This is a genomic window from Microbacterium sp. JZ70 (genome assembly GCF_053903225.1).
The window spans coordinates 57,672-171,901 of sequence record NZ_CP096405.1 but is presented as its reverse complement, the minus strand read 5'-3'; the positions used below and the strand labels follow the sequence as shown (position 1 = coordinate 171,901).

The 114,230-nt window shown below is 71.1% G+C and carries 106 protein-coding genes and 1 pseudogene (1 of these 107 only partly in view); 81 read left to right on the top strand and 26 right to left on the bottom strand.

All coding sequences use genetic code 11. The annotated features are described in order from the left end of the window. On the bottom strand, window positions 1–918 hold the 5' portion of the coding sequence (locus M1D46_RS00740; protein WP_456286274.1) for a 4-hydroxybenzoate 3-monooxygenase. It extends 276 nt beyond the left edge of the window; only the first 918 of its 1,194 coding nucleotides appear in the window; the start codon lies at window positions 916–918; the stop codon falls past the left edge of the window. Window positions 919–1,020: 102 nt separating this feature from the next. Then, on the bottom strand, window positions 1,021–1,776 hold the full coding sequence (locus M1D46_RS00735) for an IclR family transcriptional regulator (RefSeq protein ID WP_456284012.1): 756 nt from the start codon (window positions 1,774–1,776) through the stop codon (window positions 1,021–1,023). 206 nt (window positions 1,777–1,982) lie between these two features. Here M1D46_RS00735 and M1D46_RS00730 point away from each other — a divergent pair, with 206 nt between their 5' ends. The 8 genes from M1D46_RS00730 (at window position 1,983) to M1D46_RS00695 (ending at window position 8,981) form a co-directional block, all read left to right on the top strand. Beyond that, window positions 1,983–2,753, top strand: coding sequence for an IclR family transcriptional regulator (locus M1D46_RS00730; RefSeq protein ID WP_456286273.1), 771 nt, complete (start codon window positions 1,983–1,985; stop codon window positions 2,751–2,753). A gap of 272 nt (window positions 2,754–3,025) precedes the next feature. Then, on the top strand, window positions 3,026–3,844 hold the full coding sequence (gene pcaH / locus M1D46_RS00725) for a protocatechuate 3,4-dioxygenase subunit beta (RefSeq protein ID WP_271172973.1): 819 nt from the start codon (window positions 3,026–3,028) through the stop codon (window positions 3,842–3,844). After that, complete coding sequence (pcaG, locus tag M1D46_RS00720) at window positions 3,844–4,413, top strand: protocatechuate 3,4-dioxygenase subunit alpha (protein ID WP_456286272.1); 570 nt, start codon at window positions 3,844–3,846, stop codon at window positions 4,411–4,413. The genes pcaH and pcaG overlap by 1 nt, the downstream gene beginning before the upstream one ends. Continuing rightward, on the top strand, window positions 4,403–5,761 hold the full coding sequence (locus tag M1D46_RS00715) for a lyase family protein (protein ID WP_456286271.1): 1,359 nt from the start codon (window positions 4,403–4,405) through the stop codon (window positions 5,759–5,761). The genes pcaG and M1D46_RS00715 overlap by 11 nt, the downstream gene beginning before the upstream one ends. Further along, a complete protein-coding gene (locus M1D46_RS00710; RefSeq protein ID WP_456286270.1) occupies window positions 5,758–6,513 on the top strand; it encodes an alpha/beta fold hydrolase in 756 nt (251 codons plus the stop codon). Before M1D46_RS00715 ends, M1D46_RS00710 begins: the two co-directional genes overlap by 4 nt. Beyond that, window positions 6,510–6,911: a 4-carboxymuconolactone decarboxylase gene (gene pcaC, locus M1D46_RS00705; protein WP_456286269.1), complete on the top strand. Its 402-nt coding sequence runs from the start codon at window positions 6,510–6,512 to the stop codon at window positions 6,909–6,911. The genes M1D46_RS00710 and pcaC overlap by 4 nt, the downstream gene beginning before the upstream one ends. A gap of 9 nt (window positions 6,912–6,920) precedes the next feature. After that, a complete protein-coding gene (locus tag M1D46_RS00700; RefSeq protein WP_456286268.1) occupies window positions 6,921–7,535 on the top strand; it encodes a DUF4166 domain-containing protein in 615 nt (204 codons plus the stop codon). Window positions 7,536–7,547: 12 nt separating this feature from the next. Then, on the top strand, window positions 7,548–8,981 hold the full coding sequence (locus M1D46_RS00695; protein ID WP_456286267.1) for an FAD-dependent oxidoreductase: 1,434 nt from the start codon (window positions 7,548–7,550) through the stop codon (window positions 8,979–8,981). Between the two features lie 7 nt (window positions 8,982–8,988). On the opposite strand, the gene M1D46_RS00690 is transcribed toward M1D46_RS00695, so the two are convergent. The 6 genes from M1D46_RS00690 to M1D46_RS00665 all read right to left on the bottom strand — a co-directional run bounded on the left by M1D46_RS00690 (window position 8,989) and on the right by M1D46_RS00665 (window position 15,174). Then, window positions 8,989–10,737, bottom strand: a complete 1,749-nt coding sequence (locus M1D46_RS00690) for a glycoside hydrolase family 35 protein (protein ID WP_456286266.1) — start codon at window positions 10,735–10,737, stop codon at window positions 8,989–8,991. A gap of 85 nt (window positions 10,738–10,822) precedes the next feature. Next, window positions 10,823–11,470, bottom strand: coding sequence for a Pr6Pr family membrane protein (locus tag M1D46_RS00685; RefSeq protein WP_271172965.1), 648 nt, complete (start codon window positions 11,468–11,470; stop codon window positions 10,823–10,825). Between the two features lie 52 nt (window positions 11,471–11,522). Beyond that, window positions 11,523–12,470 (bottom strand): LysR family transcriptional regulator, encoded by a 948-nt coding sequence (locus M1D46_RS00680; protein ID WP_282978798.1) that lies wholly within the window; start codon window positions 12,468–12,470, stop codon window positions 11,523–11,525. 109 nt (window positions 12,471–12,579) lie between these two features. Further along, window positions 12,580–13,764 carry an acetyl-CoA C-acetyltransferase gene (locus tag M1D46_RS00675; protein WP_456286265.1) on the bottom strand — a complete coding sequence of 395 codons (1,185 nt, stop codon included), beginning with the start codon at window positions 13,762–13,764 and terminating at the stop codon, window positions 12,580–12,582. Beyond that, window positions 13,761–14,411 carry a CoA transferase subunit B gene (locus tag M1D46_RS00670; RefSeq protein ID WP_456284002.1) on the bottom strand — a complete coding sequence of 217 codons (651 nt, stop codon included), beginning with the start codon at window positions 14,409–14,411 and terminating at the stop codon, window positions 13,761–13,763. The genes M1D46_RS00675 and M1D46_RS00670 overlap by 4 nt, the downstream gene beginning before the upstream one ends. 1 nt (window position 14,412) lies before the next feature. Continuing rightward, window positions 14,413–15,174: a CoA transferase subunit A gene (locus tag M1D46_RS00665; protein ID WP_271172961.1), complete on the bottom strand. Its 762-nt coding sequence runs from the start codon at window positions 15,172–15,174 to the stop codon at window positions 14,413–14,415. Between the two features lie 254 nt (window positions 15,175–15,428). On the opposite strand from M1D46_RS00665, the gene M1D46_RS00660 reads away from it, so the two are divergent. The 6 genes from M1D46_RS00660 to M1D46_RS00635 all read left to right on the top strand — a co-directional run bounded on the left by M1D46_RS00660 (window position 15,429) and on the right by M1D46_RS00635 (window position 21,674). Then, window positions 15,429–16,442, top strand: a complete 1,014-nt coding sequence (locus M1D46_RS00660; protein WP_456286264.1) for a VOC family protein — start codon at window positions 15,429–15,431, stop codon at window positions 16,440–16,442. An 85-nt stretch (window positions 16,443–16,527) separates the two neighbouring features. Next, window positions 16,528–17,508, top strand: a complete 981-nt coding sequence (locus tag M1D46_RS00655; RefSeq protein ID WP_456286263.1) for a fumarylacetoacetate hydrolase family protein — start codon at window positions 16,528–16,530, stop codon at window positions 17,506–17,508. Continuing rightward, window positions 17,505–18,497, top strand: a complete 993-nt coding sequence (locus M1D46_RS00650; protein ID WP_456286262.1) for a cyclase family protein — start codon at window positions 17,505–17,507, stop codon at window positions 18,495–18,497. The genes M1D46_RS00655 and M1D46_RS00650 overlap by 4 nt, the downstream gene beginning before the upstream one ends. A gap of 59 nt (window positions 18,498–18,556) precedes the next feature. Then, window positions 18,557–19,690 (top strand): FAD-dependent monooxygenase, encoded by a 1,134-nt coding sequence (locus M1D46_RS00645; RefSeq protein WP_271172957.1) that lies wholly within the window; start codon window positions 18,557–18,559, stop codon window positions 19,688–19,690. Continuing rightward, window positions 19,687–20,727 (top strand): amidohydrolase family protein, encoded by a 1,041-nt coding sequence (locus tag M1D46_RS00640; RefSeq protein WP_456286261.1) that lies wholly within the window; start codon window positions 19,687–19,689, stop codon window positions 20,725–20,727. Before M1D46_RS00645 ends, M1D46_RS00640 begins: the two co-directional genes overlap by 4 nt. After that, a complete protein-coding gene (locus M1D46_RS00635; RefSeq protein ID WP_456286260.1) occupies window positions 20,724–21,674 on the top strand; it encodes a fumarylacetoacetate hydrolase family protein in 951 nt (316 codons plus the stop codon). The genes M1D46_RS00640 and M1D46_RS00635 overlap by 4 nt, the downstream gene beginning before the upstream one ends. A 51-nt stretch (window positions 21,675–21,725) precedes the next feature. Here the strand turns inward: M1D46_RS00635 and M1D46_RS00630 are convergent, their stop codons facing one another. Continuing rightward, the gene (locus M1D46_RS00630) at window positions 21,726–22,934 is read right to left on the bottom strand and encodes a cobalamin-independent methionine synthase II family protein (protein ID WP_456286259.1); all 1,209 of its coding nucleotides are present in this window, start codon (window positions 22,932–22,934) and stop codon (window positions 21,726–21,728) included. A 292-nt stretch (window positions 22,935–23,226) separates the two neighbouring features. Between M1D46_RS00630 and M1D46_RS00625 the strand changes: the two genes are divergently transcribed. The 5 genes from M1D46_RS00625 to M1D46_RS00605 all read left to right on the top strand — a co-directional run bounded on the left by M1D46_RS00625 (window position 23,227) and on the right by M1D46_RS00605 (window position 27,796). Next, entirely contained in the window at window positions 23,227–23,970 is a 744-nt protein-coding gene (locus M1D46_RS00625) for a 3-oxoacid CoA-transferase subunit A (protein WP_456286258.1), read from the top strand. Then, on the top strand, window positions 23,967–24,614 hold the full coding sequence (locus M1D46_RS00620; protein ID WP_456286257.1) for a 3-oxoacid CoA-transferase subunit B: 648 nt from the start codon (window positions 23,967–23,969) through the stop codon (window positions 24,612–24,614). The genes M1D46_RS00625 and M1D46_RS00620 overlap by 4 nt, the downstream gene beginning before the upstream one ends. Next, window positions 24,611–25,777, top strand: coding sequence for a thiolase family protein (locus M1D46_RS00615; RefSeq protein WP_324013726.1), 1,167 nt, complete (start codon window positions 24,611–24,613; stop codon window positions 25,775–25,777). Before M1D46_RS00620 ends, M1D46_RS00615 begins: the two co-directional genes overlap by 4 nt. 193 nt (window positions 25,778–25,970) lie before the next feature. Next, window positions 25,971–26,753, top strand: coding sequence for an IclR family transcriptional regulator domain-containing protein (locus tag M1D46_RS00610; protein ID WP_271172950.1), 783 nt, complete (start codon window positions 25,971–25,973; stop codon window positions 26,751–26,753). 101 nt (window positions 26,754–26,854) lie between these two features. Further along, a complete protein-coding gene (locus tag M1D46_RS00605; RefSeq protein ID WP_271172949.1) occupies window positions 26,855–27,796 on the top strand; it encodes an alpha/beta hydrolase in 942 nt (313 codons plus the stop codon). Window positions 27,797–27,808: 12 nt separating this feature from the next. Here M1D46_RS00605 and M1D46_RS00600 read toward each other — a convergent pair whose 3' ends face one another. Beyond that, window positions 27,809–29,146, bottom strand: a complete 1,338-nt coding sequence (locus tag M1D46_RS00600) for an MFS transporter (protein ID WP_456287139.1) — start codon at window positions 29,144–29,146, stop codon at window positions 27,809–27,811. Window positions 29,147–29,294: 148 nt separating this feature from the next. Between M1D46_RS00600 and M1D46_RS00595 the strand changes: the two genes are divergently transcribed. Next, window positions 29,295–29,702 carry a hypothetical protein gene (locus M1D46_RS00595; RefSeq protein ID WP_282978781.1) on the top strand — a complete coding sequence of 136 codons (408 nt, stop codon included), beginning with the start codon at window positions 29,295–29,297 and terminating at the stop codon, window positions 29,700–29,702. A 10-nt stretch (window positions 29,703–29,712) separates the two neighbouring features. Here the strand turns inward: M1D46_RS00595 and M1D46_RS00590 are convergent, their stop codons facing one another. Continuing rightward, window positions 29,713–30,618, bottom strand: coding sequence for an LLM class flavin-dependent oxidoreductase (locus M1D46_RS00590; RefSeq protein WP_456286256.1), 906 nt, complete (start codon window positions 30,616–30,618; stop codon window positions 29,713–29,715). Window positions 30,619–30,627: 9 nt separating this feature from the next. Between M1D46_RS00590 and M1D46_RS00585 the strand changes: the two genes are divergently transcribed. After that, a complete protein-coding gene (locus tag M1D46_RS00585) occupies window positions 30,628–31,296 on the top strand; it encodes a YdeI/OmpD-associated family protein (protein WP_271172945.1) in 669 nt (222 codons plus the stop codon). A 12-nt stretch (window positions 31,297–31,308) separates the two neighbouring features. On the opposite strand, the gene M1D46_RS00580 is transcribed toward M1D46_RS00585, so the two are convergent. Next, window positions 31,309–31,806 (bottom strand): DUF2306 domain-containing protein, encoded by a 498-nt coding sequence (locus M1D46_RS00580; RefSeq protein ID WP_456286255.1) that lies wholly within the window; start codon window positions 31,804–31,806, stop codon window positions 31,309–31,311. Window positions 31,807–31,882: 76 nt separating this feature from the next. Here M1D46_RS00580 and M1D46_RS00575 point away from each other — a divergent pair, with 76 nt between their 5' ends. Both M1D46_RS00575 and M1D46_RS00570 read left to right on the top strand, forming a co-directional pair. Next, a complete protein-coding gene (locus M1D46_RS00575; RefSeq protein WP_324013738.1) occupies window positions 31,883–32,560 on the top strand; it encodes a MerR family transcriptional regulator in 678 nt (225 codons plus the stop codon). A gap of 76 nt (window positions 32,561–32,636) precedes the next feature. Then, window positions 32,637–34,022 (top strand): glycine--tRNA ligase, encoded by a 1,386-nt coding sequence (locus tag M1D46_RS00570; RefSeq protein ID WP_324013740.1) that lies wholly within the window; start codon window positions 32,637–32,639, stop codon window positions 34,020–34,022. A gap of 72 nt (window positions 34,023–34,094) precedes the next feature. Here M1D46_RS00570 and M1D46_RS00565 read toward each other — a convergent pair whose 3' ends face one another. Then, complete coding sequence (locus M1D46_RS00565) at window positions 34,095–35,300, bottom strand: MFS transporter (protein ID WP_456286254.1); 1,206 nt, start codon at window positions 35,298–35,300, stop codon at window positions 34,095–34,097. Between the two features lie 293 nt (window positions 35,301–35,593). Here M1D46_RS00565 and M1D46_RS00560 point away from each other — a divergent pair, with 293 nt between their 5' ends. Genes M1D46_RS00560 through M1D46_RS00545 form a run of 4 tightly spaced genes read left to right on the top strand, consistent with a single transcriptional unit; the run spans window position 35,594 to window position 39,619 of the window. Further along, entirely contained in the window at window positions 35,594–36,670 is a 1,077-nt protein-coding gene (locus tag M1D46_RS00560) for an ABC transporter substrate-binding protein (protein WP_456283985.1), read from the top strand. Further along, window positions 36,667–37,530 (top strand): ABC transporter permease, encoded by an 864-nt coding sequence (locus M1D46_RS00555; RefSeq protein ID WP_456286253.1) that lies wholly within the window; start codon window positions 36,667–36,669, stop codon window positions 37,528–37,530. Before M1D46_RS00560 ends, M1D46_RS00555 begins: the two co-directional genes overlap by 4 nt. Next, the gene (locus M1D46_RS00550; protein ID WP_374727752.1) at window positions 37,506–38,267 is read left to right on the top strand and encodes an ABC transporter ATP-binding protein; all 762 of its coding nucleotides are present in this window, start codon (window positions 37,506–37,508) and stop codon (window positions 38,265–38,267) included. The genes M1D46_RS00555 and M1D46_RS00550 overlap by 25 nt, the downstream gene beginning before the upstream one ends. Next, window positions 38,264–39,619, top strand: coding sequence for an LLM class flavin-dependent oxidoreductase (locus tag M1D46_RS00545; RefSeq protein ID WP_456286252.1), 1,356 nt, complete (start codon window positions 38,264–38,266; stop codon window positions 39,617–39,619). The genes M1D46_RS00550 and M1D46_RS00545 overlap by 4 nt, the downstream gene beginning before the upstream one ends. 99 nt (window positions 39,620–39,718) lie before the next feature. Here M1D46_RS00545 and M1D46_RS00540 read toward each other — a convergent pair whose 3' ends face one another. Beyond that, window positions 39,719–40,258, bottom strand: a complete 540-nt coding sequence (locus M1D46_RS00540) for an HhH-GPD-type base excision DNA repair protein (RefSeq protein ID WP_456286251.1) — start codon at window positions 40,256–40,258, stop codon at window positions 39,719–39,721. A 247-nt stretch (window positions 40,259–40,505) separates the two neighbouring features. On the opposite strand from M1D46_RS00540, the gene M1D46_RS00535 reads away from it, so the two are divergent. The 16 genes from M1D46_RS00535 to M1D46_RS00460 all read left to right on the top strand — a co-directional run bounded on the left by M1D46_RS00535 (window position 40,506) and on the right by M1D46_RS00460 (window position 48,371). Then, a complete protein-coding gene (locus tag M1D46_RS00535; RefSeq protein WP_456286250.1) occupies window positions 40,506–40,790 on the top strand; it encodes a hypothetical protein in 285 nt (94 codons plus the stop codon). A 142-nt stretch (window positions 40,791–40,932) separates the two neighbouring features. Continuing rightward, window positions 40,933–41,196, top strand: a complete 264-nt coding sequence (locus M1D46_RS00530; RefSeq protein ID WP_456286249.1) for a hypothetical protein — start codon at window positions 40,933–40,935, stop codon at window positions 41,194–41,196. Then, on the top strand, window positions 41,193–41,600 hold the full coding sequence (locus M1D46_RS00525) for a hypothetical protein (RefSeq protein ID WP_456286248.1): 408 nt from the start codon (window positions 41,193–41,195) through the stop codon (window positions 41,598–41,600). Before M1D46_RS00530 ends, M1D46_RS00525 begins: the two co-directional genes overlap by 4 nt. Then, the gene (locus M1D46_RS00520; protein WP_456286247.1) at window positions 41,597–41,929 is read left to right on the top strand and encodes a hypothetical protein; all 333 of its coding nucleotides are present in this window, start codon (window positions 41,597–41,599) and stop codon (window positions 41,927–41,929) included. Before M1D46_RS00525 ends, M1D46_RS00520 begins: the two co-directional genes overlap by 4 nt. Continuing rightward, window positions 41,926–42,660: a bifunctional DNA primase/polymerase gene (locus M1D46_RS00515; protein WP_456286246.1), complete on the top strand. Its 735-nt coding sequence runs from the start codon at window positions 41,926–41,928 to the stop codon at window positions 42,658–42,660. The genes M1D46_RS00520 and M1D46_RS00515 overlap by 4 nt, the downstream gene beginning before the upstream one ends. Next, on the top strand, window positions 42,657–43,880 hold the full coding sequence (locus M1D46_RS00510; protein ID WP_456286245.1) for an AAA family ATPase: 1,224 nt from the start codon (window positions 42,657–42,659) through the stop codon (window positions 43,878–43,880). The genes M1D46_RS00515 and M1D46_RS00510 overlap by 4 nt, the downstream gene beginning before the upstream one ends. Before the next feature lie 398 nt (window positions 43,881–44,278). Beyond that, window positions 44,279–44,506: a hypothetical protein gene (locus M1D46_RS00505; RefSeq protein ID WP_456286244.1), complete on the top strand. Its 228-nt coding sequence runs from the start codon at window positions 44,279–44,281 to the stop codon at window positions 44,504–44,506. Further along, entirely contained in the window at window positions 44,503–44,847 is a 345-nt protein-coding gene (locus M1D46_RS00500; protein WP_456286243.1) for a hypothetical protein, read from the top strand. Before M1D46_RS00505 ends, M1D46_RS00500 begins: the two co-directional genes overlap by 4 nt. Next, window positions 44,825–45,109, top strand: a complete 285-nt coding sequence (locus M1D46_RS00495) for a WhiB family transcriptional regulator (RefSeq protein ID WP_456286242.1) — start codon at window positions 44,825–44,827, stop codon at window positions 45,107–45,109. The genes M1D46_RS00500 and M1D46_RS00495 overlap by 23 nt, the downstream gene beginning before the upstream one ends. After that, a complete protein-coding gene (locus M1D46_RS00490; protein ID WP_456286241.1) occupies window positions 45,106–45,288 on the top strand; it encodes a hypothetical protein in 183 nt (60 codons plus the stop codon). Before M1D46_RS00495 ends, M1D46_RS00490 begins: the two co-directional genes overlap by 4 nt. A 59-nt stretch (window positions 45,289–45,347) precedes the next feature. Beyond that, the gene (locus M1D46_RS00485) at window positions 45,348–45,920 is read left to right on the top strand and encodes a hypothetical protein (RefSeq protein WP_456286240.1); all 573 of its coding nucleotides are present in this window, start codon (window positions 45,348–45,350) and stop codon (window positions 45,918–45,920) included. 341 nt (window positions 45,921–46,261) lie between these two features. Then, window positions 46,262–46,513, top strand: coding sequence for a hypothetical protein (locus tag M1D46_RS00480; RefSeq protein WP_456286239.1), 252 nt, complete (start codon window positions 46,262–46,264; stop codon window positions 46,511–46,513). Beyond that, window positions 46,513–46,830, top strand: a complete 318-nt coding sequence (locus tag M1D46_RS00475) for a hypothetical protein (RefSeq protein ID WP_456286238.1) — start codon at window positions 46,513–46,515, stop codon at window positions 46,828–46,830. Before M1D46_RS00480 ends, M1D46_RS00475 begins: the two co-directional genes overlap by 1 nt. Next, entirely contained in the window at window positions 46,827–47,039 is a 213-nt protein-coding gene (locus M1D46_RS00470) for a hypothetical protein (RefSeq protein WP_456286237.1), read from the top strand. Before M1D46_RS00475 ends, M1D46_RS00470 begins: the two co-directional genes overlap by 4 nt. Continuing rightward, entirely contained in the window at window positions 47,036–47,674 is a 639-nt protein-coding gene (locus M1D46_RS00465; RefSeq protein ID WP_456286236.1) for a recombinase family protein, read from the top strand. The genes M1D46_RS00470 and M1D46_RS00465 overlap by 4 nt, the downstream gene beginning before the upstream one ends. Window positions 47,675–47,750: 76 nt before the next feature. Next, entirely contained in the window at window positions 47,751–48,371 is a 621-nt protein-coding gene (locus tag M1D46_RS00460) for a DUF4145 domain-containing protein (protein WP_456286235.1), read from the top strand. A gap of 195 nt (window positions 48,372–48,566) precedes the next feature. Here M1D46_RS00460 and M1D46_RS00455 read toward each other — a convergent pair whose 3' ends face one another. Continuing rightward, window positions 48,567–48,779: a helix-turn-helix domain-containing protein gene (locus M1D46_RS00455; protein WP_456286234.1), complete on the bottom strand. Its 213-nt coding sequence runs from the start codon at window positions 48,777–48,779 to the stop codon at window positions 48,567–48,569. A 71-nt stretch (window positions 48,780–48,850) separates the two neighbouring features. On the opposite strand from M1D46_RS00455, the gene M1D46_RS00450 reads away from it, so the two are divergent. The 4 genes from M1D46_RS00450 to M1D46_RS00435 all read left to right on the top strand — a co-directional run bounded on the left by M1D46_RS00450 (window position 48,851) and on the right by M1D46_RS00435 (window position 53,239). Then, entirely contained in the window at window positions 48,851–49,348 is a 498-nt protein-coding gene (locus M1D46_RS00450) for a hypothetical protein (RefSeq protein WP_456286233.1), read from the top strand. An 8-nt stretch (window positions 49,349–49,356) separates the two neighbouring features. Beyond that, on the top strand, window positions 49,357–49,596 hold the full coding sequence (locus M1D46_RS00445) for a hypothetical protein (RefSeq protein WP_456286232.1): 240 nt from the start codon (window positions 49,357–49,359) through the stop codon (window positions 49,594–49,596). Window positions 49,597–49,665: 69 nt separating this feature from the next. Further along, window positions 49,666–50,499, top strand: coding sequence for a LysM peptidoglycan-binding domain-containing protein (locus tag M1D46_RS00440; RefSeq protein WP_456286231.1), 834 nt, complete (start codon window positions 49,666–49,668; stop codon window positions 50,497–50,499). A 196-nt stretch (window positions 50,500–50,695) separates the two neighbouring features. After that, complete coding sequence (locus tag M1D46_RS00435; RefSeq protein ID WP_456286230.1) at window positions 50,696–53,239, top strand: N-6 DNA methylase; 2,544 nt, start codon at window positions 50,696–50,698, stop codon at window positions 53,237–53,239. A 6-nt stretch (window positions 53,240–53,245) separates the two neighbouring features. On the opposite strand, the gene M1D46_RS00430 is transcribed toward M1D46_RS00435, so the two are convergent. From M1D46_RS00430 to M1D46_RS00420, 3 genes and pseudogenes are all read right to left on the bottom strand, one after another. After that, entirely contained in the window at window positions 53,246–54,640 is a 1,395-nt protein-coding gene (locus M1D46_RS00430) for a recombinase family protein (RefSeq protein ID WP_456286229.1), read from the bottom strand. 33 nt (window positions 54,641–54,673) lie between these two features. Further along, window positions 54,674–54,769 (bottom strand): annotated as a pseudogene (locus M1D46_RS00425) (HhH-GPD-type base excision DNA repair protein); the annotation flags it as partial. Between the two features lie 190 nt (window positions 54,770–54,959). Further along, a complete protein-coding gene (locus M1D46_RS00420) occupies window positions 54,960–56,264 on the bottom strand; it encodes a glutamyl-tRNA reductase (protein ID WP_456286228.1) in 1,305 nt (434 codons plus the stop codon). A gap of 102 nt (window positions 56,265–56,366) precedes the next feature. On the opposite strand from M1D46_RS00420, the gene hemE reads away from it, so the two are divergent. From hemE to M1D46_RS00365, 11 genes are all read left to right on the top strand, one after another. After that, window positions 56,367–57,401: a uroporphyrinogen decarboxylase gene (gene hemE, locus M1D46_RS00415; protein WP_456286227.1), complete on the top strand. Its 1,035-nt coding sequence runs from the start codon at window positions 56,367–56,369 to the stop codon at window positions 57,399–57,401. Window positions 57,402–57,420: 19 nt separating this feature from the next. Continuing rightward, window positions 57,421–58,908 (top strand): protoporphyrinogen/coproporphyrinogen oxidase, encoded by a 1,488-nt coding sequence (locus M1D46_RS00410; RefSeq protein ID WP_456286226.1) that lies wholly within the window; start codon window positions 57,421–57,423, stop codon window positions 58,906–58,908. A gap of 112 nt (window positions 58,909–59,020) precedes the next feature. Continuing rightward, window positions 59,021–59,350, top strand: coding sequence for a hypothetical protein (locus M1D46_RS00405; RefSeq protein WP_271172932.1), 330 nt, complete (start codon window positions 59,021–59,023; stop codon window positions 59,348–59,350). Continuing rightward, a complete protein-coding gene (locus M1D46_RS00400; protein WP_271172931.1) occupies window positions 59,350–59,766 on the top strand; it encodes a phage holin family protein in 417 nt (138 codons plus the stop codon). Before M1D46_RS00405 ends, M1D46_RS00400 begins: the two co-directional genes overlap by 1 nt. After that, entirely contained in the window at window positions 59,756–60,043 is a 288-nt protein-coding gene (locus tag M1D46_RS00395) for a hypothetical protein (protein ID WP_456286225.1), read from the top strand. The genes M1D46_RS00400 and M1D46_RS00395 overlap by 11 nt, the downstream gene beginning before the upstream one ends. An 80-nt stretch (window positions 60,044–60,123) precedes the next feature. After that, window positions 60,124–60,801: a hydrogen peroxide-dependent heme synthase gene (gene hemQ, locus M1D46_RS00390; RefSeq protein WP_271172929.1), complete on the top strand. Its 678-nt coding sequence runs from the start codon at window positions 60,124–60,126 to the stop codon at window positions 60,799–60,801. Then, window positions 60,798–61,790, top strand: coding sequence for a hydroxymethylbilane synthase (gene hemC, locus M1D46_RS00385; protein WP_282978765.1), 993 nt, complete (start codon window positions 60,798–60,800; stop codon window positions 61,788–61,790). The genes hemQ and hemC overlap by 4 nt, the downstream gene beginning before the upstream one ends. A 17-nt stretch (window positions 61,791–61,807) precedes the next feature. Next, a complete protein-coding gene (locus tag M1D46_RS00380) occupies window positions 61,808–62,644 on the top strand; it encodes a uroporphyrinogen-III synthase (RefSeq protein ID WP_271172927.1) in 837 nt (278 codons plus the stop codon). Continuing rightward, window positions 62,641–63,615: a porphobilinogen synthase gene (gene hemB, locus M1D46_RS00375; RefSeq protein WP_456286224.1), complete on the top strand. Its 975-nt coding sequence runs from the start codon at window positions 62,641–62,643 to the stop codon at window positions 63,613–63,615. Before M1D46_RS00380 ends, hemB begins: the two co-directional genes overlap by 4 nt. 100 nt (window positions 63,616–63,715) lie before the next feature. Beyond that, on the top strand, window positions 63,716–65,038 hold the full coding sequence (gene hemL, locus M1D46_RS00370) for a glutamate-1-semialdehyde 2,1-aminomutase (protein ID WP_456286223.1): 1,323 nt from the start codon (window positions 63,716–63,718) through the stop codon (window positions 65,036–65,038). A gap of 121 nt (window positions 65,039–65,159) precedes the next feature. Then, on the top strand, window positions 65,160–65,882 hold the full coding sequence (locus M1D46_RS00365; RefSeq protein WP_456286222.1) for a DUF2786 domain-containing protein: 723 nt from the start codon (window positions 65,160–65,162) through the stop codon (window positions 65,880–65,882). A 24-nt stretch (window positions 65,883–65,906) separates the two neighbouring features. On the opposite strand, the gene cofC is transcribed toward M1D46_RS00365, so the two are convergent. From cofC to cofG, 4 genes are read right to left on the bottom strand one after another with little or no spacing between them, the layout of a single operon-like run. Then, on the bottom strand, window positions 65,907–66,560 hold the full coding sequence (cofC, locus tag M1D46_RS00360) for a 2-phospho-L-lactate guanylyltransferase (protein ID WP_456286221.1): 654 nt from the start codon (window positions 66,558–66,560) through the stop codon (window positions 65,907–65,909). Continuing rightward, on the bottom strand, window positions 66,557–67,570 hold the full coding sequence (fgd, locus tag M1D46_RS00355; RefSeq protein ID WP_324013769.1) for a glucose-6-phosphate dehydrogenase (coenzyme-F420): 1,014 nt from the start codon (window positions 67,568–67,570) through the stop codon (window positions 66,557–66,559). The genes cofC and fgd overlap by 4 nt, the downstream gene beginning before the upstream one ends. After that, window positions 67,567–69,114, bottom strand: a complete 1,548-nt coding sequence (locus tag M1D46_RS00350; RefSeq protein WP_456286220.1) for a flavin-containing monooxygenase — start codon at window positions 69,112–69,114, stop codon at window positions 67,567–67,569. Before M1D46_RS00350 ends, fgd begins: the two co-directional genes overlap by 4 nt. Further along, on the bottom strand, window positions 69,111–71,522 hold the full coding sequence (gene cofG, locus M1D46_RS00345) for a 7,8-didemethyl-8-hydroxy-5-deazariboflavin synthase CofG (RefSeq protein ID WP_456286219.1): 2,412 nt from the start codon (window positions 71,520–71,522) through the stop codon (window positions 69,111–69,113). The genes M1D46_RS00350 and cofG overlap by 4 nt, the downstream gene beginning before the upstream one ends. 115 nt (window positions 71,523–71,637) lie before the next feature. Here cofG and M1D46_RS00340 point away from each other — a divergent pair, with 115 nt between their 5' ends. Then, entirely contained in the window at window positions 71,638–72,087 is a 450-nt protein-coding gene (locus M1D46_RS00340) for a hypothetical protein (RefSeq protein ID WP_282978755.1), read from the top strand. Window positions 72,088–72,103: 16 nt separating this feature from the next. On the opposite strand, the gene M1D46_RS00335 is transcribed toward M1D46_RS00340, so the two are convergent. After that, window positions 72,104–72,625 (bottom strand): hypothetical protein, encoded by a 522-nt coding sequence (locus tag M1D46_RS00335; RefSeq protein ID WP_456286218.1) that lies wholly within the window; start codon window positions 72,623–72,625, stop codon window positions 72,104–72,106. Between the two features lie 165 nt (window positions 72,626–72,790). Then, complete coding sequence (locus M1D46_RS00330) at window positions 72,791–75,160, bottom strand: ATP-binding cassette domain-containing protein (protein WP_456286217.1); 2,370 nt, start codon at window positions 75,158–75,160, stop codon at window positions 72,791–72,793. Between the two features lie 138 nt (window positions 75,161–75,298). Here M1D46_RS00330 and M1D46_RS00325 point away from each other — a divergent pair, with 138 nt between their 5' ends. Together M1D46_RS00325 and M1D46_RS00320 are read left to right on the top strand one after the other, a co-directional pair. Next, window positions 75,299–76,396 (top strand): enoyl-CoA hydratase/isomerase family protein, encoded by a 1,098-nt coding sequence (locus M1D46_RS00325; RefSeq protein WP_456286216.1) that lies wholly within the window; start codon window positions 75,299–75,301, stop codon window positions 76,394–76,396. Between the two features lie 2 nt (window positions 76,397–76,398). Then, a complete protein-coding gene (locus M1D46_RS00320; RefSeq protein ID WP_456286215.1) occupies window positions 76,399–77,241 on the top strand; it encodes a TIGR03620 family F420-dependent LLM class oxidoreductase in 843 nt (280 codons plus the stop codon). 33 nt (window positions 77,242–77,274) lie between these two features. Here the strand turns inward: M1D46_RS00320 and M1D46_RS00315 are convergent, their stop codons facing one another. After that, complete coding sequence (locus M1D46_RS00315) at window positions 77,275–78,366, bottom strand: substrate-binding domain-containing protein (protein ID WP_271172915.1); 1,092 nt, start codon at window positions 78,364–78,366, stop codon at window positions 77,275–77,277. Next, window positions 78,363–80,261 carry a heparinase II/III domain-containing protein gene (locus M1D46_RS00310; protein WP_456286214.1) on the bottom strand — a complete coding sequence of 633 codons (1,899 nt, stop codon included), beginning with the start codon at window positions 80,259–80,261 and terminating at the stop codon, window positions 78,363–78,365. The genes M1D46_RS00315 and M1D46_RS00310 overlap by 4 nt, the downstream gene beginning before the upstream one ends. Before the next feature lie 143 nt (window positions 80,262–80,404). On the opposite strand from M1D46_RS00310, the gene M1D46_RS00305 reads away from it, so the two are divergent. The 20 genes from M1D46_RS00305 to M1D46_RS00210 all read left to right on the top strand — a co-directional run bounded on the left by M1D46_RS00305 (window position 80,405) and on the right by M1D46_RS00210 (window position 114,010). Further along, window positions 80,405–82,360 (top strand): DUF2264 domain-containing protein, encoded by a 1,956-nt coding sequence (locus M1D46_RS00305; RefSeq protein ID WP_456286213.1) that lies wholly within the window; start codon window positions 80,405–80,407, stop codon window positions 82,358–82,360. 44 nt (window positions 82,361–82,404) lie between these two features. After that, window positions 82,405–83,703, top strand: a complete 1,299-nt coding sequence (locus tag M1D46_RS00300) for an ABC transporter substrate-binding protein (RefSeq protein WP_456286212.1) — start codon at window positions 82,405–82,407, stop codon at window positions 83,701–83,703. A gap of 168 nt (window positions 83,704–83,871) precedes the next feature. Continuing rightward, window positions 83,872–84,786: a carbohydrate ABC transporter permease gene (locus M1D46_RS00295; RefSeq protein ID WP_271172911.1), complete on the top strand. Its 915-nt coding sequence runs from the start codon at window positions 83,872–83,874 to the stop codon at window positions 84,784–84,786. Then, window positions 84,786–85,700, top strand: coding sequence for a carbohydrate ABC transporter permease (locus M1D46_RS00290; RefSeq protein WP_271172910.1), 915 nt, complete (start codon window positions 84,786–84,788; stop codon window positions 85,698–85,700). The genes M1D46_RS00295 and M1D46_RS00290 overlap by 1 nt, the downstream gene beginning before the upstream one ends. A gap of 2 nt (window positions 85,701–85,702) precedes the next feature. After that, window positions 85,703–86,365 carry a ferredoxin-NADPH reductase gene (locus M1D46_RS00285; protein ID WP_421075197.1) on the top strand — a complete coding sequence of 221 codons (663 nt, stop codon included), beginning with the start codon at window positions 85,703–85,705 and terminating at the stop codon, window positions 86,363–86,365. A 27-nt stretch (window positions 86,366–86,392) separates the two neighbouring features. Beyond that, the gene (locus tag M1D46_RS00280; protein WP_456286211.1) at window positions 86,393–87,409 is read left to right on the top strand and encodes a hydroxyacid dehydrogenase; all 1,017 of its coding nucleotides are present in this window, start codon (window positions 86,393–86,395) and stop codon (window positions 87,407–87,409) included. An 82-nt stretch (window positions 87,410–87,491) separates the two neighbouring features. Further along, complete coding sequence (locus M1D46_RS00275; protein WP_456286210.1) at window positions 87,492–91,463, top strand: hypothetical protein; 3,972 nt, start codon at window positions 87,492–87,494, stop codon at window positions 91,461–91,463. A 357-nt stretch (window positions 91,464–91,820) separates the two neighbouring features. Continuing rightward, window positions 91,821–96,257, top strand: coding sequence for an Ig-like domain-containing protein (locus M1D46_RS00270; protein WP_456286209.1), 4,437 nt, complete (start codon window positions 91,821–91,823; stop codon window positions 96,255–96,257). A gap of 46 nt (window positions 96,258–96,303) precedes the next feature. After that, a complete protein-coding gene (locus M1D46_RS00265) occupies window positions 96,304–97,521 on the top strand; it encodes a LacI family DNA-binding transcriptional regulator (RefSeq protein ID WP_456286208.1) in 1,218 nt (405 codons plus the stop codon). Window positions 97,522–97,800: 279 nt separating this feature from the next. After that, on the top strand, window positions 97,801–98,931 hold the full coding sequence (locus M1D46_RS00260; protein ID WP_324013789.1) for an ABC transporter substrate-binding protein: 1,131 nt from the start codon (window positions 97,801–97,803) through the stop codon (window positions 98,929–98,931). A gap of 53 nt (window positions 98,932–98,984) precedes the next feature. Further along, window positions 98,985–99,953 (top strand): carbohydrate ABC transporter permease, encoded by a 969-nt coding sequence (locus M1D46_RS00255; RefSeq protein WP_456286207.1) that lies wholly within the window; start codon window positions 98,985–98,987, stop codon window positions 99,951–99,953. Beyond that, a complete protein-coding gene (locus M1D46_RS00250; RefSeq protein WP_456286206.1) occupies window positions 99,950–100,813 on the top strand; it encodes a carbohydrate ABC transporter permease in 864 nt (287 codons plus the stop codon). Before M1D46_RS00255 ends, M1D46_RS00250 begins: the two co-directional genes overlap by 4 nt. Before the next feature lie 27 nt (window positions 100,814–100,840). Continuing rightward, window positions 100,841–102,913, top strand: coding sequence for a hypothetical protein (locus M1D46_RS00245; RefSeq protein WP_456286205.1), 2,073 nt, complete (start codon window positions 100,841–100,843; stop codon window positions 102,911–102,913). A gap of 173 nt (window positions 102,914–103,086) precedes the next feature. Then, window positions 103,087–105,879, top strand: a complete 2,793-nt coding sequence (locus M1D46_RS00240) for a discoidin domain-containing protein (protein ID WP_456286204.1) — start codon at window positions 103,087–103,089, stop codon at window positions 105,877–105,879. Window positions 105,880–106,072: 193 nt separating this feature from the next. Next, on the top strand, window positions 106,073–107,008 hold the full coding sequence (locus tag M1D46_RS00235) for an ABC transporter permease (protein ID WP_455969319.1): 936 nt from the start codon (window positions 106,073–106,075) through the stop codon (window positions 107,006–107,008). After that, a complete protein-coding gene (locus M1D46_RS00230) occupies window positions 106,995–107,984 on the top strand; it encodes a carbohydrate ABC transporter permease (RefSeq protein WP_456286203.1) in 990 nt (329 codons plus the stop codon). Before M1D46_RS00235 ends, M1D46_RS00230 begins: the two co-directional genes overlap by 14 nt. 45 nt (window positions 107,985–108,029) lie before the next feature. Continuing rightward, complete coding sequence (locus M1D46_RS00225) at window positions 108,030–109,580, top strand: ABC transporter substrate-binding protein (protein WP_421075201.1); 1,551 nt, start codon at window positions 108,030–108,032, stop codon at window positions 109,578–109,580. A 78-nt stretch (window positions 109,581–109,658) separates the two neighbouring features. Continuing rightward, window positions 109,659–110,300, top strand: coding sequence for a YesL family protein (locus M1D46_RS00220; protein WP_456286202.1), 642 nt, complete (start codon window positions 109,659–109,661; stop codon window positions 110,298–110,300). Between the two features lie 4 nt (window positions 110,301–110,304). Beyond that, entirely contained in the window at window positions 110,305–112,686 is a 2,382-nt protein-coding gene (locus tag M1D46_RS00215; RefSeq protein WP_456286201.1) for a glycoside hydrolase family 2 TIM barrel-domain containing protein, read from the top strand. Window positions 112,687–112,777: 91 nt separating this feature from the next. Next, window positions 112,778–114,010, top strand: a complete 1,233-nt coding sequence (locus M1D46_RS00210) for an ROK family transcriptional regulator (RefSeq protein WP_456286200.1) — start codon at window positions 112,778–112,780, stop codon at window positions 114,008–114,010. Window positions 114,011–114,230 lie beyond the last annotated feature (220 nt).

Below are 114,230 nucleotides of genomic sequence, written 5' to 3'. Positions count from 1 at the left end.
GAGCACGACGTCGGCGACGGCGAGGTTCATCCCCTTGGCGCCCGTCGGCGGGACCGTGTGCGCCGCGTCGCCGACGAGCACGACGCGGCCGCGGCGCAGCTCGTGGGCCACGAAGCTGCGGAACCGCAGGATGTCGCGCTGGAAGATGCGACCTTCCTTGAGCGTCGTGCCGGGAACGCGCGCCTGCAGCGTCTCCCACAGCTCGGCCTCGGTCAGCGTATCCGGGTCGGCCTCTGGGTCGCACTGGAAGTACATCCGCTGCACGTCGGGGCTGCGCTGGCTGATGAGCGCGAAGCCCTCGGCCGAGTTGGAGTAGATGAGCTCCTCGGCGCTCGGCGGCGCCTCGCAGAGGATGCCGAACCACGCGAACGGGTACTCGCGGAAGTACCCCGCCCGCTGCCCGCTGACCGATGACCGCGCGACCGAGCGCGAGCCATCCGCGCCGACGATCCAATCAGCCTCGATCTCGACCGGCGCGCCGGACGCGTCGCGCGCGATGAGGCGGGGCCGATCCGACTCGGCGTCCTCGACGCGCTCTGCCGTGACCTCGAAGCGGAGGTCCTGGCCGGCGGCGAGTCGCGCCGCGATGAGGTCCTTGAGCGCCTCGTGCTGGGGGTAGAGCCACACGGCCCTGCCCGCGGTCGCGGCGAAGTCGATGCGATGGTGCTCGCCGGCGAACGCGAGCTCGATGCCCTCGTGGCGCCGCCCGACGGTGTGCACGCGGTCGGATGCTCCGGTCTCGCTGAGGATCTCTACCGTGCCCTGCTCGAGGATGCCGGCGCGGATGGTCGTCTCGATCTGCTCGCGCGAGCGCTGGTCGATGACGATCGACTCGATCCCCTGACGGCCCAGCAGGTGCGAGAGGAGGAGGCCCGCCGGGCCGGCTCCGATGATGGCGACGCGCGTGCGCTCGGTCATGTCCGTCTCCTTCGACGTGGTCGGGATGGCACGAGTCTCGCGGGCGGGACGGGCTGGCTGCGCGATTGTTCCCGTTCAACGGGAATCGCGTCGGACGCGGTGTCAGCGCCGGGACGCGCCGAGCGAAGCGGAGATCCCCGCCGCTGCCGCACGGAGCTCCTCGACCGCGCCGGCGGTCGGCGCCTCCCGCGGCAGGACGACCGACAGGGCCGCGATCACCGGGCCCCGGCCATCCCGCACCGGAACGGCGACGCCCGTCGACACCGACTCGATCGAGCCCTCCGCGACGACGAATCCGTCGCGTCGGATGGCGCCGAGGCGGCGCCGCAGCTCGACGGGGTCGACGACGGTCTCCGGTGAGACCGCGGCGAGCGGTTCGGCGAGCACCCGCTCGCGCTCCTCCTCGGGTGCGAAGGCGAGGAGGATGAGACCCGACGACGATGCGTGCAGGGGCAGCCGCCCGGCGACGCGCGTGATGTTGGCGCCCGACGTCGGCGACGACAGGCGCTCGAGGAAGAGCGCCTCGCCCCGCTCGAGCACTGCGAGCTGGGTGTGCTCGCGGATCCGGCTCTGCACGCGCTCCATGAACGGCAGGGCGACCTGTCGCAGCCGCAGGGCGAGGGAACCGCGCTCGGCGAGCTCCCACAGGCGCAGGCCGAGGCGGATGCGGCGCTCGCCATCCCGCTCCAGCAGCCCCGACGCGACGAGGTCGGCGACCATCCGATGCGCCGTCGACGACGGCAGGCCGGCGCGTCGGCCGATCTCGGCCGTCGTCTGCACCGTGCGGTCGGTCGTGAACGTCTCGAGCACGCGCACAATCCGCTCGGTGACCGAGTCGCCCGACGGGGAGTTCGCCATGGGGCCATTGTCGCCCGCCGCCCGGGCATGTCTCGCTTCGTGCGTGACCGGAATCGGATGGCTGGGGCGCGTGTGCGCGAGTCGTGCGCAGGGGGCGACTCCTGTCGCACGGATCCGATTCGGGGGACGCCGGGAGGCCATCCGGCCAGGTCTCCATGTCTCGCGTCGTGCGGGTTCGGATGGCCCGGAGGCGCGACAATCGAGACATGGGAGTGGAGGGTGAGGGCGAAGGGGTCCTCACGCGGGCGATGCGGATCCTCGCGTGCTTCACGGCCGACGAGCCCGATCTCAGCGCGACGCGACTGTCGGAGCAGACGGGGCTGTCGTCGTCGACGCTCCACCGCATCCTCGCCCAGCTCGTCGATCACGGCCTGCTCGCCCGCGCTCCGGGGCGGCGCTACATCGTCGGACCGCGGCTGTGGGAGCTGGGCGAGCTCTCGCCGCTGTCCCTCCGGCTGCGCGAGACCGCGCTGCCGCACATGCAGCGGCTCTACGAGGCGACCGGCGAGAACGTCCACCTCGCGGTGCTCGACGCGCCGACGCCCGAACGCGCATCCGCGCTCTACGTCGGACGCGTCACGGGCCACGGATCCATCCCGACCCTGTCGCGCATGGGCGGGCGCCACCCGCTCCACACCGTCGGCGTCGGCAAGGCCATGCTCGCGCAGCAGGGGGAGGAGTGGCTGCGGCAGTTCTTCCGGGCGCCGCTCGAGCGCGAGACCGTGCACTCCCTCGCGACCGAGGAGGCCGTGCGCGCCGACCTCGCCGCCACCAAGGCCCGCGGCTACGCGGTCGCGCGCGAGGAGATGACCCTCGGCAACATCTCGATCGCCGCGATGCTCGGGCATGTGCGCGGGCTCCCGCCCACGGCGATCGGCGTCGTCGCGCACATCGACACGGCGGATGAGCGGCGCCTCGCGGCTCTCGTGCGGCAGACGGCCGCCGCCCTGACGCGCGAGCTCCGCGACGCGAGCTGACGAGCTCGCTCCGGCCATCCGCCCGGGACACGACTCAGGACTTCCCGCGCCTTCGCGGCCGCCCCTCCCCGGAATCACGCGGCCCGCCATCCGCGTCGCGCCCGGAACTCCTGCGCTGTGTCCCGCGAACGCCGCCCTTCGCCGCCCCTCGCCGCTGCTCGCCCCCTTCGCCGCCGCCCCTCCCGGCCGCTCCTCCCACTCACCGGGAGAATCCCGCCCGCCGGCGCGGCGGTCGCGCCACACTGGACCGGCAGCTCGTCGAAGGAGACACCATGACGCCAGAGCAGACCGCGGCGGCCCCCGAGTCGCTGCTCGCCTCGCCCGATCAGGTCAGCCAGGCCGAGATCACCGAGGAGATCCGGCAGATCCACGCCGACGCCGCCGCGCGCGTGGCCGCGGGGGAGAACGTGCCCAGCACGCTCTACGACTTCCCCCCGTACCGGTCGAGCATCCTGCGTCACCCGACGAAGAACCCGAAGCTCGTCGACCCCGAGACGATCGAGCTGTGGTCGCCCGCCTACGGCGAGCGGGATGTCGCGGCGATCGAGTCCGACCTGACGCTGCAGCACGCGGGCGAGCCGCAGGGCGAGCGGATGACCGTGAGCGGCCGTCTGCTCGACGGCTGGGGGCGTCCGATCGCGAACCAGCTCATCGAGCTGTGGCAGGCCAACGCCGCTGGCCGCTACATCCACCAGCGCGACCAGCACCCCGCTCCGCTCGACCCGAACTTCACGGGCGCCGGCCGCACGATCACCAACGCCAACGGCGAGTACTCCTTCACGACGATCAAGCCGGGCCCGTACCCGTGGAAGAACCACGTCAACGCGTGGCGCCCTGCGCACATCCACTTCTCCGTCTTCGGCCGCGGCTTCACGCAGCGCCTCGTGACGCAGATGTACTTCCCGAGCGACCCGCTGTTCGCGCTCGACCCGATCTACAACACGATCCGCGACCAGAAGGACCGCGAACGGCTCATCGCGACCTACGACCACGACCTCACGGTGCCCGAGTTCTCGATGGGCTACCGCTGGGACATCGTCGTCGACGGCCCCGACGCGACGTGGTTCGAGCCCGAGGGAGACGAGCACTGATGACCCGCAGCGACCTCGGCGAGAAGACGCTCGCCCCCACCGCCGGCCAGACCGTCGGACCGTTCTTCAAGTTCGGTCTCGAGTTCGACGGGATGGCGCAGGTCGCCTTCCCGCACAGCCCCGGCGCGATCGTGCTCGGCGGCACCGTGCGCGACGGCAACGGGCACCCGATCCCCGACGCCGTCGTCGAGATCTTCGGCGCCGACACGGATGGCACGGTGCCGCGTGCGCGCGGAACGCTCCGCCGCGACGGGCATTCGTTCACGGGCTACGGCCGCTCGTTCACGGATGACGAGGGCCACTACGAGTTCTGGACGCGCAACCCCGGCCCCATCGAGGGCAAGGCGCCGTTCTTCGCGGTGGTGCTGTGGGCGCGCGGGCTTCCCAACAAGCTGCACACGCGCATCTACCTGCCGGAGGAACCCGAGCGCCTCGCGCAGGACCCGCTCCTCGCCTCCCTCGACGAGGGCGAGCGCGCTACGCTCATCGCGACACGCACGTCCGATGGCTACCTGCACCACGACATCCGGCTGCAGGGGGATGAGGAGACCGTCTTCATTGCATACTGACCCCGACCGCTTCGACGCCGGTCTCCTCTCGCCGGTGACCGCCGGGCGCGAGGATCGGGTGTCGGACGCCGCGGTGCTGTCGGCTCTCGTGCTCGCCGAGCGCGCGCTCATCGAGGCCTACATCGCGGTCGGGGCGGTGAAGGACGTCGACGCCGTGCGCGCCGAGGCCGACGCTCTCGGCGTGGCCGACGTGCACGCGCTCGCGCTGGCCGCGGTCGCCGGCGGGAACCCGGTGATCCCGCTCGCGAACGAGCTGCGGATCTTCGCGGGGCCGCACGTCAAGCCGTGGATCCACCGGGGCGCGACGAGCCAGGACATCCTCGACACGGCGCTCATGCTCGTCGCGAAGGACGCCGCGGCGCACGTGCTCGCCTCGCTCGACGCGGTCGTCGGGTCGCTCGAGCACTTCGCGCAGGAGTACCGCGACGTGCCGGCCGCCGCGCGCACGCTCACGCAGCACGCGGTGCCCACGACCGTCGGCCTCCGCGCCGCGAACTGGCTGCGGGCCGTCCGCCGGGCGCGAGCGCGGCTGGCCGCGCTGGAGTTCCCCGCGCAGCTGGGCGGAGCAGGCGGCACGCTCGCCTCGTTCGTCGAGGTCGCGGGGCGCGCCCGCGCGAGCGAGCTGCCGGCCGCCTTCGCGACGGCGCTCGGCCTCGCGGCTCCCGACGGCGTCTGGCACGTCACCCGCTGGCCCGTGACCGAGGCCGGAGACGCGTTCGCGCAGGCGCTCGACGCGCTCGGCCTCATCGCCGCCGACGTGGCGACGCTGTCGCGCACCGAGATCGGCGAGCTCGCCGAGGGCACGGGCGGCGGCTCGTCCGCCATGCCGCAGAAGCAGAATCCCGCGCGGTCGGTGCTCATCCGCTCCGCCGCCATCCGCGCCCCGCACCTCGCCGCGACGCTGCACTCGGCGGCCGGCCTCGCCGTCGACGAGCGCCCCGACGGCGCATGGCATGCCGAGTGGCCGACGCTGCGCGAGCTCCTGCGGCTCGCCCTCGGCGCCTCGGCGCACGCGGTCGACCTCGTCTCGGGTCTCCGCGTCAACCGCGACGCCGTGGAGCGGAACCTCGCCGCGACCGGAGGGCTCATCGTCGCCGAGCGCCTGTCCGTCGCGCTGGGCCCCGTGCTCGGGCGCGATCGCGTGAAGGACATCGTCTCGGCCGCGGGAGCGGGCGGCGACCTGCGTGCGCTCGTCGCGACGGCCCTCGCCGAGGCGGGCGTCGACGGCGTCGACGTCGACGACCTCCTCGACCCCGCGCGGTACACGGGGCTCGCGGGGGCCTCCGTCGACCGCGCGACCGAGGATGCCGCCGACCACCCGCCCCTGACCGAGGAGGAGAGCGCATGATCGCCCTCACCACCCCCGTCGGCCCCGCCGACGCCCCGCTCGTCGTGCTCGGGCCCTCGCTCGGCACCTCGACCATCCTCTGGGAGAGCGTCGCCCCGCTCCTCGCCGCGCGCTTCCGTGTCGCCCTGTGGGACCTCCCGGGGCACGGCGCCGCGAAGCCGGTCGCGGAGCCCTTCACGGTCGGCGACCTCGCCGACGCGGTGGCCGAGGCGGTCGGCGAGCCCTTCCTCTATGCGGGCGTCTCGCTGGGCGGCGCGACGGGGCTCGAGCTCCTGCTGCGGCACCCGGGCCTCGTCTCCCGCGCCGCGATCGTGTGCGCGTCGCCGCGCTTCGGCGAGCCGCAGGCGTGGCATGACCGTGCAGCGCAGGTGCGCGCGCAGGGCACGCCCGTGCTCGTGAGCGGCTCGGCCGAGCGGTGGTTCGCGCCGGGCTCGATCGCCCGCGTGCCGGTGCTCAGCGGGCGGCTGCTCCACGCGCTGAGCGACGCCGACGACGAGAGCTACGCGCTGTGCTGCGAGGCCCTCGCGCAGTACGACGTCGCCGATCGCCTCGGCGAGATCGCGGTGCCCGTGCTCGCGGTCGCGGGCGCGCACGATCCCGTGTCGCCGCCCGCCCACGCCGAGGCGATCGCGCAGGGGGTGCAGGACGGCCGCTCCGTCGTGATCCCCGACGCGAGCCACCTCGCGCCCGCCGAGCAGCCGGCGGCGGTCGCCGAGCAGCTCATCCGCCACTTCGAGGGGATCGCACGATGACCCGACCCGACGGCCAGGGGCTCACCGACGAGGAGCGCTACGACCAGGGGATGGCGGTGCGCCGAGCGGTGCTCTCCGACGCGCACGTCGATCGCGCGACGGCGCATCAGACGCCGTTGAGCGCGGACTTCCAGGACCTCATCACCCGCTACGCGTGGGGGGACATCTGGTCGCGCCCCGGCCTCGATCGCCGGTCGCGCTCGGTCGCCGTGCTCAGCTCGCTCATCGCGCACGGGCATCACGAGGAGCTCGCGATGCACCTGCGCGCTGCCCTCCGCAACGGCCTCACGGTCGACGAGATCCGCGAGGTCATCCTGCAGTCCGCGATCTACTCGGGCGTGCCCGCCGCGAACACGGCGTTCCGGATCGCGAACGAGGTCCTCTCCGACGACGCGTAGGCTCGCGGCGTGACCGGATCGCCGTACGCGCGGGCGCTCGGGGCGCGGATCGACGAGCTCCATCCGACCCTGCGGCGGTACTTCTCGACGATCCCCGAGGGGAGCGTGGGCGTCGGGGAGGGCGTGTTCGACACGGTGGGCACGCCGCGCCGCTGGCTGCATCCCCTGCTGCGCGTGCTCGAGGCGCGCGGCGTCGTGTGGGCCGGCTGGGCGCGCGACGTGCCGTTCCGGATCGTCAACCGGACGGCGGATGGCCGCGCGCTCGCCCGCAGGGAGCTGCGGCTCCCGGGCGGCGACTGGACGATGGTCGACGCCGTCGCGCTCGCCGAGACAGGACGCGTCGTCGATCGGCTCGGGGAGCCCCCGACGCTCGCGGCCGTGTTCGACGTGCGGGTGGACGACGGGGCGCTCGTGCTCGTGAGCCGGTCGGTCGGGCTGCGCTGGGGGCGCCTGCGGGTGCGCCTCCCGCGTCGCGCGGCGCCCGTCGTGCGCCTCCGGGAGAGCTGGGACGACGCGGTCGGCCGCCAGCGCGTGGAGCTGACGGTCGACGCGCCCGTCGTGGGCCGCGTGTACGCGTACCGGGGGACGTTCCGGTACCGGATCGAACCCGACGCCGGCGGGTAGTCTGGCGACACGATGAGGATCACGCGCCGCACCCTGCTCGTCGGCGCCGGCACGGGCGCCGTCGCGATGCTTCTCGCGTCGTGCACGGGCGATCCGCAGCCGGGGCCGTCGACGCCTGCGCCGTCGACGCCGGCCCCGATCCCGACGCCGTCGAACGGCGTGCCGGTGCCCTCCGCCTGGCTGCGCAGCACGTGGTCGGCCGACCCGTACGCCCGCGGAGCGCGCAGCTTCATCGCGGTCGGCGCGACGCCGCAGCACCGGGAGGCGCTCGCGCAGCCGGTCGGCGACCGGGTGTTCTTCGCGGGCGAGGCGACCGACGCCGAGCAGCCGGCGACGGTCATGGGCGCGCACCGCTCGGGCTCCCGGGCGGCCGACGAGGTGCTCGCGGTCGCCGGCCCGGGGGAGCGCCTCGCGGTCGTGGGAGCGGGCATCGCCGGCGCGGTCGCGGCGCGCGCGCTCGCCGACGCCGGTCACGACGTCACGGTGTTCGAGGCGCGCGACCGCGTGGGCGGGCGCCTCCACTCGGTGCCCGACGACCCGTGGCCGATCCCGGCCCAGCTCGGCGCGTGGACCTTCGGAGACGACGACGAGGCGTTCCTCGGGCGCCTGCGGCTGCTCGGGATCCCCGACATCGACCTCGACACGGCCACCGGATGGTCGGAGCAGGGCGAGACGGCGACGGTCGCGTTCGACGCGGTGCGCGAGGCGGTCGAACGCGGCAGCGCGGGCGCCGCGGACGTGCCGCTCGAGGCCGCACTGCTCGTGACGGGCGCCGACCTCGACGATCCGGCGCTCGCCGCGTCGCTCGCCTGGCTCGCGGCGACGACGGGCGCGAGTGCGCCTGATGCGTCGTGCTGGTTCCCGCCGCCGCTGCCCGCCGACACGCTGCGCGCGGCGGCGGGCGACCTCGCCGGCCTCGTCGAGGGGCCGCTCGACGACATCCAGGTGACGCTCTCGTCGCCCGTCGTCCGCATCGCGCACGACGACCGCGGCGTGAGCCTGCGCCTCGCGACGGGCGAGGCCCTGTCGTACGACCGGGTCGTCGTCACGGTGCCGCTCGGCGTGCTCAAGCACCAGGGGATCGAGTTCTCGCCCGAGCTGTCGGCCGCTCAGCGGGGCGCCGTGGCGGCGCTCGGGATGGGCGCGATCGAGACCGTGTGGCTCCGCTTCGAGGAGCGGTTCTGGGCGACGGACGCCGCGATCTGGCACCTCGTCGGCGGGACGGGCGCCATCCGCACCTGGTTCAATCTCGCGCCCGCGACCGGCGAGCCCGTGCTCGTCGGCCTCGTGGGCGGCGACGAGGCCGAGGCGTTCGCGGCACTCGACGACGGCGACGCGCAGTCCGCTGCTCTCGAGTCGCTCGGGTTCTTCGCGCCGGCGTCGCCCACGCCCGAGCCGACCCCGTCCGAGCCGACGCCGCCCGAGCCGACCCCGTCCGCGGGGTAGCGCGGTCTCAGAGCTCGGTGTGGCCGAGGTCGGGCTGCGCGACGAACCGCGCGACCGCCTCGCCCGCGTGCAGCTCGAGCACGGCGATCCGGTTGCCCGTCTCGCGCACGACCGGGCCGGGCACGTACATCGTGCGCTGCGGGCCCCGCGACCAGAACCGGCCGAGGCAGAACCCGTTCACCCACACGACGCCCTTGCCCCATCCGGATGTGTCGAGCAGCAGGTCGCGGCCCGCGGGCGCGTCGAACATCCCGAACGCGACGCCGGGGCCCGCGTGCGCGGCGGATCCGTGTGCGCTCGCGCGGTCGGCCAGCTCGTCGAGGCGCTCCCACGTGAGCGGTGCCGCCTCCCACGCGTCGATCGGCGCGCCGTCGAGCGTCGCGGGACCGATGAGCCCCGTGGGCTCGCCGAGGCGCGGGCCGTAGTTCACCCGCCCCTGGTCCTCGACGAGCAGCTCGAGCACGCCGCCGTGGGGCAGCGCGATGCGCCGCTCGCCGTGATCGCGGCTGAGGACCCCGACCGGCTTCCGGTCGAGGAAGACCTGGGCGCGATCGCGGACCTCGTCGAATGCGAGCACGCCCGGCGCCTCGATCGGGCGCGTGGCGCGGTACAGCGTGAACCCGCCGAAGTGGTCGAGCTCGTCGATCGTCGGCAGGTGGTCGACCGAGGTCTCCGCACCGAGCAGCTCGAGACCATCCCACAGCGAGAGCGCGCGGTCGAGCGCGACGTCGAAGACGGGCGCGTCGGGCCGGACGGTCGCTGGCTCCTCGTCGGGGACCGGCGCGTACTTCGCGATGACGTCGCGGAACGCGCGGTACTTCGCGGTCGGGTGGCCCGTCTCGTCGAGCGGCGCGTCGTAGTCGTAGCTCGTGACGATGGGGATGTACCGCCCCTTGTCGTTCGCTCCGTTCGTGAATCCGAAGTTCGTGCCGCCGTGGAACATGTAGATGTTCACCGAGGCGCCCGCCGCGAGCAGGTCGTCGAGCTCGCGGGCCGAGTCCTCCGCCGAGGTCGTGTGGTGGTGCTCGCCCCAGCTGTCGAACCATCCGCACCAGAACTCCGAGCACATGAGCGGCCCCGTGGGCTGGTGACGGCGCAGCGTGGCGAGCCGCTCGGTCGCCCGCGAGCCGAACGAGCCGGTGCGGTGCAGGTCGGGCAGGCCGCCCGCGGCGAGCATCTCGTCGGTGGGCTGGTCGACGGTGGTGAGCGGCACGGTGATCCCGATCGCGCACGTGAGGTCGGCGACCTCGCGCAGATAGGCCGCATCGTCGCCGAACGCGCCGTACTCGTTCTCGACCTGCATGAGGATGATCGGCCCGCCCGCGTCGATCTGCCGCGGCACGAGCACGGGCGCGATCTGCGCGTAGTACTCGCGCACGGCGTCGAGATACCGGGGCTCGGAGCGGCGCACCCCGGCGCCGTCGCGGAAGAGCCAGGCCGGCAGGCCGCCGTTGTCCCACTCGGCGCAGATGTACGGCCCCGGCCGCACGATCGCGTGCATGCCCTCGGCCGCGACGTCGTCGAGGAAGCGGCCGAGGTCGAGGCCCCCGTCGAGGCGGAACTCGCCGCGCCGCGGCGCGTGCGCGTTCCACGCGATGTACGTCTCGATCGTGTTCAGCCCCATGGCCCGCGCCTTGCGGATGCGGTCGCGCCACTGGTCGGGGTGCACGCGGAAGTAGTGCAGCGCGCCCGCGAGCACGCGGAACGGCTCTCCGTCGAGCAGGAAGTCGTGCTCCCCGATCGCGAACCGGCTCATCGGGGGTCCTCCTCGTCGATCGCGCCGCCGACATCCGTCATCGGGGGCGAACTCCGAGCGTATCGAGCGGATGGCCCTGCACGCGTCAGGGGCGCCCGTCCGCGTCGCGGATGGTCGGCCGGATGCGGCTCAGCAGCACGAGACCCGATGCCACGCCCGCGAAGATCGCGAGCGCGATCGCGCACGTGACCGCGAACTCCGCGAAGCCCGACACCTGCCGCAGGTCGAGGAAGTAGTACGGGAACCATCCGACGATCGCGCCGCGCCACATCGTGAACCCGCCCCACACGAGCGGGTACACGAGCACGAACGGCACGACGCGCCAGGACGCCGCACGGCGGCCGGGCCCGAACAGCCACGCGAGGATGGTCCAGATCGGGAGCACGAAGTGCAGCACGACGTCCGACCAGGGCACGTCGATCCGGATGCCGCGCAGCCCCGCCTGCCAGACGATGAGCGCGAAGGCGAGACCGGCCGTGATCGTCCAGCTGAGGATGAGGGCGCGCGCCGTGGTCAGCCAGGGCGGGTCCTCATCGTGTCGGAGGGCGATCACCCCGGCGATCGTCGCGAGCACCGTGAAGGCGATGTTCGACTGGATCGTGAGGTACGCGAGGAAGTTCTCACCGGCGATCGTCTGCGAGCTGAGGCCCCAGGCGAGCCGGTGGACGAGCGCGACCAGGCACAGGGCCGCCGCCGCCAGGCGAGACCAGCCGAAAGCCGTCCGTGCCGTCACCCTCGCGTCGTCCTCCCGCTGCGGCGCGGCGTGCGCGCGCCACGGCCCGAGTCTACGGAAGCCGCTTCGGGTCGGCGCGCGCGCCGAGCTCGGCGGCGGCGTCGACGAAGAGCTCGCGCATCCACTGGTGCTCGGGATCGCGGTCGTGCACGGGATGCCACCACATGGCGTTCAGCACGGGCGTCGCGTCGAACGGGAGGGCGAACGTGCGCACCGCCGCCGAGCGCTCCACGATCGGCGCGAGCGCCGACTGCACGATGCCGAGCCGGTCGGTGCCCTCGACGAAGTGGCCGAGGGCGAGGAAGCTCTCGACGACCGCCTCGACGCGGGGCTCGATGCCGAGCTGCTGCAGCTGGCGGCTCGCCGACGTGAACGCCTCGCGCGACTGGTAGGTGAACACCCACGGGCGCTCGGCGAGGTCCTTCATCGTGGCCTGCGCGCCGATGCGCGCGTCGTCGGCGCTCGCGATGCCGACCCAGTCGTCCTGCCACAGATCGGCGTACGGCAGGTCGGTGAGGAAGCCGTGCGGGATGAGCATGGCGTCGGCGGCCCGCAGGCGCGTGGCGGCGTCCTCGACGATGGTCTGGTTGTGGAGCATGAACCGGAAGCGCACGCCCGGCGCCCGCTCGCGGGCGATGCGGCTCACCGTCCGCCCGACCGTCGCGAAGCCGTAGTCCGAACCGAAGATCGCGAACTCGCGCGTGGACTGCTCGGGGTTCCACGCGGCCTGGCTCTCGAAGACCCGACGCGCGGCCTCGAGCGCCGTCGTCGTGTGCTCGGTCAGGCGCATCGCGAGCGGCGTGAGCTCGTACGCGTTGCCGCGTCGCGCCAGGATGGGGTCGTCGAAGTGCGCGCGGAGCCGCGAGAGCGACGCGCTCAGCGCGGGCTGGCTCAGGTGGAGGCGCTCGGCGGCGCGCGTCACGCTGCGCTCGGTGAGCAGCGCGTCGAGCGAGACGAGCAGGTTCAGGTCGAGTCGTGAGAGCAGCGGCTGATCGGGCACGGCGGCGTGGTCCTCGGGTCGGGTCCGCTCGGCGATGAGCGTACCCGGATCGTATCACCGCCGTCGATCACCGGCGCCATCACCATAGCGCCGGTCGATAACGCCTCGATCACGCCGTGAGCACGAGGGCGTCGCCCTGGCCTCCTCCACCGCACAGTGCGACCACGGCGGTCCCGCCGCCGCGGCGCGCGAGCTCGTGGGCGGCGTGCACGACGAGGCGGTTGCCGGAGGCGCCGATCGGGTGCCCGATCGCGATCCCGCCGCCGTGGATGTTCACGATGTCGGACGACAGGCCGAGCTCGCGTGCCGAGTGCGCGACGACGGCGCCGAACGCCTCGTTGATCTCCACGAGATCGAGGTCGGCGACGTCGATGCCCTGCTTCTCGAGGGCACGGCGGATGGCCGCGGCCGGCTGCGACTGGAGGGAGTTGTCGGGGCCCGCGGTCTGGCCCGACGCTCCGATCGTCGCGAGCGCGCGCCATCCCTCGCGCTCGGCCCGCTCGCGCGTCGTCACGACCACGGCCGACGCGCCGTCGGAGATCTGCGACGAGTTGCCGGCCGTGATGCTCCCGCCCTCGGCGAACGCGGGGCGCAGCCGCGCGAGGGTCTCGACCGTCGTGTCGGGGCGGATCCCCTCGTCCCGCGTCACGACGACGGGCTCGCCCCGACGCTGCGGGATCTCGACGGGCACGATCTCGTCGTCGAACACGCCTGCCTCGGTCGCCGCGGCGGCACGCTGATGCGACAGCGCGGCGACCTCGTCCTGCGCCGCGCGCTCGACCCCGTAGCGCGGGTTGTGGTTCTCGGTCGAGAGCCCCATGCTCACGCCGTCGTACGCGTCGGTGAGTCCGTCGTGCGCCATGTGGTCGAGAACCTCGACCGAGCCGTAGGTCCAGCCCGTGCGCGACCCCATGAGCAGATGCGGGGCGCGCGACATCGACTCCATGCCGGCCGCGACGACGACCTCGGCGTCGCCGACGGCGATCATCCGCGCGGCGTCGATCACGGCCGTCAGCCCCGAGAGGCAGACCTTGTTCACGGAGTGCGACGGGACGTCCCAGCCGATGCCCGCGCCGACCGCGGCCTGGCGGGCGGCGTTCTGGCCCGATCCGGCCGCGAGCACCTGGCCCACGATGACGGCGTCGACCGCGCCGGGCGCGATGCCCCCGCGCTCGAGTGCGCCGCGGATGGCCGCGCTGCCGAGCTGCGGAGCGGTCAGCGACGAGAGCTGCCCGCTCAGCCGCCCCTGCGGCGTCCGGGCCGCGGCGACGATGACGATGTCCTGCGGGTTCATGCTGCCTCCTCCTCGAGGGCGACGATCAGGGTCGGCTGGGTGGCCGCGACGACCTCGTCGAGGGTCACGTCCGGCGCGAGCTCGCGGAGGACGAGCCCGTCCGCGGTCACGTCGATGACGGCGAGGTCGGTGATGATCCGGTCGACGACGCCCCGCCCCGTGAGCGGGAGCGAGCACGCGTCGACGATCTTGGGCGACCCGTCCTTGGCGACGTGCTCCATGAGGACGATGACGCGGCCGGCGCCGTGCACGAGATCCATCGCGCCGCCGGGGCCCTTGACCATCTTGCCGGGGATCATCCAGTTCGCGAGGTCGCCCGACGCCGACACCTGCATGGCGCCGAGGATGGCCGCGTCGATCTTGCCGCCGCGGATCATCCCGAAGCTCAGGCTCGAGTCGAAGAAGGCCGCGCCCGGGAGCGTCGTGACGGTCTCCTTGCCCGCGTTGATGAGATCGGGATCGACGGCGTCCTCGGCCGGGTAGGGCCCGACCCCCAGGATGCCGTTCTCGGACTGGAGCACGAGCGTCACGCCGTCGGGCACGAAGTTCGGGACGAGCGTGGGAAGACCGATGCCGAGGTTCACGTACTCGCCGTCGTGGAGCTCGCGCGCGGCGCGCGCGGCCATCTGGAAGCGGGTGAGTGCCATGTCAGTTCCCCTCGGTCGCGACGGTGCGCTTCTCGATGCGCTTCTCGATGTCGGTGCCCACCTCGACGACCCGGTGCACGAACACGCCGGGCAGGTGCACGGCGTCGGGGTCGAGGGCGCCGGGCTCGACGAGCTCCTCGACCTGCGCGATGCACACGCGGCCCGCCATCGCGGCGAGCGGGTTGAAGTTCCGGGCCGCCTTGCGGAAGACGAGGTTGCCGTGTCGGTCGCCCTTCCAGGCGTGGACGAGCGCGAAGTCGGTCGTGATCGCCTCCTCGAGCACGTACTCGCGCTCGCCGAAGGTGCGGACGTCCTTCGCGGGCGAGGCGACCGCGACCGAGCCGTCGGCGGCGTACCGGCGCGGCAGGCCGCCGTCGGCCACCTGCGTGCCCACGCCCGTCTGCGTGTAGAACGCCGCGATCCCCGCGCCGCCCGCCCGCAGCTTCTCCGCGAGCGTGCCCTGCGGAGTGAGCTCGAGCTCGAGCTCGCCGGAGAGGAACTGCCGCTCGAACTCCCTGTTCTCGCCGACGTACGACGAGGTCATCTTGCGGATGCGGCGAGCGCCGAGGAGCACGCCGAGCCCCCAGTCGTCGACGCCGCAGTTGTTCGAGACGATCGAGAGGTCGGTGGTCCCCTGCGCGAGCAGGGCCTCGATGAGGGCGATGGGGTTGCCCGAGAGCCCGAAGCCGCCGACCGCGATGCTCGCGCCATCCGGGATGTCGGCGACCGCCTCGGCCGCCGTCGGGATCTGCTTGTCGATCACGTCGTGTCACTCCCTCGTCCACCGTCGCGCGCGGCGCCTTCGCCGCTGTCGTCCCTTCGAATCTAGCGCGCGGCGGGGGAGCGGGAGGGGGCGATATCAGCGATCCGAATGCCGGTCATCGGCCGCGCTGAAGAGCGCGCACGCGGCCCACCGAGCCATAAATCAGAGTGATGCCGAGGATCGAAGAATTCGGGTTCCCTGATAGTCCCGATGGCCGGAGAGTGGATGCAGACCTACCCGAGAAGGGATCGAAGATGATCAAACTGCTTTCGCATCTGTCCTACGTCGCCATCACGACGCCCGACGTCGAGGCGTCGGTGAAGTTCTACGAGGAGCAGGTCGGCCTGCAGGTCGTCGACCGCATCGACGGCGCCGTCTACCTGCGCTGCTGGGGCGACTACTACCGCTACAGCGTCGTCGTCCCGGGCGACGAGCCCGCGCTCGAGACCGCCGCATGGCGCACGACGAGCCCCGAGGCGCTCGACGAGGCCGTCCGCCGCCTCGAGGCCGAGGGCGTCGAGGGCGAGTGGTTCGAGGGGCACGCGATCGGCCGCGCCTACCGCTTCGTCGGCCCGCAGGGGCACCGCATGACGCTGCACTGGGACGTCGAGCACTACGTCTCGGGCGCAGACCAGGCGTCGATCTACCCCGACCGCCCGGCGCGCCGCTCGTCTCACGCGGGCGCCCCGCGCCAGCTCGACCACGTCACGATCGCGGCGCGCGACGTCGACGCGTTCGTCGAGTGGTACGTGCGCGTCCTCGGCTTCCGCTTCATGGCGCGCACCGTGCTCGACGAGGCGCCCATCTCGGTGTTCAGCGTGCTGACGACCAACGAGAAGTCGCACGACCTCGGCGTCGTGCTCGACGGCTCCGACCGCGACGGCCGCATCAACCACTACGCCTTCTGGGTCGACACCCGCGAGGAGCTGCTCATCGCCGCCGACGTGCTCATGGAGAACGGCACGCCGATCGAGTACGGCCCCAACATCCACGGCATCGGCGAGCAGACGTTCCTCTACTACCGCGAGCCCTCGAGCCTGCGCATCGAGCTCAACACGGGCGGCTACCGCAACTACGTGCCGGACTGGGAGGCGAACACGTGGCGCCCCTCGCAGGGCTCGAACAACTTCTACCGCAACGGCGCGATGCCGATGTCGATGACCGAGTCGTTCCCGCCCGCGAACGGCCCGTCCGCCACCGAGGAGGGCGTGCCCGACGAGATCAAGGAAGCCCTGCTCAACCCCTACGCCGTCCAGGGCCGGGGCTGACGCCGACGGAACGCGGGTCGCGCACGCAACCCGCGTTCCCGCGTCCCCAGGGCCGGACCCCGGCCATCCGCTTCATGATGAGGAGATGACGATGACGTCGCACCCGCGGCTCGACAACCGCTTCGCGCTCGCGCGCTACCGTGACGGCGCGGAGGTGCGCCTCGGCCTCGTGGCCGGGGATCGCATCCGGCCCGTGGGGCCCGATGAGCTCGGCGCCCCCGACCTCAACGCGTTCCTCGCGGACGCCTTCGCCGGCTGGGAGCGGATGGCCGCGCTCGCCGAGACCGACGGCCCATGGCGGCCGCTGGACGAGGTCGTGCTCACGGCGCCAGTCGAGCCGCGCCAGGTGCTGCAGACGGGGGCGAACTACCGTCAGCACGTCATCGAGCTCGTCGCGGCGGGGCTCACGAACAACACCGACCGCACGCCCGAGGAGGCGCGCGCGTTCGCGGCCGACATGATGGACGAGCGCGCGGCGAGCGGCGAGCCGTACTTCTTCATCGGCCTGCCCGCGTGCGTCGTCGGGGACGACGTGCCGCTCGCGCTGCCGCCCTACAGCGAGGTGCACGACTGGGAGCTCGAGCTCGCCGTCGTCATCGGCCGCGAGGCGTTCCGCGTCTCGCGGGAGGACGCGATGGAGCACGTCGCGGGCTACACGATCGTCAACGACATCACGACGCGCGACCTCGTGTTCCGCAAGGACATGAAGGAGATCGGCACCGACTGGTACCGGTCGAAGAACGCGCCCGGCTTCCTGCCGACCGGGCCGTTCCTCGTGCCTGCCGGCCTCGTCGACGAGAAGGACGCGCGCGTGCGCCTCGAGCTCAACGGGCAGACGATGCAGGACTCCTCGACGAGCGATCTCCTCTTCGACATCCCCGCGCTCGTCTCGGCGGCGAGCCAGACGATGCCGCTGCTCCCGGGTGACCTGCTCCTCACGGGCAGCCCCGCGGGCAACGGCCAGCACTGGAAGAGGTTCCTGCGCGACGGCGACGTCATGACCGGAGCGATCTCGGGCCTGGGCGCCCAGGTCGTGCGCTGCGTCGCCGAGGGGACCGCGCGATGACGCCCACCGAGGATCCGCAGGAGCTCGACCGCGCCGACCCCGCCGGCCACATCGCGGCGGCGGCCGAGGCGTACCGGAACTGGGGGCGCTGGGGCGAGGGCGACGTCGTCGGCACGCTCAACTTCATCGACGACGCCAAGCGGCGGACGGCCGCCGGCCTCGTGCAAGACGGCCTCGTCGTCTCGCTCGCGCAGTCGTTCGACATGGACGGACCGCAGAAGGGATGGCGGCGCCGCACGAACCCCGTGCACACGATGCTCGACACCGGCACCGACGCCGAGCGCGGCGCCCAGGGCTTCCCGCACGGGATCGGGGGCGCCGACGATGTGATCGCGATGCCGCTGCAGTGCTCGACGCAGTGGGACGGCCTCGGCCACATCTTCGACCGCGGCTTCGCGTGGAACGGGCGCCGCGCGGGCGATGTCGTCACGAGCGACGGCGACCTCGTCACGGGCATCGAGCACACGGCCGACCGGCTCGTGAGCCGCGGGGTGCTGCTCGACCTGGGGGCGTTCCTGCGCCCCGAGACGGGCGAGATCGAGGACGGCTACGCGATCACGGCCGCCGAGCTCGACGCGTGCATCGCCGCGCAGGGCCCGACGAGCGGCGTGGGCCGCGGCGACATCGTGCTCGTGCGCACCGGCCGGCTCGCACGCGCGCGGCGCGAGGGCTGGGGAGACTACGCGGGCGGCCCCTCGGCGGGGCTGTCGTTCACGACGGCCGGATGGCTGCACCGCTCGGAGATCGCGGCGATCGCGACCGACACGTGGGGCTTCGAGGTGCGGCCGAACGAGTTCGACGCGGCCTTCCAGCCCCTGCACCAGGTCGTCATCCCCAACATGGGGCTCACGGTCGGCGAGATGTGGGATCTCGACCGGCTGGCCGACGCGTGCCGGGAACGGGGACGATGGGAGTTCCTGCTCACCGCGGCGACGATCCCGATCACGGGCGCGGTCGGGTCGCCGGTCAACCCGCTCGCGATCCTCTGACCATCCGACATCCGCGGGCCATCCGCATCAGACACATCCGAGAACGAGGAGGTTCTTCCATGACCGCAGTGACGAAGGTCGCGATCGCCGGGTGCGGCGCCGCCAGCATGGCCGCCGCGATCCCGCTCGCCGAGGCCGGCGTCTCCGTCGACGTGTACGAGCTCAAGCCCGAGCTGTCGGCGCTCGGCTCCGGGATCACGCTGCAGGGCAATGCGCTGCGCGCTCTCGGCCGCCTGGGGGTGTGGGAGCAGGCCGCCGCCCAGGGCTACCCGTTCGAGGGGCTCACCCTGCGCGCGCCCGGCCCGGACGCGCCCGTCATCGCCGAGCTTCCCGAGGTGAAGACCGGCGGCCCCGACTTCCCCGCCTGCATGGGCATGTACCGGCCCGACCTCGCGCGCATCCTCGTCGAGCGCGCCGAGTCGCTCGGCGTGCGCGTGCACTACGGCGCGAAGGTCACCGGCGTGCGCGAGACCGAGGGCGGGGTGCTCGTCGACGTCGGCGGCGCGCCCGTCGGCGAGTACGACCTGCTCATCGGGGCCGACGGCATCCACTCGACCGTGCGCGAGCTGATCGGCATCGAGACCCAGCCCGAGCACACGGGCATGGGCATCTGGCGCGCCTTCGTCCCGCGGCCGGCCGAGGTCACGCAGAGCCAGCTGTACTACGGCGGCCCCGCGTACATCGCCGGCTACACGCCCACCGGCGAGGACACGATGTACGCGTTCCTCGTCGAGGACGCCCAGGATCGCTTCGGTGTGGCCCCGGCGGAGGCCGTGGAGATCATGAAGGGGCTCTCGGCGGCCTACGGCGGCCCGTGGAACGCCATCCGCGAGAGCCTGTCCGAGTCGAGCCGCATCAACTACACGTGGTTCACGGCGCACATCCTCGACGGCGCGTGGAACCGCGGCCGCACGGTCGTCATCGGCGACGCGGCGCACAGCTGCCCGCCCACGGTCGCCCAGGGCGCCGCGCAGGCGATGGAGGACGGGATCGTGCTCGCGGAGCTCCTCATCGCCGCCGACGCCGTGGACCAGGGCCTCTGGGACGCGTTCCACGCCCGCCGCGTGCCGCGTGCGACCGCGGTCGTCGAGGCGTCGGTGCAGCTCGGACGCTGGCAGCTCGAGCACAACCGCGACGCCGACGCGGCCGGCCTCATCTTCGGCGTCGCGCAGCAGATGGCGCAGCCCGCATGAGCGGCGCGATCGACGTCCACGCGCACCTCCTTCTGCCCGCACTGCAGGAGGAGGTCGCGCGCCGCGACCCCGACGGCTTCGCGGCCGCGAACGCGCTCGACGCGCGCCGCAACGGGCCGGAGAGCCTGGCCGCATCCGGCCGCATGATCGGCGCGCGCATCCCGCTGCTCACCGACCCGGCCGCGCGCATCGCGGCCATGGACGAGCAGGGGGTCGCGCAGCAGTGGGTGAGCCCGTCGCCGAACCACTTCCATCCGTGGGCCGACGAGGAGCTCGGCGTGTGGATCGCGAAGGAGGCGAACCGGCAGATCGCGGTGCACGTCGCGACCGCCCCCGACCGCCTCCGCGGGCTCGGCACCGTGCCGCTGCAGCACCCGTCGCGTCTCGTCGAGTGCCTCGACGACGCGGTTCTCGCGCACGGACTGCTCGGGGTCGAGATCTCCTCGTTCGCGGGAGACATCGAGCTGTCGGACGAGCGGCTCGAGCCGTTCTGGGCCCGCGCCGCCGAGCTCGGCGCGATCGTGTTCCTGCACCCGTTCGGATGCTCGCTCGACGAGCGCCTCGACCGGTTCTACCTCTCGAACACCGTGGGGCAGCCCACCGAGAACGCCGTCGCGCTCTCGCACCTCATCTTCGCGGGCGTGCTCGACCGCCATCCGGAGCTGCGGATCGTGGCCGCGCACGGCGGGGGCTACCTGCCGACGGTGATCGGCCGCTCGGATCGCGCGTGGGCGGTGCGCCCCGAGGCGCGGGGCTGCGCCGAGCCGCCGTCGACGTACCTGCGCCGGCTCTGGTTCGACACCGTCGTGCACGACGAGCGCACGCTGCGCGCGCTCGTCGAGGTCGCGGGGGCCGACCGCGTCGTGCTCGGCAGCGACTTCCCGTTCGACATGGGGCTCGACGACCCCGTCGGCTTCGTGCAGGGGGCGGGGCTCGCGGATGCCGATGCCGTGCTCTCCCGCACGGCGGACGCTCTCGCCGCGGGCGTGCAGGGGGCGGATGCCGCGAGCGCTCCGATCGCGGAGGCGCGGGCATGAGGATCGGGCGGTGGACGCGCGCCGGTCGCGAGGAGGACGGCTTCATCGAGGACGCGGGGGTCATCCCGTTCCCCGACGCGCTCACGGTGGGCGACGTGCTCGCCGCAGGGCTCGGGGCGCTCCCCGCGCTTCGCGAGCGCGCGGGCCATCCGGTCGCGCCCCTCGCCGACGTGACGCTGCGCGCGCCGCTGTCGCCGGCGTCCGTGCGGGACTTCGTCGCGTTCGAGGAGCACGTCGAGGGAGTCAGCGCGTCGGTCGACGGCAAGAGCGAGGTCGTGCCCGAGTGGTACCAGGCGCCGACGTTCTACTTCACGAACCCGCACACGATCGCCGGTCCGGGCGAGACGATCGCCCCGCCCGAGACGCAGCGCCTCGACTTCGAGCTCGAGGTCGCCGCGGTGCTCGGCGGCGCAGGTGCCAACCTCTCGCCGGCCGAGGCGGACGCCGTGATCTTCGGCTACACGATCATGAACGACTGGTCGGCCCGCGACCTGCAGTCGCGGGAGATGAAGGTGCGCCTCGGGCCGTGCAAGGGCAAGGACTTCGCTACGAGCCTCGGCCCGTGGATCGTCACGGCCGACGAGCTCGAGCGCTTCCGCGACGAGGACGGCTTCCTCGCCCTGCGCGCCGAGGTGTCCGTCAACGGCGAGCGATACGGCGAGGATCTCGTGTCGAACATGGGATGGCCCTTCGCCGAGCTCGTCGCGTACGCCTCGCGCAATGCGCGCGTCGTCCCGGGGGACGTGCTCGGCTCGGGCACCGTCGGCAACGGCGGCTGCCTCGGCGAGCTCTGGGGGCGCGGCAGCACCCTGCCGCCGCTGCGCGAGGGCGACGAGGTGCGGATGACGGTCGAGGGCATCGGCGAGCTCGTCGGGCACGTCGGCGCCCCCGTCCCGGCCCCGCCGATCCCGCCCGCGCGTCCTCGGTTGCGAGCCCGGGCGCGCTGACGGGCGGGGCCGGTTGCGTGTTCGCCGCGTTCTGCGGCGAACCCGGGGCCGTCAGACCCGCTTCGCGGCGCGGCGCGCGCCCTCGCCGAGCGCCTCGAGCTTGGCCCACGCGATCTGCTCGTGGACGCGGCCGCCCAGGCCGCAGTCGGTCGCGGCGATCACGCGGTCGGGGCCGACGATGCGCGCGAAGCGCTCGATGCGCTGCGCGACGAGGTCCGGATGCTCGACGAGGTTCGTCGAGTGACCCACGACGCCCGGCACGAGGACGAGGTCGTCGGGGATGAGATCCCTGTTCTCCTCCCACACCGCCCATTCGTGCTCGTGGCGCACGTTGGCCGCCTCGAACGAGATCTGGCCGACCTTCGCGCCGAGCACGGTGCGGAGGATGTGCTTGAGCTCGATGTCGGTCGTGTGAGGCCCATGCCATGAGCCCCAGCACAGGTGCAGGCGCACCTGCTCCCTCGGCAGCCCGGCGATGGCCTCGTTGATCGCGTCGATGCGGATCTGCGTGAACGCGAGGTAGTCCTCGACGCTCGGCTCGGGGTTGATCTGGTCCCAGTTCTCCGCGAGCGACGGATCGTCGAGCTGCAGGATGAGACCGGCGTCCGTGATCGCCCGGTACTCCTCCTTCAGCGCGTCCGTCCACGCGCGGATGTGCTCGAGCTCGGTCGCGTAGTAGTCGTTGCGCACGCGTGCGGCGGAACCCGGCGCGATCGCGGTGAGGAATCCGGTCTCGCCCTCGCCGAGCGCGTCGGCGAGGTGGCGGACATCCGCCGCGGTCGCGGCCTGCCCGCGGTACGAGATCGGGCCCGTCGTCGTGGGGAACGCCGTGGCCGTCCGTCCGGTCTCGACGCCGTTCTCCGGGTCGTGGTACACCTCGGCGAAGGCCTGGCGGTCGCGGCGGTCGAGGAACGACGTGAGCACGATGCTGCCCGGCTCGGAGCGGCGGGGCGGCTCGTTGAACGCGTTCACCTCGGTGAGCGCGAGGCCGTCGACGCGCTGGAACGAGTAGCCCCACCACGCGCCGTAGTCGACGGGGCTCGACATCGCCTTGCCGAACTCGCCGTCTCCCGGCTGCGTGATCCCGACCGCGCGCTGGCGCTCGACGACATCGCGCACGGCCTCCGCGACGAGCGCCTCGTACTCGGGCGTCGACGTGAGCGTGAAGCCGTCCTCCTCGAACGTGCGCGCGGCGTTGGCCTCGATGAGGGCCTTCGTGCGCGGCAGGCTTCCGGCGGTCGTCGTCTCGATGGTCGTCATGCTGCTCCTCGCTCCTTCTGCGGGCGTGCCCGCCGTCGCGACGGTATCGCGAGCACGGTGCGACTTCCGCATCGCATGTCGAAGAGTGACGGATGGTCGGCCGTTGGGCCCCGACCCCGTACGCGCAATCGGATGGCTGGGGCTCGTGTGCGCGTGTCGTCCCCGGCAGGCGACATCCGCACCACGGGTCCGACGCGGCGTGCGCCCGGGGCTCGCGCGGCGGACATCCGCTCGCTACACTGGCCGTATAGCGAACATGCGTTCGCACAGCGAACCGATCGAGGAGGAACCGGTGATCGACAAGACCATCGCGAGCGTCGAGGACGCCGTCGCGGGGATCGCGGACGGCGCGACCGTCATGATCGGCGGCTTCGGGCGCGCCGGACAGCCCGTCGAGCTCATCGACGCGCTCATCGCGCACGGAGCCCGCGACCTCACGATCGTGAACAACAACGCCGGCAACGGGGACACCGGCCTTGCGGCGCTCCTGGCGGCGGGACGCGTGCGCCGGATCGTCTGCTCCTTCCCTCGTCAGAGCGACTCCTGGGTCTTCGACGGTCTGTACCGTGCGGGCGAGATCGAGCTCGAGCTCGTGCCCCAGGGCAATCTCGCCGAGCGGATCCGCGCAGCCGGCGCGGGGATCGGCGCCTTCTTCTCGCCCACGGGCGTGGGCACGCAGCTGGCGGAGGGCAAGGAGCACCGCGACATCGACGGGCGCACGTATGTCCTGGAGTATCCGATCAGGGCCGACGTCGCGCTCATCAGCGCGCACCGCGCCGACCGCTGGGGCAACCTCGTCTACCGCGAGACAGCGCGCAACTTCGGGCCGATCATGGCGACGGCCGCCACGACGACGATCGTCCAGGTCGACGAGGTCGTCGAGCTCGGAGCGCTCGACCCCGAGACGGTCGTGACCCCGGGTCTCTTCGTGGACCGCGTCGTGGCGGTCGGCGAGCGCGCGTGGCTGCGCGACGGCGTCTTCGTCGGAGGCGTCGACATCGAGGGACGCCCGCTCGCCGAGGAGGCCGCACGATGACCACCCGCATCAGCCGCGACGATCTCGCGGCACGGATCGCCGCCGACATCCCCGAGGGCTCCTACGTGAACCTCGGAATCGGCGCGCCCACCCTCGTGGCGAACTTCCTGCCATCCGATCAGGAGATCATCCTGCACACGGAGAACGGCCTGCTCGGCATGGGCGAGGCTCCTGCCGCCGACCGCGTCGACCCCGACCTCATCAATGCGGGCAAGCAGCCCGTGACCGCGCTGCCGGGGGCGGCCTACTTCCACCACGCCGACTCGTTCGCGATGATGCGCGGCGGGCACCTCGACATCTGCGTGCTCGGCGCGTTCCAGGTGTCGGAGCGCGGCGACCTCGCGAACTGGTCGACCGGCGCGCCCGGGGCCATCCCCGCCGTGGGCGGCGCGATGGACCTCGCGATCGGCGCGAAGCAGGTGTTCGTCATGACCGACCTGCTCACGAAGCAGGGCGAGTCGAAGCTCGTGGCCGCCTGCGCGTATCCCCTCACGGGCGTCGGCTGCGTCACGCGGGTCTACACCGATCACGCGGTGTTCGATGTGACCGACGAGGGCTTCCGCGTGCGGGAGCTCTTCGGCGACAACACGATCGAGGGCCTCGAGTCCCTCACCGGGCTCTCTCTGCAGGAGGTGGCGGCATGACCGCGAGCTTCGTCTACGACGCCGTCCGCACCCCGTTCGGGCGCGCGGGCGGAGCGCTGTCGGGGGTGCGGCCCGACGACCTCGCCGCCGTCGTCATGAGGGCGACCGTGGACCGCACGGGTCTCGACCCCGCACGGATCGACGACGTCGTGTTCGGCGACGCGAATCAGGCCGGCGAGGACAACCGCAACGTCGCGCGCTTCGGTGCGCTGCTCGCGGGGTTCCCCGTGACGGTGCCCGGCGCGACGGTGAACCGCCTCTGCGGCTCGTCGGTCGAGGCGGTCATCCAGGGCTCGCGCGCGATCGAGGCCGGCGACGACCGGATCGTGCTCGCGGGCGGGGTCGAGTCGATGAGCCGCGCGCCGTTCGTCGTGGAGAAGTCGGCCAAGCCGTTCCCGGCGGTCGGAAACCAGACGATGTGGAACACGTCGATCGGATGGCGGATGATCAACCCCGCTCTGCCGCGGGAATGGACGATCTCGAACGGCGAGAGCGCCGAGCTGCTGGCCGAGACCTACGGCATCTCGCGTGATGACCAGGATGCCTTCTCCGTGCGCAGCCACGAGCTCGCGGCCCGCGCGTGGGCCGAGGGTCGCTACGACGCGGAGATCGTGCAGGTCGACGGGCATGAGCTCGCCCGCGACGAGGGCATCCGCGACGGCTCGACCGTCGAGAAGCTCGGCGGCCTCAAGGCGCTGTTCAAGCAGGGCGGCACGGTCACCGCGGGCAACTCCTCGTCGATCAACGACGGGGCGTCGGCCGTGCTCCTCGGCGCCGAGGGGGCCATCGACGCCGAGCCGCTCGCGCGCATCGCCGGCCGAGGCGCCTTCGGAAACGAGCCGCACCTCTTCGGCGTCGCGCCGGTCGAGGCGGCGAACATCGCCCTCCGCCGAGCGGGGAAGACGTGGGCCGACGTCGACCTCGTCGAGCTCAACGAGGCGTTCGCCTCCCAGAGCCTCGCATGCATCCGCCAGTGGGATATCGACCCCGAGCGCGTGAACATCCACGGCGGTGCGATCGCGATCGGGCATCCGCTCGGCGCCTCGGGTGGACGCATCATCGGGCACGCCGCGCATGAGCTCAAGCGCCGGGGCGGGGGAGTGGCGGTCGCCGCTCTCTGCATCGGCGTCGGGCAGGGGCTGGCCGTCGTCCTCGAGCGCTGAGCCGCAGCCGACCGGCGCGGGACCGGGGTGCGTGCATGTCTCGGTAGGCGTGGGAATGGAGCGCGTATGGCCGCACCGCGTGAGACATGGAAGCCCCGCCACCACCCCATGTCTCATTCCACGCGGGTTTCGGGCCCGGATGGCCGCACCGCGTGAGACACGGGGTGGTTCGGAGGGCGATAGGGTCGCGAGGATGAGCACGAACGACGTCGAAGAGGGCCGCGGCGACTTCGTCCAGTCCTTCGCGCGCGGCCTCGCGGTCATCCGCTCGTTCGACGCGGAGCACCCGAGCCTCACTCTGAGCGAGGTCGCCGCCCGGACGGAGATGACCCGCGCAGCCGCCCGGCGGTTCCTGCTCACGCTCGAGACGCTCGGGTACGTCCGCAGCACGGGGAGGGAGTTCGCGCTCACGCCGCGCGTCCTCGAGCTCGGCTTCAGCTACCTCTCCGCGCTGTCCCTGCCCGAGATCGTCCAGCCCCACCTCGAGCGGCTCTCGCGCGAGGTCGACGAGAGCGTCTCGGCGGCCGTCCTCGACGGCGGCGACATCGTCTACGTCGCGCGCGTTCCGACGCGTCGGATCATGAGCGTCGCGATCACGATCGGCACCCGCTTCCCGGCCTACGCCACGAGCATGGGCCGCGTGCTGCTCGCGCACCTGCCGCAGGATGAGCGCGATGCCCTGCTCGCGGCATCCGCTCTCGAGCCCCTCACCGAGCGCACGATCACCGACCGATCGGCCCTCGCGCGCCGGCTCGACGAGGTCGCGGCCGCGGGATTCGCGATCACGGATGGCGAGCTCGAGTCGGGCGTGCGATCGGTCGCGGCTCCCGTGCGCGGCCGGGATGGCCGGGTCGTCGCCGCGGTGAACGTGTCCGCGAGCGCCGCGCGCGTTCCGATCGAGCGCCTCCGGGACGAGCACCTCCCGCGGCTGATCGCGGCGACGCAGGCGATCGAGGCCGATCTGCGTCTCGTGTGAGCCGTCGCCTCATGCGCATGCGGGAGAGGCGAATGGCGCCGATCGCGCGGGAACGCGATGCTGGAGACGCCGCACTGCCGGCATGACTGCGAAGGAGCACCATGAAGCACGAGCGCATCGCCCTCCACGACGGACGCGACGACGTGACCCTCACGACGTACGTCCTCGACGACTCCCCGGAGCTGCTCGACGGGCGCGCCCGTCCCGCCGTGCTGATCCTGCCCGGGGGAGCGTACATGGGCTGCTCCGATCGCGAGGCCGAGCCGGTCGCCCTCGCGTTCGCTGCGCTCGGGTATCACGCGTTCGTGCTGCGCTACTCGGTGTACGGAGCGGGCGGGCCGCTCGACTGGAACGTCGATGCGCGCGCGATGGAGCCCCGCGCGCACAGCGTCTTCCCGAACCCGCTCATCGACGTCGCCCTCGCGATGAAGCACATCCGGTCGCGGGCGGCGGAGTGGCTCGTCGACGCCGACCGCATCGCGGTCGCGGGGTTCTCCGCCGGCGGCCACAACGCCGGCATGTACGGCACGCGATGGCATGACGCCCTCGTCACCGAGGCGGTCGACGCGACGCCGGACGAGCTGCGGCCCGCCGCGCTCATCATGGGCTACGCGCTCAGCGACTACCGCTTCCAGCACGCCCGTCTGGATGCCATGCCGCCCGCGGAGCGCGCCGTCCGCGAGATGGCCGCCGTCGCGTACTTCGGCGAGATCGACCCGGCGCCTGAGCTGCTCGACGCGGCGAGCCCCGCGCTGCACGTGAGCGCACAGACCCCGCCGACCTTCCTGTGGCACACGGTCGCCGACGCGCTCGTGCCCGTCGAGCACTCCCTCCGGTTCGCGTCGGCATGCGCCGCGCACGGCGTGCCCTTCGAGCTCCACGCCTTCGAGGCGGGCCAGCACGGCCTCTCGCTCGCGACGCGCGCCACCGCGTCTGCCGAGCCGATGATCGACGACGATGCCGCGCACTGGGTGCCGCTGGCGGCCGCGTGGCTGGCCAAGCGCTTCTCCGTCGAGCTCCCCGCGGCGATGCCCTGGGACTGAGCCGGACGGCCGTCAGCTCGGCAGCGACGGATGGGCTAAGGTCGGGTGGCGCGGGATGAAGAGCGACAGCGCCACCGCGACCGCGGCCGCGATGATCGCGAGCCAGTAGCAGACGTCGAACGCCTCGCGCGTGGGGATGGTCGCGCCCCCGACCTCGACGCTCATGGCCGCGAGCACGCCGCCCATGACGGCGGACGCGCTCGACGTCCCCACCGAGCGGAAGAGCGCGTTGAGGCCGTTCGACGCCCCGGTCTCGTCGGCGGGAACGGCGCGCATGATGATCATCGGCATGGCGGCGAACGTGAACCCGATCCCGACGCCGATGAGGAGGTTCGCCACGAAGATGTGCCAGATCTCGCTCGACCACAGCAGCACGAACACGTAGGCCAGGACGATGAACGACGCACCGCCCGTGAACAGCGGCCGCGGCCCGATCGTCCGCTCGAGCCATCCGGACAGCGGCGAGATCACCATCATCACGAGGCCCGCAGGCATGACGATGAGCGCGGCGCCCACCATGTCCATCCCGAAACCGGACCCGGTCTCCGTCGGCAGCTCGAGCATCTGCGGGAACGTCACGTTCGACGAGAACAGCGCGAAGCCCATCCCGATCGCGGCGATGTTCGTGAACAGCACGGCCGGACGGGCGGCGACGCGCAGGTCGAGGAGCGGGTCGCGCGTGCGCAGCTGGTACGCGCCCCACACGCCGAGCACCACGAGCCCGCCGATGACGCTGGTGAGCGCGGCGGGCGACGTCCATCCCCATTCCGCGCCACGGGAGACGAACAGCAGCAGCCCGGTGAGCCCGAGGGCGAGGCCGATCGCGCCCACCACGTCGAGGCGGCCCGGCGCCCGCAGGATGTCCTCCGGCACGTACAGCAGGACGAGCGCGAGCCCGACGACGCCGAGAGCGGCCGCGAGCCAGAACAGGGAGTGCCAGTCGGCGTTGAGCGCGAGGTACGCCGCGACCGGCATGCCGACGGCACCGCCGACCCCCATCGTCGCGCTCATGAGCGCAACGGATGTCCCGAGGCGGTCGGGAGGCAGAACATCGCGCATGATCGCGATGCCGAGCGGCACGACGCCGGTCACCGCGCCCTGCAGGGCGCGGCCGATGATCACCCCGACGATCGAGCTCGAGAGGGCAGCGACGAGGGAGCCCACGATGAGCAGCGCGAGCAGGACGACGATCACCCGCCGCTTTCCGTACATGTCGCCGAGACGCCCCGAGATGGGCGTCGCGACGGCGGCGACGAGCAGGGTGATCGTGATGACCCACGACGTGTCCTCGCGCGACGCGTCGAGGAGCGTCGGCAGCTCGGCCTGGAGCGGCACGACGAGTGTGAACATGAACGCGGAGCACAGGCCCGCGAACGCGAGCACGGCGACCGTGAGCCAGCGCGGCGGGTGGGCGAGCCTGCTTCGGGGTCTGTCGTCGTCGCGCACCTTCTCCACCCTAGGCTCCGCTCCGGACACGGGCTCCGCCTAGGGTGAGGACATGATCACGCCCGACTGGATCCCGCACCGCCGCGCCTCGGACGGCGAGCTCGTGGGCTGGGTGCGTCCGGATGGCGACGGCTGGGTCGCCGTGTCGCTCTTCGGCGCCGATGTCACGAGCTCGGTCGACTGGCTCGAGGCGGAGGAGGCGCTCGAGCGCCAGGGTCTGTCGTGGATGGCGGATGTGTGGATGCTGCGCCGGCCGGATGGCCGCGACGTGCGCGTCCGCCTGGTCGAGTTCTCTCCCGATCGGCTCGAGGGCGGCGTCGTCGCTCCCGGACGCGTCGTCGTGAAGACCGACGACTTCGGCGCGATCGACGTGCCCTATGAGCTCATCGAGCTGCCGTGGCCGCCGCCGCGCGACCTCCGCCCGCTCACGACGGGCGAGGGCGGAAGTCCCTGGGGCTGACCTGCGCGGCTCAGCCCGGGAGCGCGTCGAGCAGCGGCCTCGGGTCGGGCGCCTCGTCCGTGCCCTGGAACGCGACGGCGTCGGCCCCGGCGTCGACGAGCTCGGCGATGCGGTCGGCGATGCGGTTCTCGAGCGCATCGGCCCGAGGGTCGATCTCCGTGTAGACGCGCACGCGGGCGCGTCCTCCGCGCCCTGAGGCCTGGCGTCCCTCGTCGATGATCGCCCGTGCGCGACGCAGGCCCTCGACGTCGATCGAGGCGTCGAGCAGGACCGAGTCGCCGATCTCTCCGGCGAGGCGCAGGGTCTTCGGCCCGCTCCCTCCGATCGTGATCTCCGGCGCGGTGGCGGGCGGCCATCCGAGCGAGACGCCGTCGAGCTTCACGTACCGCCCTGCCACGTCGACCATCTCCCCGTCGAGGAGCGAGCGCACGGCGCCGACGTACTCGCGCAGCAGCGTCAGGGGCGACGCGACCCTCGCGCCGACCTGGCCCATCCACGGGAGCACGCCGTGGCCGAAGCCGGCGATGAACCGGCCCGGCGCGAGTCGCTCGATCGTGGCGACCTCCATCGCCGCGAGCGCGGGGTTCCGCAGCGGCACGGGAAGCAGGCCGATGCCGACCTTCAGCCGCTCGGTCGCAACGAGCGCCGCCGTCGCGGTCGTGAGGCCGCCTTCGAGGAAGCAGTCCTCCCAGAGCCACAGCTCCGCGACCCCCGCGGCGTCGGCGGCACGCGCGACGGCGACGAGCTCCTCGGGCGGGGACTGGGGACGGAACACGATGCCGATCGGGGGAGAGGACGCCGCAGCCGCTGCCATGCCCCCATCGTGCCATCCGTCCCGGACATCGGCGCCCGCCATCCGCCCTCCATCGGCACCCGCCATCCGCACCGTCGCGTCGGTGTCGGCGCCGCGTGCCATCCTGTTCGCGTGAGCACTTCCCCCGAGCCCGGCACTCCGGGAGGGACCCCCGAGCGGCCCGCCGTGTTCTTCCGCGACGCCGCGGAGTTCCGCGCGTGGCTCGAGCGGAACCACGACACCGCGACCGAGCTGTGGATGGGCCTGCGGCTCGCGCATGTGCCCGACCGCGGGCTCACGTGGGGCGATGCCGTGATCGAGGCGCTGTGCTTCGGATGGATCGACTCGGTCTCGCAGAGGATCGACGACGACTCGAGGCGGCAGCGCTGGACCCCGCGCAAGCGCGGGAGCACCTGGTCGCGCGTCAACATCGCGCACGTCGAGCGGCTGCTCGCGGAGGGGCGGATGCACCCCGCCGGGATCGCCGCGTTCGAGCGCCGCACCGAGGCGCGCACCGGGACGTACTCGCACGAGAATCCCGAGGCCGAGCTCACGGCCCCGCTACAGGCGATCGTCGACGCCTCGCCGGGCGCGGTCGCCTTCCTCGCCGAGGCGACGCCGGGCTACCGCAAGGCCGTCCGCCACTGGATCATGTCGGCGAAGCAGGAGACCACGCGCGAGCGCCGGGCGCGTCAGCTCGTCGAGGACTGCGAGGCGGGGCGGCTCGTGCCGCCGCAGCGGCCCGGCGCGACGCCCGCGTGGCTCGCGCGTGCCGCGGCAGCGGCGCAGGCGGCCCGGTGACGCCTCCCGCCGTCAGCGGATGAGCGCTGCCCGCGGCACGCGACGGCGGGCCGGGGCGCCGAAGCGCGCGAGGACGAACGCGACCCACGCCGTCGCGGCGATGACGATCGCGGCGACGGCCGACCAGAGCACCACGGGGTCCGACACGGCGAGCGTGGGGATGAAGCGGCCGGGGACGAATGCCGCGAACGCGCCGGCGGCGAGTGCGCCCAGCCAGGAGCCCACCATGTTGCCGATGTGCGAGCGCACATCGCCGCGGCGGATGGCGATCACGCCGAGGGTCGTGGTGGCGAACGTGAAGATCGCGAGCGCGTGGAAGACGGTGAAGCCGCCGATCGTGTAGATGAACATCCCCGAGACGCAGACGAGGTACATGGCGATGACCCACGTGCGGCCGAGGGTCTTGTGTGCGCGGTCCTTGCGACGACGGAGGATGTTGACCGGCGCGAGGAGGATGACGAGCGATGCCGCGATCGCGTGGATCGGGATGAGGAGCGCGTGCGGGTCCATGCTCACAAGATAGAGTCACTATCCAACGCGGCGCATCCTGGATAGCGCCGCGCCGCCGCGCTATCCGAGGAGGGGCATGAAGCTCAGCGAACTGGCCGCGCGCACCCGCACATCGACCGCGACGCTCAAGTTCTGGATCCGGGAAGGGATCCTGCCGCCCGGCGAGCTCCGCAACCAGACCACCGCCGTCTACGGCGAGGGGCACGTCGAGCGGATCGCGCTCGTGCGCACGCTGCGGGAGGAGTTCGACCTGCCGATCGCGCGGATCCGGGCGCTCGTCGTGCGCATCGACGACCCCGGCGTCCCGCTCCTGGACATCATGGAGGAGTGCCAGCTCATCGCGACGGGGCTGCGCGCGGGCGACGCCGGGCAGGACGCGCGCGTGCCGAGGCTGCTCGCCGATGTCGGATGGCCCGACGCGACGAGCGTCGCGCGCGACGCGCTCTCCGCGGCCCTGCGCGATGCGGAGGCGGTCGGCGTCACGTTCGGGCGGGAGACCCTCGCCCGGTACGCGCGGATGCTCGCCGAGTTCGCCCGCGAGGACATCGCGTCCATCCGCACGGACGGCACCCGGGATGCCGTCGCGCGGGCGCTGCTGCAGGGCGCGGCGGCGCAGACGCGCGTCCTCGTCGCCCTGAACCAGCTCGCGCACACGTCCGCTGCGATCTCGGACGCGCTCGCCCGCGCGCAGGCCGGCGGCACGGCGCTCGGCGCGGGTCCGGCGGAGGCCGACCCCGCCGGACCCGCGGACTAGGATTGAGGGGGTGCCCGGATCCCGTCGCGGAACCGCTCACGGCGCCCTCGCCCCCTTTCCGACCATTGGAGCCACCGTGGCCGAGCAGTCCCGCCTCGACAAAGTCATCGCCCTCGCCCGTCATCGCGGGTTCGTGTTCCAAGCGGGCGAGATCTACGGCGGTTCGAGGTCCGCGTGGGACTACGGCCCCCTCGGCACCGAGCTCAAGGAGAACATCCGCCGTCAGTGGTGGCAGACGTTCGTGCGCGGCCGCGGCGACATGGTCGGCCTCGACTCGTCGATCATCCTGCCGACGAAGGTCTGGCAGGCGTCCGGCCACGTCGCGACCTTCACCGATCCGCTCGTCGAGTGCCTGCAGTGCCACAAGCGCCACCGCGAGGACCACCTCATCGAGGCGTACGAGGCCAAGAAGGGGCGTGCCCCCGAGAACGGGATGGCCGACATCGTGTGCCCCGACTGCGGCACGCGCGGCCAGTGGACCGAGCCGCGCTCGTTCTCGGGCCTCATGAAGACCTACGTGGGCGTCGTCGACGACGAGTCGGGCCTGCACTACCTGCGCCCCGAGACGGCCCAGGGCATCTTCGTGAACTTCGCGAACGTCGTGACGGCCGCGCGCAAGAAGCCCCCGTTCGGCGTCGGCCAGGTCGGCAAGGCGTTCCGCAACGAGATCACGCCCGGCAACTTCATCTTCCGCACCCGCGAGTTCGAGCAGATGGAGATCGAGTTCTTCGTGCCCCCGGCCGAGGCCGGCGAGTGGTTCGAGCACTGGGTCGACGCATGCTGGAACTGGTTCGTCGACCTCGGCATCGACCCGGCGCACATGCGCAAGTTCGACGTCCCGGACGGCGAGCGCGCGCACTACTCCGACCGCACGATCGACGTCGAGTACGAGTTCGGCTTCGCAGGCAAGGGCTGGGGCGAGCTCATGGGCATCGCCAACCGCACCGACTTCGACCTGTCGAACCACATCGAGCACTCCGGCTCGAACCTCTCGTTCTTCGACCAGGCCTCGGGTGAGAAGTACGTGCCGTACGTCATCGAGCCGTCGTTCGGCCTCACCCGCTCGATGATGGCGTTCCTCGTCGACGCGTACCGCGAGGAGGAGGTGCCGAACGCGAAGGGCGGCACCGACACCCGCACCGTGCTCCGCCTCGACCCGCGCCTCGCTCCGGTCAAGGTCGCCGTCCTCCCGCTGTCGCGCAACGAGCGCCTCTCGCCGCTCGCCCGCGAGGTCGCCGATCAGCTGCGGGTCTCGTGGAACGTCGACTTCGACGACGCCGGTGCGATCGGCCGCCGCTACCGCCGTCAGGACGAGATCGGCACGCCGTTCTGCGTCACGGTCGACTTCGACTCGCTCGAGGACCGCGCGGTCACGGTCCGCGACCGCGACACGATGGGCCAGGAGCGCATCCCGCTCGAGGGTCTGCACGCCTACCTCGCCGAGCGCCTCCGCGGCGCCTGATCGGCGCAGAAGCGCCCCGTCCGGCCGAGCGGGTCACCCGGAGCCGGACGGGGCGCTTCTGCGTGTCCGCCCTCAGGGGCGGGCGCCGGGCCTCGGGATCTGCAGCACGGCGAGCACGGCCAGCACCGCGGCGCCGGCGTAGAGGTAGAACGCCCCGGGGTAGGCGGTTCCGGCCGCGACCATGAGCCCGGTCGCCCAGGGGCCCACGATCGCGCCGAAACGGCCGATGCCCGAGGTGAGCCCGATGCCGGTCGCGACGAGGGTGCGCGGATAGACGTGCCCCGCGAACGCGTACATGAGGGTCTGGGCGCTGAAGACGAAGACCCCCGTGACGAAGATCGCCGTCGTGAGCACGAGCTGCGAGTCGAACGGGATCGACAGCACGACGAGGAGCACCGCCGCGGCGCCGAACCAGATCATGCCGACGCCCTTGATGCCGCGGGCGTCGGCCGCGAAGGCGCTGATTACGAGCCCGGCGATGGCCCCGAGGTTCAGCACGAACAGCATGATGAGCGAGTCGGCGACCGGGTAGCCCGCTGCCCCCATGATCTTCGGCAGCCACGCGTTCAGGCCGTACACGAGCACGAGGCCCATGAACGTCGCGACCCAGAGTCCGATCGAGGAGCGCACGTAGCGCGGCTTCAGGACGTCGGCGATCGACGTGCGCTCGGCCTGCGCGCGCAGCTCGGCGGGGGCCGTCTCGGGCAGCCGCAGCCAGAGCACGGCGAAGAGGACGACGCCGAGCCCACCGCCGAGGTAGTAGAGGAGCGACCACTCCGCGCCGGCGAACCGCCCCGCGAGTGAGGCGAGCACCGCCCCGAGGTGGTAGCCGATCATGGGGATGTTGTTCGCGAGCGCGCGCCGCCCCGTCGGAGCGACCTCCTGCATCATCGCGAGGGCCACGGGCATGCAGCCGCCGAGCCCGAGGCCCGCGATGAGGCGGCTCGCGCCCATCCACACCGCGTCGGGCATGAGCGGGAACGCGATCGTGAAGACGGAGAAGACGGCGACCGCGATGAGAAGCGGCGTGCGGCGGCCGAAGCGGTCTGCGATGCGCCCCATCATCGCCGCGCCGAGCCCGACCCCGACGAGCGAGACCGTGTTCACGAGGTTCATCTCGCCGACCGAGAAGCCCCCGATGGCGGGATCGGTCAGCACCGGGATCGTGGCCCCCAGGGCGACGACGTCGTACCCCTCGAACACCACGATGAGGAAGCAGAGGATGCCGATCCAGGTGCGGCTGCGGGTGCGCGCGGATGGCGCGGCGGTCTCGGTCATGACGTCGTCGTCTCCTCGGGTCGTCTCGCCGCGCCCCCGTGCGCGACGATGCACCGGGACATGCTGTCAGAGCCCCGGCACGGATCCGGGCCGTTCTCCCGGTGAGTGGGATTCAGCCGCCCGGTGAGCGCTCGCCCGCCGTCGACGGGCCCCTCGGCAGCGCGTCACATGCCGCAATGCGCAGACACGCGACTTCATGAGGCGTCTCCCGACTTCACGGCATTGGACGGCGGCCGACGCGGCTTCCAGGATCTCTCCCAACGCACTCGACGACAGGCACGGGAAGGACAGTAATGAACGGGACACTCCGCACATCGACGATCAGCCGACGGGCGGTCGTGATGATGACCGCGGCGGCGCTCGTGGCCCTGACGGGCTGCGCGACGGCCAGCCAGGGGGCGACGGCCGGCGCCGAGCGCGACACGACCGCTCTGCCGTCCGGCGCGCCCGAAGCGGACACGACGCTGCGCGTCGCCGGCCGCACGACGCAGCTCCAGCTCGAGGCGGCGGGCGCCGACCTCGAGGGCCCCGCGTTCACGGTCGGCGAGTGGGTCAACGTCTCTGCCGGGCCCGACGTCATCCAGGCGTTCCGGGCGGGCGCCGCAGACATCGCGCAGAACGCCATCATCCCGCCGATTCAGGCGCACGCGATCGGGTTCGACGCGACGATCGTCGCGGTGCTCGAGCGCCCCGAGCCGTCGTACGTCTACGCGACGGCCGCCGGCTCCTCCATCGACAGCTTCGACGACTTCCGCGGCAAGAAGATCGCGTTCTCGCAGGGGCAGTCGCAGGGCGACACGGTGCTCCGCACTCTCCGGACAGCGGGGATCGCGAACGACGAGGTCGAGCTCGTCCCCCTCCCGAGCACGCAGTTCCTCACCGCGCTGCAGTCGGGGCAGGTCGACGTCGCGCCACTCAGCGAGCCGGCCGTCACGAAGTACATCGATCAGTACGGGGCGGATGGCGCCATCGCCATCCCCTCGGAGGAACCGGACCTGCTCAGCGTCCTCTGGGTGCCGACCGAGCTGCTCGCCGACGAGGAGAACGTGCGCGCGGTGCGCGACTACATCCGCGTCTGGGCGCAGGGCCAGGTCTGGGCTTGGGAGAACGCCGACGCGTGGAAGCAGTTCTACTACGTCGACACCGAGGGGGTGACGGCCGCGGACGCTGACCGCATCTGGGAGACGGCCAACCGCCCGCTGTTCCCCGAGGACTGGGATGTCGCCGTCGACTGGGCGCAGTCGTCGATCGATCTCCTCGCGGAGGGCGGTTTCGTCGAGACCTTCGACGCCGAGGTGCTGTTCGACCGCCGGTTCGAGGGCGACGCGGCCGCGGCCGTGGCCGCCGAGTACCGAGGAGGCGCACGATGACCACCATCGCCCGCCCCGTGGGGCGCATCGCGATCGCCCCCGCGCCCGTCGGCGCGGCGCCCGGGCTCGTCCGCCAGGGCCGTCGGCGTCGACTCGGTCGCCGCCCCGGCCTCCCCGGCGCGCGCCTGCTGGGGCCTCTGCTCGTGCTCATCGTCTGGCAGGCCGCCGCGTGGGCGGGCCTCCTCGATCCGCGTCTGCTGACCGGGCCGGATGCCGTGCTCCGCACGGCCGGCGAGCTCATCGCCGACGGCCGGCTGGGGGAGAGCATCGCCACCTCGCTGGGGCGCGCGCTGCTCGGACTCGCGGTGGGGACCGTCACGGGCGTCGTGCTCGCCGTGCTCGCGGGTCTGAGCAGGCTCGGCGACTCCCTCATCGACGGGACGCTGCAGGTGAAGCGGGCTGTCCCGAACCTCGCGCTGATCCCGCTCCTCATCCTGTGGCTCGGCATCGGCGAGGAGTTCAAGGTCGTCGTCGTCGCGCTCGGGGTCCTCGTGCCGGTCTACATCAACACCTACAGCGGGCTGACCGGCATCGACCGGCGCTACATCGAGCTCGCGGAATCCCTCGGGCTGAGCCGACGCCAGTACGTGCGCTCGGTCCTCCTGCCGGGCGCCCTCCCCGGGTTCTTCGTCGGATTCCGGCTCGCGGTCGTCGGCTCGTGGACGGCGCTCATCGTCGTCGAGACCATCAACGCCACGTCGGGAATCGGCTACATGATGTCTCAGGCGCAGCTGTACGCGCAGTCCGACATCATCCTCGTCGGCCTCGTCGTGTACGGCGCATTCGGCTTCGCCTCGGACGCGCTCGTCCGCCTGCTCGAGAGGAGGACGCTCTCGTGGCGACGCACCCTGGGCAGCTGACCGCGGCGGTCGAGATCTCGAGCCTGACGCGGAGGTTCGACGGCCGGACCGTCCTCGACGGCATCGACCTGCGCATCGGGCGGGGCGAGTTCGTCGCCCTCATCGGGCGCAGCGGGTCGGGGAAGAGCACCCTCCTGCGCGCCGTGGCCGGCCTCGACGACGGGGTGGACGGCGGCGGGGACGTCCTCGTCCCCGAGCGCGTCTCGCTCGTGTTCCAGGACTCCCGGCTGCTGCCGTGGCTCCGCGTGCTCGAGAACGTGACCCTCGGGCAGAGCGGGGCGGGCGCCGCCGAACGCGGACGCGGCGTCCTCGCCGAGGTCGGGCTCGCGGGGCGCGAGCGCGCCTGGCCGCATGAGCTGTCCGGCGGCGAGCAGCAGCGCGCGGCGCTCGCGCGGTCGCTCGTGAGCGAGCCGCAGCTGCTCCTCGCAGACGAGCCGTTCGGCGCGCTCGACGCGCTCACGCGCATCCGGATGCATGCCCTCCTGCGGAACCTCCTCGATGTCCACCATCCCGCGGTGCTCCTCGTCACGCACGACGTCGACGAGGCGGTCCTGCTCGCCGACCGCGTCCTCGTCATCGAGAAGGGCCGCTTCGCCCTCGACGTCCCGATCGAGCTCCCGCGCGACCGGAGTCCGCACGATCCCGCGTTCGCGCGCTACCGCGAGCAGCTGCTCGCGTCTCTGGGGGTCTCCCCGCAACCCGGTGCCGCCACCGCGGCCGACAAGGAGGAAAGATGACCACGCGACAGCTGCACCTGAACCTGTTCCTGCATGACACGGGGCACCACGAGGCGTCCTGGCGGCTGCCCGATGCGGATCCGCACGCGCTGCTCGACCTCGCCTATCATCAGCGGCTCGCCCGGATCGCGGAGGACGCGCGCTTCGACTCGCTGTTCCTCGCGGACTCGCCCGTGCTCTTCGGGGACGTCGGGCGCCGGCCGCAAGGGCGCATCGAGCCGACCGTCCTGCTCGCGGCCCTCGCCGTGACGACCTCGCGCATCGGGCTCATCGCGACGGCGTCGACGTCGTACAACGAGCCGTTCAATCTCGCCCGGCGCCTCTCGTCGGTCGACTGGATCTCGGATGGCCGGGCGGGATGGAACATCGTCACCACCGCGGGGGAGGCGGCCGCTCGGAACTTCGGCCTGGAGGACCAGCCGCTGCACCGCGACCGCTACGCGCGCGCCTCGGAGTTCCTCGACGTCGCGACGAAGCTCTGGGACTCGTGGGAGGACGACGCGGTCGTGGCCGACAAGGCGGCGGGCGTCCACACGCTCGCCGACCGGGTCCGCGCGATCGACCATCGCGGTCCGCACTTCCGTGTGGACGGCCCGCTCAACGCGCCGCGGAGCCCCCAGGCGTACCCCGTGCTCGTCCAGGCCGGATCGAGCGAGGACGGCAAGGCGTTCGCGGGGCGCTGGGCCGAGGCGGTCTTCACCGCCCAGCCCACGATCGAGGAGGCGCGGGCCTTCGCGGACGACGTCAAGCGGCGGGCCGTCGAGAACGGCCGCGACCCCGACCACGTGAAGATCCTCCCGGGCATCGTCCCGATCCTCGGCGACACGGAGGAGGAGGCCCGTGAGCTGGAGGCCGAGCTCGATCGGCTCATCCGGCCGGAGTATGCGCGCGAGCAGCTCGCGAGAACCCTCCGCGTCGCCCCCGAGTCGCTCGCGTTCGACCGCCCGCTGCCCGACGACCTCCCTGATGAGGACGAGATCGAGGGGGCGAAGAGCCGCTACACGCTCATCGTCCAGCTCGCCCGGCGCGAGAGCCTGACCGTCCGCGAGCTGATCGGGCGACTGGGCGGGGGTCGCGGGCACCGGACCTTCACCGGCACCCCCGTTCAGGTCGCCGACACGATCCAGGAGTGGTTCGAGACCGGCGCGGCGGACGGGTTCAACATCATGCCCGCCGTGCTGCCGTCGGGGCTCGAGGCGTTCGCGGAGAAGGTCGTGCCGATCCTGCAGGAGCGCGGGCTGTTCCGCACGGAGTACACGGGGCGCACCCTGCGCGAGCACTACGGCCTGCCGCGCCCGGCGAACCGCCTCTCCGTCGAGGTCGCGTCGCGCGACGCGGTCCTCAGCTCGTGACCTCCGGGGCCATCCCCTCGCTCCCGCCCGGTCCGAGCTGAGCGAGCGCCTCCACGCGGGCCGCGACGCCGTCGAGCAGCTCGACGGCGTCGCGGCCCGTCAGGCCTTCGCCTTCGCGGCGGCCTTCATCGCCCGCTTGTGCTCGCGCACCTTGGCGAGCGACTCGGGGCTCGTGATGTCGGCGACCGAGCGGAAGGAGCCCTCCTCGCCGTACGCGCCCGCGGCCTCGCGCCATCCGGAGCCGTCGAAGCCGCACTGCTTGCCGAGGAGCGCGAGGAAGATGCGCGCCTTCTGGTCGCCGAATCCGGGCAGGGCCTTCAGCCGCTTCAGGACCTCGGCGCCCGAAGGGTCACCGCGGGTCCAGAGCTGCGCGGCGTCGCCGTCCCAGTCCTCGACGATCGCGCGGCACAGCTGCTGCACGCGCTCCGCCATCGAGCCGGGGTACCGGTGCACCGCCGGCGTCTGGCGGAACGCCTCGACGAGGGCCTCGGGGTCATGCGACGCGATGGTCGCGGCGTCGACCGCGCCGATCCGCTCGCGGATCTTCTCGGGCCCCGCGAACGCCGTCTCCATCGCGACCTGCTGGTCGCAGCGTGTGTCCGAACCACCTACAGCGCGGGAAGCCGGTGCCCGGGTCATGCTCGGACGCTAGCACGGGGTGGCCGCTGCTGTCGCTGAGCGGTCGCAGGGCGTCCCGGCGGCTCCTGGGGTAGCCCTGCACCTACCCATGGCACCGTGCCGACGGGGGCGGTCGCAGGGAAGCCGTTTGGGCACGCGACACGCCAGGGAGGGCAACGAGTTGTTCAGCTGCTGACCTGGTGTTTTCTCGCGGCTGGGCGAACAATCCATTTGGTGCGGGACACGCCCCCTGGCAACAATGGCTGGCATGCAACCGACCACCAAGCTCGTCTGCGAGGGCACAGCGGCACGTCCGCACGATCCGCGCACCGTGGCGTACTTCCGCCACGAGGACGACGGCTGGGCTCGGGTGTACCCCGAGGAGCGAGCGGGTCACCGTGAGCCTCTGCTGTTTGAGCCGACCGGCGAAGTGACCATGCGGCACAGCATCAAGTGCGACTGGTGCTCCTACGACGGCTACTTCAAGCCGGAGAAGCTGTATCCTATGCTCGACCGGGCACGCGCTCGGGGATGGATGCCCGTTCCGCGGTAGCACCAGAGTCCATCACAACTGAACAACACGAGCCTCCACGCCGCTCATGCAAGAAGCGGACGGGGGTGACACCACCTTCAACTCCTCACCGGGAGTCAGTTAGTCAGCCGAGCGCTGACCTGATTCCCCTGGGGAGTTTTTCGTGTCCAGCAAGACCACCCACAGCACCGACGACGCCACCACCGACGCTCCGGTCAACCCCTTCATCACCAAGCGTCGCCAGTCGTCGATCGCAATCGCTCAGGCGCGGCACCGTGGTGACCGCAAGGCCGAGCACCTCGCCCGGCAGAACCACGCGGCCACCATCATCGAGGACGCCATCGATAAGGCGCTGGCCAGCGCGCCGCCGCTCAGCGAGGGCCAGCTCAAGCGCCTGTCGGCGCTGATGCGTGGCGGTGCCAAGTGACCGCCCGACGTGGCCGCACCATCTGGATCGAGGCCGACTTCCCCGGCAAGAAGCGCCTCACCGAGTCTGAGGCCGTTGGCGCTCTGAAGGACGGTCCCGAGCCGAAGTGGTTCGAGCCGTGGGCAGAGCGTGGCGTGGTGCTGGCCGACATCACCAAGCGGTACGGCTACGTACACGTGCTCCCCGCCGATGAGGACACATGGACTCCCGAGCGGCCTCACGCCTACGACATGCACCTGTTCGACAGCCGTGGGGAGCTGGCCTATGCGCTCCAGCGCCTCCACAACGAGCACCCTCTGTGCCCCGGTGACGACTGCCTGGGTCTCTTCTACTTCACCCCGGACCAGCCGATGCGCCTGTATGGCGTGGTCGAGCTGGACGAGGACGAGGAGGCCGAAGCGTGATCCTCGACAAGTCCATTCGTGTCCTCGCCGTAGACGGCTCCATCAACGCCGAGGTAGCCCTGCGACTGCAGAGCACCTTCCGCCTCACCGACACCGGCTGGCACAAGCAGGTGCGTCCCAAGGTCTGGTCGACATTGCGTCCCAGCGTGGCCGAGGCCGTGCTCCAGGTGGCCGTCAAGGCCGTGCTGGAGGACATCCGCAAGGAGCTTCACACGCGACCTGGCCTCACCTGGGAGGACAAGGCGCTGATCGACTCCGCCACCGCCGACCGTGAGCGCTTCATGCAGATCATGCGCCAGCTCCCCGTCCTGCTGAGGAGGCGCGCATGAGCCGCATGCTGGACGCCGCTCTGGAGCTGGCCGAGGCGGGCTGGAAGGTACTCCCGCTCAAGGGCAAGCAGCCGACGACCGGACTGACGCCGCATGGCCACAAGGACGCGACCCGGAACCCGAAGCGGATCCGACGCTGGTGGGCTGACGGCGACTGGAACATTGGTTCGCCCGTCCCCGAGAACGTCGTTGTGTTCGACGTAGACCCCCGTAACGGCGGCTCGCGCCGTGCGCTGGAGCGGGCAGCCGGTGTACCGCTCAACGCCACCTTGACGACGCGGAGCGGGTCTGGCGGCTGGCACCTGTACTACGTCCGGCCGTGGGAACACGTCACCGGGCTGAGGCTCCCGTCTGGCATTGACTTCAAGACCAACGGCTACATGGTCATGCCGCCGAGCGTGCATCCCGACACTGGACAGCCGTACAGGTGGAACCGTCGACCGATTGCACACATGCCGATTGAGCTGGCCCGACTCGTGCTGGAGATGCCCTCGGAGCGTCGGGAGGCAGGAACCGGCACGTACGACATCGGCGGGCTGGTCTCGTGGGTCCGCTCCCTGAGGCCCGGTGAGCGCCACAACGGGGTGCATTGGGCGGCTCGTCGTGTGCATGAGGCCGGGGCCAGCGCCCGCCACATCGAACAGCTGATCGAGGCCGCTGAGGACATCGGCTTCACCCCTTACGAGGCTCGCCGCGTGGTCGAGTCCGCACAGAAAGGATCAGGCCAGTGAGCGCCAGCAAGACATCAAGCAAGCCTCGCAAGAGGCGCGCCGTACCTACGGCGACGCTCAAGGACACCGACCCGACCTTCGGTGAGGATGTCGCCGAAGCTCTCACGAACCCCGCTCCGAAGAAGGGCAACGACCTGCTCCAGCGGGACTTCCCCGAGCTGGACTGGATTGTGCCGGGGATGGTTCCCGACGGGTGCCACCTGCTCATCGCCGCTCCCAAGATCGGCAAGAGCCTGCTCACGCTTGGGTTTGCCATCGCCTGCGCAACGGGAGGAATGGCCCTGGGAGTCATCGAGGTACGCAAGCGCCCCGTGCTCCTGCTCGATCTTGAGTCGGGGGAGCGTCGTCTCCAGAGCCGCCTCAAGACGCTCGGCGTCGAGGAGCTTCCGGACAACTTCGAGTACCACATCGACGCGGACACGGCACTCAACGTGCTGCGGACCTTCCTGGAGAAGCACAAGGGGAGGTCGCCGCTGGTCATCCTGGACACCCTGTCGGGGGTCATGGGGAGCCGCCCGAGCGCGATGACTCAGTTCCAGCATGAGAAGGCCACCCTCCAGCCCTTGCAGACGCTCTGCGCTGAGGACCCTGGCGCGTCGATCATCGTGGTGCACCACAACCGCAAGCTCAAGGACGGCGACAGCGTCGATGCGTCGTCGGGCGCGCACGGTCTGACTGCCGCCGTGGATGGCATCATCGCGCTGAACCGACCGTCGCGGCGAGAGGCCGAAGCGACGCTGGTCTGCGAGTTGCGCGACATCGAAGGCGACGAATACGCCATCCTCCTGGGTGCCGAGGGCTGGACGCTTGACGGCAGCAACCTGTTCGAGGCACGAATGAACGCCGTTGAGCGGCACCGGCAAGAGAAGGCCGCGAAGCAGGGCGACCTCAACACCGAGCTGATGGACATGCTCCGCATGCATGGCCCGATGACTCCCGCCGAGGCATACGCGGTCATTCACCGCGACCCGAAGGCGACCGTCTCGAAGCAGGCCATTCGTAACGGACTCTCTCGGCTCCATGCCCGAGGGCTGGCGTCGAAAAACGCCGCTGGCAAGTACGCGCTTATGTCTGCAACCCCTGAGTTGGGTGAGTTGGGTGTTGCCGAGAAGTCCCTTGATATCAGTACCCCTGATTTGGGTGGTTTGAGGGGGAACACCAACTCAGGCAACTCAGGGGGTAACAGCAGCAGGCGCACCACCGCTCGGAGGCGTCGATGAACCGACAAGAGCGTCGATCACAGGCGAGGCGTCAGCGCCTTGATCCCCGAGCTGTCGAGTACGCGCGGTCGTACAGGTGTCCCGACTGTGACTCCGTCGCCGGCGAGGTGACACGCGACCAGCACGGGGCGCACCACGTCACGATCCTGCACGACTCGACGTGCCCCCGGCTGAAGGGCCTCACGTCATGAGCGAAAACCCCCACGGCTGTGTGGCCATCCATCGAGCGTCACAGGTGGATGCCGGGGCCAATCCAGAAGCCCAAGTACGTGCGGTGCGTCGCAGAACGGCGCTACCTGCCGGGTCTCCCGGGCTGGCCCAACCGAACTCACATCGGGCGGAATCGGCCATCTACGACTTCAGCCGCGTTCTGCCTCAATCGAAAGGACATCTAGATCATGAGCACCCCGACTGACAACGGCGACCTCGAAGCCCTCCATGGTCAGCGGCTGGACATCGAGCAGGTGCACGTGACGGAGGACGCTGACGGCATCCCGTCGTGGATCAAGGTCGAGCGCGAGATCGCCACGGTCGTGATCGTGCCGAGTCTGCTCCAGCCGCGATCCAGCACCCCGGCCATGCCCGTGGACACCGCACGCCAGCGCCGCAGGGGAGTGACGTCATGACAACCCCGGCGGACACCATCCGGAACCCTCAGCCGGGGTTCCCCAACCGCTACGTCGAAGTCATCCGCAACGACGGTGACGCCCGCTGGCCCATCATCAGCCTGGCATGGGAGGGGATCTGGTCCCTGCTGCGGGACGGGCAGGCTCACACGCGCTCCGAGTGCATGGCTGCGGTGCCCGAAGTACGGCTCCAGGTGGTCAAGAGCTTGCTCTACTTCGCACACGCACTGGAGGCGGTCGAGGCCGTCAACACCACTCGGCGCGAGGAGGTAGCGCCCGACCTGTTCGTCGTTCGCACCGTGCGGGGATACCGGACCCGTGGACACCGCCATGACGGCTGAAAACAACCCTGGAGCCCTGCCCGTGGACGCTCACCCCGCCTGGGACGCGCTGTCCGCCGCGCTGGACAGGTACCGGCCACCGTGCGCGGGCGTGGCTCTGTTCACCGCCGACGGGCTCAAACCCGCGCAGAGGGCCGAGTGCAAGGCGATCTGCGACGGCTGTCTCGTGAGTGACCTGTGCGAGGACTTCGCCGTCGCCGCCAAGGTGCCAGCCGGGTTCTGGGCAGGCCGCGCGCACACACCGAAGGGCAGGCACGCATGACCGATCTCCGCGACGAGCTGGCCCGGACCATCGAGCAGCTTGACCCGGCGCTCACGTCCGAGCAGATGGCCGATGCCGTGCTGGCCTCACCGGCTATCGCGGCGCTCAGGGCGGAGGCCTGGGACGAGGGCTTCAGCGCCGGGAGTCGCCACGCCAGCCGCACACGTCTCTACCGCTAACCATCAACTCCCGCGCCGGGCGGTTCCCGGCACCCATCAACCAGTGAAGGAATCACATCATGGCTAAGTACACGCCGATCCGCGCCGAGAACGAGCTCAAGGACAACCTCGGCAGGTTCCACGACCGCGCCGCCGCCATCAAGAAGGGGTACTACGACAAGCGCGCGGCGATCCTCAACGACGACCGGCTCAGCGCTCAGGCGCAGAACGAGGATGCCGCCAAGCTCCTCGATCAGACGGCGGAGCAGCTCAAGGCTGTCCTGGAGGAGCAGAAGTCCTACGTCTCCAGCTTCAAGGCCAAGCTCGAGAAGGAGCTTCGCGGCAACCAGCCGATGGACGCCAACAGCATCCTGCTCCGGCGTGACGCCGCCGACCGTGCTCGCAAGATCGCCGATGAGAAGGAGGCGCTGGCCGTGCTGGCCGACGCCATGCGCAACGGTGACGACGCCATGGCGCATGCCGTGGGCCACGTGGCGCGTCAGTCCGGCTGGATCAACGTGCACGAGGCCTACCAGGAGGCACAGCCCGAGTCGGCGGGCGTCGCCACCGCGCTCGCCTACGTGGAGGACTACACCAGCAGCGGCGCGTTCAACCTGGCCAACGGCATGGCCTACGCGAACCCCTCCGCGTGATCTTCCCCTGACTGGGACGGCAGGTCTTTCGCCTTCTTCCTACCTGCCGTCCCTGCTGGGAGTGGTGACCCCAGCGCCAGAGACCCTTGGCACGCGCTGGGGGTCTCTCGGCGTGGTTGGGGTAGCCCGCGCCCCGCTGGCGCGCCCTGGGTCGGTTCTTGCGACCGCTGGGGAGACATGCGGGCAAGCCCACGGCCACACGCACCGGCACATGTCAGCAGTCTGGCGACTGGCGTGCGTGTCGACTGAGCAGTTTGCGAAGCGCTCGGGCGGTCAGGCAAAGTTCAGGCGCTAGGCGAGACCGTCCGGTTCCGCCTCACAACTTCAGCCGAGGAGGCCCCATGAACGGCATCAAACGCGCACCCCTCTACTGCATCGAGGCGACCTACAAGGGCGAGACCGGGTACGTGACCGACTTCCACGGCACGCTCGCGGGGATCACGCCGCTGCCGTGGAACGAGAACATCGCCACGTACACCGACCGGGCGACCGCCGAGACGGACGCCGAGTACCTCCGCGCCCTGCAAGCGACCGCCGAGCCGTGGGATGCACTCACCGGCATCAACGTGATCGAGCTCAAGGCGGGTGTGTGATGCCCGGACTGAACATCGACGGCTACTGGCGCGCGTACGACGCCACGCTCAACACGATTCGTGCCGAGCGTCCGAGCACGTTCGCGGGAGTGAAACTCATCCTTGATCGGTTCTCCGCCCCTTCATCGGGCGACGCCTTCTTCCCCGGCGGAGCCGACGACACCCTGGCCGATGCCCTGCGCGACGCGGGGTGGGACTTCGATTGGGACGAAGCCAACTACCTGTACACGGCTCGTCACCCGCTCACCGGGGCGCGCCTGCGCTACATCGAAGGCGACATCTTCGACGACACCACATATCCAGAGGACGACCGATGAGCGCCGCGACAGAGCCGACGTTTGTTGACGCGCGCTTCGCAGGCGGGGTGATCCAGGTTGAGCAGGACGCCGAGTACATCGGTGACGGGCGCACCGTTGTCACCCTGGCGTTCCCCGGCCACACGGTCGCGCTGTTCCCGCACGAGGCGCGAGCGCTTGCCGCCGCACTGACGGCACACGCCGACGCAACATCGGAGGCACGGCGATGAGCAAGCACATGCTCGGGTACATCCGTGTCAGCACCGAGGAGCAGGAGCGCTCCGGCCTCGGCGTCGAGGCACAAGAGGCCGCGATCAAGGAGACGTGCGAGCGCCGAGGCTGGACCTACGAGCTGTTCCGCGATCTGGGGTGCTCGGGCAAGCACGTCAACCCCGAGCTGCGTCGCGGGCTGGACATGCTGTCGGCGGGGCAGTTCGACGGGCTGATGGTGGCGAAGCTCGACCGACTCGCCCGCTCGGTACGTCACGCATCCGCCGTGATCGACTCGGCAGTCACGCAGGGCTGGGCGCTGGTCGTACTGGACAACGCGCTCGACCTCACGACCCCCGGCGGTCGGGCGATGGCGAACATGCTCGCCACCTTCGCTGAACTGGAACGCGACCTGATCGCTACCCGCACCCGTGAGGCGCTGGCGGCACGCAAGGCACGCGGCGAGCACAACGGACGGCGGACCGCCATCCCGGCTGGAGTGCTGCGACGCATCGTCACAGCGCGGGAAGAGCAGCGCCTCAGCTTCTGCCGCATCGCGGACATGCTGACGGCTGACGGCGTACTGTCGCCTACCGGACTGCCGCGCTGGCAGGAGTCCACCGTGCGCCGCGCCTACACGTCGGCTACATCCTGAACCCGATCTGGATGTCCGTGCCCGATGCCAGAATGACGTCATGGCCTCCGCTCACTGCGCATACTGTCGGCGATACGTGCACCTCACACCCCAGTGGGCACAGCAAATGTCCTTCCGGGAGGATCATGGGGGCGGCACGTTCTCGACCGTCACGATCTTGCAGGGTGCTGCGATTTGCGACAATTGCGGGCGCGCCAGTCTCGGGTACGCAACAGACTTCGCCAAGGGATCTACCGACCAGAAACTCAACCTCGAGAAGACGGCCGACGAGGAAATCACCTGGGTGCCGAAAGCTGGGGAAGCGCCACGCTTCGAAGATGTGCCATCACATATTGCGGAGGCCGCGAGCGAGGCGCACGCCTGCGCGAGCATCGGAGCTCGAATGGCATCGATCCTGATGGCACGCACGGTTGTGGAGGCTACTGCCAAGGCGAAGGGCATCACGTCGGGCCGACTCGTGTCGAAGATCGATGAGCTCGCTGCCCAAGGGCTCGTCCGAAACAGCACGAAAGATGCCGCTCATGAGATTCGGCACCTTGGGAATGACATGGCGCACGGGGATATCGAGGACAGCCCTCAACAGGTCGATGTGGACGACGTGCTCGCACTCATGGACGAGGTGCTGAACGAGGTGTTCCAAGGACCGGCGCGGACCGCCCGCGTTCGTGCGCGTCGCGCTGCGGGCGCGACCGCCTGATAGCTGAGACCCGGCTTTCGCCCACAAGAGACCCCAGGGGCTCCCAAGGGTCTCTTTGCATGTCTCGGCTACCTGGCACCTAGCCAGACCGGTGCCGGCGAGCCAGTGGGACGCTCAGCGACGCGTGACGGGTGCGGAGACATGGTCTGCGGCGGAAACGCGCGGCTCCGCCTTGTGCCCCGGATTGGAGTACCTCTACGCGAGTAGGTCGGATGCGGGCACGTCCAGTGTCGTCGCGAGTCGGTAGATGATGTCGAGCGTCGGGTTCCGCACGCCGCGCTCAATGCCGGAGACATAGGTGCGGTCGAGTTCCGCTCGGTGGGCGAAGTCCTCCTGCGACCAGCCGCGTGCCGTCCGGAGTTCGCGCACACGTGCGCCGAACGCGGTGCGGTGAGACGGAACGGGCATCCGTTCACGCTTTCGCTAAGGTGACAATGAGTCCACGGACTATGAGTCACATTGCCGAAGGAGCAGCACGCATGTCCGAGCAGTCGTCCCCGCCTCCAGCCGCCTCGAAGCCGTGGTACCTCAAGTGGTGGGTCTGGCTCATCGCGGTGTTCCTCGTCGTGGGCGGCATCAGCGCCATCGTGAACCCGAATGGCACCAGCACCACACCGGCAGTAGCCGAACCGACGCAGGATGCTCCCACTGAGCCGACCGCGTCCGAGACTCCGGCGGAGGTCGCCCCGCTCGACCTGGAAGCGTTCCTGGCCGAGTCGGGCGTCACGTTCGAAAGCGCCACGATCTCGGCAGGCAAGGCGTACATCTACGTGCCGACAGAGACAACCAACGAGCAGGCTCAACAGATCGCCAACGACGCGATGCTGTACCTCTGCGACCACGCGGCTCAGGCCGGCGACAGCTATCCCGCGGCGAACCGGGTTGAGGTCTCAGACAGCGTCAGCATCTACTCAGAGGGCTACCACGCCGCCGAGCACCCGTCAGGATTCGCCACTGACGACATCTGCCAGGGCTGAATGCCGTCATGTCGAACCATCTGAACATCTACACCCAGAAGGGTTGCATCGGTTGCAAGTCGTGCGAACGGGGAGCCGCTCACATCGGGCGCATGGCCGTCATCTCGACGATTGCGCTCTGCACCGCAGGCATCGGCCTTGTGTACCTGCCGTTCTTCAAGAAGTGCCAGTACTGCGGGCACAACACGTGGTGGAACAAGCACTACGGGCCGGACGTGCTCAGCGCCGGGCGTGACCTTGCGGGCTGAGAAGAAGGAGACCTCGTTCACATGACCACTACTGTGACTGTCAGTCGCGCTGACAAAGGAGCACCCCGCATGTCCCAAGTGCGCAAACATTTCAACATGTCCAACACGGCCAAGCTCACCACGACCCTGGCGGCACTCGTCTTAGCTGCGACCGCGCTCGCCGGATGCACCGCAACGTCGGAACCCACGGCCAGCGAGCAGACCCCCGTCTCGACTCCTGCCCCGGCTGCCGTCGACTCCGAGCCGACGACGGAAGCCACTCCCACGCCTACACCGACTGCAACGGGATGCCCCACGGCTAGTATCAGCCTCCCGTCCGTCGATCCCGGCTCGTCGCCGGTCGAGGGTGCGGAGCTCGTGGGTGAGATCACCGATACCGGCGTCCGCGATTACGCGGTTGGAGAGCCGACGCTGAACGGTGACGGGCAGATCGCCTCGTACACCGTTCAGCCCGGTGACGCGCTCGAAGCGATCGCGGCCCGATTCTGCATGGATAAGAGCTCGTTCGGCACATACAACAAGGTGACCTACTGGGCGATGCAGCCCGGCGACGTCCTAGTGCTCCGCCCGGACCCGTCCGAGCCCTGGGCACCGCAGACGCTCGACGAGTCGGCTGCCGTGTCCTGCAAGGCCGGATACAAGAACGGCATCGATATGAGCGACAGCGCGGGCCGCGTCAAGGGCTGGATCGCCGACTTCGGCGCGAGGGCGGGCGCAAACGGCACTGTCAACCGCAACGCCGACGGCGAGATCGAGACCTACACTGTCGCCGCCGGGGACAACCTCGCCGCCGTCGCTGACCGCTTCTGCTTCGACACCGAGTCGCTGGCCGCGTACAACAAGACCGGCGCGACACTCAATGTCGGCACTGTCCTGGTCCTGAACCCGCCGTTCGAGGACTGACGCACCGTCCCAAGGGGTACCCCTGGCCAGTCCGCTGGGGGTGCCCCTTCTCGTGGCCTCAGACCCATGAGGCGCTCCACCCCAGTCCGGAAGCGTGCCGTTCAGGCGCGCGCGAGTGCCGCGCGGTGCCCCTCTCGTCGCCTGGCGTGACGGCCAGATGTCGGCTGCCCCCGGGCGGCGCTGCCGGAACATGTAGGTGGCCGCTGTTAGCCTCAAATCATCCTGCCCCGGCCCCCTAGAAGGCGAGCACCACTTGTCGAGCGTCCGCACTGAGACTGAGACGGTCATCAAGCGCATCCTTCCGTATCTCCGACGCCGCGGGTACGACCCGGAAACGGACATTGACTTCGAAACGCCAGTCAAGAACCTCGAGCGGTACGCCAAGGGGTACGTGGACCTGCTCGTGACCTGCGGCAAGTCCACTCCCCAGTTCGTGATTGAGGCGAAACGCAACGGCAAGCGGCTCACTCAGGCGGATGCCAAACAGGCGCTCGCATACGGTGCGTCCGTGAAGGCGCCGTTTGTTGTCGTGACGAACGGCCAGCTCGTGCAGGTGTTCAACACCGCAAACAACGAACCCATCCGGTGGAACGGGCGACTCGCCGACAAGATGCCGAGCCGCGACCAGCTCGACGGCGTTGTGCGCGCGTTGCGCCGTAAGAAAGACCTCACGGACGTGCCCTTGGGCAATGGCGATGACAGCTTGCCCTTCCGTCCGTCGCTGCCACTCAAGCAGCTCAATGACTTGTTCGCGCGATGCCACAACAAGATCCGGAATATCGAGAAGAACGAAGAGCACGCTTTCGCGGACTTCTCCAAGATCCTCTTCCTCAAGCTGCTAGAGGAGAAGGAGGACGCAGGGGAGTTCGAGCTGCCCTACTCCTTCCGCTTCTGGGAGCTCGCCGAACGGCCCGCTGCGCAGGCCGACCAGGTGAAGAGCGCCATCCTGCAGATGCTGTCCGAGATCAAGGCCAAGGGGTACGGCGACGTACTTACTGAGGACTTGCACCTCAAGAATCCGGCGACCTTCAGGTACATCGTCGGCGAGCTTTCGAAGGTCTCGTTCACGGACTCCGACCACGACGTCAAGGGCACGGCCTTCGAGTACTTCGTTCGAGCAACGCTCAAGGGCAAGAAGCTCGGCCAGTACTTCACCCCGCGTCCGGTCGTCGAGATCATGGCGGGCCTGATCGGTTCTGAGGCGATCGTGAACGCACTCCGGGCCTCCGAGCCGGTGCGTGTTGCCGATCCCGCGTGCGGCACTGGAGGCTTCCTTGTCTACCTGCTGCGCAGCTCCCTAGACCAGGTTGACGCCTTGTTGGCAAAGCGGGCGATCACCAAGGCCACGCGCGACAAGCTGGCGAAGCAGCTGATGCAGGAAGTGTTCCACGGAAGCGATGCAAATGACGGTGTCGCCTCCGCCGCAAAGATGAACATGATCATCGCGGGCGACGGGCACAATAACATCACTTGCGAGAATTCGGTGTTGCCGTCCGCTTCCATCTGGCCCATTGATGAGGAACGCTACGACTACATTCTGACCAATCCGCCGTTCGGAACAGCCGAGGGAGATGCGCTCTCCAAGTCGGATGCCGAGCGCTACCCCGTTCCGGGCGGCCGCGGACAGCATCTGTTCCTTCAGCGCATGGTGCTCGCTACAAAGCCAGGGGGGCTGATCAGCACCGTGATTGACGATGGTCTCCTGAACACGGAGACCGGCACTGACCTCCGTCGGTGGGTCATGCAGAACGCCGAACTGCTCGCGGTGCTCCGCTTGCCGGAGGTGACGTTCAAGCCCAACAAGATCAACGTTCGCTCCAGTGTCCTGCTGCTGCGCAAGCGAGAATCCGTCGACATCGACATCCTGGACACCTCACCCGTCTCGTTCGTGGACATCGAGAGTTTGGGATACTCCGGGACGGGGGAGCGCCTACGCGGGTTCGATTACCCGGCGTTCCTGGAGTCGGTTGTGCAAGGGGCGCTCGACCACGAGGCTGGGAGCACCCGCCGGGGTCTTCACTGGTCTGCTTTTGAGATCCCCGCCAACGTGATTGGCAAGGACTCAACCTCGCGCTGGGATCTCAAGTATTGGGACCCGCAGACGACCGACGCGGTGAAGCAGGTCGCCGCTGCGGGTGGGCAGACGATAAGTAGCCTCAACACTGTCGATACGAAGCGTGGTAAGTCCCCCTCAGCATCGACATACGTCGGTCCGGAGGATGGCTACGCAGTCGTGGTCAAGGCGGGAAGCTGCATCACACGATTTGGCCGCACGACCGTCGAGGGCGCGGACTGGATCGAAAAGGCTACGTATGACGACATCGCGGATTCTGCGAAACTGCAGAAGGGCGATGTGGTCATTGCATCCACCGGCGACGGCACGCTCGGTAAGGCGGCAGTGTGGGACCGCGATGAATTGGCGATCGCTGACGGCCACGTGACGATCATCCGCCCTGACCCGACGGTCGTGAATCCGTACTACCTCGCGGACTACCTCCGGGCGGGCCTGGGCAAGCTGCAGATCGAGCGGCTGTTCACGGGCAGCACTGGACTCATCGAGCTGACGACCGAGCATGTCGATCAGATTGTGGTTCCCCTGCTGGATGGAGTGAAGTCGCAGAAGGCACTCTCGGAGCAGCTCCGTAAGGCCGAGGACCGTCACCAGGTCTCAGTCTCGGAGGCACTCGGCGATCTGGAGGCTAGCCGCACTGCATTCCTGGAGGCGGCAGTCCAGTCCTGACGTCGGTTACCCTTGGGCGGTCGGAGCGTCATGCCACACGAACTCCACCCGGTCGGGATCAAAGCGGTTCCCTCCGCGCGTGGCGGGCCGTACCAGCACGGCATTCAGCAGGGTCTCCACTACTGCCCTCCGCTGGTCGACGTCCATGCTCTCCCACTTTCCGTGGTTCACGTGCGTGAGGTCGGGCGCTACCTCTGCCGCCTCGATGAGTCGCCGCTGAGCACGTAGCTCGTCACGCTCGGTCTCCAGCTGAGCCACCGCTGGGAACACGGCCTCGGCTGAGAGTTCTCGTGCGGTGAACGCGGCCATGAGCCGGGCGATGGACTGCTCAACCTCGGCCAGCCGCTTGGCCTCGGTGAACTCCGGCTTCGGTGTCTCCAGGGCAACGTCCTCCAGGCGTCTCAGAACCAGACGGCTGACAAGGTCGTCCACGGCGACGGTGCTGGCGGCTACCGTGTGGCCATCCTCGGCGCACTTGTAGGTCGGGTACTTGGCGGCGTTGCCATACATCAGCGCTCCGCACACTCCACAGCGCACGGTGCCTGTCAGTAGATAGTGGCGCGCGTTCTTCCTAGGCACACGGGACCGGCTCTCTGCAGGGCTAAGCACAGTCACTACCGCGTCATGGGTGGCCTGATCGAGGATTGGTTCCCACTGGCCGCGTACCGGCTTCCCGTCGCGTCCGACGGCGATCTTGCCCTGATGGATGCGCCACCCTGCCAGCCGGGGGGACCTCATCATGCGGGCGAGCGTGTGGCCCTTCCACGGTCGTCCGGTGGAGGTCGTCACTCGCGCGTCGTTCCACCGCTTGGCGATCGCATAGGTGCCGATGCCGGAGATGATGTCTGTAGCGGCCTCTCGAATGAGCTCGGCCTCGTCGGCCTTCACTTCGCGTCCGCCGTCCTGCCAGCCGAAGGGGCGCGTACCGCTCACCGGCTTGCCCTCCCGAGCGGACTCTAGATGCTTACGTGCCACGCGCTCCGCCGTGCGCTCGACCTCGGCCGCGTCCACCGACGCCTTGATGCGCGCCACCATCCGGCCGTCAGCCGTGCTGAGGTCGTCATTGCCCGACACGACCGTGCTGATGCGTACTCCGTGCTGCTCATAGAGGGTGATGAGCTCTTCCAACTCCAGCGGTCGGCGGGTCAGGCGACTGTTGGAGTACGCCACGATCACCTCAAACTCACCCGCACGCGCACGCTGGAGCATGTCGGTGTAGGCCGGTCGTGACTTCTTGCGGGAGCGCGTGGACGCGCCGGTGTCGTTGTCGCTGAACACCGCCACCACGTCAAAGCCGGAGCGCGCGGCAAGCTCCCGGCAGTCGGCCTCCTGGCGGGCCACGCCGAGAGCCTCACCCTCAGCGTCGAGGGAGATGCGGGTATAGATAGCTGAGCTGGCCATGACTTCAAGTTTGCGGCCTGTGCATGGTTAGCGCACGCGCTGGTCGAGGAGCATGCCGATGAGGAGCGCGAGGGGGTTCTCGCTGAGGAGCGTGTCTGCGGCGTCGTCGCCCGTGATCGTGAGAGCCATGCTCCTATGGTCTCAGGCCCCGGCCGGGCGCGCGGGGCGGGACAGAGCGCAGGAGAATCGAGCGGATGGCTGCGCCTCGTGCGCGGGATCGCGCGGATGGCCGACGGAGCGGCCCGCGGATCTCCTGCAATGTGTCCCGGGGGCGGGGACAGGAAGTCCAGGGGGAGGGGTCAGGAAGTCCCGGAAGGGGTCAGGAGGCCTGCGCGTCGCCCGTGAACGGGCAGACCGGCACCTCGGCCGCGGCCGCAGCGGGGCGCGCGTCGATGCCGAAGAGGGTCTCGAGGGCGTCGAAGACCTCGTCGGAGCGTCCCTCGGCCGCGAGCTGACCCGCACGCGCGGTCGGCGTGTGCAGCAGGACGCCCACGAGGTGGCGCAGCGCCTGCTCGACCTGCTCGCCGTCGCCGCGACGTCGGGCACGGTCGACCTCGGCCTGGGTGAGCTCGAACACGTGCTGGCGCAGCGCGACGATCGCCGGCTGCGCGCTCTGCTGGCGGCTCGCGAGGTGGAAGCGCGCCGCGGCATCCTGCACGATTGCGCGCGCCGCCTCGGTCGCCTGGAGCTCCTCGAGCGGCGCGTGGAGGCGGATGGTCTCGAGGTCGAGCAGCGTGACGCCCGGCACGGTCGCGACATCGGGGGCGACGTTGCGCGGCATCCCGAGATCGATGATCATCGCGGCGCCGTCGAACCCGGCGCCCTGCAGGAGAGCAGCGTCGATGACCGGCTCCTCGCGCGACGTGCAGGTGATGACGAGGTCGGACGACGCGGCCACCGCGGCGAACTCGTCGCTCGCGACGCTGAGCAGGCCGTGCTTCGCGGCGAAGCGCGCCCCTCGGCCGGAGGGCGAGTGGACCGTGATGTCGGTCACGCCGTGGTCGCGCAGGGCGGCGAGCGTCGCAGCCGCGTAGGAGCCGGTTCCGACGAGCAGCGTGCGCTGGGTGGTCCAGTCGGCGATGCGGCTGCCCGCGAGGTCGAGCGCCAGCCGCACGAGCGAGCGGCCTGCTCGGCCGAGGGCGGTGCCGTTCTTGACGCCCTTCTGCGTCTCGGTCGCGCGCTGGAAGAGGCGCTCGAGCTCGCTCGAGGTGGTGCCGTGCTCGCGCGCCTCGTCGAGGGCGCGGCGCACCTGGCCGCCGATCTCGCCCTCGCCGACGATGACCGACTCGAGTCCTGAGGCGACGGAGAAGAGGTGCTCGGCGACCTTCGTGCCCGCCGTCACCTCGCAGGCGCCCTCGAGGTCCTCGGGGGTCACGCCCGTGGCCGTGCGGATGGCCTCATGCGCGGCGGCGAGGCCGGCCTCGCGCGCGGCGCCGGACGGCACGTCGAGGTCGATGTACGCCTCGAAGCGGTTGCAGGTCGAGAGCACGACGGTGCCCTTGACGTCCTCGCTGTGGCCCGCGATGAGCGGGGCGACGGCGGTCGTGTGCGTGCTCAGGCGCTCGAGGAGATCGAACGGCGCGGTCTTGTGACTCGCAGACAGGCAGAACAGCACGACAGCCATTCTACCCCGCGTAAAAGTCTCTTCTGAATGATTCATGAAAAGGAAGGGTTGCCTAACCGGCGCTTTCCGCGACTCCGAAGGCGCGGATGGGAGGATGGGGGCATGCCTTCCCCCGATGCGCCGCTGCTGCGCGCCCTGCGCGGCGAGCGCCCCGATACCGCTCCGATCTGGTTCATGCGACAGGCGGGCCGCTCGCTTCCCGAGTACCGCGAGCTCCGCGTCGGCACGCGCATGCTCGACGCCTGCCTCACGCCCGACCTCGCGGCGGAGATCACGCTGCAGCCCGTGCGGCGGCACGGGGTCGACGCAGGCATCTTCTTCAGCGACATCGTCGTGCCGCTCCGGCTCGCCGGCATCGACGTCGAGATCGTTCCCGGGCGCGGGCCCGTCTTCGCCGACCCCGTGCGCACGCGCGCCGACGTCGACCGCGTGACGGCCATCGACCCCGCGGAGGTCGCGGAGGCCGCCGAGCCCGTGCGCGCCGCGGTGCGCGCCGTCGTCTCGGAGCTCGACGGCGCCGGCACGCCGCTCATCGGCTTCGCGGGGGCGCCCTTCACGCTCGCGGCCTATCTCGTCGAGGGCGGGCCGTCGAAGGAGCACCTGCGCGCCCGCGCCCTGATGCACGCCGACCCCGGCGCATGGCACGCGCTCGCCGGATGGCTCGCGCAGGTCTCGCGCGCGTTCCTCCAGGCGCAAATCGAGTCGGGGGCTGCGGCCGTGCAGCTGTTCGACTCGTGGGCGGGCTCGCTCGCGCCATCCGATCTGCGCGCGTTCGTGCTCCCGCACTCGACGGCCGCCGTCGAGGGCCTCGACGTGCCGGTCATCCACTTCGGCGTCGGCACGGGCCCCGTGCTCGCCGACATGCGCCTCGGGGGCATCGCGTCCGCGGTCGGCGTCGACTGGCGCGTGCCGCTCGACGAGGCCGCGCGCACCGTCGGCGGCGAGACGACCCTGCAGGGCAACATCGACCCCGCCCTGCTCGCCGCGCCCTGGGAGGTGCTCGAGGCGCACGTCCGCGACGTGCTCGAACGCGGGCGCGCTGCCCGTGCGCACATCGTCAACCTCGGCCACGGCGTCCCGCCGGAGACCGACCCGACGGTGCTGACGCGCATCGTCGAGCTCGTCCACTCGGTCTGATCGTCGGAGGAGGCACACCGTGACGGAGCAGCTCGACGAGCTCTACGCCCACGCTCATGAGAAGCACGTCGTCGTCGTGGGCGGCGGCGTCGCGGGTCTGATCGCGGCGTGGGAGTGCGCCAAGGTGGGCATGCGCGTGACCGTGCTCGAGGCCGGCGAGCGCCCGGGCGGCGTGCTGCGCTCGGCCGAGGTGGGCGGTGTCGTCCTCGACCTCGGCGCGGAGAGCTTCGCGACACGCGGCGGCCACGTCCGCGCGCTGATCGACGAGCTCGGGCTGTCGGACGACGTCGTGGCGCCGGGCACGGGCGCAGGCGGCGCGTGGGTCGCCGGCGTGCCCGGCGTGGGGGCGGCCCCGCTGCCGAAGGGCGGCGTGCTCGGCATCCCCGCCAACCCCTTCGCGGACGACGTCCGACGGATCCTCGGCTGGGGCGGCGCCTGGCGCGCCTACCTCGATCGGCTGAAGCCCGTGCTCACGATCGGCCACGAGCACAGCCTGGGGCGCCTCGTGCGGTCGCGGCTCGGTGAGAAGGCCCTCGATCGGCTCGTCGCGCCCGTCACGACCGGGGTGTACTCCGCGCATCCCGACGACATCGATCCCGACGTCGCGGCACCGGGGCTCAACGCGGCGCTCACCCGCACCGGCTCGCTCACCGGCGCCGTCGCCGACCTCGCGGGCGCGCGCACGTCCGCCCCGGGAGGCGCCGTGCTCGGTCTGCGCGGCGGGATGGCGCGGCTCGCGGACGCGCTCGTCGAGCGTCTCGAGGTGCTCGGCGCCGACGTCAGGACCCGCGCCGCCGTCGACGGGCTCGAGCGCGCGGGCGCGACCTGGACCATCCGCCTCGCGGCGCGCGAGGAGCGCGACGAGGACGTGAGCGACGCCGCTGTCGACGACGGGCCGATCGAGGCCGACGTGGTCGTCGTCGCGATCGGCGAGGCGGGCGCACGTCGCCTCCTCGCGCCGCACGTGACCGGCCTGGCCGCCGAGCCGGCACGCCCCGGCCCGGTCGTCGAGATCGTCACGCTCGTCCTCGACGCCCCCGAGCTCGACGCGAAGCCGCGGGGGACGGGCGTGCTCACCGTTCCGGGATCGCACCGTGCGAAGGCCCTCACCCACGCGACCGCGAAATGGCAGTGGGTCGCGGAGGCCGCCGGCGCGCACCGTCACGTCGTCCGGGTCTCGTTCGGCACCCAGAACGAGGAGCCGGCGACCGCGGGCCTCGACGACGACGAGGCGGCGGCCCTCGCGCTGGAGGAGGCGAGCGCGCTGCTCGGCGTCGCCCTCGCACCGCATCAGCTCGCGGGTGCCCGTCGCGAGCGCTTCCTCCAGGCGCAGCCGGCCGCGACCGTCGGACTCAAGGCCGCGACCGCGCAGGCGCGCGCGGCCATCCAGACCGCTCCTGGCATCGGCGCCGTCGGCGCCTGGCTCGCCGGGACGGGACTCGCTCAGGTCGTGCCCGACGCGATCGCGGAGGCGGAGCGCGTGCGACGCCGCGCGCTCTTCTCGTGACCTGACCCGGGTACACCCGCTGGCGCTCTCGCGCAAGGCGGATGCCGAAAGCGGCATACACGGTTACTGTGGGACACCAGGGCAGCACCCGAAACGACGTGAGGAGAACCCGATGCGGGGGAAGCTGGGACTCGTGATCGGCCTCGGAGTGGGCTACGTGCTCGGCACGCGAGCCGGCCGCGAGCGCTACGAGCAGATCAAGGAGAAGGCGCAGGAGGTGTGGGAGCTCCCCATCGTCCAGGCGCAGGCCGAGAAGGCGACGAAGCTCGCCAAGTCGAGCGCGCTCGCGATCCCCCGTGCCGCCTGGAACGGCGCGATCAAGGTCGTCAAGGCGGCCACGACGCCCGGCACCCCGGGGCAGCGTCTCGACGCGGCGCTCGGCGAGGCGGAGGACGCCGCCGACGACGTCAAGCAGGAGGCGCAGCGGAAGGCTGCCGGCTGATGGCGCAGCTTCCGCCGTCGCCGGTGCGGGACCGCGCCGACGACAGTCTCTTCTCGCTGATCGGCGACCTGCCGGAGCTGGTGCGCAACCTCGTCGTCGCAGAGGTGAACGCGGCGAAGAAGTGGGCGATCGCCGCCGCGAAGGACGCGGGCTTCGGCACCGGCTGGATGATCGTCGCCCTGTTCTTCGTGTTCTGGGCGATCCCGGCCTTCCTCGCGTTCGTCATCGCGCTCCTGTCGCTGTGGCTGCCGGTGTGGGCGTCGGCGCTCATCGTGTTCGGCGTCGGCCTCGTGCTCGCCGCGGTGTTCGCGCTGCTCGGCCTGCTCCGGTTCAAGCACCTCGCGAAGAGCGAGAACCCCGCCCGCGCCGTGCAGACGGACGTCGCCATCGTCAAGGAGGTCGCAGATGAGTTCTGACCGTGCACGCGCCGAGGAGCGGCTCGCGAAGACGGTCGTGCCCAGCGGGATCTCCGACCCGGTCGAGCTCGCGCGGGCGGAGCTGAAGGCCGCGCTCGCCGCGATCGAGGTCAAGGGCAACCTCCCGCGTCGAGCGGCCGAGGCGAGCCAGCGCGGCGCCGTGAAGGCGCGCGCGTTCGCGCAGCGCAACCCCGTGGCGGCAGCGGCCGCCGCGGCGGGCGTCGCCGCGGCCGTCGGGCTCGCGATCTGGGGCGTCGCGCGGATCATCGCGCGCTGATCGGTGGGGAGGCCCTCCGCTCCCGTCAAGGGGGAGGGCCTCGTTTTCGCCTTCTCGCGACGCGGGAGCATGATGGAGTCATGTCTGCAGCACCCGAGACGACCGGCGACAACTACAGCCTCTGGGCGGTGTGGCGGCGGAACCCCGACCGCCCCGTGACGGAGCCCGACGCGACCGAGCTCGAGGACATCGTCGCCCTGCTCGAGGGCGAGGGCGTGACGATCCGCGGGTTCTACGACGTCAGCGGCCTGCGCGCCGATGCCGACCTCATGGTCTGGCTGCACGGCGCCGTCGCCGAGGACCTGCAGCGGGCCGTGCGCCGGCTGCGCCGCACCGAGCTGCTCAAGGACCTCCTGCCGACGTGGAACGCGATGGCCGTCCACCGCGACGCGGAGTTCAACAAGCGGCACATCCCCGGCTACCTCCGCGGCATCCCCGCGAAGGGCTGGCTCACGGTGTACCCGTTCGTGCGCAGCCACGAGTGGTACCTGCTGCCCGAGGACGAGCGCCGCACGATGCTCGCCGACCACGGTCGCAAGGGCGCCGCGTTCTCGGGAGTCGTCGCGAACACGATGGCGTCGTTCGCCCTGGGCGACTACGAGTGGATGCTCCCGATGGAGTCGGACGAGCTCAACGAGCTCGTCGACATGATGCGCGAGCTGCGCTACACCGAGGCCCGTCGCCACGTGCGCGAGGAGGTGCCGTTCTTCACGGGTCGACGCATCCCCGCGTCGGCCGTGCCCGAGGTGCTCCAGTGACCACGCCCATCCGTCTCGGCACGCGCCGGAGCGCTCTCGCGACGGCGCAGTCGTCGCAGATCGCCCGCGCTCTCGAGCAGCAGGCGGGAAGGCCCGTCGAGCTCGTGCCGATCGTCTCGGAGGGCGACACGTCGCGCGCGTCGCTGTCGCAGCTCGGCGGGACGGGCGTCTTCGCGACGCGCCTGCGCGAGGCGCTGCTGCGCGACGAGTGCGATCTCCTCGTGCACTCCCTGAAGGACCTCCCGACCGCCGACGCCCCCGGCCTCGTCATCGCGGCGACCCCCGCGCGTGCGGACGCGCGCGACGTCGTGCTCACGCGCGACGGCGTGCGGCTGGGCGACCTCGCCCCCGGTGCGCGGATCGGCACGGGCTCGCCTCGCCGCATCGCGCAGGTCCGGCGCGCGAACGCGGGTGTCGAGCTCCATGACATCCGCGGCAACGTCGACTCCCGCATGCAGCGCGTGCGCGACGGCGAGCTCGACGCGATCGTGCTGGCCGCGGCGGGCCTGTCGCGCCTCGGAGCCGACATCGACCTCGCTCTCGAGCCGCAGGACCTGGGCGGATGGCCGACGGCCGCGGGGCAGGGAGCTCTCGCCGTCGAGACCCGCAGCGACATCGACGAGGAGCTCTTCGCGGCCATCCGCGCCCTCGACGACCCCGCGACCCGCTTCGCCGTGACGGTCGAGCGCGCGATCCTGGCGGGGGTCGAAGCCGGGTGCCATGCGCCCCTCGGGATCCACGCCGTCCTCCGGGGCGAGCAGCTCTCGGTGACCGCGGTCGCGTACGGCCGCGAGCCGGGCGAGGAGATCGCCGTCGAGCACGCCGAGGCCGTGGCGCAGGAGTATATTCGTCCTGAGGGCGGAAGCGACGGTGCGGACTCCGCCCGGCGCGTCGTCCCCCGACGAGCGAGCGAGATCGGCACCGCTGTCGCCGGTCGGCTTCTCGACCGAGGGGCGTCCGACCTCGTCTCCCCCTCGACCACACCATGACGAAGCCAGTGGAACACATGACCGGAAAGCCTCTCGCCGGATGGCGGGTGCTCGTGCCTCGCGGCGGCCCGTGGGGCGATGGCGTCGCGGCGCGTCTGCGTGCCGACGGCGCGACGCCGGTCATCGCGCCGCTCATCAACTTCGCCCCGACGGAGGACAAGGCCGCTCTCGAGCAGGCGCTGCGCGACCTCGCCGACGGCATGTTCGACTGGCTCACCGTGACGAGCGCGACGACCGTCGACGTCCTCTACTCCTACGGCGCGACCATCCCCGAGAGCACGAAGGTCGCGGCGGTCGGCGAGACGACCGCGACCGCGCTGCAGGCCGTCGGGTACGGCGTGGACCTCGTTCCCGACACCGACAACTCCGCAGCCGGACTCGCGCGGCAGCTCCTCGCCCGGGAGTCGGAGCCCCGCCGCATCCTGACCCTGCGCAGCGAGATCGCCAAGCCCGTCCTCACCGACGCCCTCATCGCCGCGGGGCACGACGTGCACAGCGTCGTCGCGTACCGCACGGTGGGCGTGCCCGCCCCGGAGCGCGCGCACCGCGACGTGCTCAACGGCCGCATCAACGCCATCCTCGTGACGAGCGGCTCGGTCGCCGAGCAGGTGCGCGAGCAGTTCCCCGACATCCCCGACCAGACGATCATCGCCGCGATCGGCCCGCGCACCGCGCGCGACGCCGACGCCGTGGGGCTGCCGATCCACCTCGTCGCACCACGGCAGACCATCGAGTCGCTCATCGACTCCCTCGCGAAGATCCCGGTGCCCGAGCCGACCGAGGAGGCCAGGGCCATCCCGCCCACGACGCCGACCGACGTCGTCCGGATCCCCGGGATGAAGGCGCGCCGATGACGTTCCCCGTGCACCGGCCGCGGCGCCTCCGCCAGTCGCCGGCGGTCCGCCGGCTCATGCGCGAGACGCACCTCGCGCCATCCCAGCTCGTGCTGCCCGCCTTCGTGCGGGAGGGCATCGCCGAGCCCGTCGAGATCTCGTCGATGCCCGGGGTGCGCCAGCACACGCTCGACTCCCTCCGCCGGGCCGCCGTCGAGGCGGCGGAGGCCGGAGTCGGCGGCATCATGCTCTTCGGCGTGCCGGCCGTGCGCGACGCGGTGGGATCGGGAGCCGACGATCCCGAGGGCATCCTCAACGTCGCCGTGTCGGCGCTCGCATCGGAGGTCGGCGACGCCCTCGTCGTGCAGGCCGACCTGTGCCTCGACGAGTTCACCGACCACGGGCACTGCGGCGTGCTGACGCCCGAGGGCGGTGTCGACAACGACGCGACGCTCGAGCGGTACGCCGCGATGGCCCTCGCGCAGGCGCGTGCGGGTGCGACGCTGCTGGGGCTCTCGGGGATGATGGATGGCCAGGTCGCGGCCGTCCGCGAGGCGCTCGAGTCCGAGGGCTTCGTCGACACGATCGTGATGGCGTACTCGGCGAAGTACGCGGGCGCGTTCTACGGGCCGTTCCGCGAGGCGGTCGACTCGCAGCTGAAGGGCGACCGGCGCACCTACCAGATGGACCCCGGCAACGCGCGCGAGGGAGTTCGCGAGGCGGTGATCGACGTCGAGGAGGGCGCCGACATCGTCATGGTGAAGCCCGCGCTGCCGTACCTCGACGTGCTCGCCGACGTGCGTGCGGCCGTCGACGTGCCCGTCTGGGGGTACCAGGTGTCGGGCGAGTACGCGATGATCGAGGCCGCGAGCGCGAACGGCCGGATCGACCGCCGCGGCGCGATCGAGGAGTCGCTCCTCGGCATCCGCCGCGCCGGCGCCGACGCCATCCTCACGTACTGGGCCGTCGAAGCCGCGCGCTGGCTGCGCTGATCCGGGAGGCGCGGCGTCGTCCGGGCGCGGCGGGTTCGCCGCGTTTCGCGGCGAACGTCCTCGCACGATTCGCCCATCCGCGGCGCGGGAGAATGGACGCATGACCGATCGCAACGACGTCCTGTTCGAGCACGCCCGCGAAGTGATCCCCGGCGGCGTGAACTCGCCCGTGCGGGCGTACGGCTCGGTCGGCGGGACGCCCCGGTTCCTCGCGTCGGCGCGCGGGGCGTACGTGACGGATGCCGCTGGCCGCGAGTACGTCGACCTGGTCGCCTCGTGGGGCCCGGCTCTGCTCGGTCATGCGCATCCTGAGGTCGTCGCCGCGGTGCAGGAGGCGGCGGCGCGCGGGCTGTCGTTCGGCGCTCCGACCGAGGGCGAGGTTGAGCTGGCCGATCTCATCGTCGACCGGGTGCAGGCCGGCGGCCTCCGGCCGGTCGAGCAGGTGCGCCTCGTCTCGACGGGCACCGAGGCGACCATGACCGCCATCCGCCTCGCGCGCGGCGTCACCGGCCGCGACCTCGTGCTCAAGTTCGACGGCAACTACCACGGGCACTCCGATGGGCTCCTCGCGGCGGCGGGCTCCGGCGTCGCGACGCTCGCCCTCCCCGGCACGGCGGGGGTGCCCGCGCCGATCGCGGCGCAGACGCTCGTCGCCCCGTACGGCGACCTCGACGCGGTGCGCGAGATCTTCGCGGTCCGCGGCGACGAGATCGCCGCGATCATCGTGGAGGCCGCGCCCGCCAACATGGGGGTCGTGCAGCCGGCGCCCGGCTACAACGCGGCGCTCGCGCAGATCGCGCACGACGCGGGAGCGCTGCTCATCCTCGACGAGGTGCTCACGGGCTTCCGCGTGCACCCGGCGGGGCACTGGGGGCTCCAGGTCGAGGCGGGCGAGGCCTTCGAGCCCGACATCATCACGTTCGGCAAGGTCGTGGGCGGCGGCATGCCTCTCGCAGCGCTCGGCGGCAAGCGCGCCGTCATGGACCAGCTCGCTCCCGTCGGCCCCGTCTACCAGGCTGGCACGCTCTCGGGGAACCCGCTGTCCGTCGCCGCCGGCATCGCGACGCTGCGTCTGGCCACTCCCGAGGTCTACGCGGCCGTCGACGCCGCCGCGGCCACGGTCGCCGACGCGCTGGCCGCCGCGCTCTCGGCGGAGGGCGTCGTCCATGCGATCCCGCGCGCCGGCAACCTCTTCGGGCTCGCGTTCCTGCCCGAGGCGCCGGCCGACTACGCGACCGCCAAGACGCAGGAGGCGTTCCGCTACACGCCGTTCTTCCACGCGATGCTCGAGGCGGGCGTCGCCCTGCCCCCGAGCGTGTTCGAGGCGTGGTTCCTCACGGCGGCGCACGACGAGGAGGCGCTCGCTCGCATCGTCGACGCGCTGCCCGCAGCCGCGCGCGCTGCCGCGGCCGCGATCGCCTGAGCCGCGACGCCCTCTGCACAGGCGGCTCCCGCCGGCGCGCCCTCCCCAGGCGAACCGCGTGCGAGCCGCCGACGGGGGTGGTCCCTCCGAGGATGTGACGCATCCGACCGAGGAGGAGACCATGACCGACGCCAAGCTCGACCTCATCGCGAAGCTGCTCGCGAAGGCCGAGAGCACGACGCCCGAGGAGGCCGAGGCGCTCACCGAGCACGCTGAGCGCCTCATGGTGAAGTACGGGATCGGGCAGGCGCTGCTCGATGAGAGACGTGCTCGACTGGGCGAGACGCAGGACCCCGTCGTCGAGGAGCGGATGCTCTTCACAGGCGCCTACGCGCGCGACCTCCGAGAGCTCGGCGGCGGGGTCGCGCGCGCCCTCGGCACGATCCGGCCGCTCATCGCCGACTCCGCTCGCGGATCGGTGCTGTATCTCGTCGGGTTCGCGTCCGATGTGCAGCAGGCGCGCGTTCTCATCGCGAGCCTGCGCGTCCAGGCGCTCGTCGCGATGCGCGCATGGTGGCTCATCGAGCGAGCGTCGTATGACTGGTGCACGGAGAGCGACCGCCGTCGCGCGCGCAGCGGGTTCGTCCGCGGATTCGGGGCCGGCGCCGCGGCGCGCATCGCCGAGAACCGCCGCGCGATCATCGAGGAGGCGGGGAGCGGAACCGACCTCGTCCTCGCGTCACGTCGAAGCCGAGTCGATGCCTACGTCGAAGCGCTCTCTCCGAGGAGAGGGCGCCGGCGCCAGGGGGCCGACGCGGGCGCGTTCGCGTCGGGGCACCGCTCCGGCCGTCAGGCGAACACGGGTGAGGCCGCGATCGGCGCGAGAAGGGGCCTCCCGCGATGAGGCACCGCGGCGGTGCGACGCTGTTCAGCCCAGCAGCGTCGCGGTCCGCGAGCCGAGGCCGAGAGCGGCGGCGGCGCGCAGCTGCTCGACGGTGTCGACGTCGCGGCGCAGCGTCGAGTCCTGCGCCACCCCGAGGTCGACGTGCCCCGCCGCCCGGTGCGCCGCGGCCGAGTCCGCTCCGAAGGCCGGTACGAGTGCGGTGCCCGCGCGCGCCGTGATGAGGGTGGATCCCGTGCCCTCGGCGTCCGCGACGAGCCCGAGCCGAGCCGCGCCGGCGAGCGCGAGCGCGGCATCGAGGTCTGCCGGTCGGAGCGCGGGCAGGTCGCCCAGGAGCACCGCCCGCGGGAGAACGCGATCGATCGTCGCGAGTCCGCGGCGGATGGCGGCGTTCAGCCCCGCGGGCTCGGACTCGCGGACGATGCGGATGGGGGCGGATGGCCGTGCGCGCGCGGGCGCCGGCGTGCTGTCTGCGAGGCCCTCCGGCCATCCGGAGGCCGCCGTGACGACGACGACCTCGGCGACCCGCGAGGCGCGCGCGACCGCGTCGACCGTGTCACGCGCGATCGCGTCGGCGAGCGCCGCGCGATCGACGCCGGGCGCCTCGAGCCGCGACTTCCCCCGTGCGGGCGGCTTCACGGGGATGACGACGTGCCAGGCGAAGCCCGCGTCGCCGTTCACGCCCCGTACTCGGCGCGGAGCCGAGGCAGCACCTCCTCGCCGTAGAGGCGCAGGAAGGTCTCCTGGTCGTGCCCGGGGTCGTGGAAGACGAGGTGCCGGAAGCCCAGGTCGATCCAGGTGCGGATCGCCGCGAGGTGCTCGTCGACGTCGTCCGACACGATGAAGCGCGAGGCGGCGCGCTCGGTGGGCAGCTGCTCGGCGAGGCGCTGCATCTCGAGCGGGTCGTCCACGCCCATCTTCTCCTCGGGGCTCAGGGCGAGCGGGGCCCAGAAGCGCGTGTTCTCGAGCGCCTGGGCGCGGTCGTGGCGGAAGGAGACCTTGACCTCGAGAAGCGTGTCGACGTCGGACCGGTCGCGGCCCGCCTTGGCGAGCCCCTCGTCGAATGCCGGCAGGAGCTTCTCGCTGTACAGCTCGGGAGCCTTGCCGCTCGTCGTGATGTAGCCGTCGGCGATCCGGCCGGCGAGCCGCGTCGCCGCGGGGCCAGAGGCGCCGATGTAGATGGGCACGAGCTCGTCCGGGCGGTCGTAGATCGTGGCGTTGCGCACCGAGTAGTACGTGCCGTCGAAGGTCACGCGATCGTCGGTCCACAGCCGGCGGATGAGCGTGATCGCCTCCTTCATGCGCTGGAACCGCTCGGGCGACTCGGGCCAGTCGAGGCCGAGGGTGACCTCGTTGAGCGCCTCGCCCGTGCCGACGCCGAGGATCATCCGCCCGGGGTGCATGGCGCCGAGGGTGCCGAACGCCTGGGCCACGACGCCCGGGTGGTAGCGGAAGGTCGGCGTGAGCACCGACGTGCCGAGCAGCACGCGCGAGGTGCGCTCGGCCGCGGCGCCGAGCCACGGCAGTGCGGCGGGTGCGTGCCCTCCCTCGTGCATCCACGGCTGAAGGTGGTCGCTGAGGAAGACCGAGTCGAACCCGACCTCCTCGGCGAGGATCGCGTAGTCGAGCAGCTCGCGCGGCCCGAACTGCTCGGATGAGGCCTTGTAGCCGAACCGGAACGGGATGGTCATGGCAGGGCTCCTTCGGAGGTGAGGACGGCGGATGGCTCGAGCAGGTCGCGGGCGACGCGCGCGAGACGCTCGCGGAAGGCGGCGACGGTCCCCGGCCAGAGGAGCGTGAGCCGGCCGCTGCGGGAGTCGACGTACCAGCTCTCGCAGCCGCCCGACACCCACGGGGTCCCGGTCGAGCGCTCGACGATCTCCCGCGTGTAGGCGGCCTCGTCCTGCGCGCTCACGCGCACGTCCAGTCCGCGGGTGATGAGAGCCGCGGCGAAGGCGGCCTGCTCCTCGAGGATGAGCACGGCCGAGTTGTGGCCGAGCGCCGCGTTCGGCCCGCCGAGGATGAAGAGGTTCGGGAAGCCGTGCACGAGGGTCGAGCCGACCGAGCGCATGCCGTCGGACCAGTGCGCGTCGAGGGATCGACCGTGCTCTCCGGTCACGAGGGGCGCGTAGGGCTGGCGGGTGGAGGCGAAGCCCGTGGCGAGGACGACCGCGTCGGCTGCGTGCCGCGTGCCGTCGGCCGCGACGAGCGCGCCGTTCTCCACGGCGGCCAGGGCAGATGGCACGAGACGCACGGCATCCGAGGCGACGGCCGGGTAGAACGCGTCGCTCAGGAGCACGCGCTTGCAGCCGAACGCGTAGTCCGGGGTGAGAGCGGCGCGCAGGGCGGGGTCGGCCACCTGCGAGGCGAGGTGGGCGCGCGCGACGGCCTCGGCTTCGGCGGTGGCCGCGCGGTCGCCAGAGCGCGACGCGAAGCGCGCCTCGCCCTCGCGGAGCAGCTCGTCGCGCAGGTGCGCGGCGGCCGACGGCTCGCGCAGGGCGGCGCGCTCCTCCGGACCGTACACTCGGTCGCCCTTGGGGACGATCCACGCGGGCGTGCGCTGGAAGAGCACGACCTCGGCGCCCGCATCGACGAGGGCGGGCACGAGCTGCACGGCGCTCGCCCCCGTGCCGACGACCGCGATCCGGCGCCCCGCGACGTCCTGGGTGTGATCCCACCGTGCGGAGTGGAAGAGCGGGCCGGGGAAGGTCTCGAGCCCCACGACATCGGGGATCCGCGGCTCGGTGAGCCGCCCGCACGCGAGGACGAGATGTCGCGCCCGGATCTCCTCGGGACACGACGCAGGATCCTCCTCGCCCGCCGCACCGGGAATCCGGTTCCCGCGCGCGGAGCCGCTCGGAGGTCCTGCGATGTGTCCCGGGCCGGTGCGCACGGCCCACTCGTCGCCATCCCACCGTGCGTCGATCAGCGCGGTGCCGAAACGGATCCGCGTGTCGAGCCCCTCGTCGCGCGCGATCCGCTCGAGGTACTCCCGGATCTCCGAGCCGGGAGCGAACACGCGCGTCCAGTCGGGGGACGGATGGCTCGCGAGCCCGTACAGATGAGAGGGCACGTCGCACGCGACGCCGGGGTAGGTGTTGTCGCGCCACGTGCCGCCGACTCCGTCGGCGCGCTCGATGATCGCGAAATCGTCGACGCCCTGGGCTCGGAGGGCGAGCGCGGCCGCGAGGCCTGCGAAGCCGGCGCCGACGATGAGCGTGCCGACGCGGATCATCCGCCGCTCCGCTGGACGTCTCCGTAGGTCGTCGTCCGCTGCCGGAACGGCCGGAACAGCCGCTTCGCGATGCCGCGCGCCGTGTCGAGCGGCAGCTCGAGGCCGGCCTCGACCCCCGCGCGAGGCGCGACGCGTCCGTCGAGAAGCGTTCCGCCGAGGTCGTCGCCGCCCGCGCGCAGGAGGTCGGCCGACAGTTCGAGGCCGTGGCGCGTCCACGGGATCTGCACGTGCGCGATGGCGCCCGACAGCATGAGGCGAGACACCGCGACCATGGCACGGTGCTCATCACGCGGGCTGCGGCCGTCGACGAGCGGCCGGCCCCAGCCCGGCATCGGGATCGGCACGAACTCGGAGAACCCTCCGGTCTCGCGCTGGATGGCCAGGAGCCTGCGGAGGTGGGCGATGCGCTCCGCGGCGGTCTCGACGTGCCCGTAGAACAGGACGGACGTCGAGCGGAAGCCCGCGCGGTGGGCGGCCGTGATGGTCTCGATCCAGCGGTCGATCTCGAGGTCGCTGGGCGCGACCTCGGTGCGCACGCGCTCGCTCAGGATCTTGACGCCCGTTCCCGGCACCGTGTCGACTCCCGCCTCGCGCAGCGCGGCGAGAGCGCCGTCGACCCCGAGCCCCGCGCGGTCGGCGAGGTCGGCGACATCCTGCGGGCGGAAGGCGTGGAGATGGATGGCCGGGGCCGCGCGCTTCACGGCGCGAGCGATCTCGAGGTACGCCTCGGGCTCCTCGCCCGGCGCGAGGAGGCCCTGCACGCAGATCTCCGTGAGCCCGAGGTCGACCGCGTCGCGCGCGGCGTCCTCGAGGAGCGGGAGGTCGAACTCGTCATCCGCCCGGCCGCCTCGCGCGCGGAAGCCGGTCGAGGCGATGTTGCGGTTCGCGACGATGCTCACGGTCTCGCCGACGGTGTACCGGCGCACGTCGTCGGCCGTCTGCACGAGGGCCTCGAGCTCGTCGCCGGTCGCGGTGAGGAGGCGCTCCCACTCCGCGTCGTCGAGCGCTCCAGGGTCCTGCGCGGCGCGCTCGATGACGGCGGCGATGAGCCCGCCGGGCGACCACAGTGCAGGAGTCTCGACCGCGCCCGCATCGGGGGAGCGGTCTCCCGGCTCCTGCGGGCCCGGAACTCCTGCGTCGTGTCCCGCTCGGGGCGAGCGCGCCTCGGGCCGCACGATGCCGCCATCCGTCGCGCGCCGCGCGAGCCCGCTCTCGTCGGCGAGGGCGCGCGTCGCACCGCGGATGGCCGCGTCGACCCAGGCGTCCGCGTGCACGTACTCGGGGTGGGCCGTGAGGCGCTCGCGGAGCGTGAAGCCGAGCTCGGCCGTGCGCGCCGCGAGGTCGTCGAGGTGCGGCCACGGGCGCTCGGGGTTCACGTGGTCGGCGGTGAGCGGCGAGACGCCGCCCCAGTCGTCGGCGCCCGCGCGGAGGAGGAGCGCGAACTCCTGCGGGTCGGACAGGTTCGGCGGCACCTGCACGCGCATGCGCGGCCCCAGGACGAGCCGCGTCACGGCGACGGCCATCGCATGCTCGTGGAGGGCGGCGTCGGGCGCGTCCTGCATCGCGGTCCGCGGCTTCGCGCGGAAGTTCTGGACGATGACCTCCTGCACGTGCCCGTGGCGCTCGTGCACGTCGCGGAGGGCGATCATCGACTCCGCGCGGTCGCGGAGCGTCTCGCCGATCCCGATGAGGATGCCCGAGGTGAAGGGGATGCGGGCGCGGCCGGCGTTCTCGAGCAGCTCGAGCCGGACGAGGGGGTCCTTGTCGGGCGAGCCGTGGTGCACGCGCCCCGGCTCCGTGAAGAGCGCGCGCGAGGTCGTCTCGAGCATGACGCCCATCGAGGGGGCGAACGGGCGCAGCGCCGCGAGCTCGTCGGGGCTCATCACGCCCGGGTTCAGGTGGGGGAGGAGACCCGTCTCGTCGACGATCAGCTCGGCCATCGCGCCGACGTACTCGAGAGTCGACGCGTAGCCGTGCTCGTCGAGCCAGGCGCGCGCCTCGGGCCACCGGTCCTCGGGGCGATCGCCGAGCGTGAGCAGCGCCTCCTTGCAGCCGAGCGCCTGCCCCTGTCGGGCGACGGCGAGCACCTGCTCGGGCGACATGTACGCGGGCTTCGCCTTCTTGAGCAGCTGGCCGGGGGTGTCGACGAAGACGCAGTAGTGGCAGCGGTCGCGGCACAGCGTCGTGAGGGGGATGAACACCTTGCGCGAGTACGTCACGACACCGGGTCGGCCCGCGAGGGCGAGCCCCTCGTCGCGCGTGCGCGCGGCGAGATCGAACACGCGCTCGGCATCGGGGCCCGTCGCCTCGAGGAGCGCGAGCGCGTCGTCGGCGTCGAGGCGCTCCCCGCGCTCGGCCTTTCGCAGAGCGGCGGCGAGAGCCGGAGCGTTCGCGCTGAGCAGGGTCACCGATCCAGTCTCGCACCGTGCGCGGCGACGGGCGCCGCCGCGGACAGCGCGGCCGCGGCGAAGCTGTGCGAACTCACCAGCCTCTCGGGAGGAGTCCGCTGGCAGGATGGATGCCATGGTCACCCTGCTCCTCGATCACGCGCAGCTCGAGATCTCGCTGTCGGCCACCGAGCGCGCCCTCGCGTTCCGCCGCACGAGCATCCGCGTCGAGCGCTCGTCGATCGTCAAGGTGCAGCTCACGGACGACCCGTGGACCTGGCTGCGCGGCGTGCGCGCCCGCGGCACGTTCCTGCCCGGCTTCACCGCGCTCGGCACGTGGCGGACGGAGACCGGAGACGACTTCGTCGCGGTGCGCGGCCGCCGTCTGCCCGGTGTCGTGATCGATCTGGATGGCGAGGGTGAGTTCGAGCGTCTCGTCATCTCGACACGTCACGGCCTGGCGCTCACGCGCGCGCTGCGCCTCAACCTCGACGAGGCGGCCGAGGCCGTCGAGCTCGGCGCGGAGCCTGCGAAGGAGCCGCAGCGCACACCGCGCCCCGCCCCGCGTCCCGCTCCCGCGATCTGAGCCGGCGGCGCCGTCGTCAGTCGGCGTCGCAGCCCGCGTTGCTCGTGATCGTCGTGACCTTCCAGGTCTCGGTGGCGTCGAGCTCGAGGTGATAGGTGGTCGTGAAGTGGGTGTCGCCGCTGGTGCTCACGTCTTCGCCGTCAAGAGCGTTGGGCACCATGTCGGAGGTGTCTCGACAACCAGTGACGGCCGCGGTCGTTCCGATGTCGTAGTGGGTCGGAGAGAACTCGTCTCGTCCTTCCCAGAAGATGCCGAGGCGGCGCCAGCTTTCGGCGGCTTGAAGGGCGTCGTCGAGCGCCGGGCCGGAAGCCACGGTCGCTAGCCGTTCAGGCTGCTCTCCGGCGTCTGCGGCGACAGCGGAGAAGACGTCGAGGTAGGCGTTGACTGCGGTGAGCGCCTGGTCTCGTGGATCGGTCGTCGGTGTCGGCGACGGCTTTGTCGCGAGTGCGTGCTCGGGCTCCGTGCAACCGGTCAGCGCGAGCGTCGCGATGAGAACGAGGGCGCCTCCGAGGCGTCGTGTTCTGGGGATGCTGTGCACGCTGGTTTCACCTGTCTTCCCGAGTCGGTGGGGTGGCCATGCCGAGGGTAGGCCGTGACGGCGGACGCGGGGAGCGGTCCCCTTCGGCGCGCCAGATCTCGGTGCCCCCGGCCTGCACGGTTTGCTCGCGCCGAGTCGAAGTCCCCGTGTCGCACAGTTGGTGCGTCAGTCGGCGTCGTCCTCGGTGGGCTGCTCGGTGCCCTCGTAGGTCACCGGGTCGACGCCCGCTCCGCGCAGGATGTCGTCGAACGAGAAGCCCTCCTCGTTCTCGCCCTCGACGACGGCCGCGTCCTCCTCCTCGGTGGACTCCTCGGCGCCGATCATCGGCACGGCCACGGTCTCCGTCGAGAGGTGGTCGATCGTCGGGATGGCGATGGTCGGTTCGCCCGGCTCGTGCTCGTCGGCGTCATGGCCCAGGAACGCGGCCGCGCCGCCGACCGGCTCGTCGCCACCGGCCAGGAGGTTCGCCAGACGCGCCGACCCCGGCAGGCCGCCCGCGAACGGAGCCGCCTCGGCGTCCTCGGCGTCGTCGCCACCGTCGAACTCGACGACCGCATCGGGCTCCTCGAGCACGTCGGGGCTGTCGGCGTCGTCGCGAGGAGCATCCTGCTCGCCCTCGTGCCGGTCGTGGGGAGCCTCCGACGGATCGGAATCGGCGGCGAAGGCGTCGGCCGGGGCGTCGGCGTCGTCGGCCTCGGGCGTCCAGTCCTCGTGGCTCTCGGCGACGTGCTCGGGAGCCGCGGGAGCCTCGTCGTCCCACGCGTGCGCGGCGCCGGGGTCGCCGTCCATGGCCGGAGCCTGGAGGAAGGCGTCGGCCTCGGCGACCTCGCGCTCGAAGTCGGCGTCGGTGGTCGGCGCAGGAGCGGCGGGGATGTGCCACGTGGGCACCGGCGCCGGCGCGTCGGCGACGAACGGCGCGTCCTCGATCGGCGCGTCCTCGGGGGCGGTGTGCTCGAGCGCTTCCGCTGCCGCGTCGTCGCCCTCGGCGTCGTCCTCCTCGCCCGCGGCCTCGTACTCCGCCGGCGCGTAGTCCTCGGTCTCGTCGGAGGCCGTCTCGTCGGAGGTCGGCTCGTCCGAGGCCGTCTCGTCGGAGGCCTTCTCGTCGGAGGCCTTCTCGTCGGAGGCCGTCTCTCCCTCTGCGTCCGCAGCGCCCTGGGGTGCGGCGTCTTCCGCGTCCGCCTCGCCCTCCTCGGCGGCGTCCGCGTTCTCACCTGCGTCGGCGTCGGCCGGCTGCTCGTCGGTCGCGTCGGTCACGATGGCGGCCACGCCGACTCCGGCGGCGGCGCCCGCGGCAGCCGTCACGCCGACCTCGGCGGGGGAGAGACCCGCGTCCTCGGAGTTCGGCTCCGCGTCCTCGTGGCGGTCGGCCTCGGCGTCCACGGTCGTCGCGTCCGCCTCATCTGAGACATCCGCAGCCGCGTCATCCGAGACATCCGCAGCTGCGACATCCGCGTCACTCGAGGCATCCGCAGCTGCGACATCCGCGTCACCTGCGACATCCGCATCCGAGACATCCGCAGCTGCGACATCCGCGTCACCCGAGACAACCGCAGCTGCCACATCCGCGTCACGCGAGACATCCGCGACCGCGCCGTCCGCGGCACCCGCCGTCGGCGGCAGCGCCGCGGTCATCGGCGGCACGTACTCGCCGCTCACGAGCTGGATGAAGACGTCCTCGAGGCTGGGGCTGCGCTGCTGCAGCGTGGTGAGCGCGACACCGGCCTGCGCGGCGAGCGCGCCGATCTCCGCGGCCGAGGCGCCCTGCACGTTGATGCCCGAGCGCAGCAGCTCGACCTCGTAGCCCGCGTCGCGCAGGGCGCGCGAGAGCGCGGCGCGGTCGAGCGAGTCGACGGCGACCGTCTGCGACGACGCGTCCTCGAGGTCCTCGATGGCGCCCGCGAAGACGAGCGAGCCGTTCGAGATGACGAGGAGCCGATCCGCGACCTGCTGGATCTCGCTGAGCAGGTGCGACGACACGAGCACCGTGCGGCCCTCATCGGCGAGGCGGCGCATGAGGAGGCGCATCCACCGGATGCCCTCGGGGTCGAGTCCGTTCGCGGGCTCGTCGAGGACGAGCACGCCGGGGTCGCCGATCATCGCCTCCGCGACCGCGAGTCGCTGCGTCATGCCGAGGGAGTAGCCCGAGATGCGCATGTCGGCGACCTCGGAGAGGCCCACGAGCGCGAGCACCTCGGCCACGCGCGATGACGGCACACCGGCCTGACGTGCGACCGTGCTCAGGTGCTTGACCGCCGTGCGGCGCGCCCGGAACGTCGGCGACTCCGACACCCAGCCCACGACGCGGCGCGGGCTGGAGAGCTGCGCGAACGTCTTGCCGCCGATCGTCGCGGTGCCCGCGTTGGCGCGCAGCTGCCCGAGGAGGATCCGCAGCGTCGTCGTCTTGCCCGCTCCGTTGGGGCCGAGGAACGCGGTCACGAAGCCGGGGTCCACGCGGGCGGTGAAGTCCGAGACAGCGGCGATCCCGTCGAAGGTCTTCGTGACGCCCGTGAACTCGAGCACCTTGCCGTCGGTCATGGTGACCCCTTCATCTGCATGCATGTTCCCCCTATCTTGTCGGAATCCCGCTGAGAACCGTGGCACATCGGCGCAAACCCCTCCGTGGGCACCCCGCGGCCGGGGCCGGGACGCGCGCCGGGTAACGTGGCACGCGTGATGGACACGACGCCTTCGGCCAGAGTCGCCGCGAAGATGCAGAGCGGGGTGGGGCGCATCACGCTCGACCGCCCCGAGGCCATCAACGCCCTCTCGCTCGAGATGCTCCAGGCGGTGGGCGAGATCCTGGACGGATGGCGGGATGAGCCGGATGTCGCGATCGTGCTGCTCGAGGGCGCCGGCGACCGCGGGTTCTCGGCGGGCGGCGACATCCGCGCCCTGTACGCGAGCATGCTCGACGGCGGCGAGCCGGCCGCCGAGCCGTTCTTCCGCGTCGAGTACCGCGTCGACGCCGAGGTCGCCGCGTACCCCAAGCCGATCGTCGCGATCGCCGACGGCGTCACCATGGGCGGCGGGATCGGGCTCGCCGGCAACGCGCACGTCCGCATCGTGACCGAGCGCTCGCGCCTCGCGATGCCCGAGACGCGCATCGGATTCTCGCCCGACGCCGGTGGCTCGTGGCTCCTCGCGCACGCGCCAGGCCGTCTCGGCGAGTACCTCGCGCTCACGAGCGACACGATGGACGCCGCCGACGCCATCCACTGCGGCTTCGCCGACCACTACGTCCCGAGCGACCGCATCCCGTCGGTCGTCGACGCCCTCGAGATGCGCGCGGACCCGGCCACGCCGACCGAGCTCGTCATGCTCTTCGACGAGACGCCGGAGCCGAGCCGGATCCAGCGCGCGCAGCCGTGGATCGACCGCGCCTTCTCGGCCGACACGCTCCCCGAGATCCGCGAGCGGCTCGAGCAGCTGGTCGCGGAGGGCGTCGCCGCCGACGAGGACCCGTCGCCTGCCGCGGCCCTCGCGGCCCTCGACGAGCGCTCGCCGACCGCGCTCGTCGTCACGCTCGGGGCCATCCGCTCGGCTCGCGCGCTGCCGTCGCAGCGCCACGCGCTCGAGCAGGAGTACCACCTCATGTGCTGGTACCTCGCGACGCAGCCCGACCTCGTCGAGGGGATCAGGGCGCAGGTGATCGACAAGGACCGGCAGCCGCGCTGGAACCCGGCTACGGTGGCGGATGTGCACCCCGACACGGTGGGCACGGCCTTCGCGCACCGCGCGGAGCGGATGCTGTTCCCCGACCTGGAGAGGTGAGCATGACCGACAAGGCGGAGTTCGGCTCCTACGGCGTGTGGCGCCCCGCGGCGCGCCTCGACGGCGCCTTCGCCCAGGGCGTCGAGCAGCTCGGATACGGAACGCTGTGGGTGGGCGGGTCGCCCGCGCAGGACCTCGTGATCGTCGAGGAGCTCCTCGACGCGACGACGTCGATCATCGTCGCCACCGGCATCGTCAACATCTGGCAGGCCGACGCCGAGAGCGTGGCCCGAGCGTTCCATCGGATCGAGGATGCGCATCCCGGCCGGCTCGTCCTCGGCATCGGCTCGGGGCACCGCGAGGCCACGCCGCACCGCGAGAAGCCTCTCGGAGCGCTCAACGCGTACCTCGACGTGCTCGATGCGGAGGGTGTCCGCCGCGATCAGCGCGTGCTCGCGGCGCTCGGCGACCGCACGCTCGCGCTCGCCGCGGAGCGCACGCTCGGCGCCCATCCGTACCTCACCGTCCCCGCGCACACGGCACATGCGCGCGAGGTGCTCGGCGACGCGCTCCTCGCGCCGGAGATGAAGGTCGCGCTCGCCGACTCGGCCGAGGCCGCACGCGCGACGGCCAGGGCCTCTCTCGAGCGCTACTTCGGGCTGTCGAACTACGTCGACGCGCTCAAGCGCTTCGGCGCGAGAGACGAGGACTTCGCCGACGGCGGGTCGGACGAGCTCATCGACGCCGTCGCGGCCAACCCCGACCCCGAGGCCGCGGCCGCCGCGCTGCGCACGCACCTCGGCGCGGGCGCCGACCACGTGGCGCTGCAGCCGCTCGGAGACGACCCGCTCGGGTCGCTCGAGCGACTCGCGCCGGCGCTCGGCCTCGAGCGCCTGCGGCACTGACCCGGCCGCGCCGTCGACGCGGAGCCGGCCGCGCTACGCCGGTGCCCCCGTCGATGCGCGCACGTTGAGCGCGGGGCTCAGCGTCACGCGGTGCACGGGACGCGACGGGTCGGCGATGCGCGCGAAGAGGAGCTCGAGCGCCGCGCGACCGATCGCCGCACGCGGGGGAGCGACGCCCGTGAGGGCGGGCGTGAAGAGCTCGGCGAACTCGTCGTCGTAGGCGACGACGGAGAGGTCGCCCGGCACCGACAGACCGCGCGAGAGCACGAGGTCGACGATCGCCATGGCCTCGCGGTCGGAGTGGACGAGCAGAGCCGTCACGCCGGCCTTCAGCACGCTGTCGAGCATCTCGTCGACGCCCTTCGAGAAGCCGGGGGCGCCCCGGTCGGGCAGGATCCGCTCCACGTGCTCCGCGGGGGTGAGCTCGAGCTCACGGCACGCGGCCGTCCATCCGGCGATGATCTTGCGCGAGGTCGGCGAGTTGCGCGAGATGAGGAGGCCGACCTTTCGATGGCCCAGCTGCGCGAGGTGACGCGCCGCGAGCACCGCGCCGAGCGCGTGGTCGGTCGTGACGGACTCGACCGGGGCCCCGTCGGGGCGCGACACCGCCTCGCGCTCGGCGAGCACGAACGGGATCCCCGACGAGGTGAGCCACGCGATGACGTCCTGCGCGTACTCGGTGTCGGTGTTGGGCGCGACGACCAGCCCGGCGAGATCGCCTGCCTCCACCATCCGCTCGAGGACGGGGCGCTCGTCCTGCATGTCGTACGAGGTGCCGCGCAGGAGGATCGACGCGCCGTGCTCGCGGGCGGCGCCCTCGAGCGAGCGCACGACCTGCGGCCAGTAGAAGTCGAGCGACGGCACGAGCACGCCGATGCTCGCGGCCGACGCGCGGTCGGGCGAGGGGCGCCGGGCGACGACGCCCCCGGGCGGCGGCACGGCGCCGCCGTGCACGCGCATGAGCAGGCCCTCCTCCTCGAGCTGCTGCAGGTCGCGGCGCAGCGTCACGGCAGCCACGCCCAGGTCCTCGGTGAGCTGCGACACGCGGACGGCGCCCGCGCGCGCCAGCGCGTCGAGGATGAGGTCGCGGCGCGAGGCCGCGAGCGGCGCGCTCTGATCGGTCATCGTCCCTCCTCGGTCGATCCATCCTGGCGCACGGTGACCGTGAGCTCCGCGAGGCCCGACACGTCGATGTCGATGCGGACGAGGCGCTCGCCCCACACATGGGTGAGCATGGGGTCGGTGAGCGGCTGCTCGACGAGCCGTGCCGGGGCCGCGGGGTCCCACGAGAGCTCGACGGGCCGCGCCCCGTCGAGCGGGACGATCCGCGCGGCGCCCGCCGCGAGGCTGACGTCGCCGGCCGCGAGCAGGCGGATCTCGGTCGCGCCGTCCCCGGGCGCGAGACGCCACGCGTCGACGATCGCGACCGTGCGTCGCGCGCGGTCGAGGCGGATGGCGCGGCGCCAGCTCTCGAGCTCGGGCACGTCGTAGGCGTCCGCGAGCTCGAGGACGAGCTCGGCGTCGCCGACGTCGACGAGGCGCGCCGCGCGCTCGCGCCCCTCCGACTGCCCCCGTCCGCGGATGAACGGGACGCTGTGCCACGCGCTCTGCATGGGCCAGAGCTCGTACCGCGCGTCGCTGAACGTCCGCGCCTCGTACGTCGGCCGGCCCGCATCCACGAGGACGGGCACTCCGTCGGACGCGACGATGACGCTCCCGACGTCGTCGTGGTTGTGGCTCTCGGCGTTGTGCCCTCCCTTGCCGACCACGGTCAGGCCGCGCGGCTCGCCCTCGCGCTCGCGGACGACGAGCATCTCGGTCGACGGGAGCCACACGCGCGCGGGCAGCGGATCGGAGCCCGGGGCGGCCGCGAGCCACGCGGGATCGGTCAGCCCACGGAGCACCCGGCCGAGACCCTCCGGCTCGGCGACGGCGGGGCGCGACGGATCGCGGTGGAGCGCGGCGAAGGCGGCCGCCGCGTCGTCGCCCACGCGTCGCGCCGCGCGGTGGAGCGCGTGCCACGGCTGCGGCCCGGTCTGACGCGCCTGCCCGTCGGCGGCGTTCACGAACCACGGGCCGCCGAGGTGCATGCGATGCGGGAAGGCGATCGTCTCGCGCAGCGACGGGATGTCGCCGGTCACGTCGAGGCCGGTCGCGTGCGCGAGCACGTCGAGCGCCTCGAGCAGGCGGCACGCGCCGTTCCACCAGTAGGCGTAGCCCTCGTCGATCGCGCCGTCGAGGGGCAGCGCGGCGACGTAGCGGTCGAGGCCCTCGACGACGAGAGCGACGACGCGCGCCCGCTCGTCGCGCTGCTCGGGGGCGTCGAGCAGCCGCAGCGCGGCGACGAGCACGTTGCCGTGGATCCAGGGGTTCCAGTTGTGGACGTGTCCGTCGAGGCCGATCCACCGCCAGTCGCGGCGGCGGAGGAACGGCTCGAAGATCCGCACGTGCGCCTCGTGCCGCACGCGCGCCCGGATGCCGGGGAAGCGGGCCTCGAGCTGCTCGCCGACCGCGTGGTCGAGCCAGGCGAGCTGCGACACGACCTCGCCCGCGCCGAGATCGACATAGGGGTCGGTCACGGTCGCGAGGACGGCCCCGTGCCGATCGCGCGTGTCATCGTGCGCGGGCCAGCACCACGAGCTCTGCTCGCAGAGCATCACGACGCCGTCGAGCGTCTCGTCGAGCCACGTCTCCTCGCCCCCGGCGCCCGCGAGGACCGCGACGCGCGTGAGGCGCTCCTGGCGGGCGAAGGCGGGCGCCTCCCAGGCGACGCGGTCGCCGTCGCCGTGGAATCGGGCGGCGTCGTGCGCACGGGGCTGCGGCCAGGGCTCCGGCAGCTCGCGCTCGGCCCGCGCGCGGAAGGCGGCGATGGCAGCGGGGTCTGCGCGCCGCAGATCGGCGGGCGGAAGAGCGGCGTCGGGCTCGGCGAGTCGCTCGGCGAGGGCCCGGTCGAGGGCATCGAGCTCGACGCCGGCTGCGCGCGCGAGCGCGTCCGCGAGCGGTCCACGGAAAGGGGTCATCGTCGATCTCCTCCTGCCCTCGGCGACATCCGCCGAAGTGATCAGAAACGATCATGCCCGTTCAAGATTGCGTTTGCAAGAGCGGATCTGATTGATACGCTCCTCAACGTCAGCCCGCCCGCACGCCGTTCGAAGGGGAACCCGTGACACCCGCACCCGCCCGCGCAGCGCACTCGTCCGAGTGGACGCGCGCCGACTGGACGGCCTACGCCGACCGCCTCCTGGAGGGCGCGATGGCGCAAGGCTCCGCCGGCCGCGGGCGCATCCTCATCCCCGGCGCCGAGGGCGGCTACGGACGCGACGTCGACGGCCTCGAGGGCTTCGCGCGCACCTTCCTCATCGCGGGCTTCCGCATCGCGGGAGAGCGCGGCCGCGGCGTCGACCACCTCATCGACTTCTTCTCCCAGGGCATCCGCGCGGGCGTCGATCCCGACGCGCCCGACCGCTGGGTGCGCATGGAGGAGCATGCGCAGGCGAAGGTCGAGGCCGCGTCGATCGCGCTCATCCTCGATCTGACCCGCCCCTGGATCTGGGACCGCCTCGACGCGCTCACGCAGCAGCGCGTGATCGACTACCTGGCTCCCGCGGTCGGCGACGACACCTATCCGCCGATCAACTGGCTGTGGTTCCGCGTCGTCGTGCAGACCTTCCTGCGCTCGGTGGGCGGCCCCTGGTCCGCCGACGACATCGCCGCGGACCTCGCGCTGCACGACACGTTCGCGCGCGGCGAGGGGTGGATGGCCGACGGCGCGGCGCGCTCGTACGACCACTACGTCGGCTGGGCGCTGCACCTCTACCCCGTGCTCTGGGCGCGCATGGCGGGCGCCGCCGATCTCGCCGGCGAGCGCATCGCGGCAGACCGGGCGTCGCTCGACCGCTTCCTGCAGGACGCCGTGCACCTCGTCGGCGCCGACGGCTCGCCCCTCATCCAGGGCCGCAGCCTCATCTACCGCTTCGCGGCGGCCGCACCGTTCTGGGCGGGCGTCGTCGCCGACGTGCCTTCGGTCTCCGCGGGCGCGCTGCGTCATGCGGCCGCACGGATCGTGTCGCACTTCGCCGACCGGGGCATCCCCGACGACCGCGGCGTGCTGACGATGGGCTGGCACGGCGAATGGCGTCAGCTCGCGCAGTCGTACTCGGGGCCGGGCTCGCCCTACTGGGCCGCCAAGGGCCTGCTCGGGATCATGCTCCCGGCCGACCATCCGGTCTGGGACGCTCCCGCGGAGCCGCTCCCCGTCGAGCGCGGCGACTTCGTGCGCGCGATCGCGGCGCCGGGGTGGATCGTCTCGGGCACGGCCCGGGACGGCGTCGTGCGCGTCGCGAACCACGGCACGGACCACGAGGTCGAGGGGGCGCTCGTCGCCGACTCGCCGCTGTACGCGCGGCTCGGATACTCGACCGCCACGAGCCCGCTGCTCGACGCGCGCGGATGGCGCGAGCCGCTCGAGCAGTCCGTCTCGCTCGTCGACCCGACCGGAGCCGCGACCCACCGCGCCGGGATGTCCTGCCACGGCGTGCGCGCGGGTGACGGCGTCGGCGTCGGCGCGTCGACCGCGGTCGCGCACACCTTCTCGGCCGATGCCGACCAGGTCGCGCATGGCTCGGGCCTGCGCGGCACGGCTGAGGCGGTCGCGCGGCTGTCGGTCGTGTCGATCGTCCGCGGCGCGCACGAGGTGCGCCTCGCGCGAGTCGACGACCCCGAGAGCAGCCTCGCCGGATGGCGGCTGCGCTGGGGCGGATGGCCCGCCGCGGGCGCCCGGGTCGACGCGCGCGTCGAGACCGCACCCGACGCGATCGCGATCGCGTCGGTCGAGGGCGCGACCAGCGCCATCCGCGCGCTCGGGCACGTCGCGAGCGCCCGGGTCGAGCAGCGACGCGACGCGAGCCCGCTCGGCGAGACCGCCGCCGTCCCCGTTCTCGAGAGCGCGGTCGTCGTCGGCGAGTGGCGTGCGGTCGAGCTCGCCCTCTCCGGCGCCGAGGAGCTGCCGCGCGTGCAGCTCCGTCTCGACGGAGACAGCGCGCACATCACCTGGCCCGACGGCGTCGAGACGACGACGGCCCTCTCAGACCTCCGCCTCGCGCAGCCCGCGCAGCGGTGATCCCCGAACACCCGAAAATCCTGCAGCAAAGGAGCAGCACTCCCATGAAGAAGCGCATCATCGCCGCATCGGCCGGCCTCGCGGCCTCGGCCATCGCCCTCGCCGGATGCAGCGGCGGCACGCCGGCGGCCGATCCCGACGGGCCGGTCACGCTCACCGTCTCCGGCTGGAGCGTCGAGACGACGCCCGAGTTCCAGCTCCTCGCCGACCTGTTCGAGGAGGCCAACCCCGACGTGACGGTCGAGATCGTCGACTACGACCCGGTCGAGTACAACACCCTCGTGACGGCCGACCTCGCTGCGGGCAAGGGCCCCGACATCATCACCCAGAAGGAGGTCAAGCACGTCACGACCTTCCAGGAGGGCGGTCAGCTGCTCGACGTGTCCGACGTCGAGCTGCCCGAGGGGATCGGCGGCGCCGCGTCGTACGAGGTCGACGGCACGGCGTACGCGGTGCCGTACCGCCAGGACTCGTGGGTCCTCTACTACAACAAGGCGCTCTTCGACGAAGCCGGCGTCGCCCAGCCCGACGGATCGTGGACCTGGGACGACTACGAGGCGGCCGCCGAGGAGCTCACGACCAAGCTCGGCGAGGCGGGATCGACCGCGAAGGGCGCGTACCAGCACAGCTGGCAGTCGATCGTGCAGGGCTTCGCGACCGCGCAGACCGAGGGAGCCGACCTGCTGAGCGGCGACTACGACTACTTCGCCCCGTACTACGAGCGCGTCCTCGCGCTGCAGGAGGCCGGCGCCCAGGAGGCGTACAACACGGTCACGGCGAACCAGCTCACCTACCAGGGCGAGTTCGGCAAGCAGAAGGCCGCCATGCTGCCCATGGGCACGTGGTTCGTCGCGACCCTCATCGCGCAGCAGGCCTCGGGCGAGGCCGACGACTTCGAGTGGGGCATCGCGCCGATCCCGCAGCAGGACGCTTCCACGACCGGGCTCGACGCGACGCCGGTCACGTTCGGCGACCCGACGGGTTTCGCGATCAACGCCAACATCGACCAGAGCAAGGTCGAGATCGCGAAGGACTTCCTCGCCTTCGCCGCGAGCGAGGAGGCCGCGACGGCACTCGCCGGCATCGGCATCTCGCCCGCCCTGTTCACCGACGCGGTCGTCGAGGCGTACTTCGGCGTCGAGGGCGCTCCGCAGGACGAGCTGTCGGCGTTCGCCGTGCAGACCCACGAGACGAAGGCCGAGAGCCCGACCTCGAGCAAGACCGCCGCGGTGCAGAACATCCTCGCCGACATGCACTCGGCCATCCTGTCCGGCTCGGCTGACGTCGACGCCGCGATCGCGGAGGCCGAGGAGCGCGTCGCCAACGAGGTCGGCACCGAGTAGCACTCAGCGAGCCGCTTCCCGGTCGTTGAGCGAGCGCAGCGAGTCGAAACGTCGCAAGCCGACCTCGAGACGAGGCACCGCGTTTCGACTCGCTCGTTCCTCGCTCGCTCAACGACCGGAGTGAACGACACCGCGCGTGAGACATCAGGACCAGGACCTAGGAGCATCATGACCACCACCGCGACGGCGCCGCCTGCACGGCGTCGCCCATCCCGCCTGCGGATGCGCAACACCCTCATCGGGTGGAGCTTCATCCTGCCGAACTTCCTCGGGTTCGCCGTCCTCACGCTCGTGCCCGTGGTCGTCCTGTTCTACATGTCCCTCACGAACTGGAACATCTTCGGATCGTCGCAGTTCGTCGGGCTGCAGAACTTCCAGCGCCTGCTCGGCGACGGGAGCTTCCGGACCGCGTTCGTCAACACGCTGTACTACTCGGTCCTGCACATCCCGCTCACGATCGTCGTGTCGCTGGGGCTCGCGCTCCTGCTCAACAACAAGCTGCGCGGCGTCGCGTTCTTCCGCACCGCCGCGTTCTTCCCCTACATCACGTCGATCGTCGCGATCGCGCTCGTGTGGAACCTCCTGTTCAGCCCGCAGTACGGCCCGATCAACGAGATCCTCCGCTTCATCGGGATCGCCGAGCCGCCCGGATGGCTCACCTCGGCCGAGTGGGCGATGCCCGCGGTCGTGATCATCAGCACCTGGCGCGACATGGGCTACTACATGGTGCTCTTCCTCGCGGCGCTGCAGACGGTGCCGCGCGAGCTGCACGAGGCGGCCCGGATGGATGGCGCGAACGTCTTCGAGCGGTTCTGGAACGTCACGATCCCGATGCTGCGGCCGACGATGTTCTTCGTCACGGTCATGCTCACGATCAACTCGTTCAAGATCTTCGACCTCATCCTCGTGCTCACCAACGGCGGCCCCGGCCAGTCGACGACCGTGATCTCGCAGTTCATCTACCGCAAGGGCTTCGAGGAGAACCAGTTCGGCTACGCGTCCGCCGCGGCCGTCGTGCTCTTCCTCCTGTGCATCGTCGTGACGATCGCGCAGTTCCTGTGGAACAAGCGGAAGGACTCGTGATGAGCGAGACCATGACCCTCGTCGCCCCCGAGCCGACCCGTCGCCGGCTCTCGATCGACCCGAAGCCCCGCCCGCGCGGCGCGGGAGGGAAGGCGCACCCGATCGCCCGCGCGCTCCTCTACGTCGCGCTCATCGCGGCGGCGGCCGCCATGCTCACTCCGTTCTTCTGGATGATCATGAGCTCGCTCAAGGAGGCCAACGCGGTCTTCTCGGTGCCGATCCGCTGGATCCCCGAGGTGTTCGTATGGGACAACTACGTGGAGATCTGGACGCGCTCCGACATCGTCACGTGGATCCGCAACACGCTCGTCCTCTCGGTCACGGTCACGGCCCTGCAGGTGCTGACCGGCTCGTTCGCGGCGTACGGGTTCTCCCGGATCCGCTTCCCCGGCCGCGACGCGCTGTTCCTCCTCTACGTCGCGACGATCGCCGTCCCGTGGCAGTCGTACATGATCCCGCAGTTCATCCTGCTGTCGGACGCGGGCCTCGCGAACACGCTGTGGTCGATCATCCTGCTCCAGGCGTTCGGCGCGTTCGGCGTGTTCCTCATGAAGCAGTTCTACGAGACCGTCCCCGAGGACCTGTCCGAGGCGGCGCGCCTCGACGGGCTCAGCGAGTACGGCATCTGGCGCCGGATCATGCTCCCGCTGTCGGTGCCGGCGATCGCGAGCCTGTCGCTCCTCACCTTCGTGAACACGTGGAACGACTACCTCGGACCGCTCATCTACCTGCGCGACCCGAGCCTGTGGACGATGCAGCTGGGTCTCAAGAACTTCGTCTCGAGCCTCTACGACGTGGATTACGGCGTGCTCTTCGCGGGCCTCGTGATCTCGATCCTGCCGATCGCGATCGTCTTCCTCCTCGGCCAGCGGTTCTTCGTCGAGGGCATCGCGACGAGCGGCATGAAGGGCTGATCATGAAGCGCATCCCGCACAGCGTGTACGCGACGCTCTTCGGCGTCGTGCACCTCGCGCTCGGCGTGAACCTCGCGCTCGCCGCGGTCGCCCTGCCGTTCATCGCGCTGCTCCTGACAACCGACCCCTCCCTCTCGTGGCCCGCGCTCGCGCTCGCCGCGGTGCTCGCGGGGCCCGGCGTCGCCGCCGCGTTCGGCACGTTCCGGGCGCACGCCGACGGCGAGACCGGCGTCCTGCGCGCCTTCGCCCGTTCGCTGCGCGCGACCTGGCGACGCGCCCTCGCGCTCTCCGCGCTCGTCGGCGCCGTTGTGACCGTCGCCCTCGTCGACGTGTTCGTGCTCGTGCCGACCGGCGCCGGCGCGGTCGTCGCCCCGCTGCTCATCGTCGTCGCCCTGCTCGCGATCGCGATGGGGATGGTCGGGATGGTCGCGGTCGCGGAGGATCCGGACGCCCGGCTGCGCGACGTGCTGCGCGCGGGCCTCGTGCTCGCCGTGCGGCGCTGGCCGCTCACGGTCGCCTCGTTCGCCGTCGTCGCCGTGCAGGCAGCGGTCGTCGTCGCCGCGCCCGCGCTCGGGATCGGGCTCACCGCTGCCGCGTGCCTCTACGTGGTGTGGGCAGGCGGGCGCTACACCCTGCAGCCCGTGCTCGCGCCCGCGGAGTCCTGACCCTCCCCTCTCTCCCGAAGGACCACCATGAACCCGCCCGCCATCACCATCCGCCCGCGCATCGTGAGCGCCGTCGGCTCCGGCGCGTTCGCCCCCGAGTCCGAGACGCACCTCGCTCGGGAGCTGGCCGCCCACGGCGAGCTGCTCGCGACCGTCGACGCGTTCGACACCCCCGAGGCTCTCGCCGCGCTCGCCGAGGCCGACGTGCTCATCACCGGCTGGCGCACGCCGCGCGTCGACGCGGCCGTGCTCGATCGTGCGCCTCGGCTGCGCTGGATCCTGCACGTCGCCGGATCCGTGAAGGACCAGCTCGACCCCGTCGTGTGGGAGCGCGGCATCCAGGTGAGCTCGGCCGTCGACGCGAACGCCGTGCCCGTCGCCGAGTTCACCCTCGCGGCCATCCTCATGTCGAACAAGCGCATCGTGCAGATCGCGCGCGAGTACCGCGAGCGCCGCGAGCTCATCGACCAGGCCGGGCTCGGCGTCGTCGGCAACTACCGGCGCGTCGTCGGCATCGTCGGCGCGTCGCGCATCGGCCGCCGCGTCGTCGAGCTCCTGCGCCCGTTCGACCTCGACGTGCTCCTGTTCGACCCCACGCTGTCCGACGACGCGGTGACCGCACTCGGCGCGCGGCCGGTCACGCTTGCCGAGCTGTGCGCCGAGAGCGATGTCGTGTCGGTGCACGCGCCCTCGCTGCCGTCGACGCGCGGTCTCATCTCGGCCCCGCTCATCGCGTCGATGCGCCCCGGCGCGACGTTCATCAACACGGCCCGCGGCGAGATCGTCGACCAGGAGGCGCTCACCGAGCGGATCCTCGTCGGAGACCTCCACGCAGTGCTCGACGTGACCGTCCCGTGGGCGCTCCCGCCCGACCATCCGCTCTACGACCACCCGAACGTGCTGCTCACGCCGCATATCGCCGGGTCCGTCGGCACCGAGGTCGATCGCATGATCGACACCGAGATCGCCGAGCTCCGTCGCGTCGCCGCGGGGGAGCCGCTCGCCCACCCCGTCCTGCTCGAATCGCTCGTCATCGCCGCCTGAGGCACTCCGCCTGAGGCGCTCCGCCCGCGAGGCATCTGCCTCGAGAGGCACACCCCCATCCGCAAGACGAAGGAGTCTTCGCATGCCCTCACCCGCCCGCACCGCGGGAGCCGCCGCCGTCGCGCTCGCCGCGCTCACGGCATCCGCCCTCGTCGCACCCCCCGCCCAGGCGGCCGACGAGACCGTCCAGATCGCCGTCGACGGCGGCGACATCCGCCCCGACAACACGGCGGGCCTGCCCTTCAAGGGGCTCGGCGTGCTCAGCGCGAACTCCACGAGCAACCTGCTCATGGACTACAAGGCCGAGCACCCCGAGGCGTACTGGCAGCTCATCGATGTGCTGTTCGGCGGCGAGTACCCGCTGATCAGCCACGTGAAGATCGAGATGGGCTCCGACACGAACAACTCGACGGGGGCGGACGCCGCCACGATGCGCACTCCCGACGAGCTCGCGGACGCGTCGCGCTCGCCCGGATGGCAGCTGGCCGCCGACGCGAAGACGGTGAACCCCGACGTGAAGGTGTCGATCCTGCGCTGGACGATGCCGCAGTGGGTGCAGACCGCCTGGAGCGCCGGCACCGGCCAGGACGAGATGTACACCTGGTACAAGGAGACCATCCTCGACGCGTACGAGAAGTACGGCTTCATCGTCGACTACGTGAACCCCGACACCAACGAGACGACGAACCCCGACATCGCGTTCGTGAAGTGGTACGCGGACCGCGTCGCGAACGACACCGACTTCGCCGACCCCCGCTACGGGATCCCCGCCGACGAGCAGGAGGCTGTCGGCGAGGCGTACCGGTCCATTCGGATCGTCGCGTCCGACGAGAACCAGACGAAGAAGATCGGCCCCGCGCTGCTCGACGACCCCGAGCTGTTCGACATCGTCGACGCCGTCGGCTACCACTACAACACGGACGACCGGCTCGACGGCGACCCGACGAGCAGCACCTACCAGCCGTACACGAAGCTCGCGACGGGACAGACGCCCACCGGCGAGGATCGCGAGGTCTGGTACTCGGAGGGCGTGGGCTCGTTCGGCTACACCGACTACCGCGTGAACAACACGGATGGCCCGGGCGGCGCGTCGACGGGGATCGGCGGCGTGCAGAGCGCGCTCGACCTCGCGAACCGCGTCGTCAAGGGGTACGCGAACTCCAAGCGCACGCACTACATCTTCCAGCCCGCGATCGGCTCGTTCTACGAGGGGGCGCAGTACAGCCACAAGGAGCTGCTGAGCGCCCGCGACCCGTGGTCGGGATCCATCCACTACGACGCGGCGACGTACGTGATGCGCCACTTCACGTCGTTCGCGAAGACCGGGTGGGAGAACGCCGACAACACCGCCGGCATCTGGCGGACCATCCCCGAGGCGAGCGCGAGCGGCGTCCTGGGCACGGAGAACCTCGACGGGTCGAACGGGGCGCCGAGCTACATGACGCTCGCGGCGCCCGATGCGTCGGACTTCTCGACCGTGGTCGTGAACGACAGCGACCAGACGAAGACCTACCGCATCGCGCCATCCGCCCTCGCACTCGGCGACGACCTCACGGCGGAGCTGTGGGAGACCCGCGCAGCCGACGCCGGCGAGGCCTACGACGCGAACATGCTGCACCTCGCCCAGGAGCTGCAGCCCGCGTCCGACGGCTCGTACACCTTCACGGTCGCGCCGCGGTCGATCATCACCTTCACGACGCTCGATCGCTCGGGCGACGCCGACCTCGCCGAGCGCCTTCCGGAGCAGGCCGAGCGCGCCGTGCTCGACACCGACGAGACCGGCGGCGCTCTCGACGCATCGGACGAGGTGCTCTACGCCGACGACTTCGAGTACGACGAGGAGGGACCGGTGCGCGTCGGCGTCGACAACGGCGCGCGGACGGAGGAGCAGGACTACCTGACCTCGCGCGGCCACCAGCCCCGCTACATGGTCGACCAGACCGGGGCGTGGGAGGTCGGCGACGACGGCACCGGAGACCGCGTGCTCTTCCAGCGGATGGACCAGTCCATGAAGGACACGCGCGCCTGGAACGTGCGCCAGCCGAACACGCTCGTCGGCGACTTCCGCTGGCAGAACTACCGGGCGTCCGTCGACGTGTCGTTCGTCGACGAGGCGGGCGGGCTCGCGCGCCTGGGCGTGCGGCAGCAGAAGGGGATGGGCGCGGGCGACGCCGCGTACAGCATCCGCATCACGAAGGCGGGCGCGTGGACGCTCGCGCGCCACGACACGACGGTCGCGAGCGGCTCGGTCGCCGCAGCGGATGGCTACGGTCTCGCGATCGAGGCCAAGGGCGCGCAGATCACGGCATGGGTCGACGGCGAGCAGGTGGCGACGTGGACCGACCCCAACCCGGAGTACGCCGGTCGCGTCAACCTCGGCACGGAGTTCCACGAGGTCGCGTTCGACGACCTGCGCGTGGAGAAGGTGGACGGCTACACCGCCTACGCCTCGGAGCTCGTCGACAACATGGACTCCCGCGTGGCGTACACCGGGGCGTGGGCGCACAAGGCCACGGCCGGCAGCGCCGACGACTGGTACCGCTCGACGTCGACCACGTCGGCCGCGGGCGCGACGGCGACGATCGCGTTCTCGGGCACGGGCGTCGACCTCATCGGCGGGAACGCCGCGGGTGCGCGCATCCGCGTCTCGGTCGACGGGCAGCCCGTCGAGGGCGCGACGCTGCGCGCGACCTCGAAGCGCGAGGCGGCGTACTCCCTGCGCGGCCTGCCCGACGGCGAGCACACGGTCGTGATCGAGGTGGTCTCGGGAACAGTCGTCATCGACGGCTACTCCGTCATCTCGGGCGTCGTCGACGGAGCCGTCGACACCGACGAGATCCGCGACGCACTCGACGACACCGCCGGCTACGAGCAGGGGGACTACTCGGAGGCCTCGTGGGCCGCGTTCGCCGCCGCGCGCGCGGCAGCCGAGGCGGCGGTCGACGGCCAGGCCGGTCTCGACGCGATCGGCGCCGCCCAGCTCGCCGCGCGGCTGGAGTCCGCGGCCAACGGGCTGCGGCCGGCCGACGTGACGGACGACGTGCGCGATCTCGGCCTGGCCGGGGCGGTCTCGGTCGGCGGCGACCTTCCGGCATCGGTCGTCATCGACGGCGTCGAGCGTGCGGTGCAGTGGGCGCCAGGGAGCGACGAGGCCGAGCGTCGGCCCTACGCGGCGGTGACCGTGCTCGGCTGGACGACGGAGCCGATCGCCGACGGCCGGAAGCAGCAGATCTCCGCCCGCTTCCAGGTCGTGCCCGACGGCATCCGGTACTTCATCGACTCGGGCGTGCCGAGCGGCCAGGCGTCACCCGCGTTCGATGCGGTGTCGCGAACGTTCGATCTCGCGAACGACGCCGTCGACCGGGCCTCGGCCGACGCGGCCTCGTGGGGCTTCGTCAACGACGGGCTCAACGTGAAGGGCGGGACGGATGTGAACGACATCTTCTCCACCGGCCTGTGGGCGGGCGCGGGCAAGACGGTGCGCTACCGGCTGCCTCTCGATGCCGGCGAGTACACCCTGACGGCCGGGTTCGCGGAGTGGTGGGGGCAGAACCGCCCCATGGCGACCGAGGTGTCGTTCACGGACTCGACGGGGACGCACACCGTCGCCGGGGCGCCGGTCTCCCTCTCGAGCAGCACGACGCGGGCGACGAGCGACACGACGTTCACGCTGACCGAGCCGACGACCGTCACCTACACCGTGCGGAAGACCGGTTCGCAGGACCCCGTGATCAGCTGGCTCGCTGTCGCACAGGCGGACGAGCCCTCGTTCGAGGCGTCGGCGACCGCGTCGCTGCGGTGCGTCGGAGGCAAGGCGGTCGCGGTCGTCGAGGTCCGAAACGGCGCCGTGGCGGACGGGTCGTTCGAGATCACCACGCCGTTCGGGGCGAAGACCCTGCAGGTCGACGCGGAGAAGAAGCGGTCGGCGAGCTTCTCGACCCGCGAGGCGTCGGTGCCGGAAGGCGAGGCGTCGGTCGAGATCACCGGCGAGATCGACGGCGAGGCGGTGACGGAGACGCTCACGGCCGCGTACGGCCCGCTCTCCTGCGGCTGAGGGGAGGCGGACCCGCCTGACAGCGGGACACAGCGCAGGAGATCCGAGCGGATCGAGGGGCGGGAACCGGGTTCCCGCCCCTTTCCGCGTCGGAACTCCCGCATTGTGTCCCGCCGTCCGCGGCGTCCCGGCCATCCGCCGTGCGCGCGCTGTCCGTGCCATCCCGGCCATCCGCTCTTCCCCGTACCGAAAGCTTTCGAAAAGGCTTGCGGTCGCTCCTGCGCCGTCCCTAGGGTGACGAGCGTGCGCCGAAGCTCGGCGAGAAAGGGAGCAGACACAGTGGTCTGGTCAATGAAGGAGAGATCCCGTCGGCCCGCGAGGGCATGGATCGCCGTCGGGGTCGCATGCACGCTGGCTGTGGGACTGTCGGCTTCGCCGGCGTTCGCAGCCAACAGCGATCTCGGCTACCCGGTCTTCTCGGGAAGCGAGAACCCCGTTCCTGACACGGGGACGGGATACACCGTCGGCAATCAGCTGCAGGCCATCTTCGATGCGGATCTCGCTGCGGGAGCGGGCGCGAGCACCGAAAAGGATTTCTGGTTCGATCGGATGCTCACGCGAACGGGGACCGCGGGAAGCTTCGGCGACGAGAACCAGTGGCTGTTCAGCCGAGGGCGCGCCGCCTTCATGAAGGTGCACGACCCGGCAAAGCTCGGATTCGGCGGCCAGCTGGCTTACTGGGAAGCGGTCGACGGCCGCGACGCCTACACGGTCACCGCGAGCGTGGGCGGCGAGCAGATCACGCTCACCGAGGACGCGGCCGCGCGCAAGCAGACGCCCAGCTACTGGCGCAGCCTGCACCGCAACGCCGACGCGGGCGTCGAGATCGTCCAGACGAAGTTCATCACCGACGCCAACGTCCTCGTGACCGAACTCGAGGTGCGAGCCACCGGAGCGGCCGTCGAAGTCGGGCTCCGCGCCGTGTCCCCGTACGCGACGGTGGCCGAGGAGAACGAGCTCACGGGAACGTTCGACGCCCTCAACGACATCACCAGGGTCCATCCGCGATTCTCCGGGGACGGGTTCGCGCCGGTCGACGGCGGTCTCGAGACCACACTCTCGATCGGCGCGGGGGAGAGCGCCGTCACCAAGCTGCAGCTGGGCCTCGTCACCGAGGAGATCGCGGAGTCGCGCCCCGCGTACGACGCGATCGCCGCCGCTTCGCCCTCCGACGCGTACACGGAGCACGTCACGGCGTACAACCGCTGGTGGGCCGACAACGTGCCGTACCTCGACACCCCCGAGGATGACATCGACAAGACGCTCTTCTACCGCTGGTGGCTCCTGCGGTTCAACTACCTCGATGCGAATGCGCCCGGCAACGCGTACCAGTTCCCGACCGCCGTCGAGGGCGCGCTCGGCTACAACAACGCGATCGACCTCACGGTCGGCATGTTCATCGACGACCTCAAGTACTTCCGCAACCCGATCTACTCGTACGGCGGATGGGTGTCGACCGGTGAGACGTCGAAGGGCGGGCGCTTCGTCGACAACCCGGGTGACCCGGCGAACTGGAACGCGAGCCACACGCAGTACATCGCAGAGGCCGCCTGGAAGTCGTACCAGGTGCACGGCGGCCCGCTCGGGATCGTCGAGAACCTCGCGCGCTACGCGGAGGGCGACGCGAAGGGGCAGCTCAGCTCGTACGACTCCAACGGCAACGGGCTCCTCGAGACGAACTGGAATGCGTGGACAGGGAACGACGCCGACGCCGTGTCGTTCGACTACTTCCGGCGCGCGAATGAGCGGGCCGAGTCCGCCTACGTGTACAGCGGCGCCCGTGCGGCGTCGGCCGCCTACGGGCTGCTCGGCCGCGACGACAAGTCGGCGGAGATGGACGCCATCGCCGAGAAGGTGAAGACCGGCGTCCTCGAGAACCTCTGGGACGCCGAGGAGAACCTCATCAAGCACCGCGATCTCCAGACAGGCGAGCTGATCCCCTGGAAGGAGATCAACAACTACTACCCGTTCTCGGTCGGCCTCATGCCGAAGCCGGGCGACGAGGACTACGCCGACGACTACGTGGACGCCCTCCGCCTGTTCGCCGATGACGCGGAGTACCCGATCTTCCCGTTCACGACAGCGAACCAGGCCGACAAGGCCGAAGCGGCGGCCGCGGGGCACCCCGGCACGAACAACTTCTCGATCATCAACTCCACCGTCACGTTCCGGATGGTCGCAGCGGCGCTCCGGGAGTACCCGAGCGATGCCATCGACGCCGAGTGGTACAAGAAGCTCCTCTACTGGAACGCGTGGGCGCACTATCAGAACGGGGGCGACAACCGCCTTCCTGACGCGAACGAGTTCTGGGCCGACGGGGACGCCGATCCGCAGAGCATCGGGTACCGCTCGTGGATCCACCACACGATCCTCGGGACGACGAACTTCACGATGATCGAGGACGCGATGGGCCTGCAGCCCCGCACGGACGACAGGATCGAGCTCTACCCGATCGACATCGACTGGCCGCACTTCACCGTGAACAACGTCTCGTATCACGGCAGCGATCTCACGATCACATGGGATGAACCGGGAGACGGCGAGCGCCCGTACGGCGACTCGGTGCCCGAGGGCTACTCCGTGTTCGTCGACGGCGACCGGGCGTTCACGGTCGACGCTCTCACCCATGTCGTCTACGACCCCGCGACCGGCCAGGTCTCCTTCGAGGAGGACGTCGTGAACGGGGTGTCCGAGCCGAAGGTCATCGACGCGGCCCCGGTTGCGCTCCGGTCGCCGCAGGACGTGGTGTACGCGGACGACTCCCGTGTCGTCGACCTGTTCGCGAAGGCCGGACAGGACATCTCCTCCCACGCGGCGGAGAATCTGGCTGAGGGGCGCCCGGTGACGGCGTCATTCTCGGCGGACGGCCGCCCCGCGAATGCCGCAGTCAACGGCACGACGATCAACGAGCCCTTCTGGGGCACGGCCGGATCGCCGAACGCCACCGACTGGCTCGAGATCGACCTGGGATCGCCGCAGGCCGTGGACACGGTGCGCGCGTACTTCTACGACACGTCTTCGAGCGCGACGGCGTCCGGTTACGCCGAGCCCTCGCGGTACGGCATCGAGTACTGGGACGGCGCGGGATGGAAAGCCGTGCCCGGTGCCGTCGAGGCGCCGACCGTGCCGCAGCCGAACCTGAACGAGGCGCGGTTCCCCGAGATCACGACGCAGCGCATCCGCATCTCCGTGGCGCACGCAGAGGGGTACAAGACCGGGCTCAAGGAGCTCGAGGTGCTCCGGACCGGGGAGCCGGTCGGAGCGGCGGAGAACGCCGCCCCGAGCGTCCTCGCCTACACGCAGGCGGGAGCGGTGAGCGCCGGACGAGCCGAGCTCACGGGCATCGTGAAGGACGACGGTGCTCCCTCCGATCCGCTCACCGTCTCGTGGAGCGTCGTGTCCGCACCCGAGGGTGGCGATGCCTTCATCGAGCACGCCGACCGCGCGAACACGATCGTGCGCTTCACGGTCGCGGGCGAGTACCGCCTTCGGCTCACTGCGACGGATGGCGAGCACTCGGTCTCGGACGACGTCGTCATCCACGGCGAGGCTGCAGACGGCGGAACGGACGTCGGACCGTCGGCTACCCCGACCGCCTCGTACACGGCCGGATGGAACCGCGTCACGGCTGTGAACGACGGCAGCGGTGTGAACGAGGGCGGCGATCAGGCCCAGATCTGGGGCACCTGGTCCGGGGATCGTCCCGCCTCCCAATGGCTGCAGTACACGTGGGAGGAGCCGGTGCGCGTCGCCGGGTCGGAGATCATGTTCTGGACGGACTCCGCGGCCGGAACGGGCGAGGGCGTCGCGGTGCCGACATCGTGGAAGATCCAGTACCTCGACGCCGAGGGAGCGTGGGTCGACGTCCCGAACGCATCCGGCTACGGGACGGAGCGCACCGGGACCAACGCGACGACGTTCGACATGGTGACGACGACGGCACTGCGCGCGACCTTCGAGGCTTCGCCGAATGCGGCCGGGACATCGTACTCGGCCGTCGGCGTCAGCGAATGGGACGTCTTCTCGGCGGCCCCCGCGGCGATCGACGAGACCGACGTCCGCACGGATGTGGGTGCGCTGCCGACCCTGCCGCAGCAGGTCGGCGTCACGTACGCCGACGACAGCCGAGCGCTCGCCGCGGTCACGTGGGCACCGGTGACGGAGGACCAGGTCGCGGCCGAGGGGAGCTTCGAGGTGCGCGGCATCGTCGAGGGTGCCTCGGCGACCGCGAAGGCGACGGTCTGGGTGCGCTCGACGCACGAGCTGACGATCAACCAGGTCGACACGGTCTCCGTCCACACCTCCGTCGGCGTCGCACCTGCGCTGCCGGAGAGCACGTCGGTGCTGTACAACGACGGCTCGAAGGAGACGCTTCCGGTGGTCTGGGACGAGATCGATCCGGCCCAGTACGCCTCGGAGGGCGAGTTCGAGGTGGCGGGAACGGTCCAGAGCGACCATGCGGGCGACAAGACGGCGACCGCCTCGGTCATCGTCGGGGCAGGCGGCGGTGAGAACCCCGTCTCGGTCGCCGTGTCGGTCGACGGCCGCTGCGTGGGCGCGAAGGGCGTGATCGCGGTGAAGGCGACCAACGACGCAAGCGCGGCCGCGGACATCGAGATCCGCTCGCCCTACGGGAAGAAGACGTTCGCGGGCGTCGAGCCCGGAGACAGCGTCTCGGTCGCGTTCAAGACCCGTGAGAAGGAGGTTCCGGCGGGCGCGGTCGACGCCACCGCGACGGCCGGCGAGGAGACGGGGACCTCCTCGGCGGGGTACGCCGCCTTCACCTGCCGGTGACGGGAGGGCGGCGGCCACGAGCCGCCGCCCTCCGGACCGTCCGGGGGTGACCCCGCCGGTGCTCAGCGGGACACAGCGCAGGAGATCCGAGCGGATCGAGGGGCGGGAACCGGGTTCCCGCCCCTTTCCGCGTCAGAACTCCTGCGTGGTGTCCCGCCGTGCGCGCCGTCCAAGCCATTCGCTCTTCCCGCGCCCCGCCTCGCGGCAGCCGATGCGCATCGACGGGAGTCCTAGACTCGACGAGGAGGTCTGGATGGCGACGAGCGCGGATGTGGCGAGGCTGGCTGGCGTCTCGCAGAGCACGGTCTCGTACGTGATGAGCGGCACGCGATCGATCTCCGCCGAGACCCGTGCGCGCGTCGAGGCCGCGATGCGCCAGCTCGACTACCACCCCAATGCCGGCGCCCGGGCCCTCGCGGGTCGTCGCACGAATGTCGTCGGACTCGTCGTCCGGTTCGCCGCCAATACGGATGTGGCCGCTCTGCTGCCCTTCATCGAGACGATCTCGTCCTTCTGCAGGGAGCGGGACTACGACGTCGTGCTCGTGACCGAGGACGAGGGCCCTGCCGGCCTCCAGCGGCTCGCGGGACGCGCGATCGTCGACGGAATCGTGCTGATGGACATCCGCCGCGACGACGACCGCGTCCCGGCTGCGCACTCCGTGCAGGTGCCCGTCGTCCTGATCGGCATACCGGATGACCCGCGCGATCTCGACTGCGTCGACGTCGACGTCGAGGCAGCCGGCCGTCTGGCGGTTCGCGAACTCGCGGAGGCGGGCCATCGGCACATCACGCTCATCGGCGAGAGTCCTGTGGTTCGGGCAGACCAGTTCGGCTTCGTCGCGCAGTTCGCCGAGAGCGTCGAGAGCGCGGCAGCCGACGCAGGCATCGCGGTATCGATCTATCAGCCGGACGCCGAAGGGTGGGCGGGCTTCACGCGCTTCGAGTCTCAGGCGGCAGAGCTCGCCGCGGTGCGGGCGGGCGTCATCGCCCGTACCCCGCAGGCGATCGACATGACCCTGCAGATCCTGCAGGTTGCCGGGGTCATGCCCGGGAAGGACGTCTCGCTCGTCGGCGTCTGCACCGACAGCACGGCCGAGGCATTCCGCATCCCGGTGACGAACATCTCGCCCGAGCCGCGTGAGGTCTCTCGGCTCGCGATGGAGAGTCTCTTCGCGCGATTGGATGGGCGCCCGGCTGAACGGGGCGTGCAGCTCGTCTCCCCGAGACTCACACGACGTCGCACGACCGCGCGGCCGCACTGATCGCGGCGCGCAGGCGTCCGTGCGTCCGCTTGCGTTGACCCGCCTCGGCGTCTAGTCTGTCGATGCGCATCGAATCGATGCGCATCGAATCACGAATCGGCCGCCGCTGGCGACGGCATGGAAGGAACTCCGATGACTCGACGTCGGGCTTGGATGCGCGCGGCGGCTGCTTCGGCGGTCGCACTCACCGCCTCGGCCGCCCTGGCCGCGTGCTCGTCAGCGACGGACGATGGCGACGACGCGGGCACAGTGACGATCGCCGGTTGGTATGAAGACGGCGTGATCGGCAGCACGCTCGAGGCGGCGAACGAGCTCCTCGCCGCCGACGGCATCACGCTGGAGTACACGCAGGTCCCCCTGGATCAGTACAACACCTGGCTCAGCACGCAGCTCGCCTCGGGCGAGGGGCCGGACATCATCATGGACGGCGCGAGCTTCCCGGCGCGCGTGGCCGCGGGCAATCTCGTCGACCTCAGCGACGACGACGTCATCGAGGGCTTCAGCGAGGTCGGCCTCGCTCTCGCAAGCGATGCCGAGGGTCGGGTCTTCGGGGTCCCCTCCTACGGCTGGTTCTCCGGCATCTTCTACAACAAGGCGCTCTTCGAAGAAGCAGGCGCGGAGGTGCCGACGACGTTCGACGAGTTCCTCGACGCCGCCGACAAGCTGACGGCTGCGGGGATCCAGCCGATGGCCGCCGGCCTCGCCGACAGCGACAAGGCCATCCACTCGCTCATGGGCTACCTCGAGAACGCCTACTACAACAACGGCGACGGGAGCGTGCAGCTCGACACGGATTTCGCGTACGGCGAGGCGACCCTCGATGGCAACTGGAACGATCCCCTCTCGGACTGGAGTCAGGTGATCGAGCACGGCGTCCTCACGCCGGAGATGGTCGGCGTTCCGCTGTCACAGGCGGTCGCCGAGTTCACCAACGGCGAGGCGGCCATGTACATCAGCGGTCCGTGGGACTACCAGGCGATCAAGGACGCCGGTCTCGACTTCGGCATGTTCTCCCACGTCGGCGGAGACGCCGAGAACCAGTGGCTGCTGGGCGGGCCGGCGGCGAGCATGGGCGTCAATGCCGACAGCGACCAGCCGGACGCGGCGCTCACCGCGCTGCGTGCGCTTGCGTCGCCCGAGGCGCAGCAGGCGGTCGTCGACGCGAACCCCGGCGCGTTCAGCTACCTCGACGGCGTCCAGGGCACGTTCCCCTCGGAGTACGAGCTCGTCGCCCCTCTGCTCGACGAAGGGCGCGTCGCGGTCGCATGGGACCGGTGGGGTGTGAACATGCCGGCCCAGACCATGCTCGACACCCTGACCAAGGGACTTCAGAGCGTGATCAGCGGACAGCAGACCACGGACGATCTGATCGCCCAGCTCGACAGCCAGGCTGACTCGATCCGCTATTGAGCCGCGAGGGCGCGGCCGCCGCATGCGGCCGTGCCCCGGACAGGAGACACCGCATGACGACGCAGCAGCTGCGCCCGGCGCCCGCCGCGCGCGGGCCGCGCCTTGAGCCTTCGGCTTCGATCGGGCGCGGCGCCCGCGCCCGCCGGCCACGGCTTCGGGCGAACGCCCCCTACATCCTCATGGTCGCGCCGGCGCTCGCGATCTTCGCGGTGTTCTTCATCATCCCGGTCGTCCGCACCGCTGTGCTGAGCCTCACGGACCAGAGCAACCACAGCCAGGACGTCGCCTTCATCGGGCTCGAGAACTACGTCGAAGCGCTCACCAACCCGCAGATCCTCGCCGGGATCCAGCACTCGCTGCTCTACGCGGTCGCGGTCGTCGTCCTGCAGAACGCCATCGCGCTGCCCGTGGCGCTGCTGCTGCACGGGCGGATCCCGTTCCGCGGCGGATTCCGGACGATCTTCTTCGGCCCGGCCGTGCTGAGCGTGCTCGTCGTCGGATACCTGTGGAGCTACATCTTCTCGTCGAACGACTACGGCCTGCTGAACGTGCTGCTGCGCTCCGTGGGGCTGTCGAACGTCAACTGGCTGGGTGACCCGGATCTCGCGCTCGGCAGCATCATCGTCACCCAGGTGTGGCAGTGGTTCGGCTACCAGATGATCATCTACCTCGCGGCCCTGCAGACCATCAACCCCGATCTCTACGAGGCGGCCGCGCTCGACGGTGCGGGGCGGTGGCGGTCGTTCCGCACCGTCACCCTGCCGGGCCTCATCCCGGCCTTCCAGATCACGCTCGTCACGGGACTCATCTCCGGCCTCAAGGTGTTCGACATCGTGATCTCGATGACCAACGGCGGTCCGGGCTTCGCGACCGAGACCGTCCTGACCCTCATGTACCGCAAGTTCTCGGAGGGGAACTACGGCCTCGCGGCGTCGTTCGGCGTGCTCTTCCTCATCGTCAGCCTGCTCGTCGGCGGTCTGCTCCTGCGTCTGTTCCGTCGACTCGAGGCGAGGTACTCATGAGCGCGTCCACCGTCATCCGCATGCCCTCCCTCCGACGCAGCCGCCGGCGGACCTCGATCCTCGCGCTGATCGTGCTGAGCATCCTCGCGGTGCTCGTGCTCGTGCCGATCTACTACCTCGTCGTCACCACGTTCAAGTCGCCGGCCGAGGCCGCGGCGAATCCGATGGGCCTGCCCGCGTCGTTCGACCTGACCGTCTACGTCGATGCCTTCGTGAAGATGGAGTATCCGCGTGCGTTCCTGAACACCTTCCTCATCACGGTCGGGTCGGTTGCGGGAGTCGTGCTCCTCGGGGCGCCGGCCGGGTACGCCCTCAGCCGGAAGTCCGGGAGCCGAGTCGCCTCGATCGCGTTCCTCACCCTGCTCTCGGGGCTGATGTTCCCGTACCAGATGTCGATCCTCGGCCTCTACGAGGTGGTCAAGGCGCTCGGCCTCATGAACAGCCCGCTCGCGGTCATCCTGATCAACGTCGCGGTGAACCTGCCCTTCGCGACCCTGCTGTTCCACGCCTTCACGACGACGGTTCCGCGCGAGCTCGAGGAGGCGGCGGGCATCGACGGCGCGGGGACGATCCGCACCTTCGTCACGATCGTGTTCCCGCTGCTCCGCCCCGCAGTGGTGACCGTGGCCATCCTCAACACCCTCAGCGCGTGGAACGACTTCATGGGCCCGCTCTACTTCCTGCAGTCCCGTGAGAAGCAGGTCATCCTGCAGGAGGTGTACCGCAACATCGGCCAGTTCTCGATCGACTGGACCTCGCTCTTCCCGATGATGGTCCTCGGGGTCCTGCCGCTCGTGGTGTTCTACCTCATCCTCCAGCGGCAGGTCATCGGCGGCGTCGCCGGATCGATCAAGGGCTGACATGGCACGACGAGACGGAGCGACCGCATGACGTCGACAGAGACCATCGACCAGGAGACGACCATCGCGGTCGACCCCGTCGAGCGCGCCGTGGCGCGCGAGATCGAGCTGCGCCTCGGTTCGGGGCGTGCTCTCCTCGACGCGGGGACGGGAAGCCCGCTGCAGTTCGTCGACGACACCGCCCCCGAGCGCACCTACCTCCTCGACGGGCGGACACCCTGGCACTCCCTCGAGCACGCATGGGGGAGCGGGCACGTCGTCGCGGACACGTTCGCCGGCCGATGGAACGCTCCGCATGAGCTCGAGATGGACGGCGACGTCGTGCGGGCCGCGTACAAGGTCGGCCCGCTGGTCGTCGACGTCGAGCGTCGCGGTGGCGACCTGCTGCGGGAGACCTATCGGTTCCGCAACACCTCGGACAGCGCCATCCGGATCACAGGTCTCGGGGTCCAGACTCCCTTCGCCGACCTCTACCCTGGCGCGCTCGACGCTCTGACCAGGCGGGTGCACGCGCACGTCTTCACTGGCGGACGATGGGCGTGGGTGGCCGCCCAGCCGATGGACGGTCGGGGGCACGTCCTCGGGCTGAGAGTGACCGAGGGTGAACTGTGGTCGTACTCGGTCGAGACGCGGAACGCGAACACGATCTCGAACGCGCGAGGGCATCTCGTGCTCAACGTCACCGATCGGGCGCGCAACCCGGATGCCTTCGGCGGTCAGCCCGCGCTGGCGCTCGACGCCGGGGCGGAATACGTGCTCGGCTGGGAGCTCGGCTGGCACAGCGACATCGCGTCCTTCATCGAGGCGACCCACGCGCCCGCCGAGTTCTCGGCGCTGGCGGCGACCGTCGGGGAGCCCATCTCCATCCGAACGCCGTGCGAGGTCCGGGCGGCGGGCGGGGTGGAGGTGGTGACGGAGCCCGCCGGCGCGCGCATCACTGCTCGGGTGCACGGTCTCTACGCGATCCGGCTGGGCGACGGCGCGCGCAGCGAGGTGCTCTTCCACGACTCGGTGGCCGACGCCGTCCGGAAGCGGGCGGAGTTCGTCATGCGGTATCAGCTCGGCCGCGAGCGCCCAGGACTGCTCTCCCACGCCATCCTGCCCGTCGACACCCGCACGCGCCTGACGCAGCTCACGAACGGCTGGTCCGACTGGACCGACGGGTCCGAGCGCATCGGGGTGGCGATCATGCTCCAGCACGGTGTCGCCCGCGGCTGGCTCGGCGCGGAGGTCGACGACGCGCTCGACGGCTGGGCGGGCTTCGCGCGGGAGCACCTCCTCGACGACACCGCCGCCCCGCGGCGCGGTTCCCAGCAGCATCACGCGGGCATCCGGCTCTACGACTCGCCCTGGCTCGCGCGCTTCTTCCTCCTCCGGCACGCGCACCGCCGGCGCGCGGAGGACCTCGAGCTCGCGGCGCGGATCCTCGAGCGCGCCCTCGAGCTCGGGATCGGGAAGGTGCTCACCATCGGGTTCTCCGAGGTCGCTGTCGCCGTCGCGAGCGCGCTCGCCGTCGCGGGCGCCTCCGGTCGGGCGGGCGCGCTCCGCTCGGCCGTCGTCGAAAGCGCGCGGCAGTACGCCGCCCGCGGCGCGGACCTTCCCGGGCACGAGGTCGCCTACGAGCAGGCCATCGTGGCGCCGCTGCTCAACCTGCTGATCGACGCGCACGCGCTCACCGGCGACGAGGCGCTGCTCGAGGCCATCCGCGAACGGCTTCCGTGGCTGCTCGCTTTCGGCGGCCCGCAGCCGCACGCGCGCCTCGGCGGAATCGCCATCCGGCACTGGGACGGGTACTGGTTCGGTCAGCGCAGGCAGTGGGGGGATGTCTTCCCCCACTACTGGAGCGCCCTCACGGCAGGGGTGCTCCTGCGCCTGCCTTCCGAGCTGCGCACATCGGCGACGGATGCGCTCGCCGACCGGATCCTGCGGGCGAACATGGCGAACTACGGCGACGACGGCTCTGCGACGTGCGCCTTCGTGATGCCCTCCTCGGTGGATGGAGTGCCCGCCCACAGCGCGGATCCGCTCGCGAACGACCAGGACTTCCACCTCGCGCTGTGGATGCAGCTCGCCTCCGACGGGTACACGACGCTGCCCTAGCGAGATCGCGGCCACAGGCGCCGGGCGGCGAGCCGTCCGTCCCGGCCATCCGCCCGCATGATCGATTGCGATCGCTTCCACGAAGGCATGGTTGCCGCGCGATGCGGACTCCCGCTTGACTGATGTTCACGCAAACATCCGCGAGGCGGCGTCGCCTCGCTCACGAGGGAGTGATGTTGAAGAGAACCATGACGGCCGCGGCGGGGCTGACTCTCGCCGCCGCCCTGACGATGTCCCTGGCGGGGCCGGCGACCGCCGAGGTCCCGGTCGGCGAGCCGACGACGTACACGTCGTATCCGGCCATCCAGGATCCGGGCAGCAGCGCGCCCGACTACTTCCAGCCGCTGTGGCTCGATGACAACGGCGCGCACATCCAGGCGCACGGCGGCCAGATCGTGACCGCCGAGGAGGACGGCCGCACCGTCTACTACTGGTACGGCGAAGACCGCAGCAACGGCTACTACGGCAGCCCCGGCGTGCACGCCTACAAGTCGTACGACACCGTGAACTGGGTCGACCAGGGCGTCGTGCTGCGCTCGGTGTCCGACGCCTCCGAACTCGAGACGGAGTACTTCGACGCCCTCTACGACACGGTCGACGACGCGGGTCAGCCGCGCACGGAGCGCATCGCCGAGCTGAACTACTACCTCAACACGAACGACGCGGCCGACTACACGACGATCTTCGAGCGGCCCAAGGTGCTCTTCAACGAGGCGACGGGCAAGTGGGTGCTGTGGTGGCATTCGGATGGCCAGACGAGCCCGGGCGGGAGCATGTACGCCCGCTCGATGGCGGGCGTGGCCGTCTCGGACAGCCCGACCGGGCCCTTCAAGATGACCGGCGTCTACCGGATGCCGAACCGCACCGACTACAAGGCGTGCATCTCGGCGGCCGTTCCCGGCCAGGCCCGCGACATGACCGTGTTCCAGGACGACGACGGCACGGCGTACATCGTCTACTCCTCGGAGGAGAACCGCTCGCTCTACATCGCGGAGCTCGACGCGTCGTACACGAACGTCACGCACACGACCGACACCGACATGGCCGACGCGGGGCAGTACTCGGAGGACGGCCGCTTCCCCTATCTCTTCGCGGACGGGACTCCGGAGGCGCCCGTGCGCGGTGAGGACTTCCAGATCGTCAAGGAGTGCGGCATGCTCGAGGCGCCCGCGCTCTTCCAGCACAGCGGCCGGTACTACGTGGTCGCATCGGGCGCGACGGGCTGGGCGCCGAACCCGCAGACGTACCACACGGCTGACACGATCCTCGGGTCGTGGATCCGCGGCGTCCAGGCCGACGACGCCTACGAGAACGTCGCGTACAACGCGATCCCCGAGGGCGGCGACGGTCTCCTCTCGGTCGGCGACGTGCGCCGCACGACGTTCGGCTCGCAGTCCACGAACGTGCTCGACCTGGGCGGCGGCCGCTTCGTCTACATGGGCGATCGCTGGAACTCCGGTGCCGCCGACTCGACCTACGTGTGGCTGCCGATCACGATCGGCGAGAACGGCCGGGCCGAGATGCGCAATCCCGCGACGGAGGACCCGGAGCGCTGGGGCGCCGGCTGGGATGCGTCGTACTTCGACGAGCACGGTCTGGGCGAGGGTATCTGGTCGGTCGTCGACGACCGCCTGCCGGAGACCGTCGAGCCGGGGGAGGACTTCTCCGCGAAGCTGCCCGAGACCGTCCCGGTCGCGGTCGACGGTGCGACGGCCGAGGTCGCGGTGACGTGGAGCGCGACGTCGTTCGACGAGCGGGGCACGCAGCTCATCACCGGCACCCTGGCGGCCGATGCGACGTTCACGGCGGGGCGCACGTTCACCCGCACGATCGAGGTCGCGACGCCCGGCATCGTGAACCTCGCGCTCGACGCCGCGGTGGCGGCATCGAGCCGCCAGGATCTCGCCGGCACGACGGCCGACGGCAACGTCAAGGGCAAGGGCTGGGACGACTGGGTCGGGGGCGGCGTGTACCCCAAGAGCAGCTGGCTGTCGTACACCTGGGCCTTCCCGCAGGACGTCGACGAGGTCGTCGTGCACACCTACAAGGACGGCGCAGGCGCGACGTGGCCGTCGACCATCGCCGCAGAGTACCTCGACGCATCGGGGGCCTGGGTGTCGGCGAACGCGAGCGTCGACCTCGCGCAGGACGCCTCGGCCACCGCACCCGTCGCGAAGCTCGACATGTCGGGCATCCCGGCGACCAGCGGGGTCCGCCTGCAGCTGAAGACCGCGACGAACGTGTGGCAGTCGATCTCCGAGGTGCAGCTGTGGGGCGCCGAGGGAGTGCGGGATGTGTGCGGTGCCGACGGCACGACGGTCACGGCGAGCTTCCACCAGACGCAGTACGAGACGATGCCGCCCGCGAACGCGTGCGACGGCAGCGCCGCGACCTCGTGGTCGACGTGGGACAGCACGAAGCGCGACCAGGCGACGCTCACGATCGAGCCCGTCGAGGCCCACATCGTGGATCGGGTCGGCTTCACCAACCGCGAGGGCACCATCACGGGCGTGAGCGTCGAGTACCGCGACGCGCACGGCACCTGGCACCCGACGACCGCGCAGGACGTCGTCCCGAGCGCGAACGGCTCGCCCACGTCGTTCACCTTCGAGCCGGTGCTCGCCTCGGCCGTGCGTCTCGTCTTCGCGACGCCGGGCTCGTACCTCAAGATCCCGGTGCTCGCGGTCGGCGCGGTCGACGCCGCGGTCGAGCCCGCCGTGACGAGCCGCTGCGTGGGAGGCAAGGTCCAGCTCGTCGCGACCGCGCGCAACACGGCGGACGGCGCGGCGGATGTCGCGGTGCAGAGCGCGTACGGAGGGCGCGTCCTCGACGAGCTCGCGCCAGGACACGCTGCCTCGGCCGCGATCGCCGTCCGAGCCGCCTCGGCGACGGCAGGCGAGACGATCTTCACCGGAGCGGACGGCGTGCCCGTGACGGTGGGCTACCCCGCCGCCACCTGCGGCTGAGCGCGCGCGGGTGCCCCGGCCGCGGCCGGGGCACCCGCGACCGATTCCGACCGCTTCACGAAGGCGGCTCTTGCCAAGCCGGCGGGGGATCGCTACTGTCTTCCTAGTTTCATCGACGGTTAGATTTATCGTCGAAGAGACACCCGTCGGCGATGGAGCCGACGCTCCGACTGCAGAGAGGCAGAGGATGTCCGTGACGGACAGGGTGCAGCCCAGACGACGGCTGCTGAAGGATCTCACGCACAGCAGGGTGCTCATCCTCATGTGCATCCCGGCGATCGTGTTCTTCGCGATCTTCAGCTATGCGCCGCTCCCCGGGATCTGGATCGCGTTCACCAACTTCAACTACCGCGACGGCATCTTCGGCAGCCCGTTCGTGGGGTTCCAGAACTTCGAGTTCCTCATCAAATCGGGCCAGCTCTGGCTGCTCACGCGGAACACGATCCTCTACAACCTCGCGTTCATCGTGCTGGGGAACATCCTGCAGATCGCGCTCGCGATCATGCTCAGCGAGATCGCCTCGAAGTACTTCAAGAAGGTCACGCAGACGGTGATGTTCCTGCCGTACTTCATCTCGGTCGTGCTCATCGGCGTGATCGCGTTCAACCTGCTCAACTACGACACCGGCGCGCTCAACGCCCTCATCGAGTCGACCGGCGGCGACCCGATCAAGATCTACAGCACGGCGGGCGCGTGGCCGCTCATCATCATCCTCGTCCACCTCTGGCAGAGCACCGGGTACGGGTCGATCGTGTACTTCGCGGCGATCATGGGCATCGACCGGACGCTGTTCGAGGCCGCGGCGATCGACGGGGCCTCGGCGTGGCAGCGGATCCGCTACGTCATCCTGCCGAGCCTCAAGCCGACGTTCATCATCCTGCTGCTGTTCTCGCTGGGCGGGATCATGAACGGCAACTTCGGCCTGTTCTGGAACCTCATCGGCAACAACGCCGCCCTGTTCTCGACCACCGACATCATCGAGACCTCGGTGTACCGGATGGTCATGTCGCAGAACAACTTCACGACGTCGACTGCGGTCGGCCTCTACCAGTCCCTCTTCGGTTTCGCCCTCGTGATGACGGCGAACTGGGTCGTGCGAAGGATGAACAAGGACTATGCAATCTTCTGAGACGCTCGTCCCCCCGCCCACGGTCACCGAGGCGGTCACGACCGCGAACGCGAGGAAGCGCCGCGGCGGCCCGACCGGGCGGCCGACGACCATCAAGCTCGCGAAGAGCGACTACACGCTCAAGGCGATCTCGTATGTGACGATCGCGCTCTTCTCGCTGTTCTGCGCGCTGCCGTTCATCCTCATCATCTCGGCGTCGTTCTCGAGCGAGTCCGAGATCATGAAGAGCGGGTTCGGACTGTGGCCGAAGGGCTTCACGCTCACGGCGTACGAGTACATCTTCAACTCGCCTCGGCAGATCCTCGGCTCCTACGCCGTGACGATCATCATGACGGTCGCGGGCACGGCGATCGGGCTCTTCATCATCTCGATGACGGGGTACGCCCTGTTCCGCCGCGACTTCCGGTACCGCAACGTCATCTCGTTCTTCATCTACTTCACGACGCTGTTCTCCGCGGGCCTCGCGCCGACCTTCCTCTGGGTGGGGCGTGACCTGGGGCTGCGCGGCAGCTACCTCGCGGTCTTCCTGCAGCTGCTCATGACGCCGTGGCTCATCATCCTCATGAAGAACTTCATGCGGACGGTCCCGTACGAGATCGTCGAGTCGGGCAAGGTCGACGGCGCGGGCGACTTCCGGATCTTCGCGCAGCTCACGCTCCCGATGATGAAGCCGGCGCTCGCGACGATCGGCCTCTTCCTCGCCCTCGGCTACTGGAACGAGTGGTACCTGTCATCGCTCTACCTCGGCAGCTCCGTGGAGTTCAAGCCGCTGCAGTACTACCTCTACAACGTCATCAACACCGCGAACGCGCTGCGCAACTCGGTCGCCGGCGACAACGTGGTGATCTCCGAGCTGCCGAGCAACACCCTCAAGATGGCGAGCGCCGTGATCGCGACCGGCCCGATCCTCCTCGTCTACCCGTTCGTCCAGAAGTACTTCGTCACCGGCATCACCGTCGGCGCCGTCAAGGGCTGAACCCGATCCCACCCCTCCACCAGGAATGAGCCGAAGGAGTCTCACATGAGAAGGAACATCGTCCGAGCGGGAGCAGCGCTGCTCGCCGTGGGCGTCAGCGCGGGCATGCTGTCGGCGTGCACCGCCGGCAGCGGCGAGCAGTCGAGCGGCACCGCCGAGATCACGATGCTCGTGCTCGGCGACAAGCCGACCAACGGGCGCGTCGAGGCCATGCTCGAGAAGCTCAACGAGCGCCTCGCCGAGGAGGTGGGCGCGACGCTCGACCTCTACTACGTCGAGTGGGCCGACTGGCAGACGCAGTACAACGTGCAGCTGCTCTCCGGCGACTCGAACATCGACCTCATCACCACGGCCACGGACTGGCTGTTCGCGTGGGAGAACGCGGAGAAGGGAGCCTTCCTGCCGCTGTCGGAGGAGATGCTCCAGGAGCACGCGCCGAAGACGTGGGAGCAGGTCGAGGCCGACGGGCACTGGGATCTCACGAAGCTCGACGACGGGCAGATCTACTTCATCCCCGAGGACAACTTCACGCAGTGGACGAACCACGGGTTCTTCTACCGCGGGGACTGGGCGGCCGAGGCGGGCTTCGAGAACGGCGAGATCACGGCCTTCGAGGACTTCACGACCTACTTCCAGTGGGTCAAGGAGAACAAGCCGGAGGCCTACCCGTGGGATGTCGCCGGCACGAACGAGGCCGCCCTCACGGGCTATCTGCAGGGGCACACCGACCTGCAGACGATCCAGCAGATCAGCGCGGGCATCTACTACCCGTTCCAGACGTCGGAGTCCGACCCGTACACGGTCACGTCCTGGTACATGGAGGGCGACGAGCTGCTCGAGGCCGCCGAGCTCGCCAAGGAGTGGAACGACATCGGGGTGTGGCGCGAGGACGCGCTCAACTACGACGGCGACACCCGCGAGCTCTTCTACTCGGGTCTGTCGGGCGCCGACCAGCACCACACCCAGACGTTCGTGGGCGGCATCGTGCACAACATGAACGAGCGCCAGCCCGGATCCGACCCCAAGTTCTTCTACTGGGGCCAGGAGAACGGCAACTACTTCCGCGACATCCTCACGCACGGCGCGATGGCCGTGAGCGCGACCTCGGCGAACCCGGAGAAGGCGCTCGAGGTGTACGACATGCTCCGCAACGACGAGGAGTCGTACCGCCTCATCAACTACGGCATCGAGGGCACCGACTACGTCATCACGGACGACGGCAAGCTCGACAACCCCGAGGGCTACGACCCGTCGACCGACGCGCTCGGCGCCAACTTCTGGGCCGGCCGCATGGACGAGTACGAGCTGCCGCGGGTCACCGACGCGGAGAACAAGCAGGAGCTCTACGACCAGCTCGACGCCGAGGCGAAGGACTACCCGTACTCGACCCTCCTGTTCAACAAGGACGCGATCGATCCGACCCTCGCCGCCATGGGCGCGGTGTTCTCGGAGTACATCCCGCAGCTGCAGTACGGCAAGTTCGACGACCCCGAGGCCGCGATCGAGGAGATGCGCCAGAAGCTCCGCGACGCGGGCTACGAGGACGCCCTCGCCTCGGTCCAGGCCGACATGGACGCCTGGGCGGAGAGCCAGTGACCGCAGGCGACTGAGCGCCTGCACCGGCAAGGGCGGGCCCGCGCACTGCGGGCCCGCCCGATCTCGAAAGGGGAGAGGATGAACGGCATCTTCGCGGCGGACTCCGCGCTCATGCGGTTTCTCACGCGCGTCGCCGACGCGATGATCCTCAACGGCCTGTTCATCGTGGCGTCGCTGCCCGTCGTGACGATCGGCGCATCACTCACCGCGCTGAGCTTCACGGGGCGGAGGCTCGCGACGGGCGCGTGCGAATCGGTCACGGGCGACTTCGTTCGGTCCTTCCGGCGGAACCTCCGCCAGGCGACGGCCCTGTGGCTGCTCATGCTGCTCGTCGGCGCGGCGCTCGCCGCATGGTTCGTCGTCGTGAACGGCGTCGGGGTCCCGCCGATGCTCGAGTTCGCCCTCCTCGCGATCTGGTACGTCGTCGTGTTCTTCTGCGTCGCGTGGGCCGTCTACGTCTTCCCCTATCTCGCCACCTTCGAGGGGACCATCCCCGAGGTCCTCCGGAACGCGCGGCTCCTCTCCCTGCGGCACCCGCTCTCGACGTTCCTCATCCTGACCGTCCTCGTGCTGTCGGCGGTCGTCACGATCTTCTCCCCGCAGGCCACCGGCTACGGCCTGCTGTGGCTCCTCATCGGATTCGGCGGGCTCGCCATCGTCATCGGCAGCGTGCTCGACCGGGTCTTCAGCCGGTACATCGACTCTTCGAGCGAGAGGTAGGCGCGTGCGCGCGAACCCCATCATCCCCTGGCGCTTCCACCTCGGCGACGAGCCCGACGCGTGGAAGAAGGGCTTCGACGACGCCGCATGGCGTGCCGTGAGGGTGCCGCACGACTGGAGCGTCGAGCAGGAGTTCTCGCGCGACTGCTCGAGCGGCACGGGATATCTGCCGGGCGGCGTCGGCTGGTACCGCGCCCACGTGCGGATGGGCGAGCTCGCCGACGCCCCGCATGTGCGCCTCGTGTTCCACGGGGTCTACAAGAACGCGCAGGTCTGGGCGAACGGATACCACCTCGGCGGACGGCCGTCGGGGTACGCCGCGTTCTCGTTCGACCTGACCGAGATCCTCTCCTACGCGCCCGACGACGACCTCGTGCTGAGCGTGCGGGTCGACCACTCCGACCTCTCCGACTCGCGCTGGTACAACGGCGCGGGGATCACCCGCGGCGTCGAGATCGAGGTGCACGAGGCCGTGCGCCTCCGTGAGCACGGCACGGCCTTCACGACGGTGTCGGCCGACGCCGACGAGGCCGTCGTGCGCGTCGTCCAGACCCTCGTCAACGACGGCCCCGAGCCGGTGTCGGTGCAGCTCCGGCACGAGCTGCGCTCACTGACGTCGGGGCGCGTGCACGCCTTCGGCGCGGCCGTCGAGGTGCCAGCGGGCGGCGCGGCCGACGTCGAGAGCGAGGCGCGCGTGCCCGATCCCGAGCTCTGGTCCGACACTGATCCGCACCTGCACCGTCTGTCGACGACCCTTGAGCCCGACCGGGGGCCATCCGCCCGCTACACGCAGACCGTCGGGATCCGCACGGTCGCCTTCGACCCCGCCGCGGGCTTCTCGGTCAACGGCGAGCCGCGCACGCTCACGGGCGTGTGCCTGCACGAGGACGCGGGGCCGTTCGGCACCGCCGTGCCCCCGGCGGTGTGGCTGCGGCGCCTGCTGCGGCTGAAGGAGATGGGCGCGAACGCCGTGCGCATGGCCCACAATCCGCACGCCCCCGAGCTGTACGCCCTCTGCGACGCGCTCGGCCTCTTCGTGATCGACGAGGCCTTCGACGAGTGGGAGAACCCGAAGAACAAGTGGTGGCAGGGGCACAACGTGTACCCGCCGCGGCATGAGGGCTACGCCAAGGACTTCCCGGAGTGGCACGAGCGCGACCTCGTCGCCATGATCGACGCGCATCGCGGCCATCCGTCGATCATCGCGTGGAGCATCGGGAACGAGATCGACTACCCGAACGACCCGTACGCGAGCCCCCTCTTCGACGAGATGACCGGCAACAACGACGCGAGCAAGCCCGCGGCCGAGCGCGTCTACGATCCGTCGCGTCCGGACATCCGGCGCCTGACGACGATCGCTCGGCGGCTCGCGGCGATCGTCCGCGCGAAGGACCCGACGCGGCCCGTCACGATCGCGGCGGCCTTCCCCGAGCTGTCGAGCCTCACGGGCTTCCTCGACGACATCGACGTCGTGGGCTACAACTACAAGGAGCACCTGTACGAGGCCGACCACGCGCGGTTCCCCGACAAGCCTCTGCTGGGCAGCGAGAACGGCCACGGCTACGCCGAGTGGCAGCACGTCGTGCGGGCCGACTACGTGGCGGGACAGTTCCTGTGGACCGGCATCGACTATCTCGGAGAGGCCCACGGATGGCCCGTGCACGGCTCGGGGGCGGGGCTGCTCACGCTCGCGGGCTTCGCGAAGCACACGTGGCATCTGCGGCGCAGCTGGTGGACCGACGAGCCGGTCGCGCATCTCGTGACCCGACCGGCAGGGGAGGGCCCGCGCAGCTTCTGGAGCCATCCCGTCTCGCGTGCATGGGAGGGCGGGGAGCGGGTCGAGGTGCTCTGCTTCGCGGGCGGCGGCGAGCCGCGGCTCACGTGCGGAGGCGACACGATCCCGCTCGCATGGGACGACGAGGGCGGCTTCTGGACGGCCGAGACCGACGTGCGTTCCGCGCCGCTCGTGCTCGAGATCGTCCGCGACGGCGCCGTCGTCGCACGGGACGAGCTCCGCGCGCGCGGGGCAGCCGCCCGCCTCGACGCGGTCGTCTGGGAGGCCTCGGAGCACGCGGCGCGCCGCTGCGCCGACGTCGGCCTCGCGCTCGACGGCGCCCCGTTCGACGGTCTCGTGCAGATCGAGTGCGCGCTGCGCGACGCCGACGGAGGATCGGCGCGGGACGAGCGGATCGTCTCGGTCGAGGTCTCCGGCGGAGAGCTGCTCGGGATCGAGAACGGCGACCTCGCCGACGTCACGCCCTACGCGAGCGCGCAGCGGCGGACCCTCGAGGGGCGGCTCGCCGTGTTCGTGCGGGCGGACGCGGGCGCCGTCGTGCGCCTCCGGGCCGAGGGGCTCCCCGAGACGATCGTGGAGTGCGGGCCGTGACATACTGGCGACGACCGGCGGGGGACCGGTCGCCGGGATCGCCCGCCGCGGCGGCGGACCCGATGCGGATGGCCGCGGTGCGGGAGTGAACATGGCTGTCTCGAGGCGCACGTCGCGCGACATCCGGAGCGAGTCCCGGCTCGACGTGCTGCACGTCCTGCTGTCACAGGGCGAGACCACGCGCAACGAGATCGCCCGCACGACGGGCCTCAGCCCGGCGACCGTCGCCACGGTGGTGGGCGAGCTCCTCGTCGAGGGCATCGTCGTCGAGACCAAGGTCACGGTCGGCCGGATCGGGCGGCCGACGGCGACGCTGGCGATGAACCCCGATCGCGGCCGGGTGGTCGGCATCGACGTCGCCGAGACCTACGTGCGCGCCGAGCTGTTCGACACGGCGCTCACGCAGATCGCGCTCGTCGACGTCGAGCGCGACGAGCACCTCCTCGACCCCGACTCCGTCGTCGAGGCGATCGGCAGCGCGCTCGACCGCGTGCTCGAGCAGGGCGGCGTCGACCGGGGCGATGTGCTCGGCGTCGGGGTCTCGCTGCCGGGGCTCGTGCAGGCGCCCGCCGGCGTCTCGGTGCTCGTGCCGAACTGGACCTGGCACACCGTCGAGCTCGACCGCCTGCGCGAGCGGGTGGGGCTGCCGCTCGTCATCGACAACCCGCTCAAGGTCATCGCGACGGCGGAGCTCTGGCTCGGGCGCGGCCGGTCGCATTCGAGTCTCGTCACCGTGAACCTCGGCACGGGCGTCGGCGCCGCGATCGTGCTCGAGGGGCGCATCCTGCGCGGAGCGACGAATCTCGCGGGGGAGTGGGGGCACTCGCTGCTCGCGCTGGACGGTCGCGGGTGCCGCTGCGGCCGCCGCGGCTGCGTCGAGGCGTATGTCGGAGCACCCGGGATCCGGCAGACCCTCCGCGAGATCGCCCCGGACCATCCGCTTCTCGCGCTCGACTCGCAGCGCGACTTCATCGAGGCGATGGCCGGGGCCGCTGACGCGCCCGAGCCCGACGCCGCGGTCGACGAGACGATCGCGCGCACCGCCTGGTACCTGGGGTCGGCGCTCGCCGATCTCGTCGCGGTCGTCAACCCCGAGGTGGTGACGCTCACCGGCTGGACGGCCTGGGCGCTCGGCGACCGCCTGCTGCCGGCGACCCGCGAGCACCTGCGCGACCAGGCGCCCGGGACGGCCGGGGCCGACGTCGAGCTCGGCGTGTCGACGATCGGCGGGAGCACCGTGTCCACCGGCATCGCCGTCATCGCGCTCGAGCGCTTCCTCGCCGACGCGGGCCTTCTGACGAGCCGGACGCCGATCGCGCTCTGACGGCTCTGCGCGCTCTGCACGTCGGGGGCTCTGCAGGCTCTGCATGTCTCACTCTCCGCGGTTCTGGCGGGGGCGAAGCCGCCGAGAGTGAGACATGCAGGGCTTGCCGCGGGCGTCGGGTGCGGTGTGCGGGACACAGCGCAGGAGTTCTCCGTGGCCTGAGCCGCGGGAACCGGATTCCGGGGCGTGTCGGCCGCGGATCTCCTGCGTCGTGTCCCGT

Excerpts from the sequence above, each read along its gene's own strand:
- M1D46_RS00735 (WP_456284012.1), bottom strand. The coding sequence starts at position 1,776 with ATGGCGAACTCCCCGTCGGGCGACTCGGTCACCGAGCGGATTGTGCGC.
- M1D46_RS00730 (WP_456286273.1), top strand. The coding sequence starts at position 1,983 with ATGGGAGTGGAGGGTGAGGGCGAAGGGGTCCTCACGCGGGCGATGCGG.
- pcaH (WP_271172973.1), top strand. The coding sequence starts at position 3,026 with ATGACGCCAGAGCAGACCGCGGCGGCCCCCGAGTCGCTGCTCGCCTCG.
- pcaG (WP_456286272.1), top strand. The coding sequence starts at position 3,844 with ATGACCCGCAGCGACCTCGGCGAGAAGACGCTCGCCCCCACCGCCGGC.
- M1D46_RS00710 (WP_456286270.1), top strand. The coding sequence starts at position 5,758 with ATGATCGCCCTCACCACCCCCGTCGGCCCCGCCGACGCCCCGCTCGTC.
- pcaC (WP_456286269.1), top strand. The coding sequence starts at position 6,510 with ATGACCCGACCCGACGGCCAGGGGCTCACCGACGAGGAGCGCTACGAC.
- M1D46_RS00695 (WP_456286267.1), top strand. The coding sequence starts at position 7,548 with ATGAGGATCACGCGCCGCACCCTGCTCGTCGGCGCCGGCACGGGCGCC.
- M1D46_RS00690 (WP_456286266.1), bottom strand. The coding sequence starts at position 10,737 with ATGAGCCGGTTCGCGATCGGGGAGCACGACTTCCTGCTCGACGGAGAG.
- M1D46_RS00675 (WP_456286265.1), bottom strand. The coding sequence starts at position 13,764 with ATGAACCCGCAGGACATCGTCATCGTCGCCGCGGCCCGGACGCCGCAG.
- M1D46_RS00670 (WP_456284002.1), bottom strand. The coding sequence starts at position 14,411 with ATGGCACTCACCCGCTTCCAGATGGCCGCGCGCGCCGCGCGCGAGCTC.
- M1D46_RS00660 (WP_456286264.1), top strand. The coding sequence starts at position 15,429 with ATGATCAAACTGCTTTCGCATCTGTCCTACGTCGCCATCACGACGCCC.
- M1D46_RS00655 (WP_456286263.1), top strand. The coding sequence starts at position 16,528 with ATGACGATGACGTCGCACCCGCGGCTCGACAACCGCTTCGCGCTCGCG.
- M1D46_RS00650 (WP_456286262.1), top strand. The coding sequence starts at position 17,505 with ATGACGCCCACCGAGGATCCGCAGGAGCTCGACCGCGCCGACCCCGCC.
- M1D46_RS00645 (WP_271172957.1), top strand. The coding sequence starts at position 18,557 with ATGACCGCAGTGACGAAGGTCGCGATCGCCGGGTGCGGCGCCGCCAGC.
- M1D46_RS00640 (WP_456286261.1), top strand. The coding sequence starts at position 19,687 with ATGAGCGGCGCGATCGACGTCCACGCGCACCTCCTTCTGCCCGCACTG.
- M1D46_RS00635 (WP_456286260.1), top strand. The coding sequence starts at position 20,724 with ATGAGGATCGGGCGGTGGACGCGCGCCGGTCGCGAGGAGGACGGCTTC.
- M1D46_RS00630 (WP_456286259.1), bottom strand. The coding sequence starts at position 22,934 with ATGACGACCATCGAGACGACGACCGCCGGAAGCCTGCCGCGCACGAAG.
- M1D46_RS00620 (WP_456286257.1), top strand. The coding sequence starts at position 23,967 with ATGACCACCCGCATCAGCCGCGACGATCTCGCGGCACGGATCGCCGCC.
- M1D46_RS00615 (WP_324013726.1), top strand. The coding sequence starts at position 24,611 with ATGACCGCGAGCTTCGTCTACGACGCCGTCCGCACCCCGTTCGGGCGC.
- M1D46_RS00610 (WP_271172950.1), top strand. The coding sequence starts at position 25,971 with ATGAGCACGAACGACGTCGAAGAGGGCCGCGGCGACTTCGTCCAGTCC.
- M1D46_RS00605 (WP_271172949.1), top strand. The coding sequence starts at position 26,855 with ATGAAGCACGAGCGCATCGCCCTCCACGACGGACGCGACGACGTGACC.
- M1D46_RS00600 (WP_456287139.1), bottom strand. The coding sequence starts at position 29,146 with ATGTTCACACTCGTCGTGCCGCTCCAGGCCGAGCTGCCGACGCTCCTC.
- M1D46_RS00595 (WP_282978781.1), top strand. The coding sequence starts at position 29,295 with ATGATCACGCCCGACTGGATCCCGCACCGCCGCGCCTCGGACGGCGAG.
- M1D46_RS00590 (WP_456286256.1), bottom strand. The coding sequence starts at position 30,618 with ATGGCACGCGGCGCCGACACCGACGCGACGGTGCGGATGGCGGGTGCC.
- M1D46_RS00580 (WP_456286255.1), bottom strand. The coding sequence starts at position 31,806 with ATGGACCCGCACGCGCTCCTCATCCCGATCCACGCGATCGCGGCATCG.
- M1D46_RS00575 (WP_324013738.1), top strand. The coding sequence starts at position 31,883 with ATGAAGCTCAGCGAACTGGCCGCGCGCACCCGCACATCGACCGCGACG.
- M1D46_RS00565 (WP_456286254.1), bottom strand. The coding sequence starts at position 35,300 with ATGACCGAGACCGCCGCGCCATCCGCGCGCACCCGCAGCCGCACCTGG.
- M1D46_RS00560 (WP_456283985.1), top strand. The coding sequence starts at position 35,594 with ATGAACGGGACACTCCGCACATCGACGATCAGCCGACGGGCGGTCGTG.
- M1D46_RS00555 (WP_456286253.1), top strand. The coding sequence starts at position 36,667 with ATGACCACCATCGCCCGCCCCGTGGGGCGCATCGCGATCGCCCCCGCG.
- M1D46_RS00545 (WP_456286252.1), top strand. The coding sequence starts at position 38,264 with ATGACCACGCGACAGCTGCACCTGAACCTGTTCCTGCATGACACGGGG.
- M1D46_RS00540 (WP_456286251.1), bottom strand. The coding sequence starts at position 40,258 with ATGACCCGGGCACCGGCTTCCCGCGCTGTAGGTGGTTCGGACACACGC.
- M1D46_RS00535 (WP_456286250.1), top strand. The coding sequence starts at position 40,506 with ATGCAACCGACCACCAAGCTCGTCTGCGAGGGCACAGCGGCACGTCCG.
- M1D46_RS00515 (WP_456286246.1), top strand. The coding sequence starts at position 41,926 with ATGAGCCGCATGCTGGACGCCGCTCTGGAGCTGGCCGAGGCGGGCTGG.
- M1D46_RS00505 (WP_456286244.1), top strand. The coding sequence starts at position 44,279 with ATGAGCACCCCGACTGACAACGGCGACCTCGAAGCCCTCCATGGTCAG.
- M1D46_RS00500 (WP_456286243.1), top strand. The coding sequence starts at position 44,503 with ATGACAACCCCGGCGGACACCATCCGGAACCCTCAGCCGGGGTTCCCC.
- M1D46_RS00490 (WP_456286241.1), top strand. The coding sequence starts at position 45,106 with ATGACCGATCTCCGCGACGAGCTGGCCCGGACCATCGAGCAGCTTGAC.
- M1D46_RS00485 (WP_456286240.1), top strand. The coding sequence starts at position 45,348 with ATGGCTAAGTACACGCCGATCCGCGCCGAGAACGAGCTCAAGGACAAC.
- M1D46_RS00480 (WP_456286239.1), top strand. The coding sequence starts at position 46,262 with ATGAACGGCATCAAACGCGCACCCCTCTACTGCATCGAGGCGACCTAC.
- M1D46_RS00475 (WP_456286238.1), top strand. The coding sequence starts at position 46,513 with ATGCCCGGACTGAACATCGACGGCTACTGGCGCGCGTACGACGCCACG.
- M1D46_RS00470 (WP_456286237.1), top strand. The coding sequence starts at position 46,827 with ATGAGCGCCGCGACAGAGCCGACGTTTGTTGACGCGCGCTTCGCAGGC.
- M1D46_RS00465 (WP_456286236.1), top strand. The coding sequence starts at position 47,036 with ATGAGCAAGCACATGCTCGGGTACATCCGTGTCAGCACCGAGGAGCAG.
- M1D46_RS00455 (WP_456286234.1), bottom strand. The coding sequence starts at position 48,779 with ATGCCCGTTCCGTCTCACCGCACCGCGTTCGGCGCACGTGTGCGCGAA.
- M1D46_RS00450 (WP_456286233.1), top strand. The coding sequence starts at position 48,851 with ATGTCCGAGCAGTCGTCCCCGCCTCCAGCCGCCTCGAAGCCGTGGTAC.
- M1D46_RS00445 (WP_456286232.1), top strand. The coding sequence starts at position 49,357 with ATGTCGAACCATCTGAACATCTACACCCAGAAGGGTTGCATCGGTTGC.
- M1D46_RS00440 (WP_456286231.1), top strand. The coding sequence starts at position 49,666 with ATGTCCCAAGTGCGCAAACATTTCAACATGTCCAACACGGCCAAGCTC.
- M1D46_RS00430 (WP_456286229.1), bottom strand. The coding sequence starts at position 54,640 with ATGGCCAGCTCAGCTATCTATACCCGCATCTCCCTCGACGCTGAGGGT.
- M1D46_RS00420 (WP_456286228.1), bottom strand. The coding sequence starts at position 56,264 with ATGGCTGTCGTGCTGTTCTGCCTGTCTGCGAGTCACAAGACCGCGCCG.
- hemE (WP_456286227.1), top strand. The coding sequence starts at position 56,367 with ATGCCTTCCCCCGATGCGCCGCTGCTGCGCGCCCTGCGCGGCGAGCGC.
- M1D46_RS00405 (WP_271172932.1), top strand. The coding sequence starts at position 59,021 with ATGCGGGGGAAGCTGGGACTCGTGATCGGCCTCGGAGTGGGCTACGTG.
- M1D46_RS00400 (WP_271172931.1), top strand. The coding sequence starts at position 59,350 with ATGGCGCAGCTTCCGCCGTCGCCGGTGCGGGACCGCGCCGACGACAGT.
- M1D46_RS00395 (WP_456286225.1), top strand. The coding sequence starts at position 59,756 with ATGAGTTCTGACCGTGCACGCGCCGAGGAGCGGCTCGCGAAGACGGTC.
- hemQ (WP_271172929.1), top strand. The coding sequence starts at position 60,124 with ATGTCTGCAGCACCCGAGACGACCGGCGACAACTACAGCCTCTGGGCG.
- M1D46_RS00380 (WP_271172927.1), top strand. The coding sequence starts at position 61,808 with ATGACCGGAAAGCCTCTCGCCGGATGGCGGGTGCTCGTGCCTCGCGGC.
- hemB (WP_456286224.1), top strand. The coding sequence starts at position 62,641 with ATGACGTTCCCCGTGCACCGGCCGCGGCGCCTCCGCCAGTCGCCGGCG.
- hemL (WP_456286223.1), top strand. The coding sequence starts at position 63,716 with ATGACCGATCGCAACGACGTCCTGTTCGAGCACGCCCGCGAAGTGATC.
- M1D46_RS00365 (WP_456286222.1), top strand. The coding sequence starts at position 65,160 with ATGACCGACGCCAAGCTCGACCTCATCGCGAAGCTGCTCGCGAAGGCC.
- fgd (WP_324013769.1), bottom strand. The coding sequence starts at position 67,570 with ATGACCATCCCGTTCCGGTTCGGCTACAAGGCCTCATCCGAGCAGTTC.
- M1D46_RS00350 (WP_456286220.1), bottom strand. The coding sequence starts at position 69,114 with ATGATCCGCGTCGGCACGCTCATCGTCGGCGCCGGCTTCGCAGGCCTC.
- M1D46_RS00340 (WP_282978755.1), top strand. The coding sequence starts at position 71,638 with ATGGTCACCCTGCTCCTCGATCACGCGCAGCTCGAGATCTCGCTGTCG.
- M1D46_RS00330 (WP_456286217.1), bottom strand. The coding sequence starts at position 75,160 with ATGACCGACGGCAAGGTGCTCGAGTTCACGGGCGTCACGAAGACCTTC.
- M1D46_RS00325 (WP_456286216.1), top strand. The coding sequence starts at position 75,299 with ATGGACACGACGCCTTCGGCCAGAGTCGCCGCGAAGATGCAGAGCGGG.
- M1D46_RS00320 (WP_456286215.1), top strand. The coding sequence starts at position 76,399 with ATGACCGACAAGGCGGAGTTCGGCTCCTACGGCGTGTGGCGCCCCGCG.
- M1D46_RS00315 (WP_271172915.1), bottom strand. The coding sequence starts at position 78,366 with ATGACCGATCAGAGCGCGCCGCTCGCGGCCTCGCGCCGCGACCTCATC.
- M1D46_RS00310 (WP_456286214.1), bottom strand. The coding sequence starts at position 80,261 with ATGACCCCTTTCCGTGGACCGCTCGCGGACGCGCTCGCGCGCGCAGCC.
- M1D46_RS00300 (WP_456286212.1), top strand. The coding sequence starts at position 82,405 with ATGAAGAAGCGCATCATCGCCGCATCGGCCGGCCTCGCGGCCTCGGCC.
- M1D46_RS00295 (WP_271172911.1), top strand. The coding sequence starts at position 83,872 with ATGACCACCACCGCGACGGCGCCGCCTGCACGGCGTCGCCCATCCCGC.
- M1D46_RS00290 (WP_271172910.1), top strand. The coding sequence starts at position 84,786 with ATGAGCGAGACCATGACCCTCGTCGCCCCCGAGCCGACCCGTCGCCGG.
- M1D46_RS00285 (WP_421075197.1), top strand. The coding sequence starts at position 85,703 with ATGAAGCGCATCCCGCACAGCGTGTACGCGACGCTCTTCGGCGTCGTG.
- M1D46_RS00280 (WP_456286211.1), top strand. The coding sequence starts at position 86,393 with ATGAACCCGCCCGCCATCACCATCCGCCCGCGCATCGTGAGCGCCGTC.
- M1D46_RS00275 (WP_456286210.1), top strand. The coding sequence starts at position 87,492 with ATGCCCTCACCCGCCCGCACCGCGGGAGCCGCCGCCGTCGCGCTCGCC.
- M1D46_RS00255 (WP_456286207.1), top strand. The coding sequence starts at position 98,985 with ATGACGACGCAGCAGCTGCGCCCGGCGCCCGCCGCGCGCGGGCCGCGC.
- M1D46_RS00250 (WP_456286206.1), top strand. The coding sequence starts at position 99,950 with ATGAGCGCGTCCACCGTCATCCGCATGCCCTCCCTCCGACGCAGCCGC.
- M1D46_RS00245 (WP_456286205.1), top strand. The coding sequence starts at position 100,841 with ATGACGTCGACAGAGACCATCGACCAGGAGACGACCATCGCGGTCGAC.
- M1D46_RS00240 (WP_456286204.1), top strand. The coding sequence starts at position 103,087 with ATGTTGAAGAGAACCATGACGGCCGCGGCGGGGCTGACTCTCGCCGCC.
- M1D46_RS00230 (WP_456286203.1), top strand. The coding sequence starts at position 106,995 with ATGCAATCTTCTGAGACGCTCGTCCCCCCGCCCACGGTCACCGAGGCG.
- M1D46_RS00225 (WP_421075201.1), top strand. The coding sequence starts at position 108,030 with ATGAGAAGGAACATCGTCCGAGCGGGAGCAGCGCTGCTCGCCGTGGGC.
- M1D46_RS00220 (WP_456286202.1), top strand. The coding sequence starts at position 109,659 with ATGAACGGCATCTTCGCGGCGGACTCCGCGCTCATGCGGTTTCTCACG.
- M1D46_RS00210 (WP_456286200.1), top strand. The coding sequence starts at position 112,778 with ATGGCTGTCTCGAGGCGCACGTCGCGCGACATCCGGAGCGAGTCCCGG.